The organism is Gluconobacter cerevisiae (assembly GCF_015244675.1).
Classification (GTDB): domain Bacteria; phylum Pseudomonadota; class Alphaproteobacteria; order Acetobacterales; family Acetobacteraceae; genus Gluconobacter; species Gluconobacter cerevisiae.
This window is the reverse complement of the sequence record NZ_JABCQO010000002.1, coordinates 171418-286760: the sequence shown is the minus strand read 5'-3', so window position 1 is coordinate 286760 and position 115343 is coordinate 171418. Positions and strand designations below refer to the sequence as shown.

The following is a 115343-nucleotide window of genomic DNA, read 5'->3' as shown; positions in this document are numbered from 1 at the left end:
GCGTCTCCGCACGGCACTCCTTGCCATGACGTCGATGGTCGCCGCACCGTCGCTTGCCATGGCCAGCACGATCACCGGTCCCTATGTCGACCTGGGTGGTGGGTACAATCTGGTCCAGAACCAGCACGGTCATTTCTCGCCGACGACACAGGCTGATGGCACGAGCAACAATGCTGGTTCCCGCTCGCAGTACCGTCACCACGACGGTTTCACCGGTTTCGGTGCGTTCGGCTGGGGCTTCGGCAACGGTCTGCGCGTTGAAGTCGAGGGTCTGTACAACTACTCTCAGCTCAACCACCGCAACCACACGGCAGCAACGGGTTCCACTCGTGGCTCCGATCAGGCTTACGGCGGCCTCGTCAATGTCCTGTATGACATCGATCTCGCCAATTTCGGCCTGAACGTTCCTGTCACGCCGTTCGTTGGTGTTGGCGCTGGCTACCTGTGGCAGCACTACAACCCGACCACGACTCAGTACGACAACGGCAATGTGACCCGCATGGGCGGAACACAGGGCAGCTTCGCGTACCAGGGTATCGTCGGTGCAGCTTACGACATCCCGAATGTTCCGGGCCTGGCCGTCACGACGGAATACCGTTTCATTGGCCAGACTTTCGCAGACGGTCCGTATCGCGCCACGTCCTACAACGCTTCCGGCGTTCACAAGGGCAACGTGAACTTCGACCAGCGCTTCTCGCACCAGTTCATCCTGGGCCTGCGCTATGCCTTCGACACGGCTCCCCCGCCGCCGCCGCCGGTTCCGGTCGTTGTTCCCCCCGCTCCGACCCCGGCTCGCACGTATCTCGTGTTCTTCGACTGGGACAAGTCTGACCTGACGGGCCGTGCTCGTGAGATCGTTGCCCAGGCAGCCCAGGCTTCCACGCACGTCCAGACGACGCGCATCGAAGTCAACGGCTACACGGATAACTCTGCTGCTCACCCGGGTCCGCGCGGCGTGAAGTACAACCTTGGCCTGTCCAACCGTCGCGCTTCCAGCGTGAAGGCTGAACTGATCCGTGACGGTGTCCCGGCTGCTGCCATCGACATCCACGGCTACGGCGAGTCCAATCCGCTGGTGCCGACTGGCCCGAACACCCGCGAGCCGCAGAACCGTCGCGTCGAAATCATCCTGAAGTAATTCAGACATGATCTGACGCCGGGGTTTTCGACTTCGGTTTCTGAGAAAGGCGTCCTTCGGGGCGCCTTTTTCTTTATGAAGCCATGCAGGCTGAAAACAGAACGCCCTTGCATGCTTCTTTCCCGGCACGCTAGAGCCACCCCATCCCGACATATCGGAGAAATGGTCCTTTGCGACGCAGCCGTATCTTTTATCCGCGCAGCCGCCCGGAAATCATTGACCAGTTCCTGCGATTTGGGATTGTCGGGGCGCTCGGATTTCTTGTGGACTGGGGAACGGTGTCCCTGCTGCGCCCGCCAATAGGACTAGTCGCAGCAACCCTGACGGCATACTTCGTCGCAGCCACCGGAAACTGGTGTCTCAACCGCTTCTGGACTTTCCGGCTATCCGCTGCCGACAACCAGCATATGATCCTGCAGTGGCTCCGATTCCTGCTGGCGAATTCGTTCGGCTTTCTTCTCAACCGCGGAATGGTTTTCCTGCTTTACGCTACGGTTCCACTGACTTTACATTTTCCAGCACTGGCACTGGCAGCGGGCGCGCTGTGTGGCATGGTCGCCAATTTCAATCTTTCGCGACGCCTCGTCTTCCGTGCCCAGACACCGGAAACTCCGCTGGAACTCGTCCAGATGGCTGTAGAAATCCCTGCCGCCGGACTCACGGCACCAGAACCCGAACCTGATCTGTCAGGCTTGGAAGATAGTACTCTCAGAGCGCATGACCGCAATGACTGAAGGCCGCATTTCCAAGGCTGCGACAATAGTCTAGGACAGGCAGACGATTTCCATGCTTTTCCGGAACTGACGCTCCCTTATCATGACCAGCACCAACGATATCAGATCGGCCTTTCTCGAATATTTCGGTGCACAGGGCCACCGCATCGTTCCTTCGGCATCTCTCGTGCCCCAGAACGACCCGACACTGCTGTTCACCAATGCTGGCATGGTGCCGTTCAAGAACGTCTTCACCGGTCAGGAAACCCGCCCATACTCTCGCGCAACTACGGCGCAGAAAGTCGTGCGTGCAGGCGGAAAGCACAACGATCTCGACAATGTCGGCTACACTGCGCGCCATCATACGTTTTTTGAGATGATGGGAAATTTCAGCTTTGGGGATTACTTCAAGCCCGAAGCCATTGAGTTCGCCTGGACGCTGCTGACCCGCGATTTTGGGCTTCCCAAGGACAAGCTGCTCGCCACCGTCTATGCGGAAGACGAAGACGCCGCGCAACTTTGGAAGAAGATCGCAGGTCTGTCCGATGACCGGATCATCCGCATTGGCACGTCCGACAACTTCTGGCGTATGGGCGATACGGGACCATGTGGTCCGTGTTCCGAGATTTTCTACGACCACGGGGATAGCGTTTTCGGTGGTCCGCCAGGCAGCCCCGATGAGGACGGCGACCGTTTCGTCGAGATCTGGAACCTCGTGTTCATGCAGTTTCTCGATCAGCCGGATGGTTCGCGCGATTCCCTGCCCCGCCCCTCGATCGATACGGGCATGGGACTGGAGCGTTTTGCCGCGATCATGCAGGGCAAGCGCGACAACTATGATACCGATACAATGCGTGCGCTTATCGAAGCCTCGGCTGATGTGATGCATCAGGACGCGGACGGCGCTTTCAAGTCGAGCCATCGCGTTGTCGCCGACCACCTGCGCTCTACCGCTTTCCTGATTGCCGATGGCGTACTGCCGTCCAAAGAAGGGCGTGGCTATGTGCTGCGTCGTATCATGCGTCGCGCCATGCGCCATTTGCACATGATGGGCGCGAAGAAACCTGTTTTCTATCGTCTGCTCCCAGCGCTGATCCAGCAAATGGGCGCGGCCTATCCCGAGTTGGTCCAGCATCAAGCGCTTATCGCACAGACCATGAAGGGCGAAGAAGAACGCTTCACGGCTCTTCTGGAGCGTGGTCTTACGCTGCTCTCTGACGAGTTGGACCGCCTGGAAGAGACTGAAGCCCTTCCCGGCGATGTCGCTTTCAAGCTTTATGACACGTTCGGATTCCCGCTCGATCTGACGCAGGATGCCCTGCGCGAAAAGGGTCGTACGGTTGACGAGAGCGGCTTCGAGACCGCCATGGCCGAACAGCGCAAGCGGGCTCGTGCAGCCTGGGTCGGATCGGGTGATACTGCTGCCGAGACGGTCTGGTTTGATGCACGCGACAAGCACGGTCCCAGCGAATTCCTCGGCTATGTTTCGGAAAAGGCCGATGCGGAAGTACAGGGCATCTTCCGTGGTAATGACGAACTGGCTTCAGCTTCCGCCAGCGATGATACGGTTGCGATTCTGCTGAACCAGACGCCGTTCTACGGAGAGAGCGGCGGACAGGTTGGCGATCATGGAACGCTGACAGCCGCTGGCCTTCGTGTCGAGATTACAGACACGCAAAAGCGCAACGGCGATCTGATCGTCCATTACGGCAAGGTTGTCGAAGGCACGCTGAAACCGGGCATGGCGGTTCATGCCGAGATTGATCACGGCCGCCGCACGGCGGTCCGCGGCCATCATTCCGCGACCCATCTGTTGCATGAAGCCCTGCGCCGTCAGGTCGGGACGCATGTCACGCAGAAAGGCAGCCTGAATGCACCGGAGCGTCTGCGTTTCGATATCAGCCAGCCACGCCCGCTGACAGATGAGGAACTTGCCGCAGTCGAAGCCGAGGTCAATGCCCGCATTCGCGAGAACGCTCCGGTCCAGACACGCCTGATGACGCAGGACGAAGCCGTTGCGGAAGGTGCAATGGCGCTCTTTGGCGAAAAATACGGCGACGAGGTTCGCGTGGTTTCGATGGGCAAGGGCGATGACGATCGTACGGCCTATTCCATCGAGCTTTGCGGTGGCACGCATGTGGGGCGCGTAGGCGAGATCGGTCCGTTCCGTATTGTCTCAGAGAGCGGTGTCTCGGCGGGCGTGCGTCGGATCGAAGCTGTTTGTGGTCTGGCTGCGGAAGCACTGTCCCTGGAAACAGAAAGCCGCCTGAAACAGATTGCGGATCTGCTCAAGGTTCCCGTCACCGACGCGGCTGCCCGTGTGGCGGCACTGCTCGAAGAGCGCAAGTCCCTGACGTCGCAGGTTTCCGATCTTCAGCGCAAACTGGCGACCGGCGAAGGCACGAGCGCGACCGAGAGCATCAACGGCATCACACTTTCGGCACGCGATCTCGGTGATGTCAGCCCCAAAGAACTCAAGGGGCTGGCAGAGAGCATTTCCCAGCAGATCGGGTCCGGCGTTGTAGCCTTGATGTCCAATGCGGATGGTCGTGGCAGTATTGTGATTGCCGTGACCAAGGACCTGACGGCCCGTCTGGATGCGGTCAAGCTGGTCCGTGAAGCATCTGCGCTGATGGGTGGCAAAGGTGGCGGCGGACGGCCAGATATGGCTCAGGCCGGTGGACCGGATGCCAATGCGGATGCGGTCTTTGCAATGCTGCGCACGACATTGGAAGCCGCATAAGCAATCGCATCATGGTATGTCAGGGCAGTGACAAAGCATGGGTTGACCGGAATCATGCTTTACCTGTCCTGATAAAGCCTTCTAACTGCCCGGTAGTTCAAGATGAAGGAGAACACCATGGCCTGTGGTCGTGATACTCTGGCGAAACTGCTGGGCGGCGTCCGGAAATTCGAAACGGACGTTTATCCCGAGAGTGCAGAACTGTTCGAGAGTCTGGCCTCCAGCCAGTCTCCGTCAACCCTGTTCATCACCTGCGCGGACAGCCGGATCAGCCCAAGTCTGATTACCCAGACAGAGCCGGGTGAGCTGTTCATCGTGCGCAATGTCGGCAATATCGTGCCGGCCTATGGCGAAATGCTGGGCGGTGTGTCGTCTGCGATCGAATATGCAGTTGGCGCGCTCAAGGTAAAGAACGTCATCATCTGCGGTCACTCCAACTGTGGCGCCATGGGCGCGCTGATGGATCTGAATTCCCCGAAGCTGGACAATCTGCCGACGGTCAAGAGCTGGATGCGCCACGGTGAAGCCGCTCGCGCAGCACTTGGCAACCTGAAGGCAGAGGATGCCGGCCCGGAAGACATCCGTTCGCTCGCCGAATACAACGTCATGCTCCAGCTTGTGCATCTTCGCACCCATCCTGCCGTTGTGCGGGCTATGGCACAGGGCGAACTGAAGCTTCAGGGCTGGTTCTACGACATTCCCAAGGGCGAGATCCTCATCATCGATGAGAGCACACGCAAGACACGCACCGTCGAGAGCGTTCTTGAGGAAATGCGTGTTACCGAAGGACAGGCCGCCTGAAACAGGCCACTACTTCCGTGCTGGCCGGTCTTATAGGGATCGCCAGCATGGGAACAGCTTCGGCGCATATTCTGAAACTCTCAACCTGGAACATGGACTGGCTGACCCTGCGCTCTACGGGCGATGGAGCACTGCCGGACGATGTTCCCGGTGGAGAGCATCGCGATTTTTCAAAACTCGCGGCTTATGCCCGGCATCTGGACTCTGATGTCGTGGCTTTTGAGGAAGTGGACGGCCCGATCGTCGCTTCCCGCGTTTTCAACCCTAAAACATATCAGATCGTCATGACGCCTGATGCGGTGGTGCAGAGAGTAGGCGTCGCCGTCCGTCGTGATCTGCATGTGACGGTCAATGAGGAACTCTCGGCCCTCAATGTCGCGGCACCAGATGCGCCTCATCAACTCCGCGGGGGCTTGGACGTCACCATCAGCGATGAACACGCCACCCTGCGTCTGCTGGTCGTGCATCTCAAGACAGGGTGTTGGGACCAGCCGCTGAACCAGCGTCAGCACTCCTGCCCTACCCTGTATCAGCAGGTCCGCGTCATGCAGGACTGGATGCTCGAACGACAGGACGAGGGCGAGGCCTATGCCGTTCTGGGGGATTTCAACCGGCGCCTGACGCTGCATGATCCGCTGATGCAGCAGATCGAGACTGAAACGCCGGTGACGCTAACAACAGCGGGCAAGGCCAGTCCGTGCTGGGGCGGCGAATATTTCATCGACCATATTCTTCTCGGCAATGCGGCACAGAACTGGCTCGTGCCGGACAGCCTGCGGGTCATGACCTATAAAAACGATACGACCCCTGAGGGTCTTTCAGATCACTGCCCGGTTTCAATCCGACTGGACATGCCCTGAAGGGGGCGTTGCGGACCCGAAAGTTCCGGTCCATGAAAGACTCCCCTTCCGCTGCCTCATCCGGAGCGACCGATGACTGATTTTCGATCTGCATGGCCCGTCACCCCTTTGGCCCCTCAGGTCGCGGTTCGGATCGCGCGGCCTATGCCGGACCTGTCTCCAGCGATCGAAAGTCGTGTAGCATCACACTGGAATGCCGCACTTGCGAAACATCCCACGCTCTATAACGGGCGCGTTTTCTGTGCCGATGTCATCGAAGCTGAAATCATCAGCGGGCACTGGTCGGAATACAGGCGGGTTCTGGCCCAGATGCGGGAGCCAGATCTGTATGGTGCGGATTTTCTGCGTCCACTGGCGGTCGTAGGCCTGTTGCGGACAACCGACGGGATCGTCATCGGGCAGCGTTCAGAAACATCCATTTACCTGCCCGGATACTGGCAGGGCGCTCCAGCGGGCAATGTGGAAAGCCGCGATGGCGAGGCGCAGATTGATCTGGCGGCCCAGTTGATGGCGGAATGTCTTGAAGAACTGGGGGTGTCTGAGATGGAATGTCACATCGGAGGTTGTCTTCTGGCCTGTGAACACCCGCAGACCCATATTGTGGATATCGGCATGGACATCATCGCCACGCTGGATTTCGAATCTCTGAAAGAACGCTGCAACCGTCTGGGTAATGCAGAATACCAGAGGCTGATGTTGATCCGGCCCGATACGACACTGCCCACACCGCTCGTCCCTACATTATCCGCCATGCTGGAGCGAAACCGATGACCTACCGTATTCTGGATGCTTCAGGGCTACGGGACTGGCTCGCACAGCAGCCGGATCTGTCGGAACGACTGGGAGGCGAGGCTGCGGATTGGAGCATCCGGGAGGTCAGCGACGGCAATCTCAACACGGTGTTTCTGGTAGACGGTCCGGTTGGAGTTCTCTGCTGCAAGCAGGCTCTGCCTCATGTCCGCGTGGCGCCGGACTGGCCCATGCCGCTGGAGCGGGCGCTGTATGAATCACGCTATATGCAGACTGTGGCACCTGCCGTTCCGGGGTTGATGCCGGAGTTCTTGGCCTATGATGCAGATCTGTTTCTGATCGTCATGGAATGTCTGACGGCGCATGAAGTTCTGCGATCGGCGCTGATCGCGGCCCGGGCGGCTCCGGGATTTTCCGCCGTGATCGGTGCCTATATTGCCAGAACCGTGCAGGCGACAGGATGGGTAAACCAGCCGTTTGAGGCCGGAGCGCGCCTGCTGGAGCAGTTTTCCGGCAATACCGCCCTCACCCGCATTACGGTCGATCTGATCCTGACAGACCCGTACCGCGTTTGCGATCGCAACCCGGAACCGGAAGCCGGTCTGCGCGAAGACGTGAAAGCACTTCAGACCGACCGAACACTGCACCTCGCTGTCGGCCGACTACAGGAGCGCTTCCTGACGGCAAGGCAGGCGCTGCTTCATGGCGATCTGCACACCGGCTCGATCATGCTGGACGGTTCGGATGTCCGCGTCATTGACGGCGAGTTCGCTACGATGGGGCCGGTCGGGTTCGACTGCGGGCTTTATCTGGGCAATCTGGCGCTGCATCTCTGCGCCGCCCCCTACAAGGTTGCGTTCCTCAGAAGCGAAATGCTGGCCTTCTGGAAAAGCGTCTCAACAGAATTACGCTCCAGCCTCTCGAAAGACGGCGGCGATCTTTGGACACTCTCCGAACCTGCGGCCCGTCAGGATCTGATCGAGGCGTTCCTGAATAGTATCCTGCGCGATACGGCGGGATTTTGTGGACTGGAAATGATCCGACGGACGGTCGGGTTTGCACAGGTCGCCGACTACGAATTGTGCCGCACCGAAAAGGATCGTCTTTTGGCGCGACAGAAAGCGCTTCAGATCGGACGGACACTAGTGGTGCAGAGTGCATCGCTACGGAGTTTTGCCGACATCCTCTCCCTGATGGGACTATGATAAAAAAAAACCCGCTCCTTTCAGAGCGGGGGTTTTTCTTGTCAGGCGGCTGACATGCCGATCTGTTTGATGTCATGAAACGCAAGATCGGGATTCATCTCGATGGTCCGGCGCATCATGAAAGAAGAGGTCGCGAGGAAAACCGGATCTCCATCCAGATCGTCGGCCATGGCAGAGCGGTTCATATCCTGAAACATCTCGATCTTGGCGCGGTCACCCGTGATCCAGCGGGCCAGCGAGTAGGGCGTGCTCTCGAAGCCGATGGTCACACCGTATTCGCCCTGAAGACGGGACTGAAGCACGTCAAGCTGGAGCGTTCCAACCACGCCCACGATCGGCGAGAGGCCATCCTGCGGACGGAAAAGCTGCACCACACCCTCCTCGGCCAGCTCCACAAGGGCCTGACGCAGCTTCTTGGCCTTCATCGCGTCATCAAGACGGACACGGCGCAGAATTTCGGGGGCGAAGTGTGGCACGCCCGTAAAGCGCAGATCTTCGCTCTCGCTCAGCGTATCGCCAATCCGTAACGTGCCGTGGTTCGGAATACCAACAACGTCGCCACCGAACGCCTCTTCGGCAAGCTGGCGGTCACGGGCGAAGAAGAACTGCGGTGTATGCAGGGCAAACTGCTTACCGGTCCGGACATGCTTAAGGCGCATCCCACGGGTCAGACGGCCTGAACAGACGCGGGCGAAAGCCATACGGTCACGATGGTTCGGGTCCATATTGGCTTGAATCTTGAAAATCAGCGCCGTGACCTGATCTTCGGAAGCCTTGACCTCGCGTGTTTCGGTCTGCTGCGCACGAGGTGGGGGACCATAAGCCACAAGCGCGTCGAGCAGGTCCGTCACACCGATTTCCTTCATGGCCGAGCCAAAGAAGACCGGGGACAGATGGCCCGCGTCGAAGGAGTCCTGATCGAACAGGGGAAGTGCGGCTTCGGCAAGTTCGACTTCCTCGCGCATCTGGATGATGCGGGGATCGTCTTCGCCGACAGGCTCTTTCGTATGCACTTCCTGCGTCCGCAGATCATAAGTGCCAATGAACTTGGCTGCACGCCCGATCGGCCATGTTGCCGGAGACGTGTCCAGCGCAAGCGTATTGGCGATTTCGTCGAGCAGCGCAAAACAGTCCTGCGCTTCACGGTCCATCTTGTTGATGAAGGTGACGATGGGAATGTCGCGCAGGCGGCAGATTTCGAACAGTTTGCGGGTCCGGTCTTCGATACCTTTGGCAGCGTCGATGACCATGACCGCGCAGTCCACGGCCGTCAGGGTGCGATAGGTGTCTTCGGAGAAGTCTTCATGGCCCGGCGTATCGAGCAGGTTGAAGACGCAGTCGCCATATTCGAAGGTCATGACCGATGTCACGACGGAAATGCCACGGTCGCGTTCGATCCCCATCCAGTCGGACTTCGTGCGACGACGTTCGCCCTTGGCGCGGACATTGCCCGCCATCTGGATCGCACCACCCGCTCGCAGGATGCGTTCGGTCAGGGTCGTCTTACCGGCGTCAGGATGGGAAATGATTGCGAACGTACGCCGACGAGCGATCTCGCGGCTGATTTCAGCGCTCTGCGCCTCTGACATGATGCCTCCGATGACAACAGCAAATCCGGGAGAAGTCCGGGACCGGCTCCCTCGCAGTGTCCGGGGTCAGATAGCACGTCTGACAACAGTGGGGGACACCCGGAAAATGTGCTTTTCCGTTGGGAGGCGCAATGTGGAGAAACCGGCTTTTTCCGTCAAGGGAGAAAGGCGCTGTTCCCGCGCGAACTTACCAGCGGAACCCCAGTGTATGCCCTGTGAGACTGCGAACGACATTACGCACGGAATCCACGGTCTTTCCCGCCGCCGTACGCTCCATCACAGGCGGAATGACCCGACAGCGTCTGGGCGTCCAGACAATGCTTCCATCCTTGCAGTGGACGGGATGAGGCCCCGTTGGTGGCGGATGATAGTGCATGTCGGGTGCAATGAAGGTGTTGATGCCGCGTGCCTGCGCAGAAACGCACACACCCGCGAAAATCAGAATGATCCATAGCCCAGATCGCATGTGCCTCTGCCCCACTCCCTGCGACACAGACCGCATCACTCGGCAACAGAACGATACATCACTACCGCCTCTTCCAGCCAGAATAAAAAAATGCCGGATGGGAGAACCCATCCGGCATTTTCCGGTCGCATTCCGATCCGGGCCCAAAAGCCCGGTTCAGGATCAGCGGGAGTAGAACTCGACAACCAGGTTCGGTTCCATCTGCACCGGATAAGGCACGTCCGTGAGAACCGGAATACGCAGGAACGTACCCTTCATCTGGCGGTGATCGACTTCAACGTATTCCGGCGTGTCGCGCTCACCCGTCTGCACAGCGTCGAGCACAATGGCGAGCTGCTTGGAGGAGGAACGAACTTCGATGACGTCGCCTTCCTTCACGAGGTAGGACGGGATGTTCACCTTCTTGCCGTTGACCGTGACGTGGCCGTGGCTGATGAACTGACGCGATGCGAACGGCGTGATCGCGAACTTCAGACGGTACACAACGGCGTCCAGACGACGCTCGAGCAGACCGATCAGGTTCTCGGACGTATCGCCCTTGCGACGGACGGCTTCGTCATAATACTTGCGGAACTGCTTCTCGCTGATGTTGCCGTAGTAGCCCTTGAGCTTCTGCTTGGCCATCAGCTGGATGGAGAAGTCGGAAGGCTTCTGCTTGCGGCGCTGACCATGCTGGCCGGGGCCGTATTCGCGACGGTTGACCGGGGACTTGGCACGGCCCCACAGGTTGACGCCGAGGCGGCGGTTGATCTTGTACTTGCTCTCAAGACGCTTTGACATGGGTTGACCCCTGTACTCATCAGAACCGCCCCATGCTGCATGGCGGTCCGTTTTGTTGTGCCGGTAGGCTCTCTCCCGGATTGGAAAGAGCGGGCGCGCACCCAGATGCCGGACCGGCGGGGTTGCAGACTCCCGCACTGATGGACCGGCCGGTACGTCCACGTTTCCGGCTGTGCCGTCGCGCCTACAGGAGTCCCCGGACGGGGTCAATCAAAACCTGCTTGCAAGCGTGGTCATTTTCTTGCAGTGGGGACCAGGAAGTTGCGCAACCATCTCTCTTCCGGTTGCGCTGACTGTCCGGATCTCCCCTTCGCTTTTTTCCGAGCACTCCTGAAGGGGAGCAACACGATTTTTCGAGTTTCAGTATGAAAATCTACCGCTTCAATCCCAAGGCCGGCCGTATCGGCGAAGGTTCCCTCGAAGGACTGGTGCAGTCCCTTGATGCGCCCCTGCCCCCCAAGCCCGGGGAGAGCGTCATCAAGCGTGCCTTCAAGAGATTCGGTCTCGCCCAGATGCATATGTCCCATCTGGTGATCGATGACCGCACGATCTATCTGCGTGGCAAGGCGGACAACGCCAAGGACCGCGACCAGATGATCCTTGCAGCAGGCAATGTCGCGGGCGTCTCCGCAGTCGAGGCCGAAATTGCCGTGCCCGCCGGAACTCCGGACCCGGATTTTCTGGAGATCAAGACAAGCAAAACGCTTGATGAGGTTGCGGACAAGCTGCCGCAGGACATCACCGGCGATGAGTTGCTGGATGCCAATCAGCCGCTTGTCACGGCCAAGGATGACATTTATCCGGGTCAGACCATCCGCCTGCCCACCGAAGACTGATCTGTTCGTCGTGGCTCCTCAAAGATGGGGTGCCACGACAGCTTTTCAGAGCCCGGCAATGGCAGGACGGTCCTGACCCCCATTCCCGGAACTCTCCTCATGGACTCCATCGAACCTCTCGACGTCGAACGGGTGCGACCGCCCCACGGCGTCGGACCGGCCATGCTGTCCCTCATGCTGGCGACATTCACCATCGGCACCGGCGAATTCGCCATGATGGGTCTGTTGCCGGAATTTTCCCATTCCCTGAACATCACCATTCCGCAGGCGAGCTGGGCCATCTCGGCTTATGCGATGGGGGTTGTCGTCGGAGCGCCGCTGATTGCGATCACTGGCGCGCGTCTGCCGCGGCGCACACTTCTGCTCTGTCTGCTGTGCCTGTTCATCGCTGGCAATATCGGCAGCATTCTGATGCCGAACCTTGCTGGCATTGAACTCATGCGGTTCATGACCGGACTGCCTCATGGCGCGTTTTTCGGCGTTTCGGCTCTGATCGGCGCATCGATGGTCGAGCGTGCACGGCGCGGACGGGCAGTCGGACGTGTGCTGTCCGGCATCATGATCTCGACCGTTATCGGATCACCACTGTCAACATATGCTGCAAGTCATGTCGGCTGGCGCATCACTTACGGGGTTATTGCGGCACTGGGCCTCGTGTGTTTCGTGGGAATCTGGTTCTTCGCCCCTCGTGACAGGCCGCATCCGGGCGCAACCGCGCTGACCGAACTCGGCGCTTTCAAACGGCCTCAGGTTCTGTTGACGCTGCTGACCAGCGCAGTCGGGTTTGGTGGACTGTTCGGAATCTACACCTTCCTCACAACCGGACTGACGGACATCACGCAGCTTCCGGGCTGGCTCGTGGCTGTCTATCAGGTCGTGTGGGGACTGGGCATGGTAGCGGGCAATGCGTTCGGCGGGGCCATGGCGGACCGTAGCATCGACCGGACGGTGATCGTCTCCCTGACGGTCAGCATTGTCTTCATGCTGGGGTTCTGGCTGTTGCTGCCCTCGCCTTACGCCATGTTGCCGATCACGTTCCTGGTTCCGGCCGGGATCATCATGCTCTCACCTGCCCTTCAGACACGACTAATGGAAGTCGCCGGGGACGCCCAGACACTGGCGGCCTCGCTCAACCACTCGGCTTTCAATATGGCCAACGCCTTCGGGGCCTGGTTTGGAGCCATGCTGGTCAGTTCAGGGTTCGGGCTGGGGTCCGTTGGCTGGGGTGGCGCCATCTTCTCTGCGCTGGGACTGGTGATTTACGGTCTCACGATGTGGCAGGCAAAGGTTTCCGCATCACGCGAAGCAGCCTGATCCCGAAGGCCACGCAGGTCGTGGCCAGCGCCAGCGCCATGCCGATCCAGAGACCTTCAACGCCGAAATGTTGATGGAAAGCCAGCCAGCCGCCGAAGACCAGGCCGACCAGACCATAACTCGCCATGGCAATCAGCATGGGAGTCACGGCGTCTCCGCAGCCCCGGAGGGCACCGCTGAAGACGCATTGCAGGCCATCCGCAATCTGGTAGAGCCCGGCAATCTTGAGGAGCGTCACGACAAGCGCCGTGGTTTCAGGATCCGGCGCACGATTCGAGAAATAGAGCGGCAGGATCTTTTCCGGCCAGATCAGCAGCAGCGAGGATGTGGCAAGGCTCCACATCAGCACGATGCCCATTCCGGTCAGGGCCGCGCGACGCCCCTGCTCCATGCGCCCTGCTCCGCGCCAGTAGGCTACACGCACATTCGTCGCCTGACCGATCGCCAGACACACCATGAACAGCAGCGAACTGACATTGACCGCGACCTGATGGGCCGCAAGACTGGGCGTTCCGAGTTCACCGGCGCGCAGGCTAGTAATCTGGAACATCAGGATCTCGGCCGCAGCCCCCATCATCATCGGTCCGCCGAGCTTCAGCAGATCCTTCATGACGGCCCACTGCACAGGCGCGGGTTTCAGAACCGCCCTGACGCGCTCATGGGTCAGGCAAAGTCCGAACAGGGCAAAGCTAACGACCCAGCCCGTCAGGGTGGTGGCCGTTGCCGAACCATAAAGCCCCATAGCCGGAAGTCCTGCCCAGCCGTGGATCAGCGCCGCATTGGTCAGCCCGTTGCAGACCGCCATGGCCGGCATGATCCAGAGCAGCAGCGTCTCGGCGCCCAGCGCCGGCAGCGCGACACGCAGAACGCCAATGACAGCCAGATCAGGCAGAAGTGACAGCAGCAGAATATCAATGAAGCGGCTGCCATGCGTGATGACTTCCGCCGGTTCGCCGATGGAAGTGAAGATGGTTTTCGAAAAGGCTAGCAGCAGGGCACACGGAACGAAAACCGCAATGGCGAGTAAGAGGGTTGCGCTCATGACGCTGCGCCCGTCATGGGACGTGCGACCATGATCTTCCGCGCCGCGCCCATGCGACAGAAGCACCCCTGCCCCACCGAGAATGGCCTGAAACGTCACCATCGTCGTGAAGAAGAACGTGCTGGACAGACCGCCAATGGCCAGTTCCGTCACCCCGAGACCGCCAAGCAGGACCGTATCCGTGACACCCATCGCCATTTCGGAGAGCTGCGACAGGGCCAACGGCAGCGCAATCCGCACGAGCGTTAAGGCATGATTGCGTGGCGTTGTCGGGTCAGACGGCGGATGACTGGAAAAGGTGCTGCTCATGCCTCCCTAATACAGGCGTCAAACCTGCCGACAAGAGTAACAAGCCTGTTGCGCCCAAACCAAGGCTGGCGCATTGATCGGCATATGGCCGATCCTGCTGCACACGTGCTCCGCCTGCACGATACCCATCTTCGCGAAAAGCGACCGTTCACGCCCCTCGATCCTGAGAATGTGCGCGTCTATTTCTGCGGACCGACCGTCTATGACCGCGCGCATATAGGCAATCTGCGGGCCATGATGTGCGCGGATATCCTCATTCGTCTGCTGCGGACGCTGTATCCGCGCGTCACTTACGTCCGCAACGTCACCGACGTGGACGACAAGATCAACGCGCGCGCGAAAGAGAACGGCGAGGACATTTCCGCCCTGACCGAACGCACGACGCAGGCCTTTCATGAAGATCTCGCGTCACTCTTCATTCTGCCGCCCGATATCGAGCCCCGCGCGACCCATCATATCGACGATATGCTGGAGATGATCGCGCAGCTGATCGAAACCGGGCATGCCTATGAAGCCGAAGGGCATGTGTTGTTCGCAGTCCGCAGCTTCCCGTCCTATGGCGCACTTTCGGGCCGCTCGCTCGATGACATGATCGCGGGTGCCCGTGTTGAAGTTGCACCCTACAAGCGTGATCCGGGCGATTTCGTGCTGTGGAAGCCGTCCGAGCCGGAGCTGCCGGGCTGGGACAGCCCTTATGGGCGCGGACGGCCGGGCTGGCATATCGAATGCTCGGCCATGTCGCACCGTTATCTGGGCGAGAGCTTCGACATTCATGGCGGCGGCGACGATCTGCTGTTCCCGCACCATGAGAACGAGCGCGCGCAGTCCATGTGCTGCCATCCGCACGGCAAATTCGCCACGCACTGGGTCCATAACGGGATGCTGCTGTCGAACGGCGAGAAAATGTCGAAATCGCTCGGCAATTTCTTCACGATCCGCGAAGTGCTGGACCGTTCGCCCGCCGAACCGCTGCGCCTGCTGTATCTGGGCGCGCAGTATCGCTCCACGCTGGATTTCAGCTGGGACAAGCTGGAAGAAGCCCGTCGGGTACTGGATCGGCTGTACCGGGCACTTGAACGCGGCGATGCGCAACCGGGTGCCGCTGTTCCGGCAGCGGTCATGGACGCGCTGTGCGACGATCTGAACACGCCTTTGGCCATCGCGGCCCTCCACCCGCTGGCGGACGCCGCCATGCAGGGCGATCAGGACGCGGCCTCCAGTCTTCTGGCTGCCGGAAAGATGCTGGGCCTGTTCAATGTCACCCCCGCCGAGTGGTTCCAGTCCGGTGTGGATGCCAGTGCGATCGAAACCCTGATCGAAGAGCGCCTTGCGGCCCGCAAGTCCCGCGATTTCGCCCGTGCTGATGCCATTCGTGCGCAGCTTGCCGCCGATGGCATTACCCTTGAAGACGGCCCCGGTGGCACAACATGGCGAAAGGCGTAATCATGACCGGACGTGACGGCGGGGCGGATATCGGCCCCCTTGGAGACTTTGATCCGGTTGTGATTCTGGTGCGTCCGCAGCTTGCCGAGAATATCGGCACGACCGCGCGCGCCATGGCGAATGGCGGCCTGTTCCATCTGCGCATTGTGGCACCGCGCGACGGCTGGCCGCAGGAACGCGCCTGGTATGCGTCGTCAGGCGCGGATCGGATTCTGGATGCGGCGCAGGTTTTCGAAACCGTGGACGACGCGGTGGCGGACCTGCACCGTATTTTCGCAACGTGTCCGCGCCCGCGCCATGTGGTCAAGCCGGTCATGACCGCGCGAGGTGCCGCGGCCGAACTGCGCGTCGCCTCCACCCGCGGCCTGCGCACCGGCATCCTGTTCGGACCCGAGCGCGCAGGGCTGGACAACGAGGACATGGCCCGCGCCGATACGCTGGTCCGCTATCCGCTCAACCCGAAATTCATGTCCCTCAACCTCGCACAGGCCGTGCTCATCATGGCCTATGAGTGGTTCCTGACCGAGGACATGACGCCACCGCGCGAACTCATGACCAATGAGACGCATGTGGCGACGAAGGGGGAGATGGAAAATTTCATGTCCCACCTCATCCGCGATCTGGATGAGACCAATTTCCTCAGAAACGAGCAGAAACGCCCCGGCATGGTGCGGAACCTGCGTCATTTCTTCACCAGAGGCGAAGTCACGGAACAGGAGCTTCGCACCCTTCACGGCGTTGTCAGCGAACTGAGCAGCGCCCGCAGGAACAGGAGCTGACCCCATGATTCACTGGCGCCACCGGAAACGGATGCAAGCCCGACCTGATCCGGGGGCGCCAGAATCACAGCACGGACATCCCACCGTCGTCGAGACGGTCAACAGGATCCGGGCGCATGTTCTCGAAGAGAACGGCCGCAGCGACATCATCCGCACCGGTCTGGATGCCGGGGTTTTCGGGGATCTCTACCACACCCTCATGACCATGAGCTGGTTCACGTTCTTCTGGGCGTCCATGGGGCTGTATCTGGTCATCAATGTCGCCTTTGCCCTGATGTATTACGTCATCCCGCACAGCGTCAGTGGCGTTCCGAACGGGGATTTCCTCGACGATATTTTCTTTAGCGTTCAAACCATTTCGACCGTGGGCTACGGCACCATGGCTCCAGTCGGACGACTGACAAACACCATCGTCTCGTTCGAAGTGCTGGCGGGCATGATGCTGAACGCGCTCGCCACAGGGCTGGTCTTCGCCCGCTTTTCGCGCCCCCGCGCCCGCGTCCTGTTCAGTCATGTCGCGGTCGTCTCCTATGACGACGTGATCCCCACTCTCACGATTCGCATTGCCAACCAGCGCCGGACCCTGATTCTGTCCGCCAATATCGAGATGACCCTCACGCGCCTGATGCCGGACGAACGCGGACGTCTGGTCCGGCGTTTCGACCGCCTGACGCTCGTGCAGTCCCACATGCCGATCTTCCGGATCAGTCTGAACGCAACCCATCTGATCGATGCACAGAGCCCGCTTTATGGCCTGTCCGCCGAGACGCTGATCGATCAGAACGCGGAAATCATCATCACGATGGACGGGACGGACGAAATCTCGTCCCAGACCGTTTTCGCCCGTCATGCCTACGAAATCGGACATGTGAAACACGGCTACCGTTTTTCAGATATGATCGCCAATCGTCCGGACGGGCGCGTGGAAGTCGATTTCCGTCGTTTCCATACGACCGAGCCGGGCGATACGCCGCAAACGCCTGATCCTACCCCCTGACAGGAGACATCCCATGACGGATATCGTGACGGACGACAGACATGATTTCGGAACCGGCCTGCTGAAAGCCTCGGTCAGAAGCCATGGCGCCGAACTGGTCGCCTTGCATAACGGGACGGACGATCTGCTCTGGAACGCAGGACCGGCATGGCCGAGACAGTCGCCGGTCCTGTTTCCGATTATTGGCCGCCTCCCCGAACATGAGATCACGCTCGATGGCACGCCCGTCCGGCTGAAACAGCACGGCTTAGCGCGTGACCGGGTCTTCCGCTGGATCGCACGGACGCCCGAGGGCTGCACACTGGAGCTGGTGGACGACGCCGAAAGCCGTGCGCTCTTCCCGTCCGCGTTCAAGCTGCGACTGGTCTATCTGATCGAGAACAACACTCTGCGTGTCTCGTATCATCTGCATAATCCGGACAGCACCAGCACGCTTCATGCCTCCCTCGGGGCACATCCGGCGTTCCGCTGGCCGCTGAAAGAGGGCGTGGCAAAAGACAGCTACAAGCTGGTTTTTGAATATGACGAGCCCCTGCCCGTCCGACGCATTGACGCTGACGGACTGCTTTTGCCGGAAAAACAGCATACGCCGGTCCGGGACAACGTGCTTGCACTGACGGATGCGCTTTTTGAAAAAGACGCGCTCATCATGGAGAAGCCCGAAAGCCGGTCCGTGGACATGGTCGGGCCGGACGGAGCGGGCATCCGGTTTGTCTGGGGCGGATTTAAAGAGCTTGGCTTGTGGACGAAACCCGGAGCCGATTTCCTGTGTATCGAGCCCTGGTACGGCTATGCGACACCGGTTGGATTCAAAGGCGATTTTTCGCAGAAACCCGGCCTGTTACATCTAAATCCGGGCGAAAGCTGGACGGCATTCTGGTCCGTCAGAGCGATCTGAAAAAATCAGCCCCGTCGTGCTTTTCAGAAAGCACGACGGGGAGACAGGTTCAGGCCTGAATGGCGTCCAGCAAACGAGCAAACGTGCGCTCGCGTCCCATCAGGCCAAGCAGGACGTGCAATTCCGGACCTGCGTCTTCACCTGTCAGTGCCAGACGCAGCGGCATGAAGAGGGTTCGTCCCTTGCGGCCCGAAGCCTCCTTGAGCGTATTGGTCCAGTCCTTCCAGGTGTCCTCGCCCCACGGCTCGGCGGGAAGGGTGTCGAGGGCGTGCTGAAGGAACTCACGGTCTTCAGGCTGTGAGGGCGGGACGATCGTGCCATGCACCACGTCCCACCAATGCGGGATCTCGGCGGAGAGGTCGACGTTTCCACGCACGGCGTTCCAGAACGTCTCGTCGGCTTCCGGCGGCAGATGCGCCTTTGCAGCCTCGAACGGCAGACTGTGCAGCGCACGGCGGTTCAGGGCGAGAAGCTGCGTCATGTCGAACCGCGCGGCCGACTTGGAAACATGCGAGATGTCATAGGCCGCAATGGCCTCGTCCATCGTCATGACCTGCGGATCATCCGACGATCCCACGCGGGCAAGATAGGAGACGATCGACATCGGCTCCAGCCCGTCTTGACGCAGGGATTTCAGCGCAAGCGAGTCGAACCGCTTGGACAGCTTCCCGCCGTCAGAATCCAGCAACAGCGGCAGATGCGCGAAGGTGAAACGGTTGGGCTTCGCACCCAGCGCCTCGGCAATGTCGATCTGCACGCCCGTATTGGTCACATGGTCTTCACCACGGACAATATGGGTGATGCCCAGATCCAGATCGTCGATCACGGAGGCCAGCGTGTACAGAATCGTCCCGTCGCCACGCACCAGCACCGGATCGGAAATGGCCGTCAGCTTGACCGAGCACTCGTCCATGACGAGGTCGTTCCACTTGCGACTGCCATCACTCAGGCGGAAGCGCCAGTGCGGCGTTTTGCCGTTGGCTTCGGCGCGCGCGCGCTGGTCAGCCGTAAGCTTGAGCATGGCACGGTCGTAGATGGGTGCCTTGCCGCAGCGGATGCGGGCTTCGCGCTTGGCGTTCAGCTCATATTCCGTCTCAAAGCACGGATAGAGACGGCCTGTTGCCTTCAGCTTTTCAATGACTTCGGCATAACGGTCCAGCCGTTCGGACTGGCGGACATATTCGTCCCACTTCAGCCCCAGCCAGGACAGGTCCTTGCCGATTGCCTCTTCATATTCGGGCTTGCCCCGGCTGGTATCGGTATCGTCGATCCGCAGCAGGAATTTTGCGCCGTTATGGCGCGCGAAAAGAAAGTTGGCGACGGCAAGGCGCGCATTGCCAACATGCAGGTAACCGGTCGGGGACGGAGCGAAGCGCAATTTCATGACGCCTTAATGCCGCATGATGCGCCGCGTTTCCAGAGCGGGTTTTCAGGAAGGACCATGCAAAGGAAGGGGAACATGCCCCTTCCCTGCATCAGGTGTTCAGTGACGGATCACTTCGTGGCGGTTTTCGTCGTCCTCGTCGTCATCCTCATCCGGCGGCCCGGCGATTTCCTCATCATCGACGAGGCGACGCGGATCAATGGCGCGCCAGTCACGCTCCATCGGGGTCGCGCGGCTGGCCGCGAAGTCTTCGAGTTCCGTGGAGGACTTCCAGCCATCCTCGCCAGCGTCCACGACTTCGGCATTTTCACCGAAAGCGAACCAGTTCTCGATCACTTCCTTGCTGCTCGCACCCGGAGTGCGGCACCGCTCGATACTGTCGCGAACGTATGCGCGGGCATAGGCATTGGCGTGCATCAGGTCGATGAAGTCCTTGACCACCTCGACCGTGTCATCCTCGCCTTCCGACGCGCCGGACAGGTCGATGATGCGCACGCTCCACGTTCCCGTCTGCGGGTTGTTTTCCGGGGCGCCTTCGACAGGGTCAATCGTATCGTCGGTCATGAAATGTCCTTGGATGTCTCGTGGCTGTCACGGACCTTCTGGAGCAGGAACTCGCGTCCGAGTTTGACGCGGGGCTGCCCGTCATAGGCCACGATATCAGCCGTTGCATAGGTTTCGGACCAGCGGTCGGGGATGAAGGACCCGCTGCCGATCACGTCAATCGGGGCATGAGCGTCCCGCATCGTCGAACATTTGGCGACGTTGAAGCCGGAAGAGGCAACGATCCTGACATGATGGAAGCCCGCATGGTCCAGAGCCTCCCTCATGCGCCAGATCGCCGCCGCCGACACGCCCGTTCCCACCAGATCGCGCAGTTCCTGATCGGAACGATAGCGGCGGATGGTGCCCGGCGTGTGACGCTCAAGCACACCATATGAGGTCTGGGGGTCCAGTCCTTCAAGGAAGCGACCGCCATGCGTATCCAGACGGACACTCAGATGGCCCCTCGCAGCGCGCTCGGGAAAGCGGCGGCAGACGGCGAGCGCATCCGTGATTTCCTGTCCGAAATAATCCACCAACACCGTCAGCGGATCGTTCGGATAGACCTCGTCATACATTTCCGCCGCGCGCAGCGTGGAGCCTGCATAACCGATCAGGGCATGGGGCATCGTGCCCAGACCGGCCTCCAGACCGAAGAAACCGGCCGTGGCGTCATTGGCATTGCCGATGAAGCCGCGAGCGCCTTCCTTGCGCGCCGCACGGGAGCCGACGCCCGCCGCATAGGCCATCTGTTCCTGCATCTCGAAGCCCGCGCAGTGCCGGGCGTCCATCGCGAGGAACGGAATGGAGGGGAGCGCCATGGCCATCTGATAGGCATTGTGTGCCGCCACGCAGGTCGAACCGATCCGCTGGAGCACCAGTGTTTCCAGCGGCGCCAGACGGCTGAAACTGCCGGTCAGGTACAGCAACGGCTCACCCGCACCGACCCATTGGCCCTCGGCATACATTTCCCGGCATTGAAGGTCGAAGCCCTGCGCTTCCGCCACGTTCTTCAGCCACTGCGTGACCAGACCGCACGCCGCAATCACCGGGCGGCGGATGAACACCGCATAGGTGACGCGGGAATCCCCGAAATGCTCCACGATATGCCGCGTTCGCCCGAAATAGGCGTCCGTCCGCGCTTCGATGGTTTTCTCGTCCAGCGGACCGAGAGTGCCAAGCGCGCGCTGGAGCGCGGCCTGTGGAGTGTTCTGGGGATCGGAAGCGGTCATTATTTCTTTCCTGCTCGTCCCGTCAATTCCTGAGCAAGAAGGAAGGCCATTTCAAGGGACTGTTCCGCATTAAGGCGCGGATCACAGAATGTTTCATAGCGACCGGCCAGATCATCCTCGGTGAGGCACTGGGCACCACCGATGCATTCCGTGACGTCCTGACCCGTCATTTCAAGATGGATCCCGCCCGGACGACGGCCCGCAGCCTCGAACACGTCGAAGAAGCCGAGCACTTCACCAAGGATGTTGTCGAAGGAACGGGTCTTGATCTTGCTGGCCGTGGTCGTGGTGTTGCCGTGCATCGGATCGCACAGCCATGTCACGGTGCGGCCCGTGCGGTTCACCGCATCGAGCAGCGGCGGCAGATGCTCGCGCACCTTGTCCTTGCCCATGCGTGAGATCAGCGTGATACGCCCGGCCTCGTCCTGCGGGTTCAGGATTTCTAGCAGCTTTTCGAGATCCGCGACCGTTGTGGTCGGGCCAACCTTGATGCCGATCGGGTTCTGCACACCGCGCAGGAACTCGACATGCGCGCCGTCCGGCTGACGCGTACGGTCACCGATCCACAGGAAGTGCGCGGAGCAGTCGTAGTAATCACCGCTCGTGCTGTCCACACGGGTCAGGGCCTGCTCGTACGGCAGCAGCAGGGCTTCGTGAGACGTGTAGAACTCCGTCTCATCAATCTGCGAAGCCGAACCGTCGAAACCGCAAGCCCGCAGGAACGACAGTGTCTCGTCGATGCGATGCGCCAGATCCTGATAGCGCGCGGCGAGCGGAGAGCGCTCTACGAAACCAAGGTTCCAGCTATGGACCTGATGCAGGTTCGCATAACCGCCATGCGCGAAAGCACGGAGCAGGTTCATCACGCCGGCGGACTGGAAATATCCGGTCTCCATACGGCGCGGGTCAGGAATACGGGCTTCAGGCGTAAATTCCGGGCCATTGATGATATCACCGCGATAGCACGGCAATGTCACGCCATCGATCGTCTCGGTATTGGCCGAGCGCGGCTTGGCGTACTGGCCCGCCATGCGCCCGATCTTTACGACCGGAACCTTGGCGGCGAATGTCAGCACAACCGCCATCTGGAGCAGGACACGAAACGTATCGCGCACGATGTCGGCAGTGAACTCGTCAAAGCTCTCGGCACAGGCGCCGCCCTGAAGGACGAAGGCCTCACCACGCGAGGCTGCGGCCAGACGGGTCTTGAGGCGACGGGCTTCCCCCGCAAAAACCAGCGGTGGATATCGATGCAGACGAGCTTCGACAGCAGCAAGCGCCGCTTCATCCGCATAGGACGGAGCCTGGACGATGGGACGGGAACGCCAGCTTGCAGGAGACCAGGACATCGTGTTGGTGGACGTCGGGGTCTGGCTCGAGGGGTGCATCAAATGCCCTCCGGAAAGGTGTGAATGCGAGAGTTGCGGGGCGCTGGTTATGGCCGAAAAAGCGCGACGTTGATAGCGCGAAACGTCAGATTGTATCGCATGGCTCCTGTCTGCAGATGGAATGTTTCGCGAATGCGGGAGACCCCGTGCCACGCAAATCGCGATGCGCCACCCCAGACCACAACGTCCCCATCGCGCAGCTCAATGATCCGTTTGGGATCATTCCGGGTGAGCCCTCCGAACGAAAAGCGTGCTGGGACGCCAAGAGATACCGATACAACCGGCGCTTCCGGCCGTTCCTCATCACGGTCCTGATGCAGTCCCATGCCCGCTCCCGGCGCATAGCGGTTGATGAGGCAGGACGTGGGATCGAAACCGTTATATCCGGCTTCCGCTGCTGCACGGATGGCAAGATGACGAAGGATGTCCGGCATTGCGGGCCAGAGCTGACTGCTTAAAGGATCGGTCCGGGTGTAGCGATATCCGGTGGGATCGGCGGTCCAGCCACAAGCTCCACAGGAGGTCATGGCGGCGGACATCGGACCCATGCGTGTGTTGAAATGACGAAAAGGCGCAGCGGCGCTTACATCCGAGACGGCCTGATGGAGCGCAGAGGCATCCGGCAGCGCAAAGCCGGGCAACCATACCGCGCCATCCGCCAGAACGGTCCGGGGACGCAAGGCGGCGAAAAGATCATCCATCAATATCTCTCCGAACGGCGATAAAACCTCCCGAATTTCGACATGTCTTTCATATGGGGACCCTCAGGGGTCTTTACAGGGGAAAAGAACTCTTGAACCCGGCTCAAAGCAGGCCGATGATAAATGGATATGCCGCCTGCCGGGGAAACGTCAGAACCTGACGCTCTCTTTTGCCCGGAAGGCAGTCTTGTTGTCATGATCGGCCAAGGACTGGATCACATGTTGTCCTCTTCCCGTTTCTTCTGCCATGCCCTGCTGGCGACTGCTCTGGTGGCAGGGGCGGCACAGGCCCAGACCGCCACATTCGGTCAGCCTTATGCGTCAGGCACGACACTTCCCGTGCAGCCTGGCCAGAGCGATACGCAGGCGCAGAAGCCAACCATCAATGGCGGTGAGCATTTCCGGGCACGTGGCCACCGCAAGCCGCCTCCGGGATATGCCGATACGCCGTCCAACGATTTCGAGCATGGTCCGGACCCGGATCATGAAGCCGGCGTGGAACGTGATTCCGTCACGGGCGCGAACCTGTCCAAGTTCGGATCGTCCTATCAGGGCAGCAATAACACGCAGTCCGGCCAGCTCGGCGACGCGACCGGCAACGGCTATGTCGCGCCGCGTGGAAACGGCTGGTAAGACACGCAACCAAAACCCCGGCAGCAAGTTCTGATCCTCGTATGAACGCCTTCGAGGATCAGAACCATGCCGTATATCACCGCCACTGATGGAACGAGTCTGCACGTCAAGGATATGGGCGCGGGAAAGCCTGTCGTCCTGATCCATGGCTGGCCCCTCACCGGGGACATGTGGGAAAAGCAGACGCTGGCACTGGTGGAAGCGGGCTACCGCGTCATCACCTATGACCGGCGGGGCTTCGGCCAGTCAGGCCACCCGATCGACTGCTACGACTACGATACTTTCGCCGATGATCTGGCGGTCATTCTCGAACAGCTCGATCTGTGGGATGCGACGCTGGTCGGCTTCTCCATGGGCGGCGGCGAAGTCGCCCGCTATCTGAGCCGCCATGGTCGCTCGCGCATTTCCAAAACTGTTCTGCTGTCATCCGTCGTGCCATTCCTGCTCAAGACGTCCGACAATCCCAAGGGTGTGGACATTTCCGTGCTCGACGGCATCAAGCAGAAAATCCGTCAGGACCGTTTTGGCTTCCTGAAAGACTTCCTTCCCGAATTCTACGGCGTCAGCATGCTCCATCACCCCGTCAGCCAAGGCGTGCTGGACTGGTCCTTCCTGCTGGCAAGCATGGCAAGCCCGATGGCAACATTGGACTGCGTGGATGCATGGGGCACGACCGACTTCCGTCCGGATCTTCAGGCCTTTACCGTTCCCACGCTGGTGATCCATGGAACAGGTGATTCAACCGTTCCCGCGGAAATTTCCGGCGAAAAGGCCGCTGCGGCCATTCCGGGTTCGACCTGGATTTCCTATGAAGGCGCGCCGCACGGGCTGTTCATGACCCATGCGGAGCGGGTGAACGAGGATCTGCTCCGCTTCCTCGCTACCCCCTGAAGGCGCGTCAGAACGCGCCTTTGAGAAACGCCCTGCTGACCGGCATTTCCGTCCGCACGATCAGCAGGGAGCCGATGGCCAACACTAGGTCATGGCGGATCGACGGGTCTTGCGACTGTCGCTCCAGCGCATAGAGCTCTTCGAGTGTCGGGTCGATGGTCGCGGTCGTGTGTGTCAGGGGCAGTTTGCGGCGGGACAGGTTGCGAACCAGCCCATCCACCGCAGCTACCGCCGTGTCAGGCAGGCTTCCATGCTGCGCGAGCTTGCGCAGCATCAGCACATTTCGCCCGACCGTCAGCACAGAAAGCGTTCCGCGCAGCATGGCTTCTGCCCGGTCGCTGGACAGGGAGCCCGCAAAACGCACGGCGCGCTCCATGCTCTGCGTGCCTTCATTGATCCAGACATATTCGTCCATCACGACACCCGGCAGTGCCAGACGTCGCAGACTACGCTTGAGCTGATAGCGCAGAACTTCACCCGCACGGGCCGGGGTAAACGGCAGAACGGCACGGAAGATGATCACGCCCGCCCCCAGGCCCAGCAGTAGGGCTATGGTGGTATTGAACCAGCCGAGTTCGTTGATACGTCCCTGATTGTCCATCCCCAGAAGGAACGGAAAGAACGTGCCATAGGACGCCGCCATGACCGCCGTGGACGGATTGCGAGCGGCCAGACCGCCTATCATCATGAAGAATCCGACCACAAGGCAGAAGAACGGATAATTCGCCGTAACCGGCATGACGATGAAGACCGGGATGATGCTCGCCAGAGCCGCAAAAAACGCACCGTAGAAAAATGCGGAACTCAGCAGCACGGTGTTCTCGAAAGTTGCGAAACGCGCGCAGACCACAGCGATAAAGGTCAGGAACACACTCCCCTGCGGCCAGGCCGTGACTTCCCAGACATAGGCGCCGAACAGTAGCGCCACGGTCGTGCGGATACCGTTGCGCATGGACGCGCGCCAGTCTGGATTTCGGGTCAGGCGATGGCGCTCCGAGACCGGCGCTCCATCCACGCTGGCCCGATAGGACCGCATCGTCTCACACAGATCGGACAGCATGACTTCCACGCCTGTAAGGATGATGCCCTCGTTCAGGGAATCCTCGTCGTCGCGGGGCAGAACGGTCTGCATACGCCCGCGACACTCCGCCAGAAGGGCCTCGGCCTGCACCAGAGCGCCGATTCCGCGCCGATCCGTCACCAGACGCTCCGGCAAGCCGTCCAGAGCATTGGCCATGTTTTCCAGAAACGGCCGCAGGGCTTCGGGCTGATGTGTCACGGACGTCATACGGGTCCGCAGGCCCAGTCCACGCGAGAGGACGCGCGCAACCAGCCCAAGCGTGACATAGGCGTGTTCGACCTCGTTGCCTTCGCTGCGGATCTCGATACGGCTGAATTCAATCTGGTCGCTGGATGCCTGAAGAGACCCCAGCAGCGCGGAGAGATCATCCGTCGCGCCCGTTTTCTGGCGCAGTACGGCCGTCAGCGCCGGGATGGCGCGGGTCAGAATGGCCTGAAGACGGTTCCGCAATTCTTCACGCGCGCGTCCGGCGACATTGGGAAGCGCAATCATGCCCATCGCCGTCTCGCAGATCACGCCAAGGAAAATATAGGTTCCCCGCGCCATCGCGATGTTGAAGACGTGATCCGGTTCCTTCACCGCGCCCAGCGCGATGATGGTGCAGGTATAGCCCGCAAGCACGAGGGCATAACCGCGGAAGTTGTGTGTCAACGTGGCAAGGCCGGCGCACAGCCCGACCCAAATGGCGAGAGCCGGCAGGAACAGCCAAGGAGACTGCGGGAAGGCCCCCATGAGCACAATGGCCATCACCATCCCGATGACGGTGCCGACCAGACGCCAGCGTCCTTTGGAAATACTCTCGCCGCGCGAATTCTGGGCGACGATCCAGACGGTCATGGCGGCCCATTGCGGCTCACCGAGCTCCATCCACAACGCAATCGCCAATGCCAGAAGCGAGGCGACCGTGGTGCGGAGGGCGAACATGACGGACGTGATGGACGGGGCAAACAGCCAGCCAAACTTCATGCCCGGTCTTGCCCTTCAGAAATTCTGTGACGGCCCGACTGCCGGGCCTCCGTGAGACCAGTACGCGCCGTCATGATGTGTCAGCCTGCTTTTCGGGAAACGTGGCGTGTGAGGCTTCGCATGGTCACGAATTCCTCTGCGCTGGTGGGGTGCAGGCCGATCGTGCGATCGAAATCCCGCTTCGTCAGCTTTGCCGTAATCGCAATGGCAAGGCCCTGAATGATTTCCGGCGCATCCGGGCCAATCATGTGGGCACCGAGCACGATCTGGCTCTTTGTGTCCACGACCAGCTTCATCAGGGTCTTGCTCTTGCGGCCCGAAAGCGCCTGGCGCATCGGCGTGAAGCTGGTCGTGTAGATGTCCACGTCATGATTCTGCACGGCTTCTTCTTCGGTCAGACCAACCGTGGCAAGCGGCTGGGAGAAGAACACGGCTTTGGGCGTCGTGGCGAAGGACCATTCACGACCCGGTTCGCCAAACAGCCGCTCGGCGAGGATATGACCTTCGGCAATGGCGGTCGGCGTGAGGTTGTAGGTGTCCGTCACGTCACCGATGGCATAGATGCCGGGCACGTTGGTCGTCGCATCATCGGGCTTGGCCGGAATACGGCCGTCCCATGTGGCCACACCCGCAGTCTCGAGCTTGAGCGGGGCCAGATTGGGATGACGGCCCGTCGCCATAAACACGCAATCCGTCTCGATAATCTCGCCGCCTTCAAGATGCAGACGGAAAGTCTCGCCAACCTTCTCGATCCGCTCCGGACAGCGACCGGGATGCGCCTTGATGCCGTTTAGCGGCAGCAGTTCGGAAAGATGGGCGCGCAGTTCATTGTCGAAACCGCGCAGAGGATGCGACTGGCGGAAGACCAGATCGACCTTCGACCCCAGCCCTGCAAAAATGCCCGCAAATTCAAGCCCGATATAACCGCTGCCGATCACGGCGACGCGCTCGGGACGATCTGCCAGATGGAAGGCATCGTCCGAAACAATGGCGTGTTCAGCACCGGGAATATTCAGGCGCGTGGGTGTGGAGCCCGTGGCAATCACGATGTTCCTGGCCCGGATACGCTGGACCGACGCGTCCGGTGCGAGTTCGGACGGGCCGATTTCAACCGTGTGGGCGTCCACGAAGCTGGCATCGCCCGTAAACAGCGTCACCCCCGCCTTTTCCAGCATCGAGACATAGATGCGGTTGAGGCGCTCGATCTCGCGGTCCTTGGCGCTGATCAGTGTGGACCAGTCATGGGCAACCGGTGCGACGTCCCATCCATAGGACGGGGCATCGGCGATCTCGCGGCCATAATCGGCCGCGTAGACCATCAGTTTCTTGGGGACGCAGCCCAGATTGACGCAGGTTCCGCCCCAGTGACGGCGCTCCGCAATCGCGACGCGCGCTCCGTTCTGGGCGGCAATGCGCGCGCAGCGCACTCCGCCCGAACCGGCACCAATAACGAACAGATCAAAATCCTGCATCATTCCGGCCTTTCGTACCCTGTTATCAAACCTCAGCGCTCGGCGAAGGCCTTCTCGACGACATACGAACCCTGATGGCTCATATTGCCTTCCTCAAAGCCCATACGCTCCAGCAGGGCTTCGGTGTCAGCCAGCATTTCCGGCGAACCGCAGATCATGACGCGGTCATGCTCGGGGTCCAGCTTGTCGATGCCCAGATCTTCGAAAATCTTGCCCGTCTCGATCAGCTTGGTGATGCGATCGGTCACGGCATAGTCTTCACGGGTCACAGCCGGGTAGTAGCGCAGCTTGCCGGCAACGAACTCACCGAGGAACTCGTGCTCCGGCAGTTCGTGGCGAATGTGGTTCTCATAGGCCAGTTCGCCCGAAATGCGGACGGTATGGCTGAGGATCACGTTCTCATAGCGCTCATAGGCCTCGGGGTCTTTGATGAGGCTCATGAACGGCGCCAGACCCGTGCCCGTGGATAGGAAATACAGGTTGCGGCCCGGCTTGAGGTTATCGAGCAGCAGCGTACCAACCGGCTTGCGGCCGATCAGAACCGTATCGCCCACCTTCACATGGCGCAGACGCGAGGTCAGCGGGCCATCGGGAACGGCAATGGAGAGGAACTCCATGTTGTCTTCGTAATTGGCGGACGCGATCGAATAGGCGCGCAGGAGCGGCTTGCCTTCGACTTCGATGCCGATCATCGCGAACTGACCGTTCTCGAAACGAAGGCCGGGGTCGCGCGTCGTGGTGAAGCTGAACAGGCGGTCCGTCCAGTGATGGACCGTCAGCACCTTGGCCGGATACAGATGTGCGTATTCCTTGCTCGGCTCGGCAAGGCGATACTGCTTCGGATGGCCTTCGAACGGCACCAGGCCGGTCAGGGGCTCGTCGATCTCGGGGGTGGGGGCTGCAAAAGTCGGGTTAGACATGTCTGGTTCTGTCTCCGGGGCGGAACGGATAACAGGTCTCGGACCTGATAAGGGTCGGGTCTTTTAGCCCAATCGTCACCGCTCGGGAAACCCATGCGCGTTGAAGCGCATGCCAGAATGACGCACAAGACTCTTATGACAGACGACTCCATGCCGGACGCCCCTCTTTCCGACACACTCTCTCCGGCCGAACGCGCCCTTGCGCGGGCCGAGGCTGACTTCGGAAGCCCGCTCGAGATTACATCGCGCGAACGACCTGCCCTGCTGCGTCAGGTCGCGCGCAGGCTTGAGGGCCCGGAGGCAAGCCTGTCCCATGACGGGTTGATCGAGGCGCTGTGCGTTGTGCGCCGCAAAACCTGGGCATCCCAGCTCATGAATCTGTGCCGCAGGGCCGGTGAAGTCTGGGTCAGTAAAGCCGACACGCAGGACGCGGCGGCCCGCACACATGACCCGCGCGCCGACATGCCTGCCCTGCGCCGGACACTGGACGATGTCCTGATGACGCGCTGGCAGGAGATGGGCGATTCTCCGCGCGCCGTTCTGGAAGATGTCCGCGCCGATCTCGCCGACACCGGCCTTATCCTGTCGAGTGGTCAGCTTGAAAAGCTCTCACAGAGCATTGCCAGCGCCTTCGGCAGCGTCGATCTGGGCTTTGAGGACGATCTGCGGATTGCCGAAGAACGCCGCGCCCGTGAACAGGCCGACATTCAGGCCCGTGCCGAAGAACGCAGGGCGCGCGAGCTTGAGCGCCTGCGGCAGTGGGAAGAGGGACTCGTCAGCTTCGACGACCTCCCCGGCGTTCTGCACTGCTCCCGCCGCGAGGCGCTGCGCTGGGTTGCGGAAAACCGGATTCCTGTTGCGCGCCGCGAAACGCGCCCGGACGGAATCGAGCTGTTCTTTTTCGATCCCATAGAACTCAAGCGGCTTCGGACGTTCCTCCCGCAATGGCGCAGCGGAACGAAAGACCGGCCGGAAGTTCTGGATCTGGGCAACAAGGCGGGCAATGCCGCCATTGCCCGTGTCGCAGCGCTGGACCGGTTCGCGGCGCATTTCCGCACCGCGCGTGCGCTGAAACGGCGCATCACGCTCGTGACCGGACCTACGAACTCCGGCAAGTCCTATACCGCCCTTAATGCGCTGGCGAATGCCGAGAGCGGTCTGGCGCTCGCGCCCCTGCGCCTGCTGGCCCATGAATTCCGCGAGTCCCTGCTCTCACGCGGCGTTCCGGCATCCCTGTCCACGGGCGAGGAGCGGATCGAAATGCCGGGGGCGCGCCATCTGGCAGCGACCGTCGAGATGTGTCCGTTCCACAATCCGGTGGATGTGGCGATCATCGATGAGGCCCAGATGCTCGCCGATCCGGACCGTGGGGCCGCCTGGACGGCAGCCATCATGGGCGTCCCGGCGCGACATGTCTTCATCCTTGGCGCGCCGGATTGCATCCCCTTGGTCAAGCGCATCGCCGAGCTTTGTGATGATCCGGTGGACGAGATCCATCTCGAGCGTAAAAGCCCGCTCAAAGCGGGTGAGACGCTGCATCTCGATGAACTCAAGCCCAGCGACGCTGTCATCGCCTTTTCGCGCCGCGAAGTTCTGGATCTGCGCGCCGAGCTTATGGCACGCGGGCGTCGCGTTGCCGTGGTATATGGCGCTCTAAGCCCCGAAGTCCGTCGTGCAGAAGCGGCCCGGTTCAACAATGGAGAAGCCGATATCCTCATTGCGACGGATGCGATCGGCATGGGGCTGAACCTCTCCATCCGACGCGTCGTGTTCAGTGCGCTCCGCAAGTTCGACGGGCGCCAGACGCGTGATCTGGTCTCGCAGGAAGTCAAACAGATCGGCGGGCGGGCCGGACGTTACGGCAAACATGAAAACGGACTGGTCTGCGTGCTCGCCGGAGCGGGTAGCCCGACCTTCGTCAAGAAGATGCTCAGCGCACCGCCTGAAGTCGTGACGGAACTCCGCCCACTGGTTCAGCCGGATTCGGATATCGTCCGGGCGGTTGCAGAAGAAATTGCCAGCGACAGTCTCTACGGTGTTCTGACGCGCATCAAACATGCCGTTCTGCGTGCAGATGACCCGAACTATCGTCTCGCCGACATGGAACAGGCGCTGGAAATCGCAGCTGCTCTGGAAGGCGTGGAAAACCTCGATCTCTCGACCCGCTGGACTTACGCCATGTGTCCGATCGACGAGCGGGATAACGGGATTCAGCGTCTTGTCCAGTGGGCTGCGGACCATGCAGCCGGACGCCCGGTTCCCCCGCCGGGTACGGGACGGCTGCCGCATCCAGAGCAGGCGGGGCGTGAGGAACTGGAGCGGGCCGAGAAACGTCACAAGCGGCTAGTGGCCTGGCGATGGCTCGCACTGCGTTTTCCGGACGCTTATCCGGCCCGTCAGGACGCGGAAATCAACACGTCCATCCTCAATGACTGGATCGAACAGGTTCTGCGGACTCAGAGCCGGATGCGCGAAAGCCAGAAGCAGCAGCGTGTTGGCGGGCGTCCGGGGCGTGGCGGAGAGAGATCCGGGGGTGGATCGGGAGACAGGAGTTCTTTTTCGGGGCCGAAAAAATCTGGCGGCCGAACTTTCCCTGCGAAAGGCAATAAGCGCTCAGGGCCTCCGCGCAGGCGGCCCTCGTAATCCGTCCGGCCAGCTTAAGATCAGACTGGTTTGGGTGGACGAGGGGGCTTTGCATTCTGCCCCTCACTTTCCTTATGACGGACGCGCCGCTCAATCCATTTCTGGGCTTGAAGTTTAATGAGCGGATCAAGCTGTCGGTAGAGAGTGACCATCGTACTTTCGTCTGGCGTCAGGGTCGCCTGAATAGCTTTGTAGGCCATCCCCGTCAGCAGCACTTCCGGTTCCACCCCCAGAACGGCGGCGAGACCTCCCAGATGCTTTCCGACATGGCCTGAACGGCCTGTCTCCCAGAATGCAACGGCTGAACGCGAAATTCCGACTTTTTCAGCAAGCTGCTGCTGACTCAAACCTGCCATTTCCCGCAGAAGCCGGATACGGCGACCAAGCTCAAGCCCTGGAGAAAGTTGTGCATACGGAATGGAATCTTTGGTCAATACGGCCTCTGTCTCTCTGATCCATGCCCTGTATGCTACTTCAGAAACCTGCGTTAGAGCGGCCGGAGATCCCTCAACCCTAAAACCGACATTCCCTTCGGAAAGCGTTATGATCTCCCTCACTACGCCCGCAGCCTGATCGGGGGCGGCAACAAAGGACGTCCATTTCTGCCCGAGCCCGAGCTGGAGTGTCTTTTTCATGCCTAAACCTCCGACCTAATAAAGTGCGCTCCGTCCTGCGACAAACACTCTCCACTCATCAGAGTTCTCTCACCGTAACGAGAGATATTTTGCCTGCTTGATCTATTCAAAAAGAGAGCGGTAGCTGGATCAGATTAGTCCTCTTTCCCTTTTCAGGGAAAGAGGGACGATACCCCCCTGCCCTTTTAAAAAACATGCAGGACAAAATTTTTACTGAAAATCAGTCTCTTAGAGGCTGAAAAAATGATTATTGAGCATCTTGTGGGACGAGTATCATCGCAGCACCTTCGCCACGTCCATGCAGGACGAGATGATTTTCACCCTCCCGCGACCATGACATCACAGTCGGCAGAAACGCACTGATCTGCTGTCCGTGCGCCATGAGAGGCGGCAGGCAGGCCATACGTGTCATGGCCAGTGGTTGAAAGCGGAGCGTCTGAGCTTCAAGCGTGAAATGGCCCATCAGACGGTTACAGCCATCCGTTCCGTAAACCGTGCCATCCTGTTGCAAAGTCAGACCCGGCGCTTCAGGCGTGTTGGGGAAGTTCAGGTTGCCAATACTCTGGATTCGCCATGTTCCATAAGGAGCGCGGACGACCGTTTCCGCGACACGCCGTAGCAGAAGCTGCGGGCGGTCGAGGGGCGCGCCTCCATCCGGCGTAGCGAAGAGACGCCGTCCCTCGACCGTGATTTCCGCGTTCAGCACATAATGACCGCCCGGCGGCAGCGCGGGATAGGTCAGGGTATAGGGAATGGGTACGCCATGATGGATTTCTGAGCGCTGCTCGGCCATGACGAGGGGAGCGCCATGCGTGGGCCCCGTGTCTTCAATCCAGACGCTCAGAACTGCGCCCGGCGGCAGGGCCATGCGCTCACGATACAGCGCCTGACCCTGCAGCGTGCGCATGGTGTCCGCCTGATTCTTTGCCGAATTCGCCGCCGGACTGGCTGCGTAAACAGACGCACTGGACAGGAAACACCCTGCGACCAACAGGTTCAGGGCAAAACAGCGGAGCGTGATCATCATGCGTCAGAGTCCTCAGCCGATGCGGTTCAGCCCGCCCATGTATGGACGCAGAACCTCGGGGATATCGATGCTGCCGTCTTCGTTCTGATAGGTCTCCATGACCGCGATCATCGTCCGGCCGACAGCAAGACCGGAGCCGTTAAGCGTGTTGACGAAGGCCGGTCCATTTTCTGCACGATAGCGCGCATTCATGCGGCGTGCCTGAAAATCGCGCGTGTTGGAACACGAGGAAATCTCGCGCCATGCCTTCTGGCCCGGCAGCCAGGCTTCCAGATCGAACGTCTTGGCAGCACCAAACCCCGTATCGCCCGCGCAGAGCAGCATCCGGCGGAAGGTGATGCCCAGACGCTCCAGAACCGTCTCGGCGGCCTGCGTCATGCGCTCGTGTTCGGCCTCGCTGTCTTCGGGACGCACGACCGACACCAGCTCGCATTTGGTGAACTGGTGCTGACGAAGCATGCCACGCACGTCCCGCCCGGCGGAACCGGCTTCGGAGCGGAAGCATTGCGAGAGGGCGGTCATGCGGATCGGCAGGGCATCGGCGGGCAGAATATCGCCCATGACGGACGCCGTGAGCGGGACTTCGGCGGTCGGGATCAGCCAGCGGCCATCTTCCGTCCGGAACGAATCCTCGGCGAATTTGGGCAGCTTGTCCGTGCCGTACATCGCGTCGTCATTGACCAGAAGCGGCACGCTGGTTTCGCTGTAGCCGAACTCGGACGTGTGGATATCGAGCATGAACTGGCCCAGCGTGCGCTCCAGACGGGCGAGTGCGCCACGTAGGACCACGAAACGCGTGCCGGACAGTTTGGCCGCGGTCGGAAAGTCCATCAGGCCCAGCGCTTCGCCGAGTTCGAAATGCTGTTTCGGCTCGAAGGTCAGGTAACGCTTCTCGCCACGGACATGAACGACGACATTGTCGTCTTCGCTTTTGCCGTCCGGGACGGAGGCATCAAGACGGTTCGGCAGGGCTTTCAGCACATCGTCGATGCGGGTCTGGATCGTGTTTGCGCGCTCTTCCAGCCCGGCGATCTGGTCACGCAGGGCAATGGCCTTTGCCTCGATCTCAGCGGTATCGAGGTTCTGGCGCTTGAGCAGGCCGATTTCCTTGGCGATCGTCTTTCGGGCAGCCTGTGCTTCCTGAAGCGCGGCCAGAGCGGCCCGGCGCTCCTCGTCTTCGCTGACGAGCTGCTGTCCCACGGGTGACAGGCCCCGACGTGCGAGAGCAGCGTCAAAAGCGGCCGGGTCGGCGCGCAGGGCTTTCAGGTCATGCATGGTTCAGGGCTCCGGCAGGTGTCATCAGTCTTCATCGACGGCCATCGGTTTCGGTTCCACGAACCGGGCCGTCAGAATGGATACCTCGTACAGTGCGACGAGGGGAATGGCGAGGCTCAGCATCGTAATCGCATCCGGCGGCGCAATAACGGCTGCAACCGCAAAGGACGCAACGACAGCATAGCGGCGGAAGCGCTTGAGCTGCGCCACATTCAGCAGCCCCACACGAACCAGCAGCGTCAGGATGACTGGCAGTTCGAAACAGACCCCGAAAGCGAGGATCATTTTCGTGACCAGCGTCAGATATTCCGACACCTTGGCCTGAAGTTCGATCTGCATGCCGCCATCGGTGTTCTGCGGCGTCTGAAAGGACAGGAAGAACTGCCACGCGTAAGGGAACACAACGTAATAGGCGAGTGCCGCGCCGATCAGGAACATAACCGGCGTTGCGATCAGGAACGGTGCGAAGGCGCGTTTTTCACTGCGATACAGGCCGGGTGCGATGAAGATCCAGGCCTGGATGGCAATCATGGGAAAGGACAGGCAGGTCGCGCCGAACACGGCCACGCGGATATAGGTAAAGAAGGCCTCATACAGCGCGGTGTAGATCAGGTGCGGCTGTTCACCGTTTTTGCGCATGATGTTGCCGAGCGGAGCCGCCAGAAAGCGGTAAATCTCGCCCGAGAAGTGATAGCAGATGGCAAAGGCGATCACGAAGGTCACGATCGACCAGATCAGCCGTTTGCGCAATTCCACAAGATGTTCGAGGAGCGGCATCGGCGTGTCGTTGATGCTGTCGGTGTCGGTCATTCGCCGTCCTTTCCGCTCGCGATGGGGATGCGCCGACCGGCATGGATGGCGCGGACGGGCGGCAGAATGTCAGGCGCGCGCCAGCGGGACCGTTCATGCTGGAGCCGTCGTGCCGTGCTGGGCGGGAGAATGGACGGAGCGCCCGCGACATCTTCGTTGACATCCGGCTCCTCCTGCGCGGGCAGGTCCACGGCTGGCTCGAACTGCGGGCGGGCATTGTACGGCACCGTTTCCAGATCGCTCAGGGAGGGCGGTGGCGGAAGCGGCGGAGCGGGCGGGACCTTTGGCAGCGCGGCGGCAGACGCTTTCGTCGGCGCATCCAGCTCCAGACTGCGGCGGATGGAGTTGTCGCCGTCGATGGCTTTCGTGACGCGGTCGCGCAGGTTGAAGCTCTTCAGATCCCGGAACTGGTCGCGGGCCTCGGACAGATCGGCCTCACGGACCATTTCGTCCACATGGGATTGGAACTCCGAAGCCATGCGCCGCATCGCCTTCAGCCCGTTGGACAGGGTGCGGATGGCAACCGGCAGGTCCTTCGGGCGGATGAACACCATCGCCACCATCACGAACAGCGCGATTTCCGAGAAACTGAAGTCAAACATGCGACATTCCTAGCCTGTCTGCTCCGTTCCGCCTACGGCAGAACCGTCCGGGGCATCGTCTTCCGCTTCCGTGGAGGCCCGATCCAGCAGGAAATCTTCCCTGCGCGGCAAAGCGGCAAGATTCGGGAGGGCAAAACTTTCCAGGAAATGAGCGGTGGTGCCCCACAAGACAGGCCGACCGGGCACTTCCTTGCGGCCTTTTGGCGCGATCAGGCTGTCTTCCAGCAGGGCGTCAAGAATGGCCTGTCCGAGCGAAACACCTCGAATGGCTTCGATTTCAGCGCGGGTGCAAGGCTGGTGATAGGCCACGATCGCCAGCGTTTCCATCGCCCCCCGGCTCAGGCGACGCGGTTTTTCCACGACTTTCGTCAGAGCCGAGGCATATTCGGGGCGAGTGCGGAACTGCCAGCCACCCGCGGCCAGCACCATTTCGATGGCATGATCGGCATAGAGCGCACGGACGGCCTTCACAGCCTCATCCGTTGCCACGGCAACGGACTGGGCCTTCAGAAGCTCTGCAATTGAAGAGGGTTTGACGGGTTCGGGACTGGCGAAAACCAGTGCCTCCACCAGACGGCAGGCCCGATCGAGCGTTCCGGAGTCGGTCATGATGCAGGGCGCCACTCAATGACTCCGAAAGCCTCGGGCTGACGCAGTTCAAGCGCGCCGCCCTTCGCCATTTCCAGCCCTGCGAGGAGCGTCCCTGCCAAAGCTGCGTTGCGTCCGTATGGCCCTTCCTCTCCGTCCAGTTCGTCCGGGTCCGGCAGGAGGGAGGTCAGGGTGTGCCAGCCGACCACACTGTCGGTTCCGAGAAGGCGTTTGAGGCGGGAGAGCGCGTCCTGCACGCTCCAGTAGCGGCGGGCACGGGGAGCATAGACCGTACGGCGGCCTGTTCTACGCCGCGCGGACAGATAAGCCGTAATGAGTGCGGGCATCTCCACACGCAGGCCCGAGCGGTCGATTTCAGTATGGTCCTCGCCCTGCCCGCGCCGGAACACGTCCAGACCGAGCCGGGGTTGTGCGGCTAACCACTGGGCGGCGGCGCGCATCCGTTCGAGTTCGATCAGGCGTTCCTGAAGAAGCTCAATCGCGTCTTCGGCGTCCGGGTCTTCGTTTTCGGCGGGAAGCAGCAGTTTGGATTTCAGCCAGGCAAGCCATGCCGCCATGACGAGCCAGTCCGCCGCCAGTTCCAGCCGCAGGCTCCGCGCTTCCGCACGGGCTTTGTCCACGACGGCCAGATATTGCTCCACCAGTTGCAGGATGGAGATTTTCGCCAGATCCACCTTCTGTTTGCGGGCAAGGTCGAGGAGCAGATCCAGTGGCCCCTCGAACCCGTCAAGCGTCAGATGCAGTGTTTCGCTCAAACGCCAGCGCTCAGAACTGGGCTGGCGTACAGGCGACGGACTGCGCGTGCAGCTTCACACAATAGGCCCGCGCGGCTTTCAGATCCGCAAATCCGCCGATCCGCAGACGCACGAACGTATGGTCGCCACGTGTGGTCTTCTCGAACAACGGCGTATGCCCGGCGAACAGGGCCGGAGCCTGATGGCGCAGGCTGTCCCATTCCTTGCGGGCCGCAACCTCACTGTCGAGCGCGCCCAACTGCACTTCATGCGATCCGGACGGGACATCCGCCTTGGAGGCCGTTTTCTCGGAAGCAGCAGTCTTTGGCGGCGCGACGCTTTCGGGTTCAGGCACGGGAGCGGGAAGCGGCTTTTCAACTGGGCGAGCCGCGTGATGGACGGGTGTTTCTTCCTTTTTCGGTGCCACTTTTGGAGCTTCTGCCGGAGTGTTCGCAGCAGTATTCGTCGGAGCCGAAGGCTGAGCCTGCGGTTTTTCCGGAGTCGTGGCAGGCGGTGTCGCGGGCCGGGGCTGTTCCGGTGTAGCAGACGCGGTTGCATCCGGGCTGTTCACAGGCGCCGTCGCAGAAGAGGTGCTGCCCGCAGTTGCGGGGGACGCTGCGGAAGGCGCGGTGGCAGCCGGGGTCGCATCGGTTTTCGCGGGCTCCTGCGCCGGCGTTCCCGGGGGGACACCATACTGACGAGCCAGAGCCTTCGTATCGGGCTGTTCGGGGCCGGGCGCGAGATGCGCCTCGCCATTGCCGGTCATGTCAGTTGCGCCATCGTCACTGCTCATGATCTGCATGCCGCCAGGGTCGGCGGGACGATCCTTCACGGGACCCGGTGGCGGCCCAATGATGGGAATGCCACCGTGATGGCTGCCCATAAGCGACCAGCCACCGACCGCCAGCATCAGCACGACGCCGATACCAACCGCACCGCCGACCAGCTTGCGCGTTGCGGGATCATTGCCCAGCAGGGATGTCAGACGTCCGGCACCAGCGGCAGTCGCGGGGGCAGCGGGGCGACGGCGCGGCGTGGGTTCGTCATCATAATCGTTGCTCATGCGCTCACGCTCGAAACGCTGCTGCGGGCGTGGTCCCGAAGCCGGGCCCGCAGGTTGTTTCGGGGTGCGGCCATAATCGCCGGGATCGGAGTTTCCGCGTCCCTGATCGTTTTCCGGGCTCATCGCATTTCCTCCACCGGCACGACGCCGAGAATGGTGAGGGCACAGCGCAGCGTTCCCGCAATCGCCGAGACCAGCGCCAGCTTGGCCAGGCTGGTGGCGCGGTCGTTCTCGTGCAGGAAGCGCAGTGTCGTGTCTTCGCGACCCCGGTTCCACAGGGCATGAAAATCGGACGCCAGATCAATGCAATAGGTCGCGATCCGGTGCGGCTCGCGAGCCGTGGCGGCGGCTTCCACACTGCGAGGGAACGCGGCCAGACGGCGCAGAACGGCCAGTTCGACGTCCGAAGACAGGTTGGTCAGGTCAGCACCGCACAGGGCTTCCGGCGTCACGGCATCCGTGCCAAACATCGTCTCGGCCGAACGCAGAACCGAGCGGCAACGGGCATGGGCGTACTGGACGTAGAACACCGGATTGTCGCGCGTCTGGGCGACGACGGCGTCCAGATCGAATTCCATCTGTGCGTCGGCCTTGCGGGTCAGCATCGTGAAGCGCACGGCATCCTTGCCCACTTCGTCCAGAAGGTCGCGCAGGGTCACGAACGTACCGGCGCGCTTGGACATCTTCACCGGTTCGCCGTTTTTCACGACGCGCACGATCTGGCACATCACGACTTCAAAGCCGGTCTTGCCATCCGTCAGAGCGGAAATGGCGGCCCGCATCCGCGAGACGTAACCGCCATGATCAGCGCCGAGGACGTCGATCAGGACGTCAGCATTTTCAGCTTTCTGGGCATGATAGCCGATATCATTGGCGAAGTAGGTGTTGGTGCCGTCGGATTTGCGGAGCGCACGGTCCTGATCGTCGCCGAACTCGGTGGAGCGGAAGAGCGTTTGCGGACGGGCTTCCCAGTCTTCCGGCATTTTGCCCTTCGGCGGTTCCAGCACGCCCTCATAGAGCAGGCCTTTGCTGTCGAGCGTGGCGATCGCGGCATCGACACGACCGCTGGCCAGCGTCTCGGCTTCGCTGGCGAAGACTTCATGCGAGATGCCGAGCCCTTCTAGATCCTCGCGGATGGCAGCCATCATCTGCGTCAGCGCTTCACGACGCACAGTCTCGAACCAGACGGACGGATCTGCCGGGCCACCTTCGGCATTGGCGAGCGAACGTCCGTGCTTTTCAGCAATGCTTTGCGCGACGGGGATCAGGTACTCGCCCTGATATTGTAGGCCGTTCGGGGTCAAGGCACCGAATTCGTCCGCCGGAATATCCGTGCCGATGGCCTGAAGATAGCGCCAGTATGTGGCCCATGTCAGGGCGACAACCTGAGTTCCGGCATCGTTGATATAGTATTCGCGCATCACCGGGCTGCCTGCGGCTTCGAGCAGGTTGGCCAGCGCATCACCCACCACCGCACCACGGCAATGACCGACATGCATCGGGCCGGTCGGGTTGGCGGAGACGTATTCCACGTTCACGCGCGTTCCCTGCCCCATCGTGGAGCGGCCGTAGCGGTCGCCCGCCTTGAGAACGGAAACAGCCACGCCCTGCAGGACTTCGGGCTTGAGTGTCAGGTTCACAAAGCCCGGACCGGCGGCTTCGGCCTTCGCGATCCCCGGAAGTTCGGAGAGTTTCGCGACCAGTTCGGCGGCAATATCGGCGGGTTTACGGCGCGCGGGCTTGGCGGCCAGCATCGCGGCATTCGTCGCCATATCGCCGTGAGACGGGTCACGCGTGGGGGTCAGGTCGACGCGCTGCACCACCTCTTCCGGCAGGCCGGGGACGACCGATCGCAGAGCCTCGCACACCCGAACCCGGGTGCGGGCAAAGAGACAGTCAGTCGTAAGGGTCGTGGTGTCAGCGGCCATTTCAGCTCGATTCCTGTAACGCGTCTTTAAATCAGAGGCTCTATCAGCCCAGCACGGAGAGGTCCGTCAACCGTCGATGTTCTTCCATCGCGAAACGATCGGTCATTCCGGCAATATAATCGGCCACCAGACGCCTGCGCTGCACGTCATCGGCGGCTTTCGCCCGCCCCCGTAGCGGATCGGGCAGAAGGCCGGGATCTTCGGACAGGATCTCAAAAATTTCGCGTACAGCAATCTTGGCTTTCCGCGCCATGCGGTTGACGCGCCAGTGGCGGTACATGCGGGCATAGAGGAACTTGCGGATGGCCTTGTTGGCTTCCCGCATGTCCGGGCTGAACGCTACGACCGGATAACCGGCATGGCGAATGTCGTCAGCGGACTGCGGATTGAGCGCTTCGAGGTTGCGGCGCGTCTGGTCCGTGAGGTCGGTGGCGAGCTGGTTGATGACGACGCGGATGGTTTCGTGACGCACGCGCTGCGCCTGATCGGACGCCTCACGCCCGATCAGGCGCTCCATCTCGCGGGACCGGCGCAGGGCGTCTCCGACCAACGGCAGGTCTTCAATATCCTCAAAAGAGAGAAGCCCGGCCCGCAGACCGTCATCGAGATCGTGACCATGATAGGCGATGTCGTCAGACATGGCGGCCACTTGCGCTTCTGCGGACGCATAGCTTTGCAGATCCAGATGATGTTTCGCGTCGTATTCCGCGAAATAGGGCGTCGGGCGTTTGACCGGGCCATTATGCTTGGCCAGCCCCTCCAGCGCTTCCCATGTCAGGTTCAGGCCATCAAAGGCGTGGTAGCGGGCTTCGAGCGCGGTTACGAGCCGCAGGGACTGGGTATTGTGATCGAAACCGCCCCAGTCCTTCATCGCGAGCGCGAGGGCGTCTTCCCCGGCATGGCCGAACGGCGTGTGACCGAGATCATGGGCAAGCGCCACGGTTTCGGTCAGATCTTCGTTAAGGTCCAGATTACGGGCGATGGAACGGGCGATCTGCGCGACTTCGAGCGAGTGTGTCAGGCGCGTGCGGAAAAAATCGCCTTCGTGATTGATGAAGACCTGCGTCTTGTATTGCAGGGTCCGAAAGCCTGCGGAATGAAGCACGCGATCGCGGTCCCGCTGCCAGGGCGAGCGGACCGGGCTTTCCACTTCGGGGTAGAGTCGGCCCCTGAAATCCGTAGGGGAGCCGGAATCCTGTACCGCGTAGATCGCTACCATCAAGACTGTCCTGCGTGAGCCGTCGGGCCGGGAGAGCGCCGTTTCGGGCGGCTTACGGGACCATTCTACGCCAGCATCGTACCGGTGCAAGCATGGCTCCTTTACCCTTCCCCTTTGCTCTGGGGAACGCTCTGGCCATATAATCAGGACCGCAGTCGTCTTTTCAGAAGAGTCCGGGAACCAGAACCCATGTCCGACACCGTGCCTTTCAGTGTTTCCGCCAGCGCAGCCGCCCGCATCAAGGAGATCATTGCCGCGCAACCCGAACCCGACGGGCTCGCGCTGCGCGTTGCGGTGCTGGCCGGAGGCTGCAACGGGTTTCAGTATCAGTTCAAACTGGAGCGCGATCAGGCGGCAGATGATGTCGTCATCGAACGGGACGGCGCGCGCGTGCTCGTGGATACGACCAGCCTCGACCTGCTGGAAAACGCAGAACTGGAATTCGTAGACAAGTTGATGGGCGCCCATTTCACGGTCACAAACCCCAATGCGGCCTCGTCCTGTGGCTGTGGCACCAGCTTTTCGCTAGCCTGAGTTCATGAGCAACACGCCGTTTACCTTCGCAAGCTGGAACATCAATTCCATTCGCGCCCGCGCCCATCATGTTCAGGACTGGCTGGAGCGCCATCCGGACTGCGATCTGCTGTGCCTTCAGGAAATCAAATGCGAGGACAGCCAGTTTCCGGCCGTGTTCGCGGAAGCCGGGCTGCATGTCGCGACTTCGGGACAGAAAGCCTATAATGGCGTCGCCCTGATCGGACGCCGACCTTTCACAGTGACGCACCATACGCTTCCGAGCTTCGATCATCCGTCTGCCCGTTATATCGAAGCGGAACTCGACGGCATTACGATCGGTAATCTTTATCTGCCGAACGGCAATTCCGGCGGCGAAGACGGTTACGCGACCAAGCTGGCGTTTTTTGACGCTTTAGCGGAACGCGCGCGTGTTCTGCTCGATGCGGAAAAACCGTTTGCGTTCATCGGCGATTTCAATGTCTGCCCGACGGACGAGGATCTGGCACCCGGCGCGCTTTCCCCTGACGACGCGCTGGTTCGTCCTGAAACCCGTGCGGCGTTCCGTAGGCTGGAATGGATGGGGCTGACGGATGCCCTCCGAGCCCTGCTCCCTGCGGGCCGACATTACACGTTCTGGGATTATCAGGCGGCGGCCTTCCAGCGGAACTCAGGGCTGCGGATCGACCATGCGCTTCTGTCGCCCCGTCTGGCCGAGCGCCTGACAGCTTTTGTGATCGACCGGGACGAGCGGGCGAAGGAAAAGGCTTCCGATCACGTTCCGGTTCTCGTCACGGTCTGAAAAGGCTCCTGTCACGCACGACGCAGATTGGGTTTTCGGCTCAGATGACCCGGCTGCCACTGATACCCGTTGCCGCTCCAGCGCCAGTAGCCCGGCACCCAGTGCAGGTCTCCGCGATGGGGCGGAATTGTTTCCGGCAGCGTATGCGGAGGCGGAGGCGGCTGGCGGTATGGGCCGCTATAGGGCACGAACTGGGCACGGGCTGTTCCCGACATCGGCGCAATCGCCATCGTACCTGCAAACAGGGCGGAAACAGCCAAGATCCCTGACAGATGTTTCAGCATCAATGCTCTCCTTCTCATGACGCCTTGTCACGGAAAGATGATGGCGAGACCGTCTTGGCGCGGCTGCGGCGCATCTATGGCGGAATCCGGGCAGATCATGATTTTGTGTTGCATGTACGATACCTTGCCCTACGCCTGTAACGGAAAGATACAGAAGTTGATGTGTGTCTTTTAAGATACAAATTTAGAGTTGTATTTATTTCCAGCCTTTGAATTTGAATATATTTTATTGACTGTATCTTTTTTGATACAAGATTTGGCGTGCGCTCACATCTTGCACATCCGGCTCGTACGCCATTACCGCAGACCCTCATGTCGTTTTTCGTTGGGGGTTTTTACCATGTGCATAGACTGGCGGCTTGCGGCCTATATTCTCGGCAGCGTCTGGGCCTTCCCGCTTCGCGCCCAGAACCCCGCTTATTTCATGCCCGCACATCATACCGCACGGACACGAATGCCTCATCCGGATGCCCTGCGGGTTCCTGCTCTGCTGGACAGCATGACAGGTCGATCCGGGTCAGACGGATTAAGTTTTGAGCAGACAGGAACGTCCCCCGTTGTGCGACGAGAGTGGATGAAGCTGGATCTGTCGAATCTCTCAAAAATTGGCCCTCTGGACGTCGAGCGGGCAGCACAATCGCCGCTGATGGAAGAAAAAGGTGTGACGACGACTTTCGCCTACCCGCTGAAAGCCCTTCCGGGCGTGGACCTGACGGCGAGCTTCTTCGGAGGACACCGCGATACCATCCAGGGTGCCGCAGGCGGCAGTGCAGCCGTGACAGCGGGCATCCGGGTCCACTGGTAGTTCTACGCGGACCACACCTGGAAAGAACGAAGCAAAACAGGCAGCATAAAAAAACCGGCATCTCCTGAATGGAAGATGCCGGCTTTGAAACAGCGAATGAGGCTGCTTAAGGTTTACTTGCTGGCGGTCGGCTTGGGCTTCGGCAGGTCGAGCGCCAGATGAAGTTCCTTCAGACGGGCGGGCTCGACCGGAGCCGGGGCTTCCATCATCAGGTCTTCGCCGCTCTGGTTGAGCGGGAAGAGAATGACTTCGCGGATGTTCGGCTCATCGGCCAGCAGCATCACGATACGGTCCACACCCGGTGCTGCGCCACCATGCGGCGGAGCGCCGTAGCGGAAGGCGTTCAGCATGCCGCCGAAGCGCTCTTCCACGACTTCGGGGCCGTAGCCTGCGATTTCGAACGCACGCAGCATGACTTCCGGCAGATGGTTCCGGATGGCGCCCGAGGACAGTTCCACGCCGTTGCAAACGATATCGTACTGGTAGGCGTTGATTGTCAGCGGGTCCTGCGTGTTCAGGGCGTCGAGGCCACCCTGTGGCATGGAGAACGGGTTGTGCGAGAAATCGACCTTCCCGGTTTCCTCGTTCAGCTCGAACATCGGGAAGTCCACGACCCAGCAGAAGCGGAACGCGTTCTTCTCGATCAGGTCCAGTTCGGTTGCGACCTTGGTGCGGACAACGCCGGAGAACTTGGCGACCTCGTCCCCCTTGCCTGCGGCGAAGAACACGGCGTCTCCGGCCTTAAGGCCACAGGCTTCACGGATGCTCTCGACGCGCTCAGCTTCGAGGTTCTTGGCAATCGGGCCCTTGCCGCCTTCTGCTTCGAAAATGATGTAGCCCAGACCACCTGCACCGCTTTCACGCGCCCAGGTGTTGAGCTTGTCGAAGAAGCCGCGCGGGCGGTCGCCCGCCCCCGGAGCCGGAATGGCGCGGATCTGGCCACCCGAGGCCGCGATCTTGGCAAACAGGCCGAAACCGGACTCTTGGAAGGCCTCCGTGACGTCCTTGATGATCAGCGGGTTGCGCAGATCCGGCTTGTCGGAGCCGTAGTCGCGCATGGAATCGGCATACGGAATGCGCGGGAATGCGCCGTCCGTGATCTTCCAGCCTTCAGGCGTGAACTCGTTGAACACGCCCGCGAGGACGGGTTCAAGCACCGTGAAGACGTCTTCTTGCGTGACGAACGACATCTCGAAATCGAGCTGGTAGAACTCGCCCGGGCTACGATCAGCGCGCGAGGCCTCGTCGCGGAAGCAGGGTGCAATCTGGAAGTAGCGGTCAAAACCGGCAACCATCGCGAGCTGCTTGAACTGCTGCGGAGCCTGCGGCAGTGCGTAGAACTTGCCCGGATGCAGACGGGCGGGAACGAGGAAGTCCCGCGCGCCTTCGGGAGACGAGGCCGTCAGGATCGGCGTCTGGAACTCCGTGAAGCCCTGCGCGATCATGCGCTGGCGCAGGCTCGTGATGACCTTGCTGCGGAGCAGGATGTTCTGGTGCATCTTGTCACGACGCAGGTCAATGTAACGGTATTTCAGGCGCAGTTCTTCGGGGTAGTTTTCGTTGCCCGCGACCTGGAACGGCAGGACTTCGGCGCTGGAGCGCACGTCCAGAGCCTCGGCCAGAACTTCGACGTCGCCGGTCGGCAGGTTCGGGTTGCGCTGCGATCCATGACGCACCACGACCTTGCCGGTCACAGTGATGACGCTCTCGACACGCAGACGCTCGACCTTTTCCAGCAGGTCCGTGCCCGAAGGAATGACGATCTGCGTGACGCCGTAATGGTCGCGCAGATCGATGAACAGCAGGCCGCCGTGATCGCGCTTGCTGTGCACCCAGCCGGAAAGGCGGACGGTCTGCCCGGCGTTCTCTTCACGCAGGGCGCTACAGTCATGGGTGCGGTATGGATGCATGGCGGGCCTCTTCAACGTCCTGTGCGGATAAGTGGGCGCAGGAAGCCGGGACGGCCCTCTGATGTCAAGTTTTCTGCGACCTCAGGGGCGGGTTCAGGTCTTTTCCTTCATGAAACCATCAAAATCGACTGCAGCCCGCGCCATGTCGGCGGCATGTCCTGCTCCGGCCAGTGCGATGGGTTTGCCATCTTTTAGATAGGTCGCAAGGAACCTGAAACCGCGAATATCGCCTTCCAGCGCCACATTGTCGAAGCTCTCGCCCCAGCCCAGAAGCTCGATTTTCTTACCGAATTGCTGCGTCCAGAACCACGGCATCGGAACGTTCGGGGTATCGTGCCCCATCATCGCAAGAGCCGCGATCCGCCCCTGTACCTCGGCATGACGCCAGTGTTCGATTCGCCGTGGCGCACCATCATGAAAGACGGCGGAGGCATCCCCGGCCGCATAGACGCCGGGATAGGCTCCGACATTATCGCCCCGCGTCACGCGCATCTGACCGTTCACAACAATCGCACCGCTTTTGTCGCGCTCCAGCCCCAGAACATAATCCGTGGCCGGGATGACCCCGACGCCGAGCAGCACAAAAGCGGCGGGTAGCCGGGTTCCATCATCCAGTTCCACGCCTGACGCCGTCCCGCCGTCGCTCTCATTGGCATAGATCTTCGTCACCCGCGCATCCGAGACGAACGCCACACCGTTTTCTTCATGCAACTGGCGCAGACGAATGCCTATTTCGCGCCCGAACTGTTTTTCCATCGGGATTTCGTTATCGGAAACAATCGTTACCCCGACCCCGCGCTGACGCAGGGAAGACGCGGCTTCCAGACCGATGAACCCTGCACCGACGATCGTGGCCGCCAGATCGGGGTCGAGAATGGCGGCAATCCGCTCGGCATCCGCTTCGCGATGCAGCGTATAGACGCCCTTCATGTCCACGCCCGGAATATCCGGCTTTTTGGTGACGGCTCCCGTGGCGATCAGGACGTGATCGGCTGTCAGTTTTGTCCCGTCCTGCAAGGTTGCGGTGCGGGTCTGCGGGTCGAACTGTGCCACATGGCCGCGGATGCGCGTGATGTCGCGCTCGGTATAAAATTCTTCTTCCCGAACCGGGGGCGCATGGGCTTTTTCGGATTCGCTGACGAGGACGGTCTTGCTCAGGGCCGTGCGGTCATAGGGAAGATCCTTTTCCTCGCTGACCATTGTAATCGTGCCCGCAAAACCTTCCGCCCGGAGCGTCACTGCCGCGCTGACGGCTGCGGCCCCCGCTCCGAGAAGCAGGACGCTGTCGCCTTCCTGTCGTTTCGCGGGCGCGACACGCTGCATTGGTTTCAGCCCGACCAGAACGCGTCCATCGACAATCTGGGCGGGGTAACGCGGCAGGGGATCGAGGGCCAGCGGTTCGACGAGGCTTCCATCCGTCGCGTCAAAAACTGCCTTGTGCCAGGGGCAGACCAGCACGGTGCCTTTTTCGGTCCGGCAGAACGCCCCCTGTTCCAGCGGTGCCTCTTTGTGGGGGCATTTTCCCGCGAAAGCGTGAATTTTTTCACCATCGCGGATGAGGACGACTGGCGCTCCGTCCAGCGAAAACGGTGTAATTTTGCCGTCTTCCAGCGCATCGAAGGCAGAAAGATCGCGGAAATCGGCATTCGGAGCGGAGTGGGACATCGGATGGGGCCTCCCGATCGGGAAAGAGGTCAGTCATGAGAGCGAACGCAGCATAAGGCGCCGGGTTGGCAAACATCAAAAAACCCGCCCGGACACGATGGCCCAGACGGGTTTTTGAGAACTCACTGTCTGAGAGAGACAGGATCAGAACATGTCGTCGAATCCGCCGCCGCCATCACCGCCGCCGAAGTCTCCGCCACCGGAATCGCCACCGCCGAAATCGGAGTTGGAGAAGTTACCGGCATCGGTGCCCGAACCGCCGAAGGGGTCTGCGCTCGAAGCGTCACTGCCATAATTGTTGATGATGGTGTCGCCGCCCGTACCCCAGCCACCGGCTGCATCACCGCCGCCGCTGTGATGGTCGGAAAACAGGCCTTCAAGCGCGTTGGCAGCCATCATACCACCAGCAACACCCGCAGCCGTCGTCAGGGCCGAGCCCAGAAAGCCCGAGCCGCCGCGCTGGAACATGCCCGGCTGGTAGCCCGGCGGGTAGGCGTATTGCTGCTGCGGCATGAAATTCGGCGGAGGTGCGGCCTGTTGCGCGCCCCAGCCCGGCGGGGGGACCGATTGCTGCGGACGATTACCGCCACTGAAAAGGCCACCGAAAAGCCCACCCGGTTTACCACCTCCCGACTGCTGCGCCTGTGCAAGCTGCTGCTGGGTCTGCTGGAGCTGGAATTCGAGCTGGCGAATGCGGTTCTGCGCCTGTGCAAGCGCTGCTTCCTGCACCACGGCCATCTGGGTGACGCGGTAGCGGGCTTCCGGGTACTGCTGGAAGTTCTCGGCGATGAAGCGGTCCGCTTCAGGATCGACGGGCGGCAGGGGGGTGGCCGGTGGCTGGCCGGGTCCCGTGACCTGCGGCCCTCCCCCGACACGGGCGACGAAACGGGCGATCAGATCGCGTTCTTCGTTGTTCATCGTCATCATCCTTCCAGATGAAGAAATTGCTGAGCCTCGATCATATGATGCAGCCACGGCCAGTCTACAAGATCAACCGCAGGAGGCTCCCTTCCGGTTCACGGCCTGTGCCTGTAAGGTGGGGGCCGATTTCTGCCAACCGGAGCCTATCGAATTGTCTGCGACCCGGCCGCTCTGTTTTCAGGACCTGATCCTGCGCCTTCATCAATTCTGGTCCGAGAAAGGCTGTGCCATTCTGCAGCCCTACGATACCGAACTCGGAGCGGGAACGCTCTCCCCTCACACCACGCTCCGCGCACTCGGTCCCAAGCCGTGGGCTGCGGCCTATGTGCAGCCCTGCCGCCGTCCGTCGGATGGCCGTTATGGCGAGAACCCGAACCGTCTTCAGCACTATTACCAGTATCAGGTGCTGCTCAAGCCGACGCCGGAGGATAGCCAGCAGCTTCTGCTCGCCAGCTATCGCGCCATCGGGATCGACCCCGAACTGCACGATATCCGATTCGTCGAGGATGACTGGGAAAACCCGACCATCGGCGCGTGGGGACTGGGCTGGGAAGTCTGGTGTGACGGGATGGAAGTCTCGCAGTTCACGTATTTCCAGCAGGTTGGCGGTATTCCGACCGTCATGCCGTCCACGGAGCTGACCTACGGGCTTGAGCGTCTGGCGATGTATGTGCAGGGCGTCGAGAACGTTTACGATCTCGATTTCAATGGCCGTGGCCTGACTTATGGCGATGTGTTCCTACGCGCCGAGCAGGATTATTCGCGCCATAATTTCGAGCTTGCCGACACACAGATGCTGCTGACCCATTTCAATGATGCCGAACGCGAGTCCATGCGTCTGTCCGAGGCTGGCGTGGCCCAGCCCGCTTATGACCAGTGCCTCAAGGCCTCGCATCTGTTCAATCTTCTGGATGCACGCGGCGTGATTTCCGTGTCCGAGCGCGCCTCCTATATCGGGCGCGTCCGTGCGCTTGCCAAAGCCGCCTGCGACGCATGGCTCGCCGGTGAGGAGACGTCCCATGGCTGAACTCTTTCTCGAACTGTTCAGCGAGGAAATCCCCTCCGGCATGCAGGCCCGCGCGGCGGACGATCTGGGATCGTTGCTGACCAAGGCGCTTGACGGCCTGAATCCGCGTGATCTGCGGACGTTCTTCGGGGCCCGACGCATCGCGGCGGTTCTGAACATCGATGCCGAAATCCCGGCTCGCAGGGTGTCCGAACGCGGCCCGCGTGAGGGGGCTCCGGAAAAGGCTCTGGAAGGCTTCACGCGCAAGCATGGCGTGACCCCGGCTGATCTGACGCTGGAGAACGGCTTCTGGGTTCTGAACAAATCGCTCGATCCAGTAAGCGCGGAAAGCCGCGTGGCCGAAGTCGTGCCGGATCTGCTGTGGAAGTTCCCTTGGCCCAAATCCATGCGCTGGGGTGCGGGATCGAACTTCACATGGGTCCGCCCGCTGCGTCGGATCGCATGCCTGCTGGACGGGCATGTCGTGCCGTTCGCTCTCGTTCGTGACGGGGATGACGCGCATGGGCTGAAGGCCTCCAACCTCTCCGAAGGCCATCGCTTCCTTGCACCCGGCGCGTTCGAAATCCTGTCCGCGTCGCAGTGGCAGGATGAGCTTGAAACGCGCTCGGTCATCGTGGACATGGACAGCCGCCGCGACATGGTCCGCACCGGCGTGGCGCGTCTGGCGGAGCAGCATGGCATTACGGTCGTGCAGGATGACGGTCTGGTCGATGAGGTCTGCGGACTGGTCGAATATCCGTTGCCGCTTCTGGGCAAAATTGACGCTGCGTTCATGGATCTGCCTGCCGAAGTGATGCAGGTCTCCATGCGGATCAACCAGCGCTATTTTGCGCTCCGCAATCCGGATGGGAAAGCCGCGCCGTATTTCGCCTTCATTGGCAATCTGCCGTTCAAGGATGGTGGCAAACTGACCACGGCGGGCAATGAGCGCGTGCTCCGCGCCCGTTTTGCCGATGCGCGGCATTTCTGGGATCTGGACCGGAAAACGAAGCTTGCCGACCGGGTTCCGGCGCTGGCGGCGGTCACGTTCCATGCAAAGCTGGGAACGCAGGCTGAACGCGCCGAGCGGATTTCGAAGCTCGCGGGCACCGTGGCGCAGGCCATGGGACTGGACGGCGCGCAGATCGCACAGGCCGAACGTGCGGGACTGCTGGCCAAAGCGGATCTGACGACCGGGATGGTTGGTGAGTTTCCGGAACTTCAGGGCGTCATGGGCGGCTATTATGCAGCGCATGATGGCGAAGACGAGGCCGTCTCCCGCGCCGTGGCCGAGCATTATCTGCCTCGCGGACAATCCGACGATACTGCAAAAGCACCGGTTTCGATTGCCGTTGCCCTCGCGGACCGGCTGGATCTGCTGGCCGGGTTCTTTGCCATTGGCGAACTGCCGAGCGGTTCGGGCGATCCGTATGCGCTGCGCCGTGCCGCCCTCGGCGTTATCCGCACGATCCGTGACAACGGGCTGCGTCTGAATCTAACGGCACTGTTCGCACAGGCGGCGAACGGACGTGCAGAAGGCGAACTGGCCAAGCTGCCGGACTTCATGGCCGAGCGTCTGCGCGTGCAGCTTCGCAGCGAGGGCGAACGGCATGACGTTCTTGCGGCCATCCTGACGCACGGTCTGGACGGCGATTTGGTCCGGCTTCTGGCCCGGACCTCCGCTCTGTCAGACATGATCCAGACGGAAGACGGACGCAACCTGCTCGCCGCCGCCAAGCGCGCCGCCAACATCCTGCGTATCGAGGATAAAAAGGACGGCCCGCATACTGGCGCGCCCAATCCGGCCCTTTATACGCAGGACGAGGAACGCGCTCTGGCCACTGGTCTGGATCAGGCCGTTCCCACGATCGAAACAGCCCTGAAGGACGAGCGTTTTACTGATGCGATGCAGGCGATCGCTGCCCTGCGCCCGACGCTTGACCGCTTCTTCGAAGCTGTGACGGTCAATGCGCCGGAGGCGGAGGTGCGGGCCAATCGCCTCAAACTGCTGTCCCGCTTCCGCCAGACAACAGCCCTGATCGCCGATTTCGGCCAGATCGAGGGCTGATCCTCAGGGACCGAAGGGCGTGAACGCCCTTCGGTTTCCCTTTCTGTCATCCCAATCCACCGCAGCCGTTTTGTCAGCATTTAAGGCTGGATGTCGTATTCGAATTCTGCAGCTTTCGCGCAGAGATCCGACAGCGCAGATACTCAGTCCTCATCGTCTTCCTGACCCGGATCGCGCTCGTTCCGATGTACCCAGGCGGACATGAGCAGGCCAAAGCCGAACATCATCGTCAGCATCGCCGAGCCACCATAGGAAATCAGCGGTAGCGGCACACCGCCGACCGGGATTGCGCCCATAACCATCGACAGGTTCACGGCGCAGTACAGGAAAAAATCCATCGCAATGCCCAGACCCAGCAGCCGCCCGAACTGGTTGCGACTGCGGATCGCAATGAGCATCCCGCCCATGACGAGCGTTCCAAGCAGCGTGATGACGGCAACCCCGCCGACGAAGCCCCATTCTTCCCCGATCATGGTGAAGATGAAGTCCGTCTGTTTTTCCGGCAGAAAGTTCAGCTGTCCCTGACTGCCGTGCAGGTATCCTTCACCCCACATGCCGCCCGAACCAAGGGCGATTTTGGACTGGATGATGTTGTAACCCGCGCCGAGCGGATCATGCTCGGGGTGCAGAAAGGTGTCGATCCGGGCCTTCTGATAGTCGTGCAGATGGCTGTAAATCAGCTTTCCCATAAATGGGAGCGGGGCCACGAGCAGCAGGATCTGCCACAGCCGCATTCCGGCCGCGAAGAACAGCGTTGCCCCGATGACGCCGATGATGGTGGCCGTTCCAAGGTTGGGCTCCTTGAGCACCAGCAGGACCGGCAGCAATGTCAGGAGCGCAGGCGGGATCAGGCGCAGAGGGTTGCCCATCCGCTCGTTGCCGATGCGGTGAAACCATGTCGCCAGCATCAGGACGAGGCCGATTTTGGCGAATTCGGAAGGCTGGAACTGCATCCCCGCCAGATTGATCCAGCGCTCAGCCCCTTTCCCCACATGTCCCATCCGAAGCACAAGGGCGAGGAGCGTGATCGATAACAGATAGATCGGAACCGCCGCCATCCGCAGAACGCGCGGACTGACAAGCGAAACGGCAATCATCATGACAAGACCAAAGCCGAACCTCACCATCTGTGGTCCGGCAAACGGTTTGGCCGAGCCACCGCCCGCGGAATAGAGCGCGATATAGCCTACACCCGCCAGCACACAGACCAGCAGAACATACAGCCAGTTGACCTGTAGCAGGCGCGCCATTGGCCTGAAATCAGGCTCCGCGCGCAAAAGGCGGCGGTCGGATTTGAGAAAGCCGAATGTGTTCAGGCTGTTGCGTTTCATGGCGTTGCTCCCCGCTCCGGCTGATCGTCTACAACGGGAGTGTCCGTGGGAGCAGAAGCGTTGGCTTCAGCAGGGACAGACGGCGTTTGTGCCTCCGCAGGCGGTTGCGGAGCGGTAGGTCGAACATCGCTGGCCGGATCGCGTAGCAAGGTATCGGTCATGATGAGTTTGGCAAGCGGAGCGGCTTCGTCCGCGCCTGCATTGCCATGCTCCACCACCACTGCGACGGCATATTTCGGATTATCGTAGGGCGCAAAGCAGATGAACAGCGCATGGGGGCGGTATTCCCACGGCAGGTTCATGGAGTTGAAGTGCCCGGATTCACGCAGTGCCCGCGACACGCGCCGGACCTGCGCCGAGCCCGTCTTTCCGGCCATTTGAATGCCCGGCAGGTCCAGCCGTGCCTTGGGAGCAGTACCATGCGGTTCGTTGACGACAGCAAACATGCCGCCGCGCACGACATCCAGAAACTCCGCTGGAAGATCGACCTTTGGCACCGCCTCGTCCGATGCCATGGCAGAAAGCTGGTCGTTGGTCGCCCGTAACAGATGGGGCTGAACGTTTCGGCCCGAAGCGATGCGGGAGGTATAGGTCGCAAGCTCCAGCGGCGTGACCTGCACGAAGCCTTGCCCGATGCCCGCATTGACCGTATCGCCACCATTCCAGTGAAAGCCGTGCTTCTGCCGCCATTCGGGCGTCGGGATCACACCGGAACGAACATGCGGCAGTTCTATATCCGGCCTAACGCCCAGACCCATCGTGTTGCCAACCGCCTTGATCGGGTCCATGCCACAACGACGGGCCACTTCATAAAAATAGACGTCGCAGGAATATTTCAGACCCTCGTGCATATTGATCATGCCGTGGCCCCAGCGGTTCCAGCAATGAAAGCGCACGCCACCAAGATCGTAATATCCGGGGCAATTAAAACGGTCCTGTGCCGTGACGGAACCGGATTTGAGGGCTGCGAGCGCCACGGCAGGCTTGAAGGTCGAGCCGGGCGGGTAAAGGCCCGACACGGCCTTATCCACCAGAGGCGTGCGCGGGTCGCTTGCCCATTCGTTCCACTGCGCATGGCTGACGCCGGAATCGAATAGTGACGGGTCGAAAGACGGTCTGCTGACCATTGCCATCACCTCGCCGTTCCGACAGTCCATGACGACCGCACTCGCCACACGGTCTGCGAGACGACCGAGCACCTGCTGTTGCAGGACAGAATCCAGCGTCAGGCGCACGTCCTCGCCCTGCTGCCCTTCCACGCGATCGATCTCGCCAATGACGCGCCCGACGGCGTTGACTTCCATCTCCACAGAGCCCGGTTCGCCACGCAGGGAGGCCTCCTGCGTCTGCTCGATCCCGGCACGACCCACGCGCATTCCGGGCAGGGAGAGTGTCGTGTCCTTCGCCACATCCTCTTCGTTTGGAGGCGCGACATAGCCCACGATATGGGCGGTCAGCCCCTTGAACGGATAAAGCCGCGTCGAACCGACATCGACCAGCACACCCGGCAGAGAAGGCGCGTTGAGTTCGATCCGAGCCATGTCGTCCCAGGACAGAAATTCATGCAGCGTGACGGGAACGTATTTGTGGACGTGTCGCAGATCGCGCTCGATACGCGCGCGGTCATGCTCATCCAGCGGTACGATCTGGGAGAAACGTTCGATGACGGCCGGGATGTCCGTCGTCTCTTCCGGCATCAGAAGCGCGCGCCAGCTCACTTTGTTGTCTGCAAGCGCCACACCGAAACGATCATGGACCGTCCCCCGGGCCGGGGCGAGGAGGCGTTTGCTGGTGCGGTTGCGTTCAGCAAGCTGGCGCAGATGGCCGCCATCCACGACCTGAAGGTTATACAGCCGCCGCCCGAGCACACCCAGAACCCCAGCCTGCACGGCCATGACCAGCAGAGCGCGGCGCGTGAAAACGCCACGCCCCGAACGCACAGGCTCAGCCTGACGTTTCTGGCGTATCCGCGAGCGGAAAGGGGTCTTTCGGGAAAACATCAGGGCAGGATTTCAGATCCGGAAAAGAAAACAGCCTTCGACGCGGCACGCAGAAGGACGCTGTCAGGCCTGATCGGGATTGGCAAATGTGCGGCGTCCCCAAACGAACAGCGCGGTCAGGCTGGGATAGATACCGATTGTCAGCGCTGCCTGAAAGAGGCCAGGTGCGGGAGAGAGCAGTGCCACGGCATGCAGGCACACCAGCGCCCATTGAAAAAAGGAGGCGATGACAGCGAAAATGCTGAAAATCAGCCACCCCATGAGAAATCCCAGACGCGACAGGCCATAGCGCCAGTGATGTGCCACGCCGTAGATCACCAGAAGCGACAGCAGCACTGTTCCCGGCGGCCCGAAGCTGAAAATCTCCACCACCAGTCCGCACAGGAAGACCGCCAGTGCGGGCATGGAGCGGGGTCGGCTATGGGCCCAGAACCAAACCGTACACATCGCGATCCCGAACTGAAGCTGCGCCTGTCCGGGGATTCCGAACGGCGCGGACAGCAGGATGGCGGAAAACATGATGAACAGCGACGGCATTGCCGCCCGGCTGGACATGTCGAGCGCGCGGCGGAAAGTCTGTTTGGGTTCGACTGCGGAGTGCAGATGCGGCGTGGAGTTCTCGGCAACCATGCGCTTACTGCCCTCCCCGTCCCGGCATGTCCGGCAGGTTGGGCAGCCATGAAAATGGCAGCGGCCCGGTGAGCGGATTCTGCGGCAGTTTCTTTACCCGCACGCGGCCCGGCGCATCCGGCGCCTGCGAATCGTCATCGCCATAATCGAACACGCGCACGATATCGAGCCGGTCCAGATCCGCATCCGGCACCACAACCGGACGGTTCGGAGCGCTGTAATGCACCGTCCCGACCGGCAACCCGGCGGGCATCGTGCTCTGGCCCCGCGTCTCGACACGCTCGCCTTCAACGGGATGGTGGTCCTGCGGATAAAAGATCAGGCGCGGCGCGGCGGTGTCGTCTCCGGCCATGATCGCATCCCCGTGCGAGGAGGCCAGCGTGACGGGAATGCGGCTGGCATCGTCATTGATCATCAGAACACGCACCGTATGCGGCCCGACCTCTGTGACACGGCCCAGCAATCCGGCCGCATCCAGCGCAACGTCCCCGATCCGGACCTGATGGCCGCTGCCGACATCCAGCAGAACCGCGCGCGAATACGGACCGCCATCGTCGCGGGTAACGCGCCCGGTCACATATTGGGGAACAGTCTGTGGAATCCAGTGCAGACTGTTTTTCAGACGGCCATTTTCCGCCGCCAGCGCGACCGCAACATCGTACCAGTGTCGCAGGGCGCGGTTTTCATCCCGCAGACGAGCATTTTCCTTGGCCAGATCCGTCGCGCCGCGCAGATCCGTCAGCCAGACGGCTACACGTCCCTGCGGCCAGACCAGCCCGTGATAGGCCGGAGCCATGAAGTCCGTCGCCATCAGCCGCACGCCATCAACCGCCGGACGACGAACCAGTCCCAGAAGGACAAGCCCAACCGCCAGCAGGATCAGGATGGGCAGGATGGCCTTTGCAAGCACCTGCCGGGCATGGATGGACAGCATCCGGCGTCAGCCAGTCCTCAGTACATGCTGCTCAGAACGCTGCGCAGACGACGCATTTCCTCAAGCGCCCGCCCCGTTCCGAGCGCAACGCAGGAGAGAGCGTTCTCAGCAACCGTCACTGGCAGACCCGTATAGAGGCGCAGCACCTCGTCCAGACGATACAGAAGCGCGCCACCACCGGAGAGAACGATGCCCTTGTCCACAATATCGGCAGCCAGTTCGGGCGGTGTATTCTCAAGGGCGGTCGTTACGGCATCGACGATCTGCATGACGGGTTCGGCCAGACTCTCGGCGATCTGGGCCTGGCTGACGACCACTTCACGCGGCACACCATTGATAAGGTCGCGACCCTTGATTTCCGTCAGCGGACCGTGAGGATTGGCAGGATCATCCGGCATCATGGCCGAACCGAGTTCGATCTTGATGCGCTCGGCCGAGCTTTCACCAACCAGGAGGTTATAGGTCTTGCGAATGTAGGAAATGATGGCTTCGTCCATCTTGTCTCCGCCCACACGAGCGGAACGGGCATAGACAATGCCGCCGAGGGAAATGACCGCAACTTCCGTCGTGCCACCGCCAATATCCACGATCATGCTGCCCGAAGGCTCCGTGACCGGAAGGCCCGCGCCAATGGCTGCCGCCATGGGCTCCTCAATCAGCATGACCTTGCGTGCGCCCGCGCTCTCCGCACTTTCCTGAATCGCACGCCGCTCGACCGCTGTGGCGCCGGAGGGCACGCAGATGATGATCTGAGGGCTGGCAAACGCACGGCGATTGTGAACCTTGCGGATGAAATGTTTGATCATTTCTTCCGCGACTTCAAAGTCCGCGATCACACCATCGCGTAGCGGACGGATGGCCGTGATGTTTCCCGGGGTCCGGCCAACCATCTGCTTGGCTTCATTTCCAACCGCAAGAACCTGTTTCTTGCCACGCACTTCGGCGATCGCCACAACGGAGGGTTCGTCGAGGACAATGCCACGACCCTTGACATAAACGAGCGTGTTGGCAGTGCCGAGGTCGATGGCCATGTCGGCAGACATGAGACCCAGCAGACGAGAAAACATCCAAAACTCCTGGAGCGGCTCTGTGCGGGTGACAGATAACGGATCGTGATTGCGGGGCGGCTCCCCGCGGTGGACTTAGCCAGACGCGGCAGGTTCAGCAAGGCCCGGAGACTCAATATAATGCGCGCTGTGAGAGCAGCACGTCCATATCGCATCTTTATATCCCGTCACGATATCCTTTCATTATCCTTCCACCGGCCATGTAAAAAAATAATCGTGCGCCCTGATCCTGCCACCCTTCTGTCACGTTATATGTGTCTAGAAGCACGAACCCGTTCCATTCGAACCGATCATCGGACTGCGGATTGGAACGTCAAACAGGATGTTTTGTCATGAAGACCTTTACAACACCCCGCTTTCTGGCAGCTCTGGCCCTCTGTGGCGTCGCTCTCACCGGCTGCGGCAGCCCCTATGACAGTGGGTCCCGCGCAGGCTCCGGCGCACTGATCGGCGCGGGCGGCGGTGCGGCAATTGGCGCTCTGGCCGGTGGCGGTCGTGGCGCGCTCATCGGGGCACTGGCCGGCGGCGGCACGGGTGCAGCCGTTGGTGCTGCAACGACGCCCAACCGCCCACGCAACGGATATTGAGCTATAAGCAGCGCTCACTCCGTTAGAGACGATCAAGGATTCGGACTATGAGGACCGCTTTTTCCCATTCCGGCCTGCGCTGCACAGCGCTGGTCGGAGCATTTGCCACAATCATGGCTCTGGGTGGGTGCGAAGGGAATTATAGCCCTGGCTCCCGCGCACTGGGAGGCGGCCTTCTGGGCGGCGGAACGGGTGCTGCAATCGGCGCTCTGGCTGGCGGCGGTCGCGGTGCGGCGATCGGCGCTCTGGCTGGTGGCGTTCTGGGAGCCGGGACAGGTGCGATCACCACCCCTAACCGCCCCAATTCCCAGAGCGGCTATGGCCAGCAGCAAGGCTATTACAACAATCAGCAGGGCGCTTACCCGCAGCAGCAGGGTCAGTATATGCAGCCGCAGTACCAGTACCGCTGCCCACCAAACACGAACTGCCAGCAACCACAATATCCCAATGGTTACCCAAACAACACATACCCGCCTAATAGCGGATATTCCCAACAGGGTGGCTATCAACAGCAGCCCCCGGCCCAGAGCTATCCGGGCAATTACGGCTACTGAACCGTAATACCTCGCCCTATCGGCCTCAGATCATTCTCAGGCCGATAATTGCCAGAAGGATGCCCAGAAACCATCTCTGTGCATCCTCTGGCAGCCGTCCTGCCAGAAGTGTTCCAAGCAGGATGCCGGGGATAGACCCCATGAGCAGTTCTACGAGCACAACGGAATCAACCGCACCCTGAAGCCAGTGACCTCCGCCGGCCAGAAGAGCCAACGGAACGGCATGCGCGATATCCGTCGCCACGAGTTCGCGCGTACTGACACGCGGATAGAGCACCGTCAGCGCGGCCATACCGATCGCCCCTGCTCCCACAGATGACAGGGTGACAAGCGTTCCCAGAACGACACCCAGTACAATCGTCAACACATCCACCGTCTGCGGGCGCAGCGTTCCGGCATTGGCAGACCATTTCTGAAGCTTTGGCTTGAACAGAATGGCAGGCACCGTCAGCAGGAGCGCCACGCCCAGCACTTCAGTAATGAGCTTAGAGACGAACGGGCTCGGACCGAAATGACGCAGGAAGATCAGGCACAGCAGACCAGCCGGAAGACTTCCCGCCATCTGAAGAAAAACGATCCTCCAACGTACAACACCGTGATGGCGATTGAGCGCCGTGCCGAAAATCTTGGTAATAGCGGCATAGAGCAGATCTGTGCCGACCGCCGATTGCGGTTTAACGCCAAACATCAGGATCAGCAGCGGAGTCATCAACGACCCACCGCCCACGCCAGTCATTCCGACCAGGAAACCGACCAAGAGTCCTGAAAGCGTATAAAGCCATGAATGCGGCATGGAAGTTCCTTGTCAGGCCAGATAAGAAAACCATACCGATCGTGTTATATTTGTCTACCGCTTATATAAACTATTTTATATAGTTTATATTCCTTGGGCGAAAAAAAACGAGCATGCAGAGATCCTCCACATGCCCGCTTTTCTGAAAATAATGATGTTCCTGACAGATCAGGACAGCGCTTCGGGTTCCTTGCGCTCACGTTTTGTCAAAAGCTTGTTCAGTGCGTGAATATAAGCCCGGACAGCGGACACCACTGTATCGGCATCTGCCCCCTGCCCGTCCACGAGCTTGCCGTTTTCCTGCAAACGTACGGTCGTGCGTGCCTGAGCATCCGTACCTTCCGTAACATTGGCCACCGAGAACAGCGCAAGTTCAGCCGTGTGTGGGAACGCTTCGCCAATAGCGCGAAAAGCCGCATCGACCGGACCGTTACCGCTGACCGCGGCATACTGGATGGCGCCATCCACGCTGATTTCGAGCTTGGCCTGAGATTTCTGCTTCGTACCGGATGCTAGTTCCAGCGAGATCAGATGCACCCGGTCATGATCGCGGCTCTCATCATCAACGAGCGCGCGGATATCGTCGTCGAACACGACTTTTTTGCTGTCGGCCAGATCCTTGAAGCGCGCAAAGGCAGCATTCAGGGCATCGTCTTCCAGCGGTGGATAGCCGAGCTGCGCCAGCTTGTCGCGGAATGCCGCGCGGCCGGAATGTTTGCCCATGACCAGCGAGGTCTTGTTCCAGCCCACGCTCTCCGGTGTCATGATTTCGTAGGTCGCGGCATTTTTCAGGATTCCGTCCTGATGGATGCCGCTTTCATGCGCGAACGCATTGCGCCCGACGATTGCCTTGTTCGGCTGCACATCAAAGCCCGTAATCGTTGCCAGCATGCGCGACATACCCAGCAGCTTCGTCGTCTCGATGCCGGTCACCTTGCCGTACTGGTCGTGACGGGTCCGCAGGGCCATGACGATTTCTTCAAGCGCGGCATTGCCCGCGCGCTCGCCGATGCCGTTGATCGTGCATTCGATCTGACGCGCCCCGCCCTCGACGGAGGCCAGGGTATTGGCGACGCCGAGGCCCAGATCATTGTGGTTATGGGCGGAGAAAATCACCTGATCTGCGCCCGGCACACGCTCGCGGAGCATGGTGAAGATCGCGCGCATTTCTTCCGGCGTGGCGAAACCAACCGTATCGGGGATGTTGATTGTGTTCGCGCCGTTGCGGATCGCCATTTCGACGCAGCGGCACAGGAAGTCCGGATCGGTCCGTGAGCCGTCCTCGGCTGACCATTCCACGTCATCCGTGTACTGGCGCGCCTTCTGGTTGCCGGACGCAATGATTTCCAGAACCGTTTCCGGCTCCATCCGCAGCTTATACTTCATGTGCAGCGGGGACGTGGAAATAAAGTTATGGATGCGCGGACGCTCAGCCTTTTTCAGCGCCTCACCACAGGATTCAATATCGCGCTTGCCACCACTGCGGGCCAGACCGCAGATCACCGATCCACGGACATCCTCGGCAATCCGGCGCACACTCTCGAAATCGCCTTCGGATGCCACGGGAAACCCGGCCTCGATCACATCTACACCCAGAGCGCTCAACGCATGAGCCATGCGGAGCTTCTCTTCAAGGTTCATCGAAAAGCCGGGAGACTGCTCGCCGTCGCGCAGCGTGGTGTCGAAAATGATGACGCGGTCGTCGGCAATATTGCCGAAGGACGGGTGCTGGAAAGTCATGATTGTGATCGTCTCGTCTGGTTCAGGGTGGTTTTCGGTCTGTTATCCCCTGAACGCAACGGAGCGCTGTCCGCCTAGGATAAGGCGTTCAGGGGCCGATAAGTCGAAGCGAGAGGATCGAAAGAAACGTCATAGCTGCGTTAAATGACCGATTCTTGCGTCATGCGCAACCCGCATGATCATAAAGTCTCCCCTGCACGGAAAGCGGATCAGCCGGTCATGACGCCGGAATGCGTTGCGAAATAACGATCTATGGCGGTCTTCATGGCGCTGGCGACCTGTGTGCGATGCACCGCCTGACGCAGGGCGGCTTCATCCAGCCGGTTCGACATAAACCCCATCTCAACCAGCACTGACGGGATTTCAGAAGATTTCAGAACCACGAAGGCCGCATGACGTGATGGGTGGGTCAGGAGTGCAATTCTATTTCGGAACGAATTCACAACACTAGCCGCCATATGGGCCGACCCCCGACGCGTTTCTTCGGAAACAAGGCTCGCGAGGATCTGTTGCACATCGGGCGACATTCCATGAAAGGCCGGTCCGGCAAAGCGATCGGCACTGTTCTCCGTCTTTGCAAGGGACGCCGTCTGCGCGTCCGAGGCGCCGCCTGAAAGTGTATAGACGCTCGCGCCCCGCACATCCCTGTCATGCAAGGCATCAGCATGCATGGAGATAAAGAGATGCGCCTGATGGCGCTGCGCCAGTTCGACACGTCCTTCAAGCGGAATGAACCGGTCTTCAGAACGGGTCATGGCGACGCGGTACTGGCCCGAAGCGAGAAGCTGACGGCTCAGTTCGGAGGCTGCGGCTTCGGCAATATGCTTTTCATAGGTGCCTGAAACCCCGATAGCGCCGGGGTCCTTTCCGCCGTGTCCCGGGTCCAGCATCACGAGGGGTTTTGGCGGCAAAGCCCCACGGTGCACGGCGGGAGCGTGCAGCTTTCCGTGAACCGGGTGACGCCCGAAAGCCGTCAAGGGTGTCAGCAGAGACACCCCCGAAAGACCGCCGAAAGCCATTATGCGTCGCGTCAGCATCCCTTGTTTCCCGGTTGCAGCGGTGAATGACGAAACAACCATACAGCACGAAACCCTGTCAGGAACATGGCAGAAGGCTTCGGGCGATCCACACCCACGCAGAAATGAAAAATACCGCTTCCACCCCGCACTTGCCACAGACAACAGTTTCGGTCATCCTGCGCGACAGGGACCTGTAAAGTGCGGTCCGACCGGATACGGGCCTTAACCTTTCCCGTACCGCTCCCGCCTTTTCCTGTCCCCGCCACGACGTCCCGTCGTTTGACAGATGCGCGACTAGCCTTCCGCACCCTGTCCTGACCGGATCGAACTGGTGATATGTCACTCCGGTACAGGCCAGACGCCCGTCCGGATCAGGTTTTTCATCCGGCTCCAGATTTCTGGACCGGCCGTCTGTTCAGGGGACGAATGTCACTCAACGTGCTCGCAGCCAGCAACCTCAGCGAAACGGGACTTAACATGTCCCGTCGCTTTGCGTTCGGACTGCGCCGTTCCCTCCACCCCACACAATCTGACGTTCCCCCCGGCCCAGGCAGCCATTGCGGAGCGTCGTGGAGTTCAGTGTTCCATGACCAAGCGTATGCTCATCGACACCACACACGCGGAAGAAACGCGTGTTGTGGTCATGGATGGTGACCGCGTCGAAGATTACGACGTCGAGACATCGACCAAGAAGCAGCTCAAGGGCAATATCTATCTTGCCAAGGTCATTCGCGTAGAGCCGAGCCTTCAGGCCGCTTTCGTCGAATATGGCGGTAACCGCCACGGCTTCCTCGCTTTCAGCGAAATCCATCCCGACTATTTCCAGATTCCTGTTGCAGACCGCGAAAAGCTCATCGCGCTCCAGGAAGAGGAAATTGCCGAACGTGGTGAAGCCGGAGATGAGGGCGACGCCGAAACGGTCTCCGAAGACGGCGCCGACGGCGAAGACGGTGACAACCACGACCGTCGCGCTCCCGAAACCGTTGGTGGCGAGCATGATACGGGCGAAGAAAGCGCGTCGTCGCGTCGCACGGCCCGTTTCCTGCGCAACTACAAGATCCAGGAAGTCATCCGCCGCCGTCAGGTGCTGCTGGTGCAGGTCGTCAAGGAAGAGCGTGGCAACAAGGGCGCGGCCCTGACCACGTATATCTCCCTTGCGGGCCGCTACTGTGTCCTGATGCCGAACGCCCTGCGCGGCGGTGGCGTCTCACGCAAAATCACATCCGATGCCGACCGTCGCCGCCTGCGCGACGTGATTGCAGAACTGGACCTGCCGAAGTCCATGGCGATGATCGTCCGGACCGCTGGTGCAGGACGTCCGGCGCAGGAAGTGACACGCGACTGCGAATATCTGCTTCAGCTCTGGGACGACATCCGCTCCCATGCTCTGTCTTCGGTCGCGCCCACGCTGGTTTATGAGGAAGCAAGCCTCATCAAGCGCGTTATCCGCGATCTGTTTTCCAAAGACATCGAAGACATCCTCGTGGATGGCGAGGCGGCCTGGAAGAGCGCGCGCGAGTTCATGCGCCTGCTGATGCCGAGCAACGCCCACAAGGTGAAGCTTTGGCAGAACCGCGGCCAGAGCCTCTTTGCCCGTTATAATGTCGAAGGCCATCTGGACGCGATGTTCTCGCCGACGGCCCGTCTGCCGTCGGGTGGCTATCTGGTCATTAACCAGACCGAAGCCCTCGTCGCCATCGACGTGAACTCCGGCAAGTCCACGTCCCAGCGCAACATCGAGGAAACGGCCCTGCGCACGAACCTCGAAGCTGCCGAGGAAGTAGGACGCCAGCTCCGACTGCGTGATCTGGCCGGGCTTGTCGTAATCGACTTCATCGACATGGAAAGCCGCCGCCACAACGCACAGGTGGAAAAGCGCCTTAAGGAAGCCCTGCGCTCCGACCGCGCGCGCATTCAGGTCGGGCATATTTCCCATTTCGGTCTGCTGGAAATGTCCCGCCAACGCCTGCGTCCGTCTATTGCAGAATCCGTCCTGACGCCCTGCCCGCACTGTCAGGGTACCGGCTTTATCCGTGGGACGGAAAGCTCGGCCCTGCATGTCCTGCGCGCCATCGATGAGGAAGGCGCACGTCAGCGTTCGGCCGAAATCGAAGTGCATGTCGGCTCGGAGATCGCGCTTTACATTCTCAACCACAAGCGCTCCTGGCTTGCGGATATAGAACGTCATCATCGCATGCAGGTGATTTTCCGCACTGAGGAAAATCTTGCTGCGGCGGATATGCGGATCGAACGCCTGCAGGCCCAGACCCCGGCTCCGGCACAGCAGGTCCGCGCTCCGGAACGGACGGAACGTGCCGTTGAGCGCGCGCCTGAAAACGTCCGCACGATCGAGATCATCGAAGAACAGGCTCCCGTCGCCCTGCGCACGGAAATGCCTGTCGTCGATGCGGAAGTCATCGAAGATGTTGTGCCGTCTGAAGGTCACGAGGACAGCAATGACGGTCGCCGCCGCCGTCGCCGTCGTCGCCGTGGCGGTCGTCGGGAGCATAACGGAGACGCCGCAGCGGACGCACCGCAGGATCATCACGTCCATGCGTCCGAAGAGCGTGAGACCCCAGTTGCGGACAATGTCGACGAGAACGGCATCATTCCGGGCCGCCGTCGCACGCGCTTCAAGCGCGTCATCAAGGAGACCGAAGGCTCCGAGGCCCCGCATACAGAACCCGCGGCCGAAGCCCGCGACGTAGCGCCCCGGCGTCCTGCTCCGGCAGCGCGTCCTGCCGCTCCCGTGACGCACAATCCGCGCCGCCGTGACGAACGCGAAGAGCGTCCTGCACAACATCGTTATACAGGTCCGACGCCTGCCGATCCGTTCGGCGGTAGCTTCGACATCTTCGACGTGATCGAACAGGCGGAGTTTGAAGGGACAACACAGGCTCTTCAGACCGGGATCAGCATCCCCACGGATGTCGTGATCGAGCATGTCCCGGCTGTCGAAACGACTGTCGTCGTGGAAGAACCGAGAACGGAAGATGCTCCGAAGTCCCGCCGTGGACGCGGACGCCGTCCGGCTCGTGCCAAGACGGTAGATGCCGCTCCTGCTGAGACGGTGACCGAAGCTCCTGCGGCAGAAGTCGCTCCGGCTCCGGTTGTGGAAGAACCTGTGGCCGAAGAGGCTCCCAAGCCCCGTCGGACCCGGGCGCGTCGTGCACCGAAAGCACAGGGAGTCGAAGCTGAAGCCCCGGCTGAGCCCGCTGCCGAAACCGTGCCTGCTCCCGTAGAAGCCACAACGGAAGAAGCCGCCAAACCGAAGCGTGGCCGGACCCGTCGTGCACCGAAGGCCGCTGCGGTCGAGGCTCCGGCCGAGGATGGGAACGTTCTTCAGCCGGTGAATATTGATGAAGTCGCTCCGGCGAAGCGTCGTGCGGGATGGTGGAAGCGCTGATCCATCAGCGTCTTCCACAACCATGAAAAAGGCCGGTCAGGACATCCTGACCGGCCTTTTTTCTTTGGTGCCGGGTAAACCGGGGTCCTGCTTCAGCGACAGACGCTCTGTGCCCCGGTTGCCGCGATATAAGTGCCGGTCAACGGCTGGAAACAGGCATTGCGTGGGCAGGAACTCGTGCTGGCCAGACTTTGTGGATACAGCGCTGCTCCAGCCTGCGCCTGCTCCCGAAGTGCTGTGCCGCAAAGCGGTGTGTTCAACGACGCAGATGGATCGTTGAACAGCTTCTTCTTACCGTCCTCGGGCGCTTCTTCCGCCAAACCCGGCGCAAAATCCTGCGGCGGAATTCTGGCCTGCGTCGCAGAGGCGGTAGAACGCGCAGGGGCCGTGGGCTGCTCGGCGCAGGCTGCGAGCAGTGGCAGGGCAACGAGACTCAACCAGAACGAACGCATGCAGACTCCAGATCGCAGATCAGATGGATGAAGAAATCAAAGCCCAAGATCGCCCTGCGGCGACAGGCTGTCCAGTCTTGCGCCACGATCTCCATCCACGAAAGACAGAACGACGCGATCGGCAACAGGTCGGGCTTCCGCACTCGTAACAGGCTGTCCGTTCATATCCTGAACAAGCACATAACCACGACTGAGAATGGCGCGGGGCGAGACGGCTTCCAGATGGCTGCCCAGCCCCTGAAGACGCATTTTCTGAAGGCGGATGGCGCTTCTGAGAACGTCTGGCGACAGGCGCTGACGTTCGGTGCGCAAATGGAAATTCTGAAGCGACCGCTGCCATGAGGCGTCCAGACCGCCGGACACCATCCGCAAGGTGGCACGACGGCGTTCGATCAGTAACTCGGGGTTTGGCAAATGGGTAGAGGAAGCGTTCAGGCGGCCTCGCGCACGACTGACGAGAAGTTCTGGCGCGGGCAGACGCAGAGCCTGCAAACGTGCCCGACTGCGCCCGATCAGAAGCTCCGACGACGGCAGATGCATCCCCGGCGCATCGAGCCGATGCCGAACGCGCATAACAAAGGACGGCAGCGCCAGATCAAGCCGCTGCCCCCGATCCTCCAGACGCATTCGAGCGGAATCCAGCAGTCCCGGCAGGTCGGGCAGACGGGCGGCGGCCTGATCCAGCCGTGCACGCGCCGTCTGGATGATGCGGGTCAGCGCACCTGTCAGACGGGCGTTCCGGTGCGCCATGTCCGCGACCATTTCCGAGCGCAGCGGCACGGCCATTTCAGCGGCAGCGGTCGGTGTCGGCGCGCGACGATCCGAAACAAGGTCAATCAGCGTCGTGTCGGTCTCATGCCCGACTGCGGAAATAACGGGAACGGGACAGGCCGCAACGGCGCGCAGGACGCGCTCGTCGTTGAACGCCATCAGGTCTTCGAGAGAGCCACCGCCGCGCGCAACGATCAGCACATCCGGCGTGCGCGGACGGCGGACGGACATGCCCTCGATGGCGGCCGCAATCTGGGCCGCCGCGCCTTCGCCCTGCACCGGCACTGGCCAAAGCAGAACATCGCGTGGAAAGCGGCGGCTGATCGTCGTGATGATATCGTGCAGGACCGCACCGGAGCGCGACGTGATGACACCCACGAGAGACGGCAGGAACGGTATGGCCTTCTTGCGCTCGGGGTCGAACAGCCCTTCTTCAAGCAGTTTGCGGCGCAGGCGCTCGATATTGGCGAGAAGCGCCCCTTCGCCCGCAAATTCCATACGGTCGATGACAAGCTGATAGCTCGAACGCTCGCCATAGGCCGAGACGCGCCCTGTCGCGATGACCTCGTTGCCGTTCTCGGGTGCCATGCCGAGGCGCGAGACACTCCCGCGCCAGATCACACCCGCAATCTTGCCGCCTTCATCCTTGAGCGACAGGTAGATATGCCCGGACGGATAGCGTTTGAGTTCCGTGATCTCGCCGCGCACACGGACACGTCCGAATCCGCTCTCCAGAGTGCGTTTAATCGCCCCCGAAATCTCGGAAACCGAATATTGCGGTACATTCCCGCGGATCGACGCGCCATCACTCTCCATCATGGCGCCAGTCTATGCTACGGACGCCCTCAAACGAAGCCCATGAGTGCAGAATAAAGGATAAGCGGAATGCGCGTTTTGCTGGTCGGGTCCGGAGGGCGTGAACATGCCCTGGCTACATGTCTTGCGCGCTCGCCAAGCCTGACCGCTCTTTATGCGGCTCCGGGCAATCCGGGCATGGCGTCCGTCGCAACACTCGTGCCGCTGAAAGCCGATGACGTTCCGGGTCTGGTCCGCTTCGCGCAGGAGCAGAAAATCGACCTGATCGTTCCCGGCCCGGAAGCACCGCTGGTGGCCGGACTGGCAGATGCGTGTGCTGAAGCGGGCATTCCGTGCGCTGGTCCGACGAAAGCTGCGGCCCTGCTGGAGGGCAGTAAGGCGTTCACAAAGGATGTGGCGGACGCAGCCGGTATTCCGACCGCGCGCTGGGAGCGCTTTGAAGACGAGGCGCCGGCCATCGAGTTCGTGCGCCGTCGGGGGGCGCCCATCGTTATCAAGGCGGATGGTCTGGCCGGGGGTAAGGGCGTCGTGGTGGCACAGAGCGTAGACGAGGCTGAAAACGCCATCCGCACGCTCGGTATGCCGCTCGTGATCGAGGAATGTCTGGTGGGCGAGGAAGTCTCGCTTTTCGCATTCTGCTCGGACGACAAGGCTGTTCTGATCGGCGCGGCGCGCGACCACAAACGTCTTGGAGATGGTGATACCGGCCCGAACACCGGCGGCATGGGAGCGATTTCGCCGCCCCCCGCTTTCGGACGCGAGATGCAGGAAAAGGCACTCGACATCATGGTGCGCCCGATGCTGGCCGAGATGGTCCGTCGTGGCACGCCATTCCGGGGCGTGATCTTTGCCGGGCTGATGCTGACGACCGAAGGGCCGAAGCTGATCGAATATAACGTCCGTTTTGGCGATCCCGAAGCGCAGGCCCTGCTGATCCGTCTGCAATCGGACCTGCTGCCGATCCTTGCTGCGCTGGCACAGGGCAATCTCGAACACGCGGCGGCCGAGTTCTCGGACGAACATTCGATCTCCCTGGTGCTGGCCGCCAACGGCTATCCGGACGCGCCGAAAAAAGGGGGCCGCATCAGTGAGATTGAACGCGCCGAAGCGGTGCCGGGCGTTTCGGTTTTCCATGCCGGAACGAAGCTGGTTGACGCTGTTCTGGTCGCGGATGGCGGTCGTGTCCTGACGGTCTGCGCGAAGGCCGCAACGCCAGAAGAAGCTCGCAATCGGGCCTATGAAGGAGCGTCCGCAATCCAGTGGGAGGACAAGATTTTCCGCAACGATATTGGGCTATGAAGACGCAGTGAATTCCGCGGCACGCATAAAGTTTCAGAAGCGGTTTCTGTTGTGTCTGGCTTTGTGCAGTCCCGCCATCGCACATGCTGCGCCAGAAGGGCGTGTCATCAGAACTGCCTTCGAGGCTGGGCATTTTTATGCGACGCCGCTCACCTCGGGAGGCCAGACGATGCGATTTGTCGTCGATACCGGCGGTGGCGGGATCGGCGGCCTCTATACGGTCAAATCATCTGCGACACAGCGTCTTGCTGTCCACACTCTCCAATGCAAAACGCCTGGCTTCACGTTCGATGCCGTTCGGGCATTCCCTTTCTCCACTGCGACTGCTCTGCCTGTCCCATCAGAACCCCGACCGTGCGGAGCGGTGGCGATGGTCCTGAACGATCCTCATGATCTCGGATATGACGGCATACTCGGAGCCGCCTATCTCTCAAATTTCATTTGGACATTCGATTTCCCTGAGCAGCGCTTGGTTCTGGAACCGCCGACATGGCAGCCAAATGGGCTCTCACAACATGTCCCTCTGCTTTTCGTCCACAATTCTATGGGAAAACGCGGCAGCGATTTTCCTGGTATTGTTCTGAAGATAGATGGTGAGGCTCTGCCCCTCCTGCTGGATACAGGCGCAACCGCGATGCCGACTTCTGCCGGACAGACAGCCCAGCATTTACCGACCGTTAACGGGATCGGGGTCACCTCCTACATCACCCGAAGCATTCTTGAGAGATGGCATGCCCGGCACCCGGAATGGAAGGTGGTCTCAAATGGTGATCGCCTCCTGCCCAATACACGTCTGATCGAAGTGCCGAACATCGAACTCGGCGATATGCACATAGGTCCCGTCTGGTTCACCGAACGCCCGGACGTCAATTTTGGTCCCACGCGCATGAGTCTGTGGATGGGACAAACGGTTGTCGGGGCGGCAGGGGCGAATATTTACGGGCAGTTCAGGATCACCATTGATTACCCGCACGAAACCTTATGGATTGCCAGCCAGAAACTGTAGCTTGGCGATACTCACTGCACCCAGACATGCGAAAACAGCATGTGGTTCAGAAGGGTCGAATAATAATTGCCCAGCCGTTTTGAGACGAAATCGACCGTTTTCATCTGGATCATTGGCGCACCAGGCATCTGCTGCATGATGGCATGGCCTGCGTCCTGCCAGATCGGGGCGGCTTTTGCAGGGTCTGTCTGATCTTTTGCCTGATCGAACAGGGACTGGATGTGCTGGTCGCAAAAACCGGTAAAATTCGGGGAGATGGCTGAGTTCGGATGGTAATTGTCGCAGCCGAACAGGTCGTCGAGGAAGGTTGAGGCGGAGGGGTAGTCTGCAAACCAATAAGAGAGCGCAATCTGCACATGATTGGCGGTGTTCTGTTCGTAGGACTCCGCAAGGCCAGCCGTGATGGGGCGAAGCTGCGCGTTCAGGCCCACCGCTTGCAGAGCGTTACGCAGATAGGTGCCCATGCCGAGTTCCATGGCCCGATTGGGAACAACCAGCGTGACAGACGCCCCCTCTGCTCCGGCTTCACGGATCAGACGGCGCGCACGCTCTACGTCCTGCGGACAGTCCAGCCCCAGATCTGCGCCGGGAATGCCGTGCGGCACCATCTGACACAGGGGGACGGAGATCGCGCTACCACCGAACAGGATCGTCATGGCATGGCGGTTGACAGCCATGCTGACGGCCTGACGCACTCGCACATCGGTGAAGGGTTTTTCGTGCGTGTTCATCGCCAGATAATACAGACCCAGCAGCGGCTCGATATGGACCTGCGCCGTGTATTGCGCGCCGAGTTCGCCCAGTCGGTCCCCGGGCTTGGCGTCCAGCATCCAGTCATACCGGCCCTGCTCGACCGCCGTGACCTGTGCTTCATCCGAAAGGCCGAAATCATATTCGATACGGTCCACGAAGCCGTCCGTCTGAGCCTGTGGATTCCAGATGTGGAAATACGGATTGCGTTCCAGAACCATGCCGTGTCCGGGATCGTACTGCGTGATCCGGTACGGCCCGGTGCCCGGAACCGTTGTTCCCCCCATATCGTGCGCAGGGGTTGAGGCGGGCAGGATCACGGCATGGGGGAAAGCCAGTTTATAGAGAAATTCGCCGTCCGGTTTCGTCAGATGAAAGACGATTTCGCCGGTCTCCGGATGCCCCTCAACGCCGGGAAGCGTACAGCGGTCCGGCTTTGCCAGACAGTCTACAGCCCCCTCGATACCGCCATAGAAAGATCCCGCAGTCGGGCCTCCAGCACGATAGATCCGGCGGAAAGACGCCACCACGTCTTCCACGCGCACGGAGGACCCATCGGAAAAATGCAGGCCGGAGCGGAGATGCAGCCGCCATGTCAGACCATCGGGGCTGATGACGGGCATGGCATCGGCGAGGTCGGGCACCACCTCCAACCCCGCTGCTCCACGTGCCAGACGGAACGTCAGCAGCGGGTCATACATATTGACGAACACCTGCATATATTGGGTGCCGTAATTGATCTGCGGGTCCAGCGTGCCGCCCGGACCATCAGCCGTCAGATGCAGTGTGCCGCCACGATGGGGGCTGCCGAGCGTGATGCCATTCCAGTCCGGCGGGGTCTCGTCCTGTGCACGGGCCTGAAAAGCCCCCAGCCCCAGAAACAGACCAGCAGCAAGAAGCGTAGCCCCCCGCCGCGTCATTCAGCGCTTCGCGAGGTCACGCAGACGCGCAATCAGGGCGTCCGCATTGCCATCTGCCGGGATGGTTCCGGCATAGTGGGCGTTCGGGTCCATGATGACAATCTGCGGTGCGGGAACGAAATGATCCCCTTCTTTCTGGAGCGGCGCATGATATTCTTCCGTCATGGCCTTGATCATGTTCGGGGTGCCGGTGAAAGGCATGACATGGGGAGCGATGGGCAGAACGTATTCCCGAAGCGGATCAGCCTCGTCGAACGGATTAAGCGATACCGCGAGGGGTGAGACGCGTATGCCCTGCGCGCGCAGCGTCACCAGCGCCTGATCCATACTCTTCAGCACAGGCTGGCATTTTTCAGCAGGGCAGTTGGCGTCGAAGAACCAGACCAGCATCCAGGTATTGTGGAAATCGCCTTCAGTCACAGTGCTTTCGCCCAGCGAGTCCAGACGGAAACTGCCGCCGACCTCATTGCCGTTGGACTGAACCAGAAGACCCGGCCCACCATTGGACGCCAGATGGAAGCCGACATATCCCAGAACGGCCGCTACGGCGAGAACCCCCCAGATGATGCGATTGCCGACCCGCTTGCGGCGTTCGTGATTGGTCTGCATGACCTTCCTGTCTTTAATGTGCGTCAGCCCAGCTTGGGCCGATACCGGTTTCGACTTCAAGGGCCACGTCAAGTTTGGCGGCCCCTTCCATTTCCGTGCGGACGAACGCCGCCAGATCCTTTGCGTCCTGCTCCTCGACTTCGAAGAGCAGTTCATCATGCACCTGAAGGACCATTTTCGCCTTCAGCCCCGTTTCGGGCAGGCGTCGCGCCAGATGGACCATGGCGCGCTTGATGATGTCCGCCGCACCACCCTGAAGGGGGGCGTTGATGGCCTGACGTTCCGCATAGGCGCGACGGGCACCGTTCTTTTCGGCAATGCCCGGCACATAACAGCGACGTCCGAACGGCGTCGTGACATAGCCGTGCTTTTTCGCCTCTTCCTTGGTCCGCTCCATATAGGCGCGGATGCCGGGATAACGGGCGAAATAGGCGTCGATATAGGACCGCGCCTCGCCCGGCGAAATCTGGAGCTGCTGCGCCAGACCGAAGGCCGAAATGCCGTAGATAATGCCGAAATTGATGGCCTTGGCCCGGCGGCGGGTCAGCGGATCCATGCCTTCAAGCGGGATACCGAACACTTCGGACGCCGTGCGGGCGTGAATGTCCTGCCCCAGACGAAACGCTTCGAGCAAAGGTTCGATCTGTGCGACATGAGCCAGAAGGCGCAGTTCGATCTGGCTGTAATCCGCAGACAGCAGAACGCAGCCGGGAGTGGCAACGAACGCCTTGCGGATGCGTGCGCCTTCTTCGGTGCGGATGGGGATATTCTGAAGGTTCGGCTCGTTGGAAGACAGACGGCCTGTCGTGGTGATGGCCATCTGGAAGGACGTGTGAACCCGCTGCGTGTCCTGATCCATCTGCTGGACCAGCGCATCGGCATAGGTCGATTTCAGCTTGGCCAGTTGGCGCCAGTCCAGAATTTTCCGCGGCAGGTCATGCCCTTGCTCGGCCAGCGCCTCCAGAACGCCGGAATCCGTGCCCCAGCTTCCACTTTTCGTCCGTTTGCCGCCGGGCAGGCCCATTTCATCAAAGAGAATCTCGCCAAGCTGTTTGGGAGAGCCGACATTGAAGCTCCGCCCCACCTGCTCGTGGATTTCCTGCTCGATGGTGCCCATGCGCTCGGCGAAATCTAGGGACATACGGCGCAGTTCGGTGGCGTCGACCTTGATGCCGACATCTTCCATATCCGTAAGAATCTGGATCAGCGGACGTTCGATTTCTTCATACAGCGCCAGTGCCTGACGGGTCCGTAATTGCGGACGCAACACCTGCCACAGACGTAGCGTCACATCCGCGTCTTCGGCGGCGTAATTGGTGGCTGCCTCGATCGCGACCTGCGCGAACGGAATGCGCTTGCGCCCCGTTCCCGTTACGGAGTCATAAGTGACAGGCGTATGCCCCAGATGCAGTTCGGAAAGTTCGTCCATCCCCTGCCCATGTTCACCAGCGGACTGGGCATAGGAAATCAACATCGTGTCGTCGATCGGCGTGATCCCAGGAATGCCCGCACCACGAAAGACGGTCAGATCGTATTTCGCGTTCTGGAACACCTTGAGGACGGACGCATCCTCTAACAGCGGCTTCAGCCGCTCCAGTGCCTCGGTACGGTCCAACTGACGGACGGCCGCTTCCCCGGTCGAATCTTCTTCCAGAAGGTCGCGGACGGTTTCGTGCAGGAATGGCACATAACAGGCCTTCCCCGGCGCAACTGACAATGACAGCCCGACCATATTGGCCTGACGCGCGTTGAGACTGTCCGTTTCGGTATCGACGGCCACCACACCTGCGGCCCGCGCATCCGCAATCCAGCGGTCCAGCGCGTCCAGATCCGTGACGGTTTCGTAGGGGCCATAAGGCGCGTCAGGGATCGTGGCGGCCGCAGCGTCTTCCCGTTCCGCAGCCTTGTCCTCGGGTCGAACGATCTGGCGCGTGAACGGACGCGGCTTTGCGGCCAGACCCAGCCCCATGCGCTGAATGGTGGAATGGAAACCCATCTCCTCCAGCCAGTCCCGCAGCGTTTCGCGAACCGGCTCGCGGCATCCCAGCTCGCTGATCGGCTGCGGCATCGGGGCCTTGTCGTCCAGCAGCACCAGCTTGCGGGACATGCGCGCGGCCTCGGCATGTTCGATCAGATTGTCGCGCCGCTTGGAGGCCTTCATGCCGGGAGTTGCAGCTAGGATCTGCTCCAGTGTGCCATATTCGTTGACGAGTTGCGCCGCACCTTTCGGACCAATACCAGGAACGCCGGGCACGTTATCCGTCGAATCTCCCATCAGCGCCTGCACATCCACAACCTGATCGGGACGCACGCCGAACTTGGCCTCGACCTCAGCCTCGCGGATCGGCTTCTGCTTCATCGGGTCCATCAGCTCAACGCCGGGACGCACAAGCTGCATCAGGTCTTTGTCGGACGAAATGATGGTGCAGCACCCGCCCTCCTCCACGACCGCCTTGGCATAGGCGGCGAGCAGGTCATCCGCCTCCCAGCCCTCAAGTTCGATCGACGGCACATTGAAGGCGGCGGTGGCATCGCGGATCAGACCGAACTGCGGGCGCAGATCTTCCGGGGCTTCCGGACGGTGCGCCTTGTATTGCGGATAAATCTCGTTGCGGAACGTCACGCGGCCAGCGTCGAAAATCACGGCCAGATGCGTGCCCACATGATCCCGCAGCAGACGCGTCAGCATGTTCGTAAAGCCATAGACCGCATTGACCGGAACACCCTGCGGGCTGCTCATCGGCGGCAGAGCGTGGAAGGCGCGGAAGATGAAACCAGATCCGTCGATCAGGACCAGATGGGGCTTTCCCGAATCAGGCTTTTCCAGATCAGGTTTTTCTAACGGCACGAATGTCTCCCTTCTCGCCCCGAAGGAGCGGACGTTCTAAAATCCGCGCGATGATAGGCCCATTCCCTTCCGTTTCAAACCGCCTCACACGTCTTTCCTGCGGGCTGATTGGCTTGCTGGCGTTACAGGCCTGCACAACGCCACATATGCCCGACCTGCATCCGACGGCACGGGAGACGGCCCTCATCCTCCCAACACTGATGCTCGACATGTCCGACGGCGCCCGTATTCCGCTGCGTCTTTATCCCGCCGCCACATCAGAACCACGCGGCATCATCCTCGCACTGCACGGATATGGCGACAGCCGGGACGCATGGGAATTCGCGGCTCCAACCTTCACATCCGCAGGATTCACGCTCGCCGCCCCGGACATCCGCGGCTTCGGACAGGCCCCGAACCGGGGCGGCTGGAGCAGTACAGCGAGACTGGTGCAGGACGCCCGCGAACAGGTGCTCTGGCTGCACGCCCGTTATCCGCATGTCCCCATTCATGTCATGGGGGAAAGCATGGGAGGTGCCATCGCCCTGTTGCTGGCGAGCACCGACACGCCGCAGATCAGCAGCACAATCCTACTTGCGCCGGCCGCACTGGATATCGGCCAGCCTTGGGAAACTGTTCTCAGTGGTATGGATTTTCTGGCACCACACTGGAAGCTGGATGGCTCGGCAGTCCCGGGCCACCGCGTCGCCAGTGACAATATCCAAGCACTGCGCCGAATGTATTTCGATCCCCTCACCCTGCACAGTTCGACGATTCACCCGCTTTACGGCCTGACATTGCTAATGCGCAGCGCCTACGAGGCGGCTCCAAAAGCACAGACACCTCTGCTTATCATCTTCGGAGGCCGGGACCAGTTCGTCCTGCCGCCCTTCACAGCACGACTTCTTCGCAGATTGCCGGTTGGTATTCGAATGGACGAACTGCCGGGCGCGCATCATCTTCTCAGCCGTGATCGCAGAGGGGCTGCACAGGATGCCGTGTCATGGCTGACCGAACCGGAGCATTTTCTGCCCTCCGGCGGTGATATCGCCGCTGCCGCATGGCAGGCCACGGCGCAGACACAGAGTTTTCCATAATCACTGCGTGATCACATGCCTGAACAGCAGAACTTTGAAAAAGAGGGCTGGCAATCTTCCGCTGAAGCAGTTATCTGAACCCACATGGACCTGTAGCTCAGCTGGATAGAGCGTTGCCCTCCGAAGGCAAAGGTCACGCGTTCGAATCGCGTCAGGTCCACCATCAATCTCAAAAAATCGCTATCTGCCGCCAGTTTTTCGGTAGGTTTGGCATTCTGCCTCAACCTTTTACGTCGCCGAACAAGCCAGCTTCATCTGATCAGCAGCACAGGCATAGCGGGCGACTTTATTCAGGCTGCAGTGGCCTGTAATGGCGGCGATCTGGTCGAACCTAAAGACCCGCCGCGCGCATGAGCGTGCGATCTTTCTTGGGCTCACTTCTCCCCTGACACTGAAGAACAGGATCGTCTGATGACCGGGAATTTTACACCGGTCCAAAAATCCGCCATCGATAGGCAGCAGCAATCCTCGCGGATCGGCATGACCGGAATCATGAAAATGCGACTATTCCATCTGACGCTTGCTCTGGCGTTTCTGACTGCTCCGCCGGCTTTTGGCCAAAGCATGCCATCCTGGAAATCCGCCACCAAGACGGGAAACGTCAGGGATCTTGCGCTGTCGGCAGGAAGCGAAAATTCAGTTGCAGCGTGGCTGGGAAAAAAGGCCGATGTTAGTTCAATCAATCGGCCTCACGGAATAGCGGGTTTGGACGGCAATGCGGCTCTCAGTGATAGTCCTAAAAGAATACATCTTTTCATGTCGTCTGCCAGAACAGGTGATTTGCCTTACCTCATGGCCAATGCTGACTTGCTTGTTAATTCCGGTGTAGTTTCACTGGGAACAGGTGTTGGTTTTGTAGGCATTACAGCACAACAGCAGGTCCAGCTTGATGCTTATTGGAAATACTCAAACTTAAAACTTTCAACTGGTGGTGGAGGTGAAACAATATCGGAACTAGATACCCGCGTATTCTCTGGACCAAATGATGATCGTCTTGGAAGAATTGGTGGTGCTATCGGTGAAGAAGTTGAAGCTAATCTGTATGATACTGGCGCCGGCAATAGTCCCTATACAGATCCAAAAAGTGGTATTGTGTACGGGTGCTATGCCACTGCGGATGACTTGGCGAAAATTAAAGCATCAGTAGATAGCGATTTTCAGTACGGCGCAAAAAATTACGGCGTAACTTCTGCTCCCAATTGTGGAACTGAAGATTTTAGTCAACCATTTGCTACGGGTGATTATTGGGCAAATGTTCGCGCTATGGCCCTTTATGGCGGGGCAATTGTTCTCGATGCTTCACCGACCATTTTTTTCAATCACCCTACACCAGCGGGCATGCCTGGAAATGTTGCAGCTGAATACCCGGACATGGTTGCACAGATGATCGTATGGGCGAAAAAGCAAGGATTAAGAACAAATATTACAATGTCTCCACTTGCAGCGCATACTGATCTGGATGTCGATATGTTGGCGGCGACCAAATCGATGGTTGACTACCTGCGAAGCAAAGGCGCAGTTCCATCAGAGTTTCTTGTTGATCAGTATAACTGGAAATCTGGCTCAGGAACAAATGGACCTTGGGGTGATTACGTTCCAAACAGCCTTAATCAGGTTGTTCTGTATTTAATGACCGTAAATACGCCTGATGCTGGATCTACCTACCCCCAAGCACATGGTGGTTTACCGGGCAATCAGCTTATGAAGGGCAATTTGCGCTTTGTCGCCCAAAAGCAAGTCCCTGATAAGTCGGGCAGCATGGGAGAAGAAAGTGTAAATGATGTCCGCATTCATGGCGGACAGATTGGTGACACATATTCCAATGCTTCTGGAATACACATTACCCTCATGGCTGCTGGGGGGAGTTCTTTTAGCACACAGGTACCACTCCTATTCCAGGGAGGTCACGGAAATCCAGATTTGCGTGGTGGCGTCAACGATGGATATTTGCATCTTGATAATGCATTTGTAGTAAATAACGCAGAAGTAGGTTTTGTGTTGGGACTGGATAGCGTAGCGCCGGGAATTATACGAGATGGCACAAAGCTGAATATGAAAAGTGCTTCACAGATAGAGGCGCAAAGTGCATTTCTTCAGTCAGGTCTTACTCTTTATTCTTCGCACACCCCTGCATCCCCTATCCACCCTTCCATTTATGCAGGTACCACGGATCACTTTGTTCATATCGGCTCCGATTATACCAACGATACACAATCTATTGGCTTGGCTTTTGATACCAAACCCAACCGAGGCAGCTTTGCATCATTGGTTGGCATTTCTGACAATGCTGGAATTTCTTATACAGGAAGAGTATTTCAGTTTTCCAATATGGTTCAGCTTGGGAATATGACTAAAGCAGAAATCCTAGCCTCTCCATATACTTGGAATGGCATGATGGTTAATGACAGCGACGATCACGTGCCCGTCGTCTACGAAAATGGACACTGGTATCCGATGACACTCGGGGCCGCCCTTCATTAAGCGGCACAACATATCCATATCCTGAAGGGTTCGAAAAACCTCCTGTCTCTGGATTGTTGGGTGTGATTCCATCTCTCCTGCGTTGACTGGAGTCTCGGCGCAAACGTTAATGCGCTTCCCAATCAGCAGAATGCCCTGCTCGCAGCCGCCATGTGATCCGCTCTGGCGTCAGCATCCAGAGCGGAAACCACATCAAGATGGTCTTCAGATAAAAAATTGCTTTGTTTTCAGATAATTCACGAGCCTGCGCCGTCGCAGCACAATGCGCCAAGGTGTAAGGATACGGGTCAGAAACCACATTCTGTTGGCATGACGGTCTATTTTGGAAAGACCGGATTGTCCTGACGAATGAAAGTATTCTCTGAGCGAATAGAAAGCCTCCAGTTGTGGAAACTGCTTTAGAAGGTCAGCATAGGAGGACATGAAGCGCCCCCGCCATGGACGCGCTTTTGAAAACCATGGCTTTTCAGCGCCTGTGAAATGAATGATCGACGGCTGGACAATGTCCAGGACGTTATTTTCGGCAAACATGGTCGTAAAATTGTATTTGGGTGACATGGGCAGCCTTCTGCCCACACACACAGCGTTTAGAGCACTCTGGTCGTGAAACATGCAGCCTTCCGAATTATTTATAAAATAATCAAAAGCCTCTTTACAGAGGTTAATCCATGTTTTACGTTCTGCAGCTAGAATTCCCGAATTAAAATAATCCTTCTCATGCAAAACGCCAATATTTTTAAGGTATTCACGCGTTTTTACACCTGACTTATCGCGCTCCTTTGCTTTCAGGAACTGTCGATCAATCACTCCTAATATTTTTCCGTCCGGAATGTCAGCGTTTGCCAAATCAAAAATCGATCCGACCACCTGAACATCCCCATCAATATACAAGATATTTTCATATTTCGAATCTATGTAAGAACCCGTAAAAAAACGACCCAGGGCTGAAATTGAAATATGCGTTTTTCGAAACGATAATGACTGATCCTCATTTAATACTTTATTTAAATCAAGATTAATTGTCTTGATGCCATGATTTTTGGCAATATTCGTTATCGTCTGGAAATCTTCACTATTAAGATCTGTTGTAAACAAGAATAAATCCGAGACACTCATCGTATCTTTCTGGCGACTGATCTGAAGCATCGCGAGGATACTCGGCACCAGAAAATTTCTATCCGCAACGAAGATAATTGCAGTTTTTTGTCCCAAAACAGGATCCCTCTCGTTGCAACAGCATCAGATTTCCTTTCAAGGATGCCATATTATTTTATAACTGTTTAGTTAATATTTACCTCAATAGAACTGTGTCAGACATAAAACAGGACTAATGAAATAAATTTCAAGAATTAATGAAGTATAACTAAGAATTAATTCGATAAATTCATCAAAACTACAGACAACAATACCAGTACCCCGGTCGAGAACCGCAATATCAAACCAGCCCCATGTTCCGCACATCGATCATTCCGAAATCCGTAATCTTGAGATGCGGGATGACAGGGAGCGGCAGAAACGCCAGTTGCAAGAACGGTTCTTCCAGAACCACGCCCATCTCTTTAGCGGCCTTTCGCAATACGACCAGATCGTCACGCACCTGTTCATAAGGCGTATCACTCATCAGACCCGCGACGGGGAGGCGCAGTTCCGCCAGCACCTGTCCATCACGGACGGCCACAAAACCGCCGCCGGTCTTTTCCAGATGGTTCACCGCGCAGGCCATATCGGCATCACTGGTCCCGACAACGCAGATATTGTGGCTGTCATGCCCGACAGATGAGGCCAGTGCGCCACTTCTGAGGCCGAAGCCGCGTACAAAGCCGCGTCCGATATTATCGTTATGCCCATGCCGCGCCACGACGCAGACCTTCGCGATATCACGTTCAAGGTCAGGCAGAACCCAATCACCGTCTTCAGGGAGATCCAGACGCAGGAATTCGGTAATGATCTGCCCCGGAATAATCCCCATCACCGGACGGTTTGCGCCGCTGCCTTTAATCCGCATGTCCTGCGCACTCACCGGGTTTGGCAGTTGCACGCTGTTCAGCCCAACAGACGGCACGATCTCACGCTCGGCAAACAGCGCGTCGTTCACCAGACGACCGGCGGAAATGACATCCGACACCTGACAGCATTCCAGATCGTCGAGCAGAACGATATCGGCGCGCTTGCCGGGCGCGATCTGACCCCGATCTTTCAGGCCAAAGGCGGTGGCAGCCGAAAGCGAAGCCGCGCGATATGCGGCCAAGGGCTCCACGCCGAGTTCGATAGCCCGGCGGATCAGGAAATCCAGATGGCCTTCATGGGCAATTTCGAGCGGATTGCGGTCATCCGTGCAGAACGCAAAGAACGGCGATGTGGCGACGTTCAGCAACGGGACCAAGGCTTCAAGATCCTTGCAGACAGAGCCTTCGCGGATCAGGACTGTCATGCCTTTCCGGACTTTCTCCAGCGCTTCTTCGGCGGCCGTCGCTTCGTGGTCGGTCGAAATCCCGGCTGCCAGATAGCCGTTGAGGGCCTTGCCGCGCATAAGAGGCGCATGGCCGTCGATATGGCCGTCAGCAAAGGCCGCGAGCTTGTCCATGCAGCCCGGATCGCCGTTCAGAACGCCCGGTATATTCATGAATTCGGCCAGACCGATCACTTTTGGATGGTCGCGATAGGGCAGCAGATCATCGACATTCAGGATCGCTCCCGACGTCTCCATGGACGTTGCCGGAACACAGCTTGAGAGATTGACCCGCAAGTCCATGATGGTCCGCTCAGCGGCGGCCAGAAAATAGTCGAATGCGGCACGCCCCAAGACATTGGCCATTTCGTGCGGATCGCAGATGGCGGTCGTGACGCCATGCGGCAGGACGCAGCGGTCGAATTCGAACGGCGTGACGAGCGAGGATTCAACATGCAGATGCGTGTCGATGAAGCCGGGAACAGCGATCCGGCCCGCGCCGTCGATCGTCCGTACGCCGTCATAGTCGCCATAAGTGCCGACGATCCGGTCGCCGCAAATGGCGATATCGGTGGGAACCAGATCGCCCGTAACCAGATCGAACAGCCGGACATTGCGGATGACCAGATCGGCGGGTTCGCGTCCCTGCCCCTGAGCCACCCGGCGCATGATGGTTTTCTGCATATCTGAAATCCTCCGTCCGTCGTCAGCAATTCACGCTTATACCGCATGAAGGCGATGCATCTCAAAGCGGCATGTTGTCGATCAACCGCACCGCTCCTGCCTGCACAGCCAGAAGCGCCAGAGCGTTATCAGAACAGGGCTGTTCGCGGCGGAAGGTGTCCGCGTTCACCACCGTGGCATAATCGATGTCCGGCAGTCCGGCCTTTATCAGACTGACGCGCAAAGCCCCCTCCAGAACATCCGCATTGCGTTCGCCATCTCGGAACAGCCGCGCAGCTTCCTGCAACGTGTGATACAGCGCCGGGGCTCTGTGACGGTTTTCAGGCGTCAGGCGCACATTACGGCTGGACCGCGCCAGGCCATCGTCTTCGCGCGCGATGTCACAGACCACGATTTCGACGGGGATATCCAGATCCGCCACAAAACGCCGAACGATCGCGCATTGCTGGGCATCTTTCTGCCCGAAATAGGCCCGCTGCGGTTGGACGATGTTGAACAGCTTCGTTACGACCGTTGCCACACCAGAGAAATGTCCGGGGCGGGACTGGCCTTCGAGTTCGTCCGCAACGCCGCCGACTTCAATGCGGGTTGCAAAACCTGACGGATAGAGGATTTCCGGTGTTGGCAGGAATACGAGATCGGCTCCGGCATCCTTCAGAAGCGCCAGATCCCGATCCGGATCGCGCGGATAGGAGGCGTAGTCTTCGTTCGGCCCGAACTGCGTCGGGTTGACGAAAATACTGACGGCTACCGCACCGTTTTCGGCTTTGGCCCTGCGGACGAGGCCCAGATGGCCTTCATGCAGAAAACCCATGGTCGGAACGAAGCCAAGCGTTCCATAGCTTTTGCGTGCGGTACGAAACGCATCAATTGTCTCAAAAACCTGCATCTGTGTTTCCTTTCCGGCCAGAACTGCGCGCCCGGAGCCTGACAAACCCTGCCGCACATGGCAATCAGACGCCTATGACTGCTGCGTCCTCTTCTCCGTCTACCGCACCATCCATCGCCATTATCGGAGCCGGTCCGGCAGGGCTGTTTGCAGCCGAAATCCTGTCGGCGCGAGGATGCAGGGTGCAGGTCTTTGACCGGATGCCCAGCGTGGGGCGCAAGCTGCTCATGGCCGGACGCAGCGGGCTGAACCTGACGCATTCGGAAGCGCTGGACAGGTTTTTGAAGCGCTATGGCAACGCGCAGGACTGGCTCGAACCTGCCATCCGTGCCTTTCCGCCAGAGGCGCTGAGGCAATGGACGGAAAGGCTCGGGCAGCCATGTTTTTCCGGCTCTTCAGGACGGGTGTTTCCAAAAGCCATGAAAGCCTCTCCGCTTCTGCGGGCATGGCTTGAGCGTCTGGCGCAGCAGGGAGTGACGATCCGGACCCGGCATCGTTTCGTCGGCTGGGACGGTTCGACCCCTGTTTTCGATACCCCTGACGGCCGGATCTCGGTTCATGCCGATGCAACCCTCCTGACAATGGGGGGCGCAAGCTGGTCCCGTCTGGGATCGGACGGTCTCTGGGCGGACCTGCTGCCGGAGGACACCGCGCCTTTTGCCCCCGCAAACTGCGGCTTCATGCCCAACTGGACAGCGGATTTCGCTATACGGCACGAAGGCAGCGTCCTGCATTCGGTCGGGCTGTCTTTTGGCGGACAACAGAGCCGGGGCGACCTGACCATCACGACCCGCGGGCTTGAAGGATCGGCGCTTTATGCCCTCTCGGCTGCATTGCGGGACGCGATCCAGCGCGACAGACAAGCCGTTCTCACGCTCGATCTTCGTCCTACACTTTCGGCCGAGGACGTTCTGAAACGCCTGCTGGCCCAGCGCGAACGCGAAAGCCAGGCCAATCGCCTGCGGAAAGCACTGGCACTGGATGCGCCCTCCCGCGAACTTCTCAGGCTTGCGACCCCGAAAAACGCCACCCCGCTTCAGCTTGCCCAGACCCTCAAGGCCCTGCCTCTGTCGCTGATCGGCATGGACGCGCTGGATCGTGCCATTTCGACCGCAGGCGGCGTACGGCGGGACGCCGTGGATGCACGGCTCATGCTGACATCCCGCCCCGGCGTGTTTGTGGCCGGAGAAATGTTGGATTGGGAAGCGCCGACGGGCGGCTATCTGCTTCAGGGGTGTTTTTCCACTGCTTATGCAGCGGCAAATGGCGTCCTTGGGTGGCTAGAATCGTCCAGTTCGGCTATCGCCTGACGCCATGACATCCATCGTTCTCGGACAGGGCCGCGACGGCTCCGACACCTGCATTGATCTGCCGGAACTCCTGGCCACGCGCCTGCTGGTCCAGGGCAATTCCGGCTCGGGGAAATCGCATCTTCTGCGGCGCCTGCTGGAGCAGACGGCAACCCTCGTCCAGCAGGTGATGATTGATCCGGAAGGCGATTTCGTCACTCTCGCCGACCATTACGGTCATCTGGTGATCGACGTCGAAGACCAGTCCGAAGCCAGCCTCCGCGCCGCTGGGGAGCGCGTGCGGGCCCATCGGGCCTCCGTGGTGCTGAACCTTGAGCAAGTCGAAGCCGAAATGCAGCTTCGGGCGGCCGGCGCGTTTCTTAACGGCATGTTCGAAGCCCCCCGGGCGCACTGGTATCCGGCCCTCGTCGTGGTGGACGAAGCCCAGCTTTTCGCACCCGTGGCCAGCGGCGACACATCAGACGAAGCGCGCCGCCTGTCGCTTGGCGCCATGACGAATCTCATGTGTCGTGGCCGAAAGCGCGGTCTGGCAGGCGTGATCGCCACCCAGCGTCTGGCGAAGCTGGCGAAGAACGTTGCGGCGGAAGCGTCCAACTTCCTGATGGGCCGGACCTTCCTCGATATCGACATGGCGCGTGCGGCCGATCTTCTGGGCATGGAGCGCCGTGCGGCGGAATCCTTCCGCGATCTGGCGCGCGGTCAGTTCATGGCGCTCGGCCCCGCCCTGAGCCGACGCCCGAAACTCGTGGCCATCGGCCCTGTCACGACCGCAAGCCATGCCACCGGTCCGGTTCTCGTGCCGCTTGAGCCTGTTTCTGCCGAAGACCTGCGGGACATCATTCTCGAACCCGTCCATGAGTTCACGCCCCGCGCGCGTCGGGAAACCCGCCCTCCTCCGCCGGACCTTCTCGCCCAACTTGATGCCTATGGTGCCGAGCGTGAAGCCGAGGAACCCGCACCCGCAGCAATAAGCGTCGAGGCTGATCCCGATCAGCTCTGGTCGCTGGTCGCTGAAGTCGTGGCCGGAGACGGATCGGACTATAAACCGCTGGCGACCCTGTATCAGGACTTCCAGCTTCGGGCGCGCATTCAGGGCCTGTCGCGCAACGTGCTGGAACTGGGATCTTTCAACCGGATGTTAGCCACGATCCGCGCCGGGATGGACCGGGAGCGTTCCGAGAGCGAGCAGTGGAAACAGGCCCAGACAGTCGCCGCGACCCTGCCGGAAGACGTGCAGGGCGTTTTCCTGCTGCTGGCCCGCACGGCTCTGGATGCGGAAACCTGCCCCGACGATGATGCACTGGCCCGTGCCTACGGAACGCATTCTCTGGGCCGTGCGCGCCGTCAGCTCAACTATCTGGAAGAGCGGGAAGTCATCGTTCTTCAGGATACCCCTTTGGGGCGGCGCGTGGCGATCGTCGGGTTGGGCTGGCAGACAGCCTGACAGGCAGCCTGACTGTCATCATTCTGTCACAACACATTCACATGAGCTTCACACGCAGATCTTTAAGGAAAGATTAGGGTCCGCCGCGTCCGAACCCTTCTTGCCCCGGAAAGATCTTAAATGCCGCGCAACCTGCTGCGTTCCCGTCTGCTCCTGACCGTTTTCTGCTCGCCATTTGCGCTGGCTGCTGCTCTTCCCCACCCGGCCAGTGCCGCCGCGACCGAAACCAAAAAAGCCACGCCCGCCAAACATGCGGCGAAAAGCAACGCCAGGCACAAAGCCAAGGTTGATGCTGTGGCCGGTGGCACGGAACAGCTCGTCATCACGGCGCGCCGGACACGCTCCGAACAGGGGCTGAGCCATGTGCAGATCCAGCGTATTCTGCCGGGCGTGAACCCGGTCAAGGCGCTGGAAATGCTGCCGGGCGTCGTATTTAACAACGCCGACCCCTGGGGCAACAACGAGCAGAACTCCTCGCTCTACGTTCACGGGTTCAACCAGAACCAGCTCGGTTATACGCTCGACGGCATTCCCCTCGGCGATCAGGCTTACGGCAACTATAACGGCCTCTCGCCACAGCGCGCAGTCATCAGCGAGAACGTCGGATCGGCCTCAGTTTCTTCCGGTGCAGGTGCGCTCGGCACAGCGTCCACGTCCAATCTCGGCGGTACGCTTCAGTTCACAACGCAGGACCCGCTGCACAAGCGTGGCGCGCAGATCGAACAGGTTTTCGGAAGCTGGTCCACGTTCCGCACCTTTGCACGTCTCGATACGGGTGAGTTCGGCAACGGTAATTCGGCCTATGTTTCCTTTGCCCGTCAGGATGCCCGCGCCTGGGACTTCGCCGGCCATCAGGGCGGCTATCAGGTCAACGCAAAGTTCGTTCACAACAGCGAACACGATCATTTCTCGACATTCTTTGACTGGTCGCAGAAGGTCGAGCCCAATGAAGACAGCGTCACGCTGCCGCAGGGTTACGGCATTTATGTCCGCCCGTTCACCTATCCAAATTTCGATTATGCCAAAGCCAACTCCCATGCAGTCGGTCTGAACTATCGCAACTATTACTCTGCGGCCCAGCGCGAGGACTTCCTCGCTTATTCCAAATGGACGCATGATTTCAGCGAAAACCTGCATTGGGATAACAGCATCTATTATCACCATGATCTGGGTGAAGGTGTTGTCGCCGGCCCGATCTCGGCGGCTGGTCTGCCGACACTGTTCGGCGCCTATTATCCGGGACAGGATCTAAATACCGTTTTCGGCGGCTCGGGCTATGCAACCCGCACGACCGAATACTGGGACAATCGTGGCGGTCTGATGTCCACGCTGCGCTACCATCTCGGCAAGCACTCGATCGAGCTTGGCGGCTGGTATGAGCGCAACAACAACACACAGGCCCGTCGCTGGTATCCGCTGGACGCCAATAACCCAACCACCCCTTACGAGCGCCAGCAGAACGCCCTGATCGACCAGTACACCAACAATTTCTACACCAACACGTTCGTGACGCATCTGCAGGACAACTGGCAGATCTCGAAGAATTTCTCGCTGATGGCGGGCTTCAAATCCGAGCTGGTCTATACCAACGGCACACTCCCCGTGGCCGCCAAGCCGGGCTCGCTCTCCCCGTCCTATGCCGTGACGGCACCGGGTGGCGAGATCGATGCCGCCAAGCCGTTCCTGCCCGCTTTCGGCGCGGTCTGGGACATCACGAAGCATGAGCAGTGGTTCGCCAACATTCAGGAGAACATGCGCTCCTTCCAGGATGCGGGCTATGGCAACGCCACCCCGTGGGGCGCAACCAGCCAAGCCGCTTTCGAAGAGTTCAAGAACAACGGCAAGCCCGAAACATCATGGACCTACGAAACCGGCCTGCGTGAGCACCGCCAGATCCATCTCGGCCCGCTGACGGCGATCGAAGGTCAGGTCGAATACTATCACGTTCACTTCTCGAACCGCCTGCTGGCCGTGGCAACGACGCAGACCCTGTCGTCCATCATCGGCTCCGCTACCACGCTTGCGAACGTGGGTTCGGTTACGACGGATGGTATGGATTTCTCCTTCACCACCCATTTCGGCCCGCATTTCTCGCTGTACAACGCGCTGTCTTACAACAAGTCCACCTATAACGATAACTACAGCACGGGTTCGAGCATCATCCGTACGGCTGGCAAAAACGTTGTGGGCATGCCGGACTGGTCGGAGAAGTTCGTCTTCACCACCAACTGGGGCAATGCTTACGGCCAGTTCACTGGCGACGTTATCGGCAAGCGCTATGCGACCTATACCAACGATATGTGGGCTGCACCCTACGCGCAGTTTAACCTGAACGCAGGTTATACGTTCCACAATATCCCGCATCTGGCATCGCTGAAAGTTCAGGGCAACATTACCAACCTGACAAACACGAAGGGATGGTCCACGATCAACGCGACCCAGACTGCGGGTCAGTTTTCGGCCTTTCCCATCGCGCCGCGTATGTTCTTCCTGAGCCTGAGCGCAGCCCTGTAAGGAACTCTTCCCCATGCTGACACGTCGCCAGAGCCTCGGCCTGCTCGCAGCAGGGTTTCCCGCCCTGCATCTGCGGGCGAAAGCCGCGCCCTCACTGGCGCCGAAGCCACTCGTGTTCGCTCATCGTGGGGCTTCGGCCCTGCGACCAGAGCACACGCTGGCCTCCTATGCCCGCGCCATGATGGATGGTGCGGATTTCATCGAACCAGATCTTGTCATGACACGAGACGGCCATCTGGTTGTCCGCCATGAAAGCAACATTGTCGGGACGACGGATGTTTCGGAACGCCCCGAATTCGCCTCCCGCCACCGATCCCTCAAAATAGACGGACGGATCGAGACCGGCTGGTTCACTACGGATTTCACGCTGGCCGAACTCAAGACCCTCCGCGCCCGTGAACGCCTCTCCACGATCCGCGTTCATAACACGCGCTATGACGATCACTTCGAAATCCCGACCTTCGAGGAAGTCATCGAGCAGGTCGCAGCCCAATCGGCAGCGACGGGCAAGGTTTTCGGCCTAGTGCCGGAAATCAAGCATTCCACCTATTTCAACAGCCTCGGCCTCAATCCCGAAGCCGCGTTTCTTCAGACCATCGCTGCCCACAATTACACCCGGCAGGCCCCACTGGAACTCCAGTCTTTCGAGACCGGCAATCTGGGGCGCATCCGCGCTGATGTTCTGTCCATCAACCCACAGGCACGCCTGATGCTGCTGATGGGCGAACGCAAGGACGTACCGCCGGATCTTCTGGCAGCGGGCCAGAAGACGACCTTTGGTGACCTTATGACGCCAGAGGGCCTGAAAGACATCCGCCGCTATGCCGACGTGATCGGTCCGTCCAATACGGACCTGATCCCACGTGACAGCAACGGCGCCTGGCTGGAGCCCTCCAGCCTCGTAACGGATGCCCATCGGGCGGGATTGCTGGTTCATTCCTACACGGCGCGACCAGAAAACCATTTTCTTCCGGCACAGCTTCGTAACAACGCAGGCGACGCTGCGCGCAATCCCGACGGTATGGTCGCAGAACTGCGACGCTATCTGGATATGGGGATCGACGGCTTTTTCACCGACGATCCTGCTCTGGGGCGCAGAGCAGTGGATGGCAGAAGCTGACATCAATCAGCTTTCCACAAAAAAAGGAGGTTCCCCGCAAAGGAGACCTCCTTTTTTTTTGTGACCGTCAGGGTCGCTCTCAGGCGAGTTTGAAATGCTTCAGCATGGCCTTGTTGAAAGCCGGAATATCGGCCGGACAGCGCGAGAAAACATAAGGTCCGTCAACCACGACCTCGTTATCCACCCAGGTTGCCCCCGCATTTTCCAGATCCGTGCGAATGCTCGGCCAGGAGGTGACGGTCCGTCCCTTGAGTTCGTTCACCTCGATCAGCGTCTGCACGCCGTGGCAGATGGCTGCAATGGGTTTGTTTGCCTTCACGAATGCTCTGACGAAGGCCACCACATCTTTGTTCATCCGCAAGGAATCCGGGGATGCCAGCCCGCCCGGTAGCAGAAGAGCGTCGTAATCATTGGGATTTGCCCCAACGATCGCCAGATCTGCCCGGATGTTGTGAGAAGGATAAATATCCTTGTTCACAGCCTGAAATTCCCCCGCTTTAAGGGAAATGACCGTAACGGTCGCACCAGCTTTTTCCAATGCGGCGCGTGGTGCGGTCAATTCAATTTCTTCTAGGCCATCGGTGGCCAGCGCAGCGACTCTTACCATGATGTTGTTCCTTTCAGAAAGAAACGGGCAGCCATCATCAGGCTGCCCGCCAATCCGTTATGCGTTCAGGTAAATTGTCTTGGTCTGGACATAGGCTTCCATGCCATGCTGACCGTCTTCGCCTCCAAGGCCACTTTCCTTGTAGCCATGATGGAAACCCTGCGGTGCCTCGCCACCCGGACGGTTCACATAGACCTCACCAAACTCAAGTTCGCGGGTCATACGCAGGATGCGGCCCAGATCATTTGTGAAAAGATAGGCTGACAGACCGTAACGACAGTCATTGGCCCAAGCGATGGCCTGATCGAAGTCCTTCACTCGTATCAGGGACATGACCGGACCAAACACCTCATTATGGACGACGTCCATATCCTGCGTAACATCGGTCAGAAGCGTCGGGGCATAGAAATAACCCTGATCATACACCCCGCCCGTCAGACGTTTGCCGCCGATCGCCAGACGCGCTCCCTGCCGGACCGCATGTTCGACGATCGCATGGACCTTGTTGAGCTCGTCCTCGCTGACCTTGGGGCCCAGATCCGTGCTGGGATCCGTCGGCAGACCAACCTTCAGCGCCTCGATTTTCTCACGGATTTTCTGCACGAACCTGTCATAGACCGCCTCATGGATATAGGTGCGCTCATTGGACGTGCAGACCTGACCCGCGTTGCCAAATCGGGACGCCACGGCAGCATCGGCAGCTTTGTCCAGATCTGCATCTTCCATGACCATGAACGGTGCCTTGCCACCAAGCTCCAGCCGGACTTCCTTCAGGGTCTCGGATGCAGCAGCCATGATCTTCTTGCCTGCCGGGGTTGAGCCCGTCATCGTAATCAGCCGGATGTCCTTATGCGCCACCAGCGGCACACCGACGTCTTTGCCGTCCCCCGTCACAACATTGATGACACCATGGGGAATCTTGGCCTCCCCGACGAGTTTCGCCAGATGCAGGCACGTCAGCGGCGTCAGCTCATGCGGTTTGAGAACAATGGTGTTCCCCGCGGCGACGGCCGGGCCAATCTTGCGGGCACACAATGCCAGCGGGAAGTTCCAGGCCGTGATGGCTCCGATGACTCCCAAGGGCACACGGTCGATCAGGATTTTCTCGTTCGGCGCGCTGCCCGGAATGATTTCACCCTGAAGGCGCAGCACGTTCTCCGCAGCAAAACGCAGCAGACCAACAGCGAAATCCACCTCGATCCGGGCTTCCTTCAGCGGCTTGCCCATCTCGGCTGTAATGAGAGCGGCCAGCTTTTCCTTGTCCCGCTTCACCAGATCCTTCAGCGCATGGATATAATCAGCGCGTTCAGTCGCCGTGCGACGGCTCCAGCCGGTAAAGGCCGATTTCGCAGCCGAGACAGCAGCGTCAACATCCGCCTGCCCGCCTTTGGCAACTTCGCCAATAACCGCTTTTGTGGCCGGGTTTTCAACCTTGATCCATTCACCACCCTTTGGTGCGACCCAGCTGCCATTGATGAAAAGAGTGCTTTTCTCAGTCATGGAGTTTCCTGCATTCCTGTGTGACGACTTGCGTCCTGTCATGAAACAGACGCGTCAGCACGCCAGCAGTTCAATCGATGACGGGATGGTGGCGACATTCCTGCACAATCAAAAGCGATGATCTGTGACTCTTCAGCTCATTTTTCGTCAGCATCCACATTCTCAGAGGCATGATTCAGAAATCTTCGCCCCAGATCATTCAGTCCTGGCTCACGCCAGATAAAATAGACTTCGCTCCCCTTGAGATCTTCCGGATATGTAAACGTGATCCCTTCCCCACAACGACTTTGCATCTGTGAAACGATACTGTGGGGAACGCAGGAAATTCCTAATCCCGCCTGAACACAGGCCAGAATCACATCATAGGATTCGACTGTATGGATGATCGCGTTCGACACCTCGTGCCGCTCAAGCCAGGTCTCGAAATACCTTCGATAGAAACAGTCGGTGTTGAACAGGAAAACATGTTGCCCATCCCGCGCTCCATCCTGTCCGGCGGGCATGGCCAGCGCCAGTCTCTCGTGGAACGCAAAACGACTTTCCATCAGAGGGTGCACGATGGGACCATCCGTCAGCGCCAGATCGATCTCCCCATCCGCAAGCATCCGTTCCAGCGTATAGGAGGGGCGGAGGAACATCTTCAGTTCTACACCCGGACAGACCTTTAGAAACTCCGGCACGATCTGAGGCAGATACGCTTCGAGGGCTACGTCCAGTGCCCCGATATTCAGAATACCGCGCAGGCGGCCTTCAGAAAACAGATCCGTCAGGGATTGCGCCCCGGAGACGACCGGGAGTGCCTGCCGATAAAACAGTCGCCCCTCCGGCGTAAGAATCAGGCGGTTTTTTTCGCGCAGAAACAAATCCTGCCCGACCAGAAGCTCCAGTTCCCTAAGACGCGCGGTTACGTTGGAGGCCACACAGTTCAGCCGTCGCGATGCTGCGACGACCGTTCCCTCCTCCACCACGGCGCAAAACATTTCAATCTGGGTAAGGCGAAGCGGGTTCATGGGAAAAATACCCTCATCGGGCGCGGTTATCCCCGTGAGAAGATATCCCCAGATTCAGGGAACATCTCCGGGGAAGGCCCTGTGGATTGTTTCTGAAGAACTGGGGAGCGATTGCGCCAGAGCAGCTTTTCTGCGGAGTCGCACGATGAGTGTATCGAGTGCGGATAAAAAGCGGCTTCGGTCGGCTTTCCCAAAGGACGGATTGTAGGTCGTGACCGTCCCTGTCTCACGCAGACCCTGCATCAGATCCCGCATCGCCGAGACCATACCGACAGAGCGTTCGTCGATTTCCTCACCGTTTGGGCGCAAAACTGCGCCTTTCTTCGCGAGGCACCGCACAGCCAGCGGAATGTCGCTGGTAATGACGATGTCGGACGCCGTCACCTGCTCCGCAATCCAGTCATCCGCTACGTCCGGCCCTTCAGGAACCACGACACGTTCAATGAGCGGAGACTGTGGGATGTTCATCCAGCTATTGGCGACAATGACCGTTTTCAGGCCATAGCGCGCACCGACGCGGTAGATCTCGTCCTTGACCGGACAGGCATCGGCATCCACCAGAAGCCGGGTAGTCGCTGTCATTGGTCAGCCCTCCGTCTGGAAGTGACGGATCAGTTCCTCCAGCACCACATCGGGGTGCTTTTCGCCGGAAACGCGGATGACCGGCTCGTCGTCGCCCGGAGCCTCTAATGTGGCAAGTTGGCTTGGAAGTAGGCTTGCGGGCATGAAGTGCCCTTCCCGCCGCTCCAGCCGCGCTGCGAGTTCAGCGGCGGACGTATCGATATGCACGAATTCAATCGGGAGCCCATTGGCGCGAAGCTGTTCACGATAGACGCGTTTGAGCGCGGAGCACGTCAGAACCGCGCCGTGGCCAGCCTCGACCTGTGCCCGCAGCCAGTCATGACACAGCGCAAGCCAGGGTGCGCGATCGGCATCGGTGAGCGGCTGACCGGTGCTCATTTTCTCGACATTTGCAGGAGGATGCAGGGCATCGCCTTCCTGAAAATGCCAGCCAAGTCGGGTGGCCAGTCCGGTCGCAATCGTCGTCTTGCCTGTCCCGGACACGCCCATGACCACGAGGAAATGCGGCTCAAGGCCCATCTTCGAGCGTACGGCCGCAGCCGTCATGGCTCCCACCGCTCCACGCCGTCCGGCGTCGCCAGCAGAACGTCCGAAGCCATGTTGAGGAACATGCCGTGCTCTACCACACCGACGATACGATCGATTTTCCCGGCCAGTTTTTCCGGATTTTCAATTGGTCCGAAATGACAGTCCAGAATCATGTTGCCCGTATCCGTCACGAACAGTGACCCAGCGCGGTCGGTCCGTGGCTTCACACCACGCGCACCACAGGCCGCGAGATGTTCCGCCGTACATTCCCAACCGAAGGAAATGACCTCAACGGGGACAGGGGCGCGTTCGCCCAGCAGGTCCACGGGCTTGGTGCCGTCCACAATCACCACGAAACGCTTTGCGGCCTGTGCCACGATTTTTTCGCGAAGGAGCGCGCCGCCCAGACCTTTGATGAGGTTGAGCGAACCGCGCTGGACCTCGTCCGCACCGTCAATCGCAATGTCGATCCGACGATGCGCTCCAAAATCCGTCAGCGGAATTCCGGCCTTGATCGCCTTGTCTTCGCTGTCATCGGATGTCGGAATGCCGAAAATCTCCAGACCTTCGGCAATACGCTCGCCCAGACGCTCGATCATATAGGCGGCCGTGCTGCCCGTTCCGAGACCCACGACCATGCCGCTCTGGACCATATCAGCCGCTTCACGCGCTGCGGTGCGCTTGTGAAGGCTCATGTCCGTGCCGCTCATGCGCCTTCTCCGACCGCAGCGCGATCTGCAAGAATAACGATCCGACCTTCGCTCGTCACGCGGGCGGACGGGATGGAACTATCGCCTTCGACCAGACGCTCCAGCATTTCGACCTTGGACGATCCCGTCACGAGAAACACAACCAGCGCGCTGGACTGAATGGCAGGGTAGGTCAGCGTGATGCGTTCATAGGGCGCGGTGGACGGTGCGGCCGTTCCAACCCACGCTTTGCGTTCTTTCAGGACGGGCTGTCCCGGAAACAGCGAAGCCGTATGACCATCTGTTCCAAGCCCCAGCATGACCAGATCGAACAGCGGACGCTTCGGATCAAGTTCCGTGGCGCCATAGGAAGTCTGAAGGGTTTTTTCGTAGGCCTGCGCGTCCGCGTCTACCGTATCGCCGGTCGGAATGGCATGGACGTTCTGTGCAGGCACCGGAACGTGCGACAACAGAACGGACTGGCCGACCGTGTGGTTGCTGTCTGCATGCCCTTCCGGAACATGGCGCTCGTCACCGTAGAAAATCTCGACGCGTTCCCACGGGACCAGTTTTGCCCGTGACGGCGTTGCGAGGATTTCGAACAGGCGCTTGGGCGTGGAGCCTCCCGAAAGCGCCACCCGGAACAGGCCGTCCGTCTTGGCGAGAACGCCTTCGATGAAGAGGTCGGCCATCCGCAGAGCGACGGCTTCCGAATCAGGGAGGGTTTCCAGAGTGGCGGTGCGAATATCAGTCGTCATGAATGGGGAACCCTCGGCAGAATGTAGCGCTCGACAGCCTTGGCCCAGCCGTCGCGCTCGTTGGTGTCCGTGGAAACCTGTGCGGCGGCTTTCACGTCCTCTTCGGCCTGCCCCATGGCAATTCCCAGTCCTGCGACCGAAAACATCGGCAGGTCGTTATGGGCATCGCCAAGGCAGGCCACCTCATGCGGCGCAATGCCGTGGGCAAGCGCCAGTTCGCGGATCGCCTCGCCCTTATTGGCAAGGGCCGGTGTCACGTCGAGAAGAATATCGGAAGAGCGCCGCACGCTCGCTTCTCCCTGAAGCAGGACAGCAAGCTCGGTCTCGATATCCTGAAGCAGACCGGTATTGCTGCTCACACCCATCACCTTGCCGATGCCCTCAAACTCCTTGCGCAGGTCAGGAACCTGATGCGGGGTCAGGCCGGTAATGCCCTGTTCGTGCTGGACGAACGGCGTATGGGCATCCCGAACCATCCAGTAGGACTGGCGCAGGAACCATGTTTCAATCTCATGCAGATGCAGCATGTCATGGACGATCGACAGGACATTCGGCGTAAGAACGCGGCTGACGGTCGTAGTGCCGTCAGGGCGGAAAATGATGCCGCCATTAAAGCCGGCATTCTGGCCCGTCAGACCAAGCTGCTCGATATAGCGAACCATGGCAGCAGGAGGCCGCGCACTGGCAAGACAAAGGGGAATTCCCCGCTCCTGAAGCGTTTTCACCATCGCCAGCGTAGAGGGCGCTATGGTTTTATCTGGCGTCAGGAGGGTTCCATCCATGTCGGACACGACCATACGGATGGTCTTGGGCAGCGGCGGCAGGTCCGCATGGATGGCGTCGAGGTCAACGGACATAAAAGCCCCTGTAAAAACCCCCGTCAGAGTCTTTGCGGGGGCTGGCTGGTCAGCAATGGCAAAACCATACCCTGCCAGCCAGTCATTGCCCATGAGGGGCGTAGTCTTATTTCTTTTCGACGTGTCCGCCGAAACCGAAACGCTGGGCCGAGAGCACTTTCTCGGCAAAGTTGTTGCCGGACCGCGAACGGAAGCGCGTGAACAGCGCAGCCGTCATGACCGGAGCCGGCACGTCTTCCTCAATGGCGGCCTCGATCGTCCAGCGACCTTCACCAGAGTCCGCAACTTCGCCAGAGAACTCGTCGAGAGTTTCCGAACGGGTCAGGGCCTCGGCCGTCAGATCGAGCAGCCAGGACGACACGACACTGCCGCGACGCCACACTTCGGCAATATCGCCCATGTTGAGTTCGAAACGCTCTTTTTCCGCAAGAACGGGGGAGTTCTTGCTCTTCATGATGTCGAAACCTTCGGCGAAGGCCTGCATCATGCCGTATTCGATACCGTTATGGACCATCTTCACGAAATGCCCCGAACCGGCAGGACCACAATGCAGGTAGCCCTGCTCGGCCCGCGGATCATGGCCCTTGTCACCACGGCCCGGTGTGCGCGCCACGTCCCCGATGCCCGGCGCCAGAGCGCTGAGGATCGGATCAATGTACTCGGCGGTCTCTTTCGTGCCACCGAACATCATGCAGTAGCCGCGTTCCAGACCCCAGACACCGCCTGAGGTGCCGACATCCACATAGGAGATGCCCTTTTCGGCCAGCTCGGCCGAACGGCGGACGTCGTCCTTGTAGTAGGTATTGCCACCGTCGATGATGACATCCCCACGCCCCAGAAGGCCACCGAGTTCCTGAACGCAGGCTTCGGTGATGGCACCTGCCGGAAGCATAACCCACACCACGCGGTGTTCGTCACCTTCGAGCAGCTTTGCCATCTCGGCCACAGAGCTGGCGGGCGTTGCGCGTCCTGCTTCACAGCGCCCGACGACCGAAGCCGTCACTTCCGGCGTACGGTCGTGCACGACGACATCATGTCCGTGGCGCGTCAGACGGACGGCAATATTGCCGCCCATCCGTCCCAGTCCGATGATTCCGATCCGCATGACTTATGCTCCTGCCAGTGCTTCGTGAATTGCCGTTTCCAGAGCCTTCAGCCCGTCTTCCAGCGGTCCATCGATATGAACGCGAAGAGCGCGACGGCCACGGGCCGCGAGCACTTCGAAATCGCCTCGTGCCTGCGCCGCCTTAACGACGCTGAAGCTGAAACCATGACCCGGAACCGGCACATCCGCCGCATCCGTCGCCGTGACCTGAAGGAACACGCCGCTGTCGGGTCCGCCCTTGTAGGCCTGGCCCGTCGAATGCAGGAACCGGGGGCCGAATTCGGCGGCTGTTGCCACTTTCAGCGTGTCCCGCAGTTCCATACGAACGGACTGTGCCCAGTCGCGCGTCTGCTGATCGCGACGGATATAAGCGAGCAGGCCGACATAGTCGCCCGGCTTCACACGATCAAAAAGCGCCTTCAGAATGGAGACTGCATCGCTTTTGCTGCCAGAGGCTTCCGTGTTCTTCGCATCTGCATAGAAGGACAGCGGACCATCCTTGGCGAACGGCGTTTCCGGCGGAAGCGAACCCGTTTCGGCATAGGCCGAGGTCAGCTTGCGCGTTTCGAGCTTGCTGAACTCCACGTCGGGCTGATCGAACGGATCAATCCCGAGAACCGCACCAGCCACAGCCGTCGCGAATTCGAACAGGAAGAATGCCTGTCCAATCTGTGTGGCATCAGCCAGACGGATGGTCACGACTGGTGCGCCAGCAGCCCGCAGAGCACCGAGGCGGCTGTCGGGAACGTCGTCGCCCAGAAGAAGGTCCACGAAAATGCGGTCCGTTCCATAGACATCCGGCGCGCCGAGTTCTTCCTCGTCGATGGGGATCAGGCCGAGGCCCTTCTTGCCGGTGCTTTCGGCGATGAGCTGTTCCAGCCATGCGCCCAGCGAAGCAATGCCGTCAGAGGCGAGGATCGTCACCTTGTCGCGGCCGAAGCAATGCGCGGCATGGCCCAGGATCAGGCCCAGCACTGCACCCGGATTGGCAGCCGGGGGCGCGCTTCCGTCACAAGATTCCACCATCAGACGTGTGACCGTCAGCAGCTTGCGGACGTCGATGCCACTTGCCGCAGCCGGGACGAGGCCGAAATTGGACAGGACGGAATACCGGCCGCCAATTTTCGGGTCGCCATAGAACACGCGCCAGAAGCCGTTTTCCTCAGCCACTTTCTGCATGTGCGAGCCGGGATCGGTGATGGCGATGAAGTTGTCACCCGGCTTCTTGCCCAGAGCCTGACCGGCCACCTGCCAGAAATGCGCGAACAGGATGTTCGGCTCCAGCGTTCCACCGGATTTGCTGGCGACAATGAACAGCGTGTTCTTCGGATCGATGGCTTTCTCGAACGCCGTGACCTGCTGCGGGTCCGTGCTGTCGAGAACATGCAGCTTCGGCCAGCCTTCACGCTGCCCGAACGTCTCGGCCAGAACCTCTGGGCCGAGGCTCGAACCACCCATGCCCAGAAGCAGGATATCCTTGAAGCCGCGACTGCGGACATCACGGGCCAGAACTTCCAACTCCTCGACGTTCCACAGGCGATCCTGCACGATCGTCAGCCAGTTCAGCCAGCCAGCTTCCGGGCCATTCGTCCAGACCGACGGGTCTTTCTGCCAGATCCGGCGCAGACCGCCGCTCTGGCTCCAGTCCTTTTCCGCACCGGCGACATCATCGCGCAGTTCCGGCGGCAGATCCGCGCTGACACGCAGCAGACGCTTGCCGATGACGGCTTCGCGCTTGGTTGCCACGGCCGTCAGCAAGGTGTCGAACGACACGCTGAAGGACGCACAGCCTTCCTTGACGAGTTTTGTCGTCACGCCGTCCAGATCCAGACCAAGGCGCTCGGCCTCGGTCAGAACATGGTGTGCCTGATCGACGTTCTCGGTCAGGCTGGCGCGGGCCTTGCCGTGATCGCGAAACGCATCGAACGTTGCGGGCGGAATGGTGTTGACCGTCTCAGGCCCGATCAGCTCTTCGACATACAGGACGTCGGAATAGGCCTTGTCCTTGGTACCGGTGCTGGCCCAGAGCAGACGCTGCGGGTTGGCGCCCTTCTCGGCGAGCGCCTTCCAGCGCGGGCTGTTACGGACTTCGAGGTAGTACTGATACGCGATCTTGGCATTGGCGATCGCGACCTTGCCACGAATGGCCTTCAGCGCCTCGGCATCTGCATCACCAGCGGCAATGCGACGGTCGATTTCTCCATCGATCTTGGCGTCGATACGGCTGACGAAGAATGAAGCCACGCTGGAGATGCGCGAAATGTCCTCGCCGCGGGATGCGCGAGCTTCGAGGCCGGAAATATAGGCTTCCAGCACCGCTTTGTAGGCATCCAGCGAGAACAGCAGCGTCACGTTGACATTGATGCCGTCAGCGATGGCTTCACGGATGGCGCCCGTGCCTTCAGACGTTCCAGGGATCTTGATCATCAGGTTTTCGCGCGCGACTGCTTTCCACAGACGGCGGGCTTCCGTGATCGTCCCATGTGCGTCGAACGCCAGATAGGGCGAGACTTCGAGGCTGACATAACCGTCCAGCCCCTTGGTCTTTTCGAACACCGGATACAGAACCGCGCAGGCGGAACGGATGTCGTCAATCGCCAGATGCTCGTACAGATCGCCGGGGGGAAGACCCTCGCCTTCCAGCAGCTTGCGGATCTGCGGATCGTATTCGGTGCCGTGTCCGATGGCCTTCTCAAAGATGGCCGGGTTGGACGTAACGCCCCGCAGGCCGTCTTCGTCCACCAGCTTGCGGAGGCTTCCGTCCTCCGTGAAGCTGCGCTGGATGAAATCCAGCCAGGGGGACTGGCCGTATTTCTCAAGCTCGCGCAGCACGCTGCCGACTTCATTCAGACCGGTATTGGAGATTGTGTCTGCCACAGGATCTCTCCCTTACTTGCCGCGCAGGGCCTGACGCTTTGCCGCGTCAAGAACCGCTTCCGGCGTGAAACCGAATTTCGTGAGAAGTGCGGAGGCCGGAGCCGACGCACCGAACGTGTTCATCGCGATGATCGCACCGCCGATGCCGACGTACCGGTCCCAGCCGAACGCTGCGGCCTGCTCGACCGCGACGCGGCCGATGACATCCGGCGGGAGGACGGAATCGCGGTATTCCTGGCTCTGCTCCTCGAAGAGGTCAAAGCTCGGCATGGAGACGACGCGGGCGTTAATGCCTTCTTCCGTCAGCTTTTCGTAAGCCGTTACCACGAGGCTGACTTCCGAACCCGAGGCGATCAGGATCACGTCAGGCTTGCCGTCACAGCTCGCCAGAACATAACCGCCCTGCGCCAGACCAGCGGCAGACGCATATTTCGTGCGGTCGATCGTCGGCAGGTTCTGACGGCTCAGGGCGAGGACGGCAGGCTTGTGCGTCATCGGGATCAGCGTGCGCCAGGCTTCGGACACTTCGTTCGCGTCGGACGGACGGATCGTCATGATGCCCGGCGTGGCACGAAGCTGTGCGAGCTGCTCGATCGGCTGATGCGTCGGCCCGTCTTCACCCACACCGATGGAGTCATGCGTGAAGATATACAGAACCGGCAGTTCCATGATGGCCGACAGACGGATCGGTGCCTTCATGTAATCGGAGAAGATCAGGAAGCCCGAACCGTAGGAACGGATGCCCGACAGCGCGATACCATTGCAGATGGAGCCCATCGCATGTTCGCGCACACCGAAATGCAGGTTCCGGCCGCCATAGGTGCCGTTCCATTTTTCCGGCTGGAAGGAGCCGCCGCCCTTGATGTCCGTTTTGGTGGACGGCGTCAGGTCAGCGGAGCCGCCGATCATCCAGGGAAGGTTCTTCGCAACCGCATTCAGCACCTGACCCGAGCTTGCACGGGAGGCAATGCCCTTGGCATCGGCGTCGAAAGTCGGGATGTCCTTGTCCCAGCCTTCCGGCAGACGATGTTCGATGATGCAGTCGATTTCAGCCGCGAGTTCCGGATGTGCTTCGCGGTAAGCCGAGAACAGCTCGCGCCATTCTGCATTGGCTTCCGCACCACGCTTGCCGAGACCCTCAGCGAAATGCTCCTTCACGCCATCAGGTACATAGAAGTCCGGAGCATCTTCCGGCCAGCCATAGACCTTCTTCGCACCCTTGATCTCTTCAGCGCCCAGCGGCTCGCCATGTGCCGAAGCCGTACCAGCCTTTTTGGGCGCGCCATAACCGATGACCGTCTTGAGCACGATCATGCTCGGGCGGTCCGTCACCGCACGGGCTGCTTTCAGCGCGGCGAGAATGGCGTCGACATCGTTGCCGTCCGTCAGCGTCTGGACATGCCAGCCATAGGCTTCAAAACGCTTGCCCACATTTTCCGTGAAAGCCAGGTCCGTCGAACCTTCGATGGAAATCTGGTTTGAATCATAGATCCAGGTCAGGTTCCCAAGTGCGAGATGGCCAGCGGTGGACGCGGCTTCCGAAGCCACACCTTCCATCATGTCGCCATCGCCACAGAACACCGTGACGTGATAGTCGAACAGTTTGAAGCCGGGGCGATCATAGCGCGCGGACATCCATTTCTGCGCGATCGCCATACCGACGGAATTGCCGCAACCCTGTCCGAGCGGGCCGGTCGTGGTTTCTACACCAGCGGTAAAGCGGTATTCCGGATGCCCCGGCGTCTTGGAGTTCAACTGACGGAACTGCGAGAGATCCTCGACAGTGAGGGACGGTGCGTCAACGACCTTGCCATCCTGAATATCCTTCACGCCTGTAAGGAACAGGGTGGAGTACAGCAGCATCGACGCATGACCGACCGAAAGGACGAAACGGTCGCGGGCGGGCCAGCACGGATCGGCCGGATCGTATTTCAGATCATGCTGCCAGACCGCATACATCGCGGGGGCGAGGGCCATGGCCGTGCCGGGATGGCCAGAATTGGCGCGTTCAACACCTTCCATCGAAAGGGTACGGATCGTATTGATGGTGAGCTGAGGAAGCGTACTCATCGGAATGGGATCTCCGGCTTGTGACTGACAGGAAGAAACGCAACGATATCTTCCATACCTTCTGCTGCCACGGCATGACGCGAAGTCGCGCCAGACGCAATGGCTGATCGGTAAACCATATTGTGAAACACGCTCTTGTGCTTGATGACAACCTGCCGCATTTCGACGGTCGTCGTTACCGAAACCCCGAAGAATGGCGCCCGGACGAGGCGCGAACGGCCCGCAGCCCTTCGCAGCGGATCGGGACCATCTTCCGCTGGCAGATGGGCCTCAGGCCACGCTGGCCGGATGCTCTTCCGCCGCAAAAAACCTACGATCAGGTCACGCCTGCTCCGGGGGAATGTTGCGCCACGTTTGTCGGTCATGCGACCGTTCTGCTCCAGTTCGGCCGCGCAGGACGCGCGCCTCTGCGGATCATCACAGATCCGGTCTTTTCCGAACGCTGCTCCCCCTTCCGCAGTTTCGGACCGCGCCGTGTCTGCCCACCCGGCATCGCGCTGGAGGCACTGCCGCCTATCGACATCATCCTCGTCTCGCACTGCCATTACGACCACATGGACCTGCCGAGCCTGCGGGCACTGGCCGAACGTGACGATCCGCTCTGCATCTCCCTGCTGGGCAACCGCCGCCATCTGAAAAAGGCCGCACTTCCCCGCATCATTGAGCTGGACTGGTGGGAAGGTACGACCGACGACAACGCCCGCATCACGGCAACACCGGCCCTGCACGGAAGCGCGCGCACACCGTTCGATTCCAACCGCGCGCTCTGGGGCGGTTTCACGATCGAAGCAGACGGCCACACCGTGTTTTTCGCGGGCGACACGGCCTGGGGCAAACACTTCGACGCGATCCACCGTCGCTGGCCGTATATCGACCTCGCCATCCTACCCATCGGGGCCTACGAACCGCGCAACCTGATGCGCCGCGTTCACATGTCCCCCGAAGAGGCGCTCATGGCTTTCGATACGCTCAAGGCACAACAGGGACTGCCCATCCATTTCGGCACGTTCCAGCTCACCGACGAGGCCATTCTGGAGCCTCCCACCCGTCTGGAGTTCGCCTGCCGACCCGCTGGCCGCCCTTTCAGGGCGCTGGAAAACGGTGACAGCCTCACCCTTCCGCCAACTGACACAAAAAGCTAAACTGCCCTCCGACATCCCTTCCCCGGATTTTCTGTCATCGGGGACACCGCCATGTGGAAACCGTCATGAACGCCCAGAACGTCACTTTCACGTCAGACCAGATCACCGCCCTGTTCATCGACGCGGCCCGTGAAGGCGATACCGACCTCCTGACCCAGTTTCTGGATGCCGGCATGGCCATCGATACGCCGGACAGCCGTGGCTATACTGCCCTGATCGTCGCCACCTACAACGGCCACACAGACGCCACGCGCCTGCTGCTGGATCGCGGGGCCGACACGGAAGCCACTGATCTCAAGGGCGCCACGGCACTCTCGGGCGTCGCATTCAAGGGCCTGACCGATCTCGCAACACTTCTGCTCGATCATGGTGCCGAGGTGGATCATGCCAATCATGCCGGTCGCACACCGCTGATGTTTTCCATCATGTTCAACCGCGAAGACATGGCGAAAAAGCTTCTTGCCGCCGAAGCAAACCCGGACCTGAAAGATGCGGATGGCGTCTCTGCACGCGATCTGGCCGAACGCCAGCTCATGACCGACCTGTTCGCCAGAGCGTCCGCATGAGCCGTTTCTGGAACCGCCGCGTCCGGGCTCTGCACCCCTATGTGCCGGGCGAGCAGCCCAGACTCGCGAACCTGCTGAAGCTCAACACCAACGAGTCTCCCTACGGTCCAAGCCCGAAAGTGCTTGAGGCCATCCGCGACGCCGCATCCGACGATCTGCGTCTCTACCCAGACCCGACAGCAGCGGACCTGCGGGACACCATCGCCACCCGGTTCGGCACCACCGCCGATCGTGTCTTCGTTGGCAACGGCTCTGACGAGGTTCTGGCCCACGCCTTCCGCGCATTGTTCCACGACGGTGCACCGGTCCTGTTCTCGGACGTGACCTACGGCTTCTACCCGGTCTATTGCGGCCTGTTTGAGCAACCGTTCCGCCACATCCCGCTCAATGACGATTTCACAATCAACATCGACGCCTATACCGGCGACTGCGGCGGCATCGCCGTCGCCAACCCGAATGCCAATACGGGAATCGCTCTGCCGCTGGATCAGATCGAAGCGCTCCTCAAGCGCCACCCGGACCGGACCGTCATCATCGACGAAGCCTATGTCGATTTCGGTGCACAATCCGCCATTGAACTGACACATCGTCATGACAACCTTCTGGTGGTCCAGACGCTGTCAAAGTCCTACGCTCTGGCAGGACTGCGTGTGGGTTTTGCGATCGGCTCCCCGGAACTGATCGAGGGTCTCATTCGCGTCAAGGACAGTTTCAATTCCTACCCCCTCTCCCGTCCGGCCCAGGCCGGGGCCATCGCCGCGATTCAGGACGCCGACTGGCTCGCGGACATCACGGCCCGCCTCGTTGCGAGCCGCGACCGGCTGGTTCCGCAACTGCAAAATCTTGGCTTCCAAGTCCTGCCGTCCTGTGCCAATTTCATTCTTGTGCACCACCCGGAGCACAAGGCCGGAGCCATCGCCGCAGCCCTGCGCGAGCGTGCGATCCTTGTCCGGCACCTCTCAACCCCGCGCATCCAGGACTGGCTGCGTATCTCGATCGGAACGGACGACGCCTGCACCCGCCTGACTGACGTTTTGCGGGACATCCTCTCCTCCCGATCCTGAATTAACCGGACGGTAATACCCCGTCCCCCATAATCATGAGCCAGACAGGGCCAGATGGGCGCGTTTGCGCGCCTCATCCCGTCATCCTCCGGATGAACGGGAGGCCCATGGATGTTTCATGCGGAAAGACCGAATACATGCGTGCATTTCAGGGACAGATGTCCGACAACCAGCCTATTCGCCGCAATCAGGCCGAAAAGGAAAAGCAGCTTCGGGACCTCAAGGAAACGATCGCTTCCATGAAGTCTCACACGTCTCCGACGTTGAAGGAAAGCATCCAGCGCCGCATCCGCGAACTGGAAACCGAACTACGCACCATCGCGCGCGAGAAAGCCGCGAAAGCCGCAAACCCGGACGCCCAGTCCGACCGCCAGCGCCGTCCGCCGCGCCGCAACACGATCCGTTCCATGTAAGGGATGGCCCCAGAAGCCGGTACGGAAATCTCCTCCACACCGGCTTTTGCATCAGGAAGCCTAAACAGCTTCCCCTTGAGCCTCTGCCGACGCCCGGTCCCATGCCGCCCCCATCAGACGTAATCTCGTGGGATGCAGGCCGTCCGTCTCGGTCAGAACGTAATAGGCGGTATATTCCCCGGTCGGTTTTCCCGGACGATCCATCAACGTCCTGAAAACATTACGGTCCGCCGTCATCTGCGTTCCGTCCCCAGCCAGAGGCTGATTCCACATTTCCAATGCTTCCGGGGCCCTTGTCCGGTCAATCATCAGGCAGTTCGGGTCCACAAACCCGCCATAGCTTTCGCGGAAAATTCCGCCTCCGATCCCGACCGACTCCCACTGATCCTCGCAGACAGGTTTGAGTGTCTGTGGATGCACGAACCAGCGCCCCGCCCATGCCCAGTCCTGACCTTCGATCGCGGCCAGAAGGGACGACAGATGATCGGGCGCCCACCAGTTATCATCGTCGAGATAAGCAATGCGTGGAGCATTCGAAAGCTGACTAAGCACGCTGCGCAATACGCCGCCGTCCCTCGCCCGCCCGAACCCTCCATGACGTTGTGACGTGGAATAGCCAGGCCAAAGCACTTCGACGGCCCAACCCGATGGCCGTCCTGCGATCGCGCTCTGAATCAGATCGTCAGCATCGTCTCCCGGGGGACAATCCAGACCGACCATGATCTGGACCCGCAGATCTCCCACTTGCCGGAAAACAGACTGGATCGCCCGGACGATGGTAGGCCGCAGCAGACTGGGCATGACAACCGCTACATCGAACGGACGCTGGTCGGGTCCGCCTGGATCGGCGAAAATATGAAGTCCGGGTTCCATACCGGCACGATACTGCGCACTCAAAGCCCTGTCACCTCATGCGCTGCTCTCTTGCACTTCAACGCTACAGGGCACACCATGAGGGCCAGAATGATCACTGCGAAAGAGTCCAACGTGTCCGCTCCCTCCACCTTTTCGCACGAACAGCTGCTCGACCGTCTGGGCGAGGTCGCTGTCCGCGTTGGCCTGAACATCACGCCGGGCCAGCAGCTCCTCATCACCGCGCCGCTCACGGCCGTCGCACTGGTCCGGCGCGTCACGGAACACGCTTACAAGGCTGGCGCCTCGCTGGTGACGACCCTGTACGCGGATGACGAAACCACACTCGCCCGTTTCATCCATGCCCCGGACGACGCCTTCGACGTTGCCCCCACATGGCTGGCCGAGGGCATGGCGCGTGCGTTCCGTGAAGGCGCAGCCCGCATGGCCATCACCGGCGCCAATCCAACACTGCTTAAAGGACAGGACCCGGAACGCATTGCACGCGCCAACCGCGCCAGCTCCAAAGCAAACCGCCCGGCAATGGAAATCATCACCCAGTTCGCCGTGAACTGGAATATCATCGCCTGTGCCACACCGGCCTGGGCCGAACAGGTCTTCCCGGACCTCCCCCCTGAGAAAGCTCTCGCCGCCCTGTGGGACGGTATTTTCAAGGCATCTCGCGTAGATGTCGCCGATCCTGTCGCCGAGTGGAAAGCCCATAACGCTGCCCTGCATGCCCGGGCGAAATTCATGAACGACAGCCGCTTCGATGCCCTGCATTTCAGCGGCCCCGGCACAGATCTGACGGTCGGCCTTGCGGACGGACATCTCTGGGCAGGCGGTTCGGAAAAATCCGGAAATGGCATCGTCTGCAACCCGAATATCCCGACCGAGGAAATCTTCACGACCCCGCATCGCAGCAAGGTCAACGGCCGCGTCGGCAGCACCAAGCCGCTGTTCCATCAGGGAACTCTGATCGACGATATCTCGGTGCGTTTCGAAAATGGCCGCATTGTCGAAGCAACAGCCAGTCAGGGTGAGGACGTGCTCAAGCGTATCCTCGATACCGATGAAGGCGCGGCACGGATTGGCGAAGTCGCCCTCGTACCGCATTCCTCACCCATCTCGGCTAGTAAGATCCTGTATCGTAACACGCTGTTCGACGAGAATGCGTCCAGCCATATCGCTCTTGGCCAAGCTTACACGAAGTGCATGGTCGTCGATATCGAAGGGTTGACGCCGGAAGAGCTTCTGGATCGGGGTGTCAACGACTCCCTCATCCACATTGACTGGATGATCGGTTCGGACAAAATCGATCTTGATGGCCTCAAGAACGGCAATCGCGTGCCGCTGATGCGCGCAGGAGAATGGGTGCAGGCATGACATTTTTCCGCATGACAGGCCTCACGGGCCTGTTCGCCTCTGTCGCGATGCTGCCACTGGCCGCACAGGCCCAGTCTTATCCGCAACCCGGTTATCCTGCTCAGGGTGGCACCACAAGTCAGACACAGATCGACGGCAGTGTGCCGCTACAAGGAACACCGCAGCAGACTCCGCAAATCCCGCCGCAGGTCCGTGCCGATACGGAGCACGCCATGCAATATCCTCTGCCGTCGGACTTCATGACCCGTGCCGCAGCAACGATTGCCGAGCTTCAGGCCCGAAACATCCAGCCCCCCAATTCGCACGGGGCAGGACTGGCCGAGACAATCAGCCGCATCAGCCAGATTCCCGGATTGGCTCCTGTCCTCCAAAGCCACGGCTTCACGCCTGAAAGCTTCGTGATGGGCATGACAACCTTCGGGATGACTCTGGCCGCCAGCAACGGTCAGCTTCCAGCCGGAATGCCAGGCCCCAATCCTGCCAATGTCGCCCTCTTCAAGGCCCAGCCCGAACAGGTGACGGCTCTGATGCAGGCCATGGGCAATCCACCACACTGAATAAGAAACAGCGGCCATGTCTCCCGCAAGATGACATGGCCGCTTCAGTCTGCGAAAAAGATCCGGATGCCCATTAAACTCGACCCCACGCTACTCCCTGCACTGGATATTCTTGGCATGGCCCAATCTGGCGCACTTCTGCGCGCCGAGCGCGAGACGCCACCTGATGGTATTCCTGCCTTCGTCACCCGCGCAGGCTGGGATGAACTCGCAGCGACACATGCCTCAGACCATAGCGCGCCTCACATTGTGCTTCTTCCAGCGCTCGAAAAAGCCGTCTCACGCATTTTGGCCCACGCGGCACAGAACGCGGCCCATACGGGAGAAATGACGTCTGTTACTACGCTACAAACCGATCTCTTTCCCAGCGATCCCGATCTCGTTCTGGCCTTTGTTCGCGACAGCACCCATCCCGTGGCATGCGCCCTGATCGGCACAGCCCTGCAGATTGAAACCGCGCTTCGCAGCCAGGACGTTGCTCAGGACTGACTGAACTGACGAATGGCAAGTTCATCCAGCGCATTCTGTTCTTTTTTGAGCTCCGCCAACTGCTCTTCTTCCTGCCGCTCTTCCTTCAAAGTTTTGACGGCTTCCATGGCAGCTCTCGCGATAATCAGTGCCGACCGCACGGTTTCACGATCCAGCGCAGCTTCGCGGCAGCGTGCCTGCGCTTCGGCAACAGCCTGCCGCCCGGCAGGAAGCCAGCGACTGAAGGCTTCCACCGCACCGTCCCCGGCTGTGGGGCTGGAAGCGATCCGCTGTTCACTCAGAATTTCTTCCTGAGCCGCCGATAGCTTTTCTTCTGCAGCCGTCTCACGGGCGACGGCCTCCGCAAAGCTTCTTTCAACAAGATCAAGTTCCTGCTCACGCAAAGCAATGAGAGTGTCGAGAGGTGACTGTTCCATCCTGAGAAATCCTTCATGCCGCATTCAAAGGAGTGGTTTGCGGGATCGTCTGCATAATCTGTGCGAGCTGTTCAAAAGCCTCCACACGTGTGGACCGCTCGTTGCGCCCCTGAGACAGAAACTGGTTCAGTTTGGGCATCAATGCGATAGCCTCGTCAACCTCACGATCCGTGCCCGGCTTGTAAGCCCCAAGCCGGATCATATCCGCCATACGCTGATAGGTCGCCATTGCTGCGCGCGCGCGTTGAGTAAGAGTGTTTTCCTCAGGGGAATTACACCCCGGAACCGCACGGGACAGTGAGCGCAGAACATCGATTGCGGGATAACGTCCCTGCTCGCCGATCTTGCGATCCAGAAGGATATGGCCATCCAGAATACCACGCACCGCGTCCGCAACTGGCTCGTTCTGATCGTCGCCTTCCACCAGAACAGTAAAGAGAGCCGTAATCATCCCCTGACCGGGGTCTCCCGGACCAGCCCGCTCCAGTAGTCGAGGGAGTTCGGCAAACACCGAAGGCGGATAACCACGTGTCGCAGGAGGCTCGCCCGCAGAAAGACCGATTTCTCGTAGCGCCATGCAAAACCGCGTTACGCTGTCCATCAGAAGCAGAACCGATTTGCCTTGGTCACGGAAATATTCCGCAATCGCCATGGCAGACAGCGCCGCTTCACGACGCATCAGCGGAGGTGAGTCCGATGTTGCAATCACCAGCACACTCCGTGCCAGCCCGTCAGGGCCAAGATCGTCTTCAATGAACTCACGGACCTCACGCCCACGCTCACCCACGAGCGAAATTACGGCAACATCGCACTCCGCCCCTCGCGCAAGCATAGAAAGCAGGGTCGATTTTCCAACACCAGATCCGGCGAAAAGTCCAAGCCTCTGACCACGACGCGATGTTGTGAATGCGTCCAAAGCCCGCACCCCGAGATCAATCCGGTCCCCCAACCGTGCACGACTTGCCGCATTGGGTGGCGAACACTGAATCGCCTGGCGTGAAATTGAGGGAAGTAAAGGTCCTTTTCCATCGATCGGTTGCCCTAACGGGTCCACCACCCGTCCAAGCCAGCTCGAATTAATACCCAAGCCACCACCACGGCGATTGAGAGGCACTCGTGCCGCACAACCCGGACCAATACCATCCAGCACTCCGAAAGACATCAGTCGTGCAAGGTTACCCTGAAACCCCACAACCTCAGATTGCACCACCCGGCCATCGCGCGCTGTAATCGCGACTCTATCTCCAATCGTGATGAATCGCTCGATTCCAATGACGGTTATGCAAAGTCCAACGACGTCTTTCACGCTTCCCGTAACCCAGTCGCAAGTGAGGTCTGAGAGCATCTCAAGCAGTCTGGCGTAATTGCTCATGGCAGCAGTTTTTGACCGTTTTCTGCGGATTGTTTCAATCCTTACACCCTACAACCCCATAGTTAATACGAACTTAATGTTCTCTTTTTGAGGGAAAAATAATGACAATTTTACGATTTTTTATCTGCAGGTATCGACACGCACAACCTTGGGTAGTAACCATTGGTTCACCAAGCCGGGAGTTGAAACATGCGTATCCTTCTTGTCGATAGCGATCAGTCAGCCGCCACCACGTTGTCCCAGACCCTGCGTACCGCGTCCTTTACCGTTGACCATACGCCCTCTGGCGAAGAGGCCATCGAGATGCTGCGTCATTACGACTATGACGTGGTTGTGCTCGAACTGATGCTAAACGATCTGGAAGGATATGAAGTCATCAGGCGTGTCCGGGCAGCCCGCATCACGACGCCGATCCTTGTCCTTTCGGCCCTGCTCCGTTCTCAGGCCAAAATCCGCGCCTTCTCCATGGGGGCCGATGATTACATGACAAAACCATACGATTCAGACGAACTCGTTGCGCGCCTTCAGGCCGTCATGCGCCGTTCGCGGGGATTTGCCGAGCCAAAGCTGAGGGTGGGTAATCTGGAACTGGATCTGAACGGCAAAAACGTTACCGTCGATGGCGCGGCGCTGCACCTGACGGGTAAGGAATATGCCATTCTGGAATTGCTCGTAATCCGTAAAGGGTCCGTCCTGACAAAGGACGCATTTCTCAATCACCTTTACGGTGGCATCGATGAGCCGGAAATGAAGATCATTGACGTCTTTATCTGCAAACTACGTCGAAAATTGCAGAATGTTGGTGCGGGTAACCTGATCGCGACTGTCTGGGGACGTGGCTACATCCTGCGAGAAGATGATGTTGCAGAAACTGCTGCTCTTGCCAGCCTGGCCCCCAAAACCCCTGCCCACGTTCTCGAAGCAGCAGTCTGAATCAGGCTGCCACTCGAGACAGCCTTAATAGATATCGGCGGTCAAACATGAGCAATGGCGCGAATAACATCGCAGACATGATCCACCACCTCATGAACGAGCGCCTCATCTTCCGCTTCTACCATGACACGGATCAGCGGTTCCGTTCCACTGGCGCGTAGAACAAGACGGCCACTTCCGGCCAGTCGTTCATCCGCCCAGGCTTTTGCCGCGGCAAGGTCCGGGCTACCCATCGGACTGACACCTGAATAACGGACGTTTTTCAGGAGTTGCGGATAGGGCGTGAAGAAACGACAGATTTCACTGGCCGACTTCTTGGTTTCCACAGACACGGCCAGAACCTGCAACGCGGCGATCAGACCATCTCCTGTCGTGGCATAGTCCGACAACACCATATGCCCAGACTGCTCGCCTCCGAGATTGGCACCAATCTCGCGCATCCGCTCTACGACATAACGGTCGCCAACCGATGTCCGCTGAAGCTCAAGCCCCTTTTCTGCCAGAGCTTTTTCCAGCCCCATATTGGACATAACAGTCGTAACCACCGTATTGCCACGCAAGCGGTCATGCTGCTTCCAGAAGGCCGCGATCAGGCCGATAATCTGGTCTCCGTCAACAAGATCGCCATTTTCGTCCGCAATCAGAACGCGGTCCGCATCGCCATCCAGAGCAATGCCAAAATCCGCACCATGTTCCCGAACTGCCGCACATAGCGTTTCCGGATGGGTTGATCCCACACCGTCATTGATATTCAAACCATCCGGTTCGCAGCCGATCTTAATGACTTCCGCACCCAGCTCCCACAACGCCTTGGGTGCCACCCGGTAGGCTGAACCGTTGGCGCAATCGATGACAATCTTCAGACCGTCCAGACGCAAACCACGCGGGAAAGACGCCTTTGCGTTCTCGATATAACGACCTGCCGCATCCGTCAGACGTGAAGCCCGTCCAATCCTCTCGGGAGAAGCCAGTCGGGCCGAAAGATCCTGAGCCATCAGGTCTTCGATTTCACTTTCAACCTCGTCTGAAAGCTTGAAGCCGTCCGGCCCAAACAGCTTGATACCATTATCCGTGAAGGGATTATGCGAGGCTGAGACCATCACCCCAAGATCAGCGCGAAGAGAGCGGGTCAGCATAGCGATGGCAGGTGTAGGCAGCGGGCCGACCAGAATGACGTCCATCCCGGCTGACAGAAAACCTGCAACCAGAGCACATTCCAGCATATAGCCCGAAAGGCGCGTATCTTTGCCCAGAACGACGCTGTGCCGACGGTTCTGGCTCCGCATGAAATACAGACCGGCAGCCTGCCCCAGCCTCTGCGCGATCTCAACCGTCATGGGCGCGGTATTGGCCGTTCCACGGATGCCGTCAGTGCCGAACAGAGACCTCTTGGTGGCCATAATGCAAAATCCTGCCTGTCTGCCAGAAACAAAAAAGGCGCGGCACCGGGGACAATTTCCCCGATGACGCGCCTGTCGGTGCGATTGACTGTCTGATTAGCTCGCCTGAGGCGCCGGATCAAACGCTTCAGGACGGGCAGTGGGGACTGAAGCGCGACGGTTGTCAGGCATCTGCCCATCATCCGACGAACGCTCAATCGCCTCGCCGCGCATGATGCGGCCCACATCGTCACCCGTTAGCGTTTCATATTCCAGAAGCGCTGCAGTCAGGCGATGCAGATCATCCAGACGGGTCGTCAGCAGATCATGGGCCTGCTTATAGGCCGTATCGATCAGAGCTTTGACTTCCTTGTCGATCTCGCGGGCAGTTTCTTCAGAGATGTTTTTGTTCTGCGTCACGGAGTGACCCAAAAACACTTCCTGCCCGTTATCGCCATAAGCGATCATGCCCAGCGTGTCGCTCATGCCCCATTCGGTCACCATGCGTCGCGCGAGATCCGTCGCGCTCTTGATGTCACCCGATGCACCGGCGCTGACTTCCTCGCGTCCGAAAATGATTTCTTCGGCAACACGGCCACCCATAGCGATGACCAGACGGGCCAGACACCATTTGCGGCTGTAGGAGATGTTGTCCTTCTCCGGCAGCGTCATGACCAGACCCAGCGCACGACCACGCGGGACGATTGTCGCTTTGTGGATCGGATCGCTGCCCGGAGTGAAGATCGCGCAGATGGCATGACCGGATTCGTGATAGGCGGTCGAGCGCTTTTCGTCTTCGGTCATAACCATGGAACGGCGCTCCGCCCCCATCATGACCTTGTCTTTGGCTTCTTCGAACTGCGCCATACCCACGGTCCGGCGACCCTGACGCGCCGCCATCAGCGCGCCTTCGTTCACAAGATTGGACAGATCCGCACCCGAGAAACCCGGTGTTCCGCGCGCAATAATCTTGGGGTCCACATCCGAAGACAGGGGCACTTTCTTCATGTGAACGCGCAGGATCTTCTCACGGCCAGCCACATCGGGGTTCGGCACCACGACCTGACGATCAAAACGACCGGGACGCAGCAAAGCCGGGTCCAGAACGTCCGGACGGTTCGTCGCGGCAATCAGGATTACGCCTTCATTGCTTTCGAAACCGTCCATCTCGACCAGCATCTGGTTGAGGGTCTGTTCGCGCTCGTCATTGCCACCCCCAAGACCTGCACCACGATGGCGGCCCACGGCGTCAATTTCGTCGATGAAGATGATGCAGGGCGCGGACTTCTTACCCTGTTCGAACATGTCACGCACACGCGATGCACCGACACCGACGAACATTTCCACAAAGTCCGAACCGGAAATCGTGAAGAACGGAACGTTGGCCTCGCCCGCAATGGCGCGCGCCAGAAGCGTCTTACCCGTACCAGGAGGGCCAACCAGCAGCGCTCCCTTGGGGATTTTACCGCCCAGACGGGTGAATTTTTGCGGGTCGCGCAGGAACTCGACGATTTCCTGAAGCTCGGATTTTGCTTCATCAATGCCCGCGACGTCTTCAAACGTCACACGACCGGTCTTTTCCGTCAGCAGCTTGGCACGGGATTTGCCGAAACCCATGGCACGGCCACCACCCCCCTGCATCTGGCGGAAAACCATGAAGCACAGCCCCACCAGCAGCAGAACCGGCAGATAGGCGCTGGCATAGCGCAGAATCGGACTTTCTCCGCTGTCCATCGGCTTGGCAGTCACTTCGACACCAGCAGAGGTCAGACGGCCCGGAAGGCTCGGATCAAGTGGCGCATAGGTCTCAAAAGACGTACCGTTCGTCAGCGTTCCGGAAACATTCTGCTCCTGGATCACGACCGAACGGACCTGATGCTGGTCCACGTCATGAATGAAATCGGAATAGGCGATCTGCTGGGCTGCATGCTGTCCGCCACCGGGCTGGAAGGCTGTCAGCACTGCCATTCCGACCACGATGATGACCGCCCAGATCGCGACGTTACGGCCTAAATTGTTCATCTCGCTCTCTGTCGTCCTTCAGACTGTTCCGTCAGATGCAGTCCGGGATCACCCCTCACAACTGGCCGACCGGTCACATTCTGCGTTGACTTCATAACATAAGCCTCCGCGTCCACGATCCTACCCCATCCAGAGCAGGAAAACGCATTTCTTGCGTTTTTGAGGATCTTTTTACGTTGTGAGCTGATTTTCTCCCGTCACAGGCACTGCAGAGGCCCAAACAAAATCAGCCTCACCGGACATATACCCTATCCGCGGCCACAGGATCAGCCGACCT

99 protein-coding genes and 1 tRNA gene (2 of these 100 only partly in view) are annotated in these 115343 nt (G+C 60.0%); 41 read left to right on the top strand and 59 right to left on the bottom strand.

The window, feature by feature from the left end; translation table 11 throughout:
• The 7 genes from HKD21_RS04135 to mtnK all read left to right on the top strand — a co-directional run.
• Positions 1-1138, top strand: partial view of an OmpA family protein gene (locus tag HKD21_RS04135; protein WP_194254334.1) — the 3' portion only. 2 nt of this gene lie to the left of the window's left edge; only the last 1138 of its 1140 coding nucleotides appear in the window; the start codon is cut by the window's left edge — 1 of its three bases falls inside, at position 1; the stop codon is at positions 1136-1138.
• Positions 1139-1308: 170 nt separating this feature from the next.
• The gene (locus HKD21_RS04130; RefSeq protein ID WP_194254333.1) at positions 1309-1872 is read left to right on the top strand and encodes a GtrA family protein; all 564 of its coding nucleotides are present in this window, start codon (positions 1309-1311) and stop codon (positions 1870-1872) included.
• A gap of 82 nt (positions 1873-1954) precedes the next feature.
• Positions 1955-4594, top strand: coding sequence for an alanine--tRNA ligase (alaS, locus tag HKD21_RS04125; RefSeq protein WP_194254332.1), 2640 nt, complete (start codon positions 1955-1957; stop codon positions 4592-4594).
• Positions 4595-4711: 117 nt separating this feature from the next.
• A complete protein-coding gene (locus tag HKD21_RS04120; protein ID WP_194254477.1) occupies positions 4712-5395 on the top strand; it encodes a carbonic anhydrase in 684 nt (227 codons plus the stop codon).
• Positions 5396-5442: 47 nt separating this feature from the next.
• Positions 5443-6255, top strand: coding sequence for an exonuclease/endonuclease/phosphatase family protein (locus HKD21_RS04115; RefSeq protein WP_194254331.1), 813 nt, complete (start codon positions 5443-5445; stop codon positions 6253-6255).
• 72 nt (positions 6256-6327) lie between these two features.
• Entirely contained in the window at positions 6328-7026 is a 699-nt protein-coding gene (locus HKD21_RS04110) for a hypothetical protein (protein ID WP_194254330.1), read from the top strand.
• Positions 7023-8210: an S-methyl-5-thioribose kinase gene (mtnK, locus tag HKD21_RS04105; protein ID WP_194254329.1), complete on the top strand. Its 1188-nt coding sequence runs from the start codon at positions 7023-7025 to the stop codon at positions 8208-8210. Before HKD21_RS04110 ends, mtnK begins: the two co-directional genes overlap by 4 nt.
• Before the next feature lie 41 nt (positions 8211-8251).
• Here mtnK and HKD21_RS04100 read toward each other — a convergent pair whose 3' ends face one another.
• The 3 genes from HKD21_RS04100 to rpsD form a co-directional block, all read right to left on the bottom strand.
• Positions 8252-9799, bottom strand: coding sequence for a peptide chain release factor 3 (locus HKD21_RS04100; RefSeq protein WP_194254328.1), 1548 nt, complete (start codon positions 9797-9799; stop codon positions 8252-8254).
• A 187-nt stretch (positions 9800-9986) separates the two neighbouring features.
• On the bottom strand, positions 9987-10265 hold the full coding sequence (locus HKD21_RS04095; protein WP_194254327.1) for a hypothetical protein: 279 nt from the start codon (positions 10263-10265) through the stop codon (positions 9987-9989).
• Positions 10266-10427: 162 nt separating this feature from the next.
• A complete protein-coding gene (gene rpsD / locus HKD21_RS04090; RefSeq protein WP_194254326.1) occupies positions 10428-11045 on the bottom strand; it encodes a 30S ribosomal protein S4 in 618 nt (205 codons plus the stop codon).
• Positions 11046-11410: 365 nt separating this feature from the next.
• Here rpsD and HKD21_RS04085 point away from each other — a divergent pair, with 365 nt between their 5' ends.
• Together HKD21_RS04085 and HKD21_RS04080 are read left to right on the top strand one after the other, a co-directional pair.
• Positions 11411-11881: a BON domain-containing protein gene (locus HKD21_RS04085; RefSeq protein WP_194254325.1), complete on the top strand. Its 471-nt coding sequence runs from the start codon at positions 11411-11413 to the stop codon at positions 11879-11881.
• A gap of 99 nt (positions 11882-11980) precedes the next feature.
• Complete coding sequence (locus tag HKD21_RS04080) at positions 11981-13195, top strand: MFS transporter (RefSeq protein ID WP_194254324.1); 1215 nt, start codon at positions 11981-11983, stop codon at positions 13193-13195.
• Here the strand turns inward: HKD21_RS04080 and HKD21_RS04075 are convergent.
• A complete protein-coding gene (locus tag HKD21_RS04075) occupies positions 13149-14546 on the bottom strand; it encodes an MATE family efflux transporter (RefSeq protein ID WP_194254323.1) in 1398 nt (465 codons plus the stop codon). The genes HKD21_RS04080 and HKD21_RS04075 overlap by 47 nt on opposite strands.
• Before the next feature lie 84 nt (positions 14547-14630).
• Here HKD21_RS04075 and cysS point away from each other — a divergent pair, with 84 nt between their 5' ends.
• From cysS to HKD21_RS04055, 4 genes are read left to right on the top strand one after another with little or no spacing between them, the layout of a single operon-like run.
• A complete protein-coding gene (cysS, locus tag HKD21_RS04070) occupies positions 14631-15989 on the top strand; it encodes a cysteine--tRNA ligase (protein WP_194254322.1) in 1359 nt (452 codons plus the stop codon).
• Between the two features lie 2 nt (positions 15990-15991).
• Complete coding sequence (locus HKD21_RS04065) at positions 15992-16768, top strand: RNA methyltransferase (RefSeq protein WP_099285569.1); 777 nt, start codon at positions 15992-15994, stop codon at positions 16766-16768.
• Between the two features lie 4 nt (positions 16769-16772).
• On the top strand, positions 16773-17765 hold the full coding sequence (locus tag HKD21_RS04060) for an ion channel (protein ID WP_228120905.1): 993 nt from the start codon (positions 16773-16775) through the stop codon (positions 17763-17765).
• A gap of 13 nt (positions 17766-17778) precedes the next feature.
• On the top strand, positions 17779-18663 hold the full coding sequence (locus HKD21_RS04055) for an aldose 1-epimerase family protein (protein ID WP_194254321.1): 885 nt from the start codon (positions 17779-17781) through the stop codon (positions 18661-18663).
• 49 nt (positions 18664-18712) lie between these two features.
• On the opposite strand, the gene gltX is transcribed toward HKD21_RS04055, so the two are convergent.
• The 5 genes from gltX to alkB all read right to left on the bottom strand — a co-directional run bounded on the left by gltX (position 18713) and on the right by alkB (position 23911).
• Entirely contained in the window at positions 18713-20047 is a 1335-nt protein-coding gene (gene gltX / locus HKD21_RS04050; RefSeq protein ID WP_194254320.1) for a glutamate--tRNA ligase, read from the bottom strand.
• 99 nt (positions 20048-20146) lie between these two features.
• Positions 20147-20611: a hypothetical protein gene (locus HKD21_RS04045; RefSeq protein ID WP_194254319.1), complete on the bottom strand. Its 465-nt coding sequence runs from the start codon at positions 20609-20611 to the stop codon at positions 20147-20149.
• The gene (locus HKD21_RS04040; RefSeq protein ID WP_194254318.1) at positions 20608-21822 is read right to left on the bottom strand and encodes a nicotinate phosphoribosyltransferase; all 1215 of its coding nucleotides are present in this window, start codon (positions 21820-21822) and stop codon (positions 20608-20610) included. Before HKD21_RS04040 ends, HKD21_RS04045 begins: the two co-directional genes overlap by 4 nt.
• Positions 21822-23210: a class II 3-deoxy-7-phosphoheptulonate synthase gene (locus HKD21_RS04035; protein ID WP_194254475.1), complete on the bottom strand. Its 1389-nt coding sequence runs from the start codon at positions 23208-23210 to the stop codon at positions 21822-21824. Before HKD21_RS04035 ends, HKD21_RS04040 begins: the two co-directional genes overlap by 1 nt.
• Positions 23211-23257: 47 nt before the next feature.
• Positions 23258-23911 carry a DNA oxidative demethylase AlkB gene (alkB, locus tag HKD21_RS04030; RefSeq protein ID WP_194254317.1) on the bottom strand — a complete coding sequence of 218 codons (654 nt, stop codon included), beginning with the start codon at positions 23909-23911 and terminating at the stop codon, positions 23258-23260.
• A gap of 219 nt (positions 23912-24130) precedes the next feature.
• Here alkB and HKD21_RS04025 point away from each other — a divergent pair, with 219 nt between their 5' ends.
• Both HKD21_RS04025 and HKD21_RS04020 read left to right on the top strand, forming a co-directional pair.
• Positions 24131-24544: a hypothetical protein gene (locus HKD21_RS04025; RefSeq protein ID WP_194254316.1), complete on the top strand. Its 414-nt coding sequence runs from the start codon at positions 24131-24133 to the stop codon at positions 24542-24544.
• A 66-nt stretch (positions 24545-24610) separates the two neighbouring features.
• The gene (locus tag HKD21_RS04020; RefSeq protein ID WP_194254315.1) at positions 24611-25435 is read left to right on the top strand and encodes an alpha/beta fold hydrolase; all 825 of its coding nucleotides are present in this window, start codon (positions 24611-24613) and stop codon (positions 25433-25435) included.
• Positions 25436-25442: 7 nt separating this feature from the next.
• Here the strand turns inward: HKD21_RS04020 and HKD21_RS04015 are convergent, their stop codons facing one another.
• The 3 genes from HKD21_RS04015 to HKD21_RS04005 all read right to left on the bottom strand — a co-directional run bounded on the left by HKD21_RS04015 (position 25443) and on the right by HKD21_RS04005 (position 29874).
• On the bottom strand, positions 25443-27482 hold the full coding sequence (locus tag HKD21_RS04015) for an FUSC family protein (RefSeq protein ID WP_194254314.1): 2040 nt from the start codon (positions 27480-27482) through the stop codon (positions 25443-25445).
• Between the two features lie 80 nt (positions 27483-27562).
• Positions 27563-28957: a glutathione-disulfide reductase gene (gorA, locus tag HKD21_RS04010; protein WP_194254313.1), complete on the bottom strand. Its 1395-nt coding sequence runs from the start codon at positions 28955-28957 to the stop codon at positions 27563-27565.
• 29 nt (positions 28958-28986) lie between these two features.
• Positions 28987-29874, bottom strand: coding sequence for a ferredoxin--NADP reductase (locus HKD21_RS04005; protein ID WP_194254312.1), 888 nt, complete (start codon positions 29872-29874; stop codon positions 28987-28989).
• A gap of 135 nt (positions 29875-30009) precedes the next feature.
• On the opposite strand from HKD21_RS04005, the gene HKD21_RS04000 reads away from it, so the two are divergent.
• Positions 30010-32517: a helicase-related protein gene (locus HKD21_RS04000; protein ID WP_194254474.1), complete on the top strand. Its 2508-nt coding sequence runs from the start codon at positions 30010-30012 to the stop codon at positions 32515-32517.
• A gap of 20 nt (positions 32518-32537) precedes the next feature.
• Here the strand turns inward: HKD21_RS04000 and HKD21_RS03995 are convergent, their stop codons facing one another.
• The 10 genes from HKD21_RS03995 to HKD21_RS03950 all read right to left on the bottom strand — a co-directional run bounded on the left by HKD21_RS03995 (position 32538) and on the right by HKD21_RS03950 (position 42419).
• Positions 32538-33152 carry a helix-turn-helix domain-containing protein gene (locus tag HKD21_RS03995; RefSeq protein WP_194254311.1) on the bottom strand — a complete coding sequence of 205 codons (615 nt, stop codon included), beginning with the start codon at positions 33150-33152 and terminating at the stop codon, positions 32538-32540.
• 247 nt (positions 33153-33399) lie between these two features.
• On the bottom strand, positions 33400-34179 hold the full coding sequence (locus HKD21_RS03990) for an META domain-containing protein (RefSeq protein ID WP_194254310.1): 780 nt from the start codon (positions 34177-34179) through the stop codon (positions 33400-33402).
• A gap of 12 nt (positions 34180-34191) precedes the next feature.
• Positions 34192-35454 carry a serine--tRNA ligase gene (serS, locus tag HKD21_RS03985; protein WP_194254309.1) on the bottom strand — a complete coding sequence of 421 codons (1263 nt, stop codon included), beginning with the start codon at positions 35452-35454 and terminating at the stop codon, positions 34192-34194.
• Between the two features lie 24 nt (positions 35455-35478).
• Complete coding sequence (gene tatC, locus HKD21_RS03980) at positions 35479-36264, bottom strand: twin-arginine translocase subunit TatC (protein WP_194254308.1); 786 nt, start codon at positions 36262-36264, stop codon at positions 35479-35481.
• Positions 36261-36866, bottom strand: a complete 606-nt coding sequence (gene tatB / locus HKD21_RS03975; RefSeq protein ID WP_194254307.1) for a Sec-independent protein translocase protein TatB — start codon at positions 36864-36866, stop codon at positions 36261-36263. Before tatB ends, tatC begins: the two co-directional genes overlap by 4 nt.
• A 9-nt stretch (positions 36867-36875) precedes the next feature.
• Positions 36876-37475 carry an SMC-Scp complex subunit ScpB gene (scpB, locus tag HKD21_RS03970; RefSeq protein WP_228120903.1) on the bottom strand — a complete coding sequence of 200 codons (600 nt, stop codon included), beginning with the start codon at positions 37473-37475 and terminating at the stop codon, positions 36876-36878.
• Complete coding sequence (locus HKD21_RS03965; RefSeq protein WP_194254305.1) at positions 37472-38230, bottom strand: segregation and condensation protein A; 759 nt, start codon at positions 38228-38230, stop codon at positions 37472-37474. The genes scpB and HKD21_RS03965 overlap by 4 nt, the downstream gene beginning before the upstream one ends.
• Before the next feature lie 10 nt (positions 38231-38240).
• A complete protein-coding gene (locus HKD21_RS03960; protein WP_194254304.1) occupies positions 38241-39395 on the bottom strand; it encodes an SPOR domain-containing protein in 1155 nt (384 codons plus the stop codon).
• The gene (gene argS / locus HKD21_RS03955) at positions 39392-41200 is read right to left on the bottom strand and encodes an arginine--tRNA ligase (protein WP_194254303.1); all 1809 of its coding nucleotides are present in this window, start codon (positions 41198-41200) and stop codon (positions 39392-39394) included. The genes HKD21_RS03960 and argS overlap by 4 nt, the downstream gene beginning before the upstream one ends.
• Positions 41201-41243: 43 nt before the next feature.
• Positions 41244-42419 carry a deoxyguanosinetriphosphate triphosphohydrolase gene (locus HKD21_RS03950; protein ID WP_194254302.1) on the bottom strand — a complete coding sequence of 392 codons (1176 nt, stop codon included), beginning with the start codon at positions 42417-42419 and terminating at the stop codon, positions 41244-41246.
• A 189-nt stretch (positions 42420-42608) separates the two neighbouring features.
• On the opposite strand from HKD21_RS03950, the gene HKD21_RS03945 reads away from it, so the two are divergent.
• Both HKD21_RS03945 and xth read left to right on the top strand, forming a co-directional pair.
• The gene (locus tag HKD21_RS03945) at positions 42609-42953 is read left to right on the top strand and encodes a HesB/IscA family protein (RefSeq protein WP_194254301.1); all 345 of its coding nucleotides are present in this window, start codon (positions 42609-42611) and stop codon (positions 42951-42953) included.
• Positions 42954-42957: 4 nt separating this feature from the next.
• Positions 42958-43734 carry an exodeoxyribonuclease III gene (xth, locus tag HKD21_RS03940; RefSeq protein WP_194254300.1) on the top strand — a complete coding sequence of 259 codons (777 nt, stop codon included), beginning with the start codon at positions 42958-42960 and terminating at the stop codon, positions 43732-43734.
• An 11-nt stretch (positions 43735-43745) separates the two neighbouring features.
• On the opposite strand, the gene HKD21_RS03935 is transcribed toward xth, so the two are convergent.
• Positions 43746-44018 carry a YXWGXW repeat-containing protein gene (locus HKD21_RS03935; protein ID WP_194254299.1) on the bottom strand — a complete coding sequence of 91 codons (273 nt, stop codon included), beginning with the start codon at positions 44016-44018 and terminating at the stop codon, positions 43746-43748.
• A gap of 340 nt (positions 44019-44358) precedes the next feature.
• Between HKD21_RS03935 and HKD21_RS14360 the strand changes: the two genes are divergently transcribed.
• Positions 44359-44823, top strand: coding sequence for a hypothetical protein (locus HKD21_RS14360; protein WP_228120900.1), 465 nt, complete (start codon positions 44359-44361; stop codon positions 44821-44823).
• A gap of 113 nt (positions 44824-44936) precedes the next feature.
• Here HKD21_RS14360 and aspS read toward each other — a convergent pair whose 3' ends face one another.
• The 3 genes from aspS to HKD21_RS03915 form a co-directional block, all read right to left on the bottom strand.
• Positions 44937-46733 carry an aspartate--tRNA ligase gene (gene aspS / locus HKD21_RS03925; RefSeq protein WP_194254298.1) on the bottom strand — a complete coding sequence of 599 codons (1797 nt, stop codon included), beginning with the start codon at positions 46731-46733 and terminating at the stop codon, positions 44937-44939.
• A gap of 93 nt (positions 46734-46826) precedes the next feature.
• Positions 46827-48398 (bottom strand): FAD-dependent oxidoreductase, encoded by a 1572-nt coding sequence (locus tag HKD21_RS03920; RefSeq protein WP_194254297.1) that lies wholly within the window; start codon positions 48396-48398, stop codon positions 46827-46829.
• A gap of 144 nt (positions 48399-48542) precedes the next feature.
• Positions 48543-49316 carry a DUF2076 domain-containing protein gene (locus tag HKD21_RS03915; RefSeq protein WP_194254296.1) on the bottom strand — a complete coding sequence of 258 codons (774 nt, stop codon included), beginning with the start codon at positions 49314-49316 and terminating at the stop codon, positions 48543-48545.
• 154 nt (positions 49317-49470) lie between these two features.
• Here HKD21_RS03915 and HKD21_RS03910 point away from each other — a divergent pair, with 154 nt between their 5' ends.
• Together HKD21_RS03910 and glyS are read left to right on the top strand one after the other, a co-directional pair.
• On the top strand, positions 49471-50346 hold the full coding sequence (locus HKD21_RS03910; protein ID WP_194254295.1) for a glycine--tRNA ligase subunit alpha: 876 nt from the start codon (positions 49471-49473) through the stop codon (positions 50344-50346).
• The gene (gene glyS / locus HKD21_RS03905) at positions 50339-52393 is read left to right on the top strand and encodes a glycine--tRNA ligase subunit beta (protein ID WP_194254294.1); all 2055 of its coding nucleotides are present in this window, start codon (positions 50339-50341) and stop codon (positions 52391-52393) included. The genes HKD21_RS03910 and glyS overlap by 8 nt, the downstream gene beginning before the upstream one ends.
• A 143-nt stretch (positions 52394-52536) precedes the next feature.
• Here glyS and rodA read toward each other — a convergent pair whose 3' ends face one another.
• The 5 genes from rodA to HKD21_RS03880 form a co-directional block, all read right to left on the bottom strand.
• The gene (gene rodA / locus HKD21_RS03900) at positions 52537-53724 is read right to left on the bottom strand and encodes a rod shape-determining protein RodA (RefSeq protein WP_194254293.1); all 1188 of its coding nucleotides are present in this window, start codon (positions 53722-53724) and stop codon (positions 52537-52539) included.
• Positions 53721-55724 (bottom strand): penicillin-binding protein 2, encoded by a 2004-nt coding sequence (gene mrdA, locus HKD21_RS03895; protein ID WP_194254292.1) that lies wholly within the window; start codon positions 55722-55724, stop codon positions 53721-53723. The genes rodA and mrdA overlap by 4 nt, the downstream gene beginning before the upstream one ends.
• A 63-nt stretch (positions 55725-55787) precedes the next feature.
• Positions 55788-56354: a hypothetical protein gene (locus tag HKD21_RS03890; protein ID WP_194254291.1), complete on the bottom strand. Its 567-nt coding sequence runs from the start codon at positions 56352-56354 to the stop codon at positions 55788-55790.
• 4 nt (positions 56355-56358) lie between these two features.
• Positions 56359-57288 carry a rod shape-determining protein MreC gene (mreC, locus tag HKD21_RS03885; protein WP_194254290.1) on the bottom strand — a complete coding sequence of 310 codons (930 nt, stop codon included), beginning with the start codon at positions 57286-57288 and terminating at the stop codon, positions 56359-56361.
• A gap of 17 nt (positions 57289-57305) precedes the next feature.
• Positions 57306-58355 carry a rod shape-determining protein gene (locus HKD21_RS03880; RefSeq protein ID WP_194254289.1) on the bottom strand — a complete coding sequence of 350 codons (1050 nt, stop codon included), beginning with the start codon at positions 58353-58355 and terminating at the stop codon, positions 57306-57308.
• A 332-nt stretch (positions 58356-58687) separates the two neighbouring features.
• Here HKD21_RS03880 and HKD21_RS03875 point away from each other — a divergent pair, with 332 nt between their 5' ends.
• The gene (locus HKD21_RS03875; RefSeq protein ID WP_194254288.1) at positions 58688-58942 is read left to right on the top strand and encodes a YMGG-like glycine zipper-containing protein; all 255 of its coding nucleotides are present in this window, start codon (positions 58688-58690) and stop codon (positions 58940-58942) included.
• A 47-nt stretch (positions 58943-58989) separates the two neighbouring features.
• The gene (locus tag HKD21_RS03870) at positions 58990-59496 is read left to right on the top strand and encodes a hypothetical protein (RefSeq protein ID WP_194254287.1); all 507 of its coding nucleotides are present in this window, start codon (positions 58990-58992) and stop codon (positions 59494-59496) included.
• Positions 59497-59521: 25 nt separating this feature from the next.
• Here HKD21_RS03870 and HKD21_RS03865 read toward each other — a convergent pair whose 3' ends face one another.
• From HKD21_RS03865 to HKD21_RS03855, 3 genes are all read right to left on the bottom strand, one after another.
• Entirely contained in the window at positions 59522-60289 is a 768-nt protein-coding gene (locus HKD21_RS03865; protein WP_194254286.1) for a sulfite exporter TauE/SafE family protein, read from the bottom strand.
• Between the two features lie 168 nt (positions 60290-60457).
• Entirely contained in the window at positions 60458-62029 is a 1572-nt protein-coding gene (locus HKD21_RS03860) for a 2-isopropylmalate synthase (RefSeq protein WP_194254285.1), read from the bottom strand.
• Between the two features lie 209 nt (positions 62030-62238).
• A complete protein-coding gene (locus HKD21_RS03855; protein ID WP_194254284.1) occupies positions 62239-63066 on the bottom strand; it encodes an N-acetylmuramoyl-L-alanine amidase family protein in 828 nt (275 codons plus the stop codon).
• Between the two features lie 568 nt (positions 63067-63634).
• Between HKD21_RS03855 and HKD21_RS03850 the strand changes: the two genes are divergently transcribed.
• A complete protein-coding gene (locus tag HKD21_RS03850; protein WP_194254283.1) occupies positions 63635-66454 on the top strand; it encodes an Rne/Rng family ribonuclease in 2820 nt (939 codons plus the stop codon).
• 92 nt (positions 66455-66546) lie between these two features.
• Here the strand turns inward: HKD21_RS03850 and HKD21_RS03845 are convergent, their stop codons facing one another.
• Complete coding sequence (locus HKD21_RS03845) at positions 66547-66906, bottom strand: hypothetical protein (protein WP_194254282.1); 360 nt, start codon at positions 66904-66906, stop codon at positions 66547-66549.
• Between the two features lie 36 nt (positions 66907-66942).
• Positions 66943-68496, bottom strand: a complete 1554-nt coding sequence (gene xseA, locus HKD21_RS03840; protein WP_194254281.1) for an exodeoxyribonuclease VII large subunit — start codon at positions 68494-68496, stop codon at positions 66943-66945.
• 66 nt (positions 68497-68562) lie between these two features.
• On the opposite strand from xseA, the gene purD reads away from it, so the two are divergent.
• Positions 68563-69792, top strand: a complete 1230-nt coding sequence (gene purD / locus HKD21_RS03835) for a phosphoribosylamine--glycine ligase (protein ID WP_194254280.1) — start codon at positions 68563-68565, stop codon at positions 69790-69792.
• A gap of 169 nt (positions 69793-69961) precedes the next feature.
• Positions 69962-70798 carry a hypothetical protein gene (locus HKD21_RS03830; RefSeq protein WP_194254279.1) on the top strand — a complete coding sequence of 279 codons (837 nt, stop codon included), beginning with the start codon at positions 69962-69964 and terminating at the stop codon, positions 70796-70798.
• An 11-nt stretch (positions 70799-70809) separates the two neighbouring features.
• Here the strand turns inward: HKD21_RS03830 and HKD21_RS03825 are convergent, their stop codons facing one another.
• Genes HKD21_RS03825 through polA form a run of 3 tightly spaced genes read right to left on the bottom strand, consistent with a single transcriptional unit; the run spans position 70810 to position 75925 of the window.
• Positions 70810-72468 carry an ABC transporter substrate-binding protein gene (locus HKD21_RS03825; RefSeq protein ID WP_194254278.1) on the bottom strand — a complete coding sequence of 553 codons (1659 nt, stop codon included), beginning with the start codon at positions 72466-72468 and terminating at the stop codon, positions 70810-70812.
• Positions 72469-73077 (bottom strand): SCO family protein, encoded by a 609-nt coding sequence (locus HKD21_RS03820; protein ID WP_194254277.1) that lies wholly within the window; start codon positions 73075-73077, stop codon positions 72469-72471.
• A 13-nt stretch (positions 73078-73090) separates the two neighbouring features.
• Complete coding sequence (gene polA / locus HKD21_RS03815) at positions 73091-75925, bottom strand: DNA polymerase I (RefSeq protein ID WP_194254276.1); 2835 nt, start codon at positions 75923-75925, stop codon at positions 73091-73093.
• 50 nt (positions 75926-75975) lie between these two features.
• Between polA and HKD21_RS03810 the strand changes: the two genes are divergently transcribed.
• The 3 genes from HKD21_RS03810 (at position 75976) to HKD21_RS03800 (ending at position 79482) form a co-directional block, all read left to right on the top strand.
• On the top strand, positions 75976-77001 hold the full coding sequence (locus tag HKD21_RS03810; protein WP_194254275.1) for an alpha/beta hydrolase: 1026 nt from the start codon (positions 75976-75978) through the stop codon (positions 76999-77001).
• An 86-nt stretch (positions 77002-77087) separates the two neighbouring features.
• Positions 77088-77164 (top strand) — tRNA-Arg (locus HKD21_RS03805).
• 248 nt (positions 77165-77412) lie between these two features.
• Positions 77413-79482: a hypothetical protein gene (locus HKD21_RS03800; RefSeq protein WP_194254274.1), complete on the top strand. Its 2070-nt coding sequence runs from the start codon at positions 77413-77415 to the stop codon at positions 79480-79482.
• A 204-nt stretch (positions 79483-79686) separates the two neighbouring features.
• Here HKD21_RS03800 and HKD21_RS03795 read toward each other — a convergent pair whose 3' ends face one another.
• From HKD21_RS03795 to panC, 3 genes are all read right to left on the bottom strand, one after another.
• Positions 79687-80694, bottom strand: coding sequence for a glycosyltransferase family 8 protein (locus HKD21_RS03795; protein WP_194254273.1), 1008 nt, complete (start codon positions 80692-80694; stop codon positions 79687-79689).
• A 223-nt stretch (positions 80695-80917) separates the two neighbouring features.
• Positions 80918-82615 (bottom strand): adenine deaminase, encoded by a 1698-nt coding sequence (ade, locus tag HKD21_RS03790; protein ID WP_194254272.1) that lies wholly within the window; start codon positions 82613-82615, stop codon positions 80918-80920.
• A gap of 61 nt (positions 82616-82676) precedes the next feature.
• On the bottom strand, positions 82677-83504 hold the full coding sequence (panC, locus tag HKD21_RS03785) for a pantoate--beta-alanine ligase (protein WP_194254271.1): 828 nt from the start codon (positions 83502-83504) through the stop codon (positions 82677-82679).
• Positions 83505-83578: 74 nt separating this feature from the next.
• On the opposite strand from panC, the gene HKD21_RS03780 reads away from it, so the two are divergent.
• The 4 genes from HKD21_RS03780 to HKD21_RS03765 all read left to right on the top strand — a co-directional run bounded on the left by HKD21_RS03780 (position 83579) and on the right by HKD21_RS03765 (position 89892).
• Positions 83579-84814 (top strand): TIGR03862 family flavoprotein, encoded by a 1236-nt coding sequence (locus tag HKD21_RS03780; RefSeq protein ID WP_194254270.1) that lies wholly within the window; start codon positions 83579-83581, stop codon positions 84812-84814.
• A gap of 4 nt (positions 84815-84818) precedes the next feature.
• Entirely contained in the window at positions 84819-86258 is a 1440-nt protein-coding gene (locus HKD21_RS03775) for an ATP-binding protein (protein ID WP_194254269.1), read from the top strand.
• A 120-nt stretch (positions 86259-86378) separates the two neighbouring features.
• Positions 86379-88772, top strand: a complete 2394-nt coding sequence (locus HKD21_RS03770) for a TonB-dependent receptor (RefSeq protein WP_194254268.1) — start codon at positions 86379-86381, stop codon at positions 88770-88772.
• A 13-nt stretch (positions 88773-88785) separates the two neighbouring features.
• The gene (locus tag HKD21_RS03765) at positions 88786-89892 is read left to right on the top strand and encodes a glycerophosphodiester phosphodiesterase family protein (RefSeq protein WP_194254267.1); all 1107 of its coding nucleotides are present in this window, start codon (positions 88786-88788) and stop codon (positions 89890-89892) included.
• A gap of 79 nt (positions 89893-89971) precedes the next feature.
• Here HKD21_RS03765 and HKD21_RS03760 read toward each other — a convergent pair whose 3' ends face one another.
• From HKD21_RS03760 to tkt, 11 genes are all read right to left on the bottom strand, one after another.
• A complete protein-coding gene (locus HKD21_RS03760; protein ID WP_194254266.1) occupies positions 89972-90499 on the bottom strand; it encodes a type 1 glutamine amidotransferase domain-containing protein in 528 nt (175 codons plus the stop codon).
• Between the two features lie 57 nt (positions 90500-90556).
• Positions 90557-91999, bottom strand: a complete 1443-nt coding sequence (aldA, locus tag HKD21_RS03755; protein ID WP_194254265.1) for an aldehyde dehydrogenase — start codon at positions 91997-91999, stop codon at positions 90557-90559.
• 137 nt (positions 92000-92136) lie between these two features.
• Complete coding sequence (locus HKD21_RS03750) at positions 92137-93009, bottom strand: LysR family transcriptional regulator (protein WP_194254264.1); 873 nt, start codon at positions 93007-93009, stop codon at positions 92137-92139.
• A gap of 54 nt (positions 93010-93063) precedes the next feature.
• Positions 93064-93591, bottom strand: a complete 528-nt coding sequence (locus tag HKD21_RS03745) for a YaiI/YqxD family protein (protein ID WP_194254263.1) — start codon at positions 93589-93591, stop codon at positions 93064-93066.
• 3 nt (positions 93592-93594) lie between these two features.
• Positions 93595-94137, bottom strand: coding sequence for a gluconokinase (locus HKD21_RS03740; RefSeq protein ID WP_194254262.1), 543 nt, complete (start codon positions 94135-94137; stop codon positions 93595-93597).
• Positions 94134-94829 carry a ribose-5-phosphate isomerase RpiA gene (gene rpiA / locus HKD21_RS03735; protein ID WP_194254261.1) on the bottom strand — a complete coding sequence of 232 codons (696 nt, stop codon included), beginning with the start codon at positions 94827-94829 and terminating at the stop codon, positions 94134-94136. The genes HKD21_RS03740 and rpiA overlap by 4 nt, the downstream gene beginning before the upstream one ends.
• Positions 94826-95566: a 6-phosphogluconolactonase gene (gene pgl / locus HKD21_RS03730; protein ID WP_194254260.1), complete on the bottom strand. Its 741-nt coding sequence runs from the start codon at positions 95564-95566 to the stop codon at positions 94826-94828. Before pgl ends, rpiA begins: the two co-directional genes overlap by 4 nt.
• The gene (locus tag HKD21_RS03725) at positions 95563-96516 is read right to left on the bottom strand and encodes a Cof-type HAD-IIB family hydrolase (RefSeq protein WP_322782901.1); all 954 of its coding nucleotides are present in this window, start codon (positions 96514-96516) and stop codon (positions 95563-95565) included. The genes pgl and HKD21_RS03725 overlap by 4 nt, the downstream gene beginning before the upstream one ends.
• A gap of 13 nt (positions 96517-96529) precedes the next feature.
• The gene (gene gnd / locus HKD21_RS03720) at positions 96530-97528 is read right to left on the bottom strand and encodes a phosphogluconate dehydrogenase (NAD(+)-dependent, decarboxylating) (protein WP_194254259.1); all 999 of its coding nucleotides are present in this window, start codon (positions 97526-97528) and stop codon (positions 96530-96532) included.
• A gap of 3 nt (positions 97529-97531) precedes the next feature.
• Positions 97532-100405, bottom strand: a complete 2874-nt coding sequence (locus HKD21_RS03715; RefSeq protein ID WP_194254258.1) for a bifunctional transaldolase/phosoglucose isomerase — start codon at positions 100403-100405, stop codon at positions 97532-97534.
• A 12-nt stretch (positions 100406-100417) separates the two neighbouring features.
• A complete protein-coding gene (tkt, locus tag HKD21_RS03710; RefSeq protein WP_194254257.1) occupies positions 100418-102475 on the bottom strand; it encodes a transketolase in 2058 nt (685 codons plus the stop codon).
• A gap of 137 nt (positions 102476-102612) precedes the next feature.
• Between tkt and HKD21_RS03705 the strand changes: the two genes are divergently transcribed.
• From HKD21_RS03705 to HKD21_RS03690, 4 genes are all read left to right on the top strand, one after another.
• Positions 102613-103617: an MBL fold metallo-hydrolase gene (locus HKD21_RS03705; protein ID WP_194254471.1), complete on the top strand. Its 1005-nt coding sequence runs from the start codon at positions 102613-102615 to the stop codon at positions 103615-103617.
• A 65-nt stretch (positions 103618-103682) separates the two neighbouring features.
• Positions 103683-104183, top strand: coding sequence for an ankyrin repeat domain-containing protein (locus HKD21_RS03700; protein ID WP_194254256.1), 501 nt, complete (start codon positions 103683-103685; stop codon positions 104181-104183).
• Positions 104180-105247, top strand: a complete 1068-nt coding sequence (hisC, locus tag HKD21_RS03695; protein WP_194254255.1) for a histidinol-phosphate transaminase — start codon at positions 104180-104182, stop codon at positions 105245-105247. The genes HKD21_RS03700 and hisC overlap by 4 nt, the downstream gene beginning before the upstream one ends.
• Positions 105248-105384: 137 nt before the next feature.
• A complete protein-coding gene (locus tag HKD21_RS03690; RefSeq protein ID WP_062029124.1) occupies positions 105385-105660 on the top strand; it encodes a hypothetical protein in 276 nt (91 codons plus the stop codon).
• Between the two features lie 60 nt (positions 105661-105720).
• Here HKD21_RS03690 and HKD21_RS03685 read toward each other — a convergent pair whose 3' ends face one another.
• Positions 105721-106557, bottom strand: coding sequence for a glycosyltransferase family 2 protein (locus tag HKD21_RS03685; RefSeq protein ID WP_228120898.1), 837 nt, complete (start codon positions 106555-106557; stop codon positions 105721-105723).
• Positions 106558-106623: 66 nt separating this feature from the next.
• On the opposite strand from HKD21_RS03685, the gene HKD21_RS03680 reads away from it, so the two are divergent.
• From HKD21_RS03680 to HKD21_RS03670, 3 genes are all read left to right on the top strand, one after another.
• Positions 106624-107898, top strand: coding sequence for an aminopeptidase (locus HKD21_RS03680; protein WP_228120896.1), 1275 nt, complete (start codon positions 106624-106626; stop codon positions 107896-107898).
• Positions 107895-108455, top strand: coding sequence for a hypothetical protein (locus tag HKD21_RS03675; RefSeq protein ID WP_194254253.1), 561 nt, complete (start codon positions 107895-107897; stop codon positions 108453-108455). The genes HKD21_RS03680 and HKD21_RS03675 overlap by 4 nt, the downstream gene beginning before the upstream one ends.
• 66 nt (positions 108456-108521) lie before the next feature.
• The gene (locus HKD21_RS03670; protein WP_194254252.1) at positions 108522-108944 is read left to right on the top strand and encodes a hypothetical protein; all 423 of its coding nucleotides are present in this window, start codon (positions 108522-108524) and stop codon (positions 108942-108944) included.
• On the opposite strand, the gene fliJ is transcribed toward HKD21_RS03670, so the two are convergent.
• Together fliJ and fliI are read right to left on the bottom strand one after the other, a co-directional pair.
• A complete protein-coding gene (gene fliJ / locus HKD21_RS03665) occupies positions 108935-109360 on the bottom strand; it encodes a flagellar export protein FliJ (RefSeq protein WP_194254251.1) in 426 nt (141 codons plus the stop codon). The two genes, HKD21_RS03670 and fliJ, sit on opposite strands and share 10 nt — an antisense overlap.
• Before the next feature lie 13 nt (positions 109361-109373).
• A complete protein-coding gene (gene fliI, locus HKD21_RS03660) occupies positions 109374-110732 on the bottom strand; it encodes a flagellar protein export ATPase FliI (RefSeq protein WP_194254250.1) in 1359 nt (452 codons plus the stop codon).
• Positions 110733-110921: 189 nt separating this feature from the next.
• Here fliI and HKD21_RS03655 point away from each other — a divergent pair, with 189 nt between their 5' ends.
• Positions 110922-111665, top strand: coding sequence for a response regulator transcription factor (locus HKD21_RS03655; RefSeq protein WP_194254249.1), 744 nt, complete (start codon positions 110922-110924; stop codon positions 111663-111665).
• 41 nt (positions 111666-111706) lie between these two features.
• Here the strand turns inward: HKD21_RS03655 and glmM are convergent, their stop codons facing one another.
• The 3 genes from glmM to tilS form a co-directional block, all read right to left on the bottom strand.
• A complete protein-coding gene (gene glmM, locus HKD21_RS03650) occupies positions 111707-113065 on the bottom strand; it encodes a phosphoglucosamine mutase (protein ID WP_194254248.1) in 1359 nt (452 codons plus the stop codon).
• Between the two features lie 96 nt (positions 113066-113161).
• Entirely contained in the window at positions 113162-115066 is a 1905-nt protein-coding gene (gene ftsH / locus HKD21_RS03645) for an ATP-dependent zinc metalloprotease FtsH (RefSeq protein ID WP_194254247.1), read from the bottom strand.
• 171 nt (positions 115067-115237) lie between these two features.
• Positions 115238-115343, bottom strand: partial view of a tRNA lysidine(34) synthetase TilS gene (tilS, locus tag HKD21_RS03640; protein WP_194254246.1) — the 3' end only. It continues 1076 nt past the right edge of the window; only the last 106 of its 1182 coding nucleotides appear in the window; the start codon falls outside the window, past its right edge; its stop codon occupies positions 115238-115240.

Coding starts and splice junctions, on each gene's coding strand:
- HKD21_RS04065 (WP_099285569.1), top strand. CDS start 15,992: ATGACCGGACGTGACGGCGGGGCGGATATCGGCCCCCTTGGAGACTTT.
- HKD21_RS04025 (WP_194254316.1), top strand. CDS start 24,131: ATGTTGTCCTCTTCCCGTTTCTTCTGCCATGCCCTGCTGGCGACTGCT.
- HKD21_RS03830 (WP_194254279.1), top strand. CDS start 69,962: ATGCGATTTGTCGTCGATACCGGCGGTGGCGGGATCGGCGGCCTCTAT.
- HKD21_RS04045 (WP_194254319.1), bottom strand. CDS start 20,611: ATGACCGACGATACGATTGACCCTGTCGAAGGCGCCCCGGAAAACAAC.
- ade (WP_194254272.1), bottom strand. CDS start 82,615: ATGCAGAAAACCATCATGCGCCGGGTGGCTCAGGGGCAGGGACGCGAA.
- HKD21_RS03800 (WP_194254274.1), top strand. CDS start 77,413: ATGACCGGGAATTTTACACCGGTCCAAAAATCCGCCATCGATAGGCAG.
- HKD21_RS03960 (WP_194254304.1), bottom strand. CDS start 39,395: ATGAGCCCGGAAAACGATCAGGGACGCGGAAACTCCGATCCCGGCGAT.
- HKD21_RS03725 (WP_322782901.1), bottom strand. CDS start 96,516: ATGGGCAATGACTGGCTGGCAGGGTATGGTTTTGCCATTGCTGACCAG.
- HKD21_RS03750 (WP_194254264.1), bottom strand. CDS start 93,009: ATGAACCCGCTTCGCCTTACCCAGATTGAAATGTTTTGCGCCGTGGTG.
- HKD21_RS14360 (WP_228120900.1), top strand. CDS start 44,359: ATGTGCATAGACTGGCGGCTTGCGGCCTATATTCTCGGCAGCGTCTGG.
- HKD21_RS04015 (WP_194254314.1), bottom strand. CDS start 27,482: ATGAAGTTTGGCTGGCTGTTTGCCCCGTCCATCACGTCCGTCATGTTC.
- xseA (WP_194254281.1), bottom strand. CDS start 68,496: ATGATGGAGAGTGATGGCGCGTCGATCCGCGGGAATGTACCGCAATAT.
- fliJ (WP_194254251.1), bottom strand. CDS start 109,360: ATGGAACAGTCACCTCTCGACACTCTCATTGCTTTGCGTGAGCAGGAA.
- HKD21_RS03700 (WP_194254256.1), top strand. CDS start 103,683: ATGAACGCCCAGAACGTCACTTTCACGTCAGACCAGATCACCGCCCTG.
- HKD21_RS03855 (WP_194254284.1), bottom strand. CDS start 63,066: ATGCTGACGCGACGCATAATGGCTTTCGGCGGTCTTTCGGGGGTGTCT.
- HKD21_RS03920 (WP_194254297.1), bottom strand. CDS start 48,398: ATGTCCCACTCCGCTCCGAATGCCGATTTCCGCGATCTTTCTGCCTTC.
- xth (WP_194254300.1), top strand. CDS start 42,958: ATGAGCAACACGCCGTTTACCTTCGCAAGCTGGAACATCAATTCCATT.
- HKD21_RS03760 (WP_194254266.1), bottom strand. CDS start 90,499: ATGGTAAGAGTCGCTGCGCTGGCCACCGATGGCCTAGAAGAAATTGAA.
- HKD21_RS03850 (WP_194254283.1), top strand. CDS start 63,635: ATGACCAAGCGTATGCTCATCGACACCACACACGCGGAAGAAACGCGT.
- HKD21_RS03690 (WP_062029124.1), top strand. CDS start 105,385: ATGCGTGCATTTCAGGGACAGATGTCCGACAACCAGCCTATTCGCCGC.
- pgl (WP_194254260.1), bottom strand. CDS start 95,566: ATGACGACTGATATTCGCACCGCCACTCTGGAAACCCTCCCTGATTCG.
- HKD21_RS04085 (WP_194254325.1), top strand. CDS start 11,411: ATGAAAATCTACCGCTTCAATCCCAAGGCCGGCCGTATCGGCGAAGGT.
- HKD21_RS03745 (WP_194254263.1), bottom strand. CDS start 93,591: ATGACAGCGACTACCCGGCTTCTGGTGGATGCCGATGCCTGTCCGGTC.
- HKD21_RS03935 (WP_194254299.1), bottom strand. CDS start 44,018: ATGCTGAAACATCTGTCAGGGATCTTGGCTGTTTCCGCCCTGTTTGCA.
- HKD21_RS04060 (WP_228120905.1), top strand. CDS start 16,773: ATGATTCACTGGCGCCACCGGAAACGGATGCAAGCCCGACCTGATCCG.
- HKD21_RS03680 (WP_228120896.1), top strand. CDS start 106,624: ATGATCACTGCGAAAGAGTCCAACGTGTCCGCTCCCTCCACCTTTTCG.
- ftsH (WP_194254247.1), bottom strand. CDS start 115,066: ATGAACAATTTAGGCCGTAACGTCGCGATCTGGGCGGTCATCATCGTG.
- HKD21_RS03655 (WP_194254249.1), top strand. CDS start 110,922: ATGCGTATCCTTCTTGTCGATAGCGATCAGTCAGCCGCCACCACGTTG.
- HKD21_RS03870 (WP_194254287.1), top strand. CDS start 58,990: ATGAGGACCGCTTTTTCCCATTCCGGCCTGCGCTGCACAGCGCTGGTC.
- HKD21_RS03810 (WP_194254275.1), top strand. CDS start 75,976: ATGATAGGCCCATTCCCTTCCGTTTCAAACCGCCTCACACGTCTTTCC.
- panC (WP_194254271.1), bottom strand. CDS start 83,504: ATGCAGGTTTTTGAGACAATTGATGCGTTTCGTACCGCACGCAAAAGC.
- HKD21_RS04080 (WP_194254324.1), top strand. CDS start 11,981: ATGGACTCCATCGAACCTCTCGACGTCGAACGGGTGCGACCGCCCCAC.
- HKD21_RS03875 (WP_194254288.1), top strand. CDS start 58,688: ATGAAGACCTTTACAACACCCCGCTTTCTGGCAGCTCTGGCCCTCTGT.
- HKD21_RS04095 (WP_194254327.1), bottom strand. CDS start 10,265: ATGCGATCTGGGCTATGGATCATTCTGATTTTCGCGGGTGTGTGCGTT.
- rodA (WP_194254293.1), bottom strand. CDS start 53,724: ATGAAACGCAACAGCCTGAACACATTCGGCTTTCTCAAATCCGACCGC.
- mreC (WP_194254290.1), bottom strand. CDS start 57,288: ATGCTGTCCATCCATGCCCGGCAGGTGCTTGCAAAGGCCATCCTGCCC.
- HKD21_RS03860 (WP_194254285.1), bottom strand. CDS start 62,029: ATGACTTTCCAGCACCCGTCCTTCGGCAATATTGCCGACGACCGCGTC.
- alaS (WP_194254332.1), top strand. CDS start 1,955: ATGACCAGCACCAACGATATCAGATCGGCCTTTCTCGAATATTTCGGT.
- mrdA (WP_194254292.1), bottom strand. CDS start 55,724: ATGTTTTCCCGAAAGACCCCTTTCCGCTCGCGGATACGCCAGAAACGT.
- HKD21_RS04005 (WP_194254312.1), bottom strand. CDS start 29,874: ATGTCTAACCCGACTTTTGCAGCCCCCACCCCCGAGATCGACGAGCCC.
- HKD21_RS03670 (WP_194254252.1), top strand. CDS start 108,522: ATGCCCATTAAACTCGACCCCACGCTACTCCCTGCACTGGATATTCTT.
- tatB (WP_194254307.1), bottom strand. CDS start 36,866: ATGTTTGACTTCAGTTTCTCGGAAATCGCGCTGTTCGTGATGGTGGCG.
- HKD21_RS04110 (WP_194254330.1), top strand. CDS start 6,328: ATGACTGATTTTCGATCTGCATGGCCCGTCACCCCTTTGGCCCCTCAG.
- HKD21_RS03990 (WP_194254310.1), bottom strand. CDS start 34,179: ATGATGATCACGCTCCGCTGTTTTGCCCTGAACCTGTTGGTCGCAGGG.
- HKD21_RS03880 (WP_194254289.1), bottom strand. CDS start 58,355: ATGTTTTCTCGTCTGCTGGGTCTCATGTCTGCCGACATGGCCATCGAC.
- glmM (WP_194254248.1), bottom strand. CDS start 113,065: ATGGCCACCAAGAGGTCTCTGTTCGGCACTGACGGCATCCGTGGAACG.
- HKD21_RS03675 (WP_194254253.1), top strand. CDS start 107,895: ATGACATTTTTCCGCATGACAGGCCTCACGGGCCTGTTCGCCTCTGTC.
- scpB (WP_228120903.1), bottom strand. CDS start 37,475: ATGACCGACTCCGGAACGCTCGATCGGGCCTGCCGTCTGGTGGAGGCA.
- HKD21_RS04040 (WP_194254318.1), bottom strand. CDS start 21,822: ATGACCGCTTCCGATCCCCAGAACACTCCACAGGCCGCGCTCCAGCGC.
- HKD21_RS03945 (WP_194254301.1), top strand. CDS start 42,609: ATGTCCGACACCGTGCCTTTCAGTGTTTCCGCCAGCGCAGCCGCCCGC.
- HKD21_RS03775 (WP_194254269.1), top strand. CDS start 84,819: ATGACATCCATCGTTCTCGGACAGGGCCGCGACGGCTCCGACACCTGC.
- purD (WP_194254280.1), top strand. CDS start 68,563: ATGCGCGTTTTGCTGGTCGGGTCCGGAGGGCGTGAACATGCCCTGGCT.
- HKD21_RS03845 (WP_194254282.1), bottom strand. CDS start 66,906: ATGCGTTCGTTCTGGTTGAGTCTCGTTGCCCTGCCACTGCTCGCAGCC.
- aspS (WP_194254298.1), bottom strand. CDS start 46,733: ATGCATCCATACCGCACCCATGACTGTAGCGCCCTGCGTGAAGAGAAC.
- alkB (WP_194254317.1), bottom strand. CDS start 23,911: ATGGATGATCTTTTCGCCGCCTTGCGTCCCCGGACCGTTCTGGCGGAT.
- HKD21_RS04000 (WP_194254474.1), top strand. CDS start 30,010: ATGACAGACGACTCCATGCCGGACGCCCCTCTTTCCGACACACTCTCT.
- HKD21_RS03780 (WP_194254270.1), top strand. CDS start 83,579: ATGACTGCTGCGTCCTCTTCTCCGTCTACCGCACCATCCATCGCCATT.
- rpiA (WP_194254261.1), bottom strand. CDS start 94,829: ATGAGCGGCACGGACATGAGCCTTCACAAGCGCACCGCAGCGCGTGAA.
- HKD21_RS04100 (WP_194254328.1), bottom strand. CDS start 9,799: ATGTCAGAGGCGCAGAGCGCTGAAATCAGCCGCGAGATCGCTCGTCGG.
- HKD21_RS03825 (WP_194254278.1), bottom strand. CDS start 72,468: ATGACGCGGCGGGGGGCTACGCTTCTTGCTGCTGGTCTGTTTCTGGGG.
- HKD21_RS04035 (WP_194254475.1), bottom strand. CDS start 23,210: ATGCACCCCTCGAGCCAGACCCCGACGTCCACCAACACGATGTCCTGG.
- gnd (WP_194254259.1), bottom strand. CDS start 97,528: ATGCGGATCGGAATCATCGGACTGGGACGGATGGGCGGCAATATTGCC.
- cysS (WP_194254322.1), top strand. CDS start 14,631: ATGGCCGATCCTGCTGCACACGTGCTCCGCCTGCACGATACCCATCTT.
- HKD21_RS04055 (WP_194254321.1), top strand. CDS start 17,779: ATGACGGATATCGTGACGGACGACAGACATGATTTCGGAACCGGCCTG.
- fliI (WP_194254250.1), bottom strand. CDS start 110,732: ATGAGCAATTACGCCAGACTGCTTGAGATGCTCTCAGACCTCACTTGC.
- HKD21_RS03915 (WP_194254296.1), bottom strand. CDS start 49,316: ATGAACAACGAAGAACGCGATCTGATCGCCCGTTTCGTCGCCCGTGTC.
- HKD21_RS03820 (WP_194254277.1), bottom strand. CDS start 73,077: ATGCAGACCAATCACGAACGCCGCAAGCGGGTCGGCAATCGCATCATC.
- HKD21_RS03995 (WP_194254311.1), bottom strand. CDS start 33,152: ATGAAAAAGACACTCCAGCTCGGGCTCGGGCAGAAATGGACGTCCTTT.
- HKD21_RS04120 (WP_194254477.1), top strand. CDS start 4,712: ATGGCCTGTGGTCGTGATACTCTGGCGAAACTGCTGGGCGGCGTCCGG.
- glyS (WP_194254294.1), top strand. CDS start 50,339: ATGGCTGAACTCTTTCTCGAACTGTTCAGCGAGGAAATCCCCTCCGGC.
- mtnK (WP_194254329.1), top strand. CDS start 7,023: ATGACCTACCGTATTCTGGATGCTTCAGGGCTACGGGACTGGCTCGCA.
- HKD21_RS03765 (WP_194254267.1), top strand. CDS start 88,786: ATGCTGACACGTCGCCAGAGCCTCGGCCTGCTCGCAGCAGGGTTTCCC.
- aldA (WP_194254265.1), bottom strand. CDS start 91,999: ATGACTGAGAAAAGCACTCTTTTCATCAATGGCAGCTGGGTCGCACCA.
- HKD21_RS03890 (WP_194254291.1), bottom strand. CDS start 56,354: ATGGTTGCCGAGAACTCCACGCCGCATCTGCACTCCGCAGTCGAACCC.
- HKD21_RS04115 (WP_194254331.1), top strand. CDS start 5,443: ATGGGAACAGCTTCGGCGCATATTCTGAAACTCTCAACCTGGAACATG.
- HKD21_RS04075 (WP_194254323.1), bottom strand. CDS start 14,546: ATGAGCAGCACCTTTTCCAGTCATCCGCCGTCTGACCCGACAACGCCA.
- gorA (WP_194254313.1), bottom strand. CDS start 28,957: ATGATGCAGGATTTTGATCTGTTCGTTATTGGTGCCGGTTCGGGCGGA.
- HKD21_RS03770 (WP_194254268.1), top strand. CDS start 86,379: ATGCCGCGCAACCTGCTGCGTTCCCGTCTGCTCCTGACCGTTTTCTGC.
- gltX (WP_194254320.1), bottom strand. CDS start 20,047: ATGAAATTGCGCTTCGCTCCGTCCCCGACCGGTTACCTGCATGTTGGC.
- rpsD (WP_194254326.1), bottom strand. CDS start 11,045: ATGTCAAAGCGTCTTGAGAGCAAGTACAAGATCAACCGCCGCCTCGGC.
- HKD21_RS03950 (WP_194254302.1), bottom strand. CDS start 42,419: ATGGTAGCGATCTACGCGGTACAGGATTCCGGCTCCCCTACGGATTTC.
- hisC (WP_194254255.1), top strand. CDS start 104,180: ATGAGCCGTTTCTGGAACCGCCGCGTCCGGGCTCTGCACCCCTATGTG.
- serS (WP_194254309.1), bottom strand. CDS start 35,454: ATGCATGACCTGAAAGCCCTGCGCGCCGACCCGGCCGCTTTTGACGCT.
- HKD21_RS04020 (WP_194254315.1), top strand. CDS start 24,611: ATGCCGTATATCACCGCCACTGATGGAACGAGTCTGCACGTCAAGGAT.
- tatC (WP_194254308.1), bottom strand. CDS start 36,264: ATGACCGACACCGACAGCATCAACGACACGCCGATGCCGCTCCTCGAA.
- argS (WP_194254303.1), bottom strand. CDS start 41,200: ATGGCCGCTGACACCACGACCCTTACGACTGACTGTCTCTTTGCCCGC.
- HKD21_RS03865 (WP_194254286.1), bottom strand. CDS start 60,289: ATGCCGCATTCATGGCTTTATACGCTTTCAGGACTCTTGGTCGGTTTC.
- HKD21_RS03740 (WP_194254262.1), bottom strand. CDS start 94,137: ATGACGGCTGCGGCCGTACGCTCGAAGATGGGCCTTGAGCCGCATTTC.
- tkt (WP_194254257.1), bottom strand. CDS start 102,475: ATGAGTACGCTTCCTCAGCTCACCATCAATACGATCCGTACCCTTTCG.